Origin of the sequence: Nocardioides koreensis, assembly GCF_039531775.1 — a bacterium.
Taxonomy (GTDB): domain Bacteria; phylum Actinomycetota; class Actinomycetes; order Propionibacteriales; family Nocardioidaceae; genus Nocardioides; species Nocardioides koreensis.
This window is the reverse complement of sequence record NZ_BAAAQR010000018.1, coordinates 1-107,432: the sequence shown is the minus strand read 5'-3', so window position 1 is coordinate 107,432 and position 107,432 is coordinate 1. Positions and strand designations below refer to the sequence as shown.

The 107,432-nt window shown below is 71.5% G+C and carries 115 protein-coding genes, 2 tRNA genes and 1 pseudogene; 62 read left to right on the top strand and 56 right to left on the bottom strand.

Going from position 1 to position 107,432, the window contains the following annotated elements:
* Positions 1-155 precede the first annotated feature (155 nt).
* Positions 156-419: a hypothetical protein gene (locus ABD268_RS22140; RefSeq protein WP_344157910.1), complete on the bottom strand. Its 264-nt coding sequence runs from the start codon at positions 417-419 to the stop codon at positions 156-158.
* A 153-nt stretch (positions 420-572) separates the two neighbouring features.
* Between ABD268_RS22140 and ABD268_RS22135 the strand changes: the two genes are divergently transcribed.
* The 5 genes from ABD268_RS22135 (at position 573) to ABD268_RS22115 (ending at position 4,554) form a co-directional block, all read left to right on the top strand.
* The gene (locus ABD268_RS22135) at positions 573-1,259 is read left to right on the top strand and encodes a hypothetical protein (RefSeq protein WP_344157907.1); all 687 of its coding nucleotides are present in this window, start codon (positions 573-575) and stop codon (positions 1,257-1,259) included.
* A gap of 156 nt (positions 1,260-1,415) precedes the next feature.
* Positions 1,416-2,444 carry a PhoH family protein gene (locus tag ABD268_RS22130; RefSeq protein ID WP_344157904.1) on the top strand — a complete coding sequence of 343 codons (1,029 nt, stop codon included), beginning with the start codon at positions 1,416-1,418 and terminating at the stop codon, positions 2,442-2,444.
* Positions 2,441-2,905 carry an rRNA maturation RNase YbeY gene (gene ybeY / locus ABD268_RS22125; protein WP_344157901.1) on the top strand — a complete coding sequence of 155 codons (465 nt, stop codon included), beginning with the start codon at positions 2,441-2,443 and terminating at the stop codon, positions 2,903-2,905. The genes ABD268_RS22130 and ybeY overlap by 4 nt, the downstream gene beginning before the upstream one ends.
* On the top strand, positions 2,898-4,220 hold the full coding sequence (locus ABD268_RS22120; RefSeq protein ID WP_344157898.1) for a hemolysin family protein: 1,323 nt from the start codon (positions 2,898-2,900) through the stop codon (positions 4,218-4,220). The genes ybeY and ABD268_RS22120 overlap by 8 nt, the downstream gene beginning before the upstream one ends.
* Positions 4,204-4,554, top strand: a complete 351-nt coding sequence (locus tag ABD268_RS22115; protein ID WP_344157895.1) for a cytidine deaminase — start codon at positions 4,204-4,206, stop codon at positions 4,552-4,554. Before ABD268_RS22120 ends, ABD268_RS22115 begins: the two co-directional genes overlap by 17 nt.
* A gap of 4 nt (positions 4,555-4,558) precedes the next feature.
* Here ABD268_RS22115 and ABD268_RS22110 read toward each other — a convergent pair whose 3' ends face one another.
* Positions 4,559-5,998 (bottom strand): HNH endonuclease signature motif containing protein, encoded by a 1,440-nt coding sequence (locus tag ABD268_RS22110; protein WP_344157892.1) that lies wholly within the window; start codon positions 5,996-5,998, stop codon positions 4,559-4,561.
* Positions 5,999-6,317: 319 nt separating this feature from the next.
* Between ABD268_RS22110 and ABD268_RS22875 the strand changes: the two are divergent.
* A pseudogene (locus ABD268_RS22875) lies at positions 6,318-6,521 on the top strand (transposase); the annotation flags it as partial.
* Between the two features lie 6 nt (positions 6,522-6,527).
* Here the strand turns inward: ABD268_RS22875 and ABD268_RS22105 are convergent.
* The 5 genes from ABD268_RS22105 to ABD268_RS22085 form a co-directional block, all read right to left on the bottom strand.
* The gene (locus ABD268_RS22105) at positions 6,528-6,926 is read right to left on the bottom strand and encodes a hypothetical protein (protein ID WP_344157889.1); all 399 of its coding nucleotides are present in this window, start codon (positions 6,924-6,926) and stop codon (positions 6,528-6,530) included.
* Positions 6,927-7,006: 80 nt separating this feature from the next.
* Complete coding sequence (locus ABD268_RS22100) at positions 7,007-7,165, bottom strand: hypothetical protein (RefSeq protein WP_344157886.1); 159 nt, start codon at positions 7,163-7,165, stop codon at positions 7,007-7,009.
* 92 nt (positions 7,166-7,257) lie between these two features.
* Positions 7,258-7,764: a DinB family protein gene (locus tag ABD268_RS22095; RefSeq protein WP_344157883.1), complete on the bottom strand. Its 507-nt coding sequence runs from the start codon at positions 7,762-7,764 to the stop codon at positions 7,258-7,260.
* Positions 7,765-7,836: 72 nt separating this feature from the next.
* Entirely contained in the window at positions 7,837-8,313 is a 477-nt protein-coding gene (locus ABD268_RS22090) for a DUF4304 domain-containing protein (RefSeq protein WP_344157880.1), read from the bottom strand.
* Positions 8,314-8,429: 116 nt separating this feature from the next.
* Positions 8,430-8,972 (bottom strand): hypothetical protein, encoded by a 543-nt coding sequence (locus tag ABD268_RS22085; RefSeq protein WP_344157877.1) that lies wholly within the window; start codon positions 8,970-8,972, stop codon positions 8,430-8,432.
* 252 nt (positions 8,973-9,224) lie between these two features.
* Between ABD268_RS22085 and ABD268_RS22080 the strand changes: the two genes are divergently transcribed.
* From ABD268_RS22080 to era, 8 genes are all read left to right on the top strand, one after another.
* Positions 9,225-9,365: a hypothetical protein gene (locus ABD268_RS22080; protein WP_344157874.1), complete on the top strand. Its 141-nt coding sequence runs from the start codon at positions 9,225-9,227 to the stop codon at positions 9,363-9,365.
* Positions 9,366-9,443: 78 nt separating this feature from the next.
* Complete coding sequence (locus ABD268_RS22075) at positions 9,444-11,027, top strand: HD domain-containing phosphohydrolase (RefSeq protein ID WP_344157871.1); 1,584 nt, start codon at positions 9,444-9,446, stop codon at positions 11,025-11,027.
* 106 nt (positions 11,028-11,133) lie between these two features.
* Entirely contained in the window at positions 11,134-11,496 is a 363-nt protein-coding gene (locus ABD268_RS22070; RefSeq protein WP_344157868.1) for a DsrE family protein, read from the top strand.
* A 12-nt stretch (positions 11,497-11,508) separates the two neighbouring features.
* Complete coding sequence (locus ABD268_RS22065) at positions 11,509-13,035, top strand: methyltransferase domain-containing protein (RefSeq protein ID WP_344157865.1); 1,527 nt, start codon at positions 11,509-11,511, stop codon at positions 13,033-13,035.
* Positions 13,036-13,142: 107 nt separating this feature from the next.
* Positions 13,143-14,534 carry an FAD-binding oxidoreductase gene (locus tag ABD268_RS22060; protein ID WP_344157863.1) on the top strand — a complete coding sequence of 464 codons (1,392 nt, stop codon included), beginning with the start codon at positions 13,143-13,145 and terminating at the stop codon, positions 14,532-14,534.
* Positions 14,531-15,823 carry a class I SAM-dependent methyltransferase gene (locus tag ABD268_RS22055; protein WP_344157860.1) on the top strand — a complete coding sequence of 431 codons (1,293 nt, stop codon included), beginning with the start codon at positions 14,531-14,533 and terminating at the stop codon, positions 15,821-15,823. The genes ABD268_RS22060 and ABD268_RS22055 overlap by 4 nt, the downstream gene beginning before the upstream one ends.
* Before the next feature lie 23 nt (positions 15,824-15,846).
* Positions 15,847-16,662, top strand: coding sequence for a siderophore-interacting protein (locus ABD268_RS22050; RefSeq protein ID WP_344157857.1), 816 nt, complete (start codon positions 15,847-15,849; stop codon positions 16,660-16,662).
* Entirely contained in the window at positions 16,659-17,591 is a 933-nt protein-coding gene (era, locus tag ABD268_RS22045) for a GTPase Era (protein ID WP_344157854.1), read from the top strand. The genes ABD268_RS22050 and era overlap by 4 nt, the downstream gene beginning before the upstream one ends.
* 13 nt (positions 17,592-17,604) lie before the next feature.
* On the opposite strand, the gene ABD268_RS22040 is transcribed toward era, so the two are convergent.
* The 3 genes from ABD268_RS22040 to ABD268_RS22030 all read right to left on the bottom strand — a co-directional run bounded on the left by ABD268_RS22040 (position 17,605) and on the right by ABD268_RS22030 (position 19,843).
* Complete coding sequence (locus ABD268_RS22040) at positions 17,605-18,438, bottom strand: septum formation family protein (RefSeq protein WP_344157851.1); 834 nt, start codon at positions 18,436-18,438, stop codon at positions 17,605-17,607.
* Positions 18,435-19,250: a septum formation family protein gene (locus ABD268_RS22035; protein WP_344157848.1), complete on the bottom strand. Its 816-nt coding sequence runs from the start codon at positions 19,248-19,250 to the stop codon at positions 18,435-18,437. Before ABD268_RS22035 ends, ABD268_RS22040 begins: the two co-directional genes overlap by 4 nt.
* 107 nt (positions 19,251-19,357) lie before the next feature.
* Positions 19,358-19,843: a flavodoxin family protein gene (locus ABD268_RS22030; RefSeq protein ID WP_344157845.1), complete on the bottom strand. Its 486-nt coding sequence runs from the start codon at positions 19,841-19,843 to the stop codon at positions 19,358-19,360.
* Positions 19,844-19,910: 67 nt separating this feature from the next.
* Between ABD268_RS22030 and cbiE the strand changes: the two genes are divergently transcribed.
* Together cbiE and ABD268_RS22020 are read left to right on the top strand one after the other, a co-directional pair.
* Positions 19,911-21,134, top strand: coding sequence for a precorrin-6y C5,15-methyltransferase (decarboxylating) subunit CbiE (gene cbiE, locus ABD268_RS22025; RefSeq protein WP_344157842.1), 1,224 nt, complete (start codon positions 19,911-19,913; stop codon positions 21,132-21,134).
* 5 nt (positions 21,135-21,139) lie between these two features.
* On the top strand, positions 21,140-21,538 hold the full coding sequence (locus ABD268_RS22020) for a hypothetical protein (RefSeq protein ID WP_344157839.1): 399 nt from the start codon (positions 21,140-21,142) through the stop codon (positions 21,536-21,538).
* Here the strand turns inward: ABD268_RS22020 and malQ are convergent.
* Together malQ and ABD268_RS22010 are read right to left on the bottom strand one after the other, a co-directional pair.
* Positions 21,522-23,369: a 4-alpha-glucanotransferase gene (gene malQ / locus ABD268_RS22015; protein ID WP_344157837.1), complete on the bottom strand. Its 1,848-nt coding sequence runs from the start codon at positions 23,367-23,369 to the stop codon at positions 21,522-21,524. The genes ABD268_RS22020 and malQ overlap by 17 nt on opposite strands.
* 2 nt (positions 23,370-23,371) lie before the next feature.
* A complete protein-coding gene (locus ABD268_RS22010; RefSeq protein ID WP_344157834.1) occupies positions 23,372-23,947 on the bottom strand; it encodes a sugar O-acetyltransferase in 576 nt (191 codons plus the stop codon).
* A 51-nt stretch (positions 23,948-23,998) separates the two neighbouring features.
* Here ABD268_RS22010 and ABD268_RS22005 point away from each other — a divergent pair, with 51 nt between their 5' ends.
* Together ABD268_RS22005 and leuA are read left to right on the top strand one after the other, a co-directional pair.
* A complete protein-coding gene (locus ABD268_RS22005) occupies positions 23,999-24,427 on the top strand; it encodes an ion channel (protein WP_344157831.1) in 429 nt (142 codons plus the stop codon).
* Positions 24,428-24,591: 164 nt separating this feature from the next.
* Positions 24,592-26,313: a 2-isopropylmalate synthase gene (gene leuA / locus ABD268_RS22000; protein ID WP_344157829.1), complete on the top strand. Its 1,722-nt coding sequence runs from the start codon at positions 24,592-24,594 to the stop codon at positions 26,311-26,313.
* Between the two features lie 34 nt (positions 26,314-26,347).
* Here the strand turns inward: leuA and ABD268_RS21995 are convergent, their stop codons facing one another.
* A complete protein-coding gene (locus ABD268_RS21995; RefSeq protein WP_344157826.1) occupies positions 26,348-29,158 on the bottom strand; it encodes a PAS domain S-box protein in 2,811 nt (936 codons plus the stop codon).
* A gap of 73 nt (positions 29,159-29,231) precedes the next feature.
* Complete coding sequence (locus tag ABD268_RS21990; protein ID WP_344157823.1) at positions 29,232-29,993, bottom strand: GNAT family N-acetyltransferase; 762 nt, start codon at positions 29,991-29,993, stop codon at positions 29,232-29,234.
* A 50-nt stretch (positions 29,994-30,043) separates the two neighbouring features.
* On the opposite strand from ABD268_RS21990, the gene ABD268_RS21985 reads away from it, so the two are divergent.
* Positions 30,044-30,910, top strand: coding sequence for an alpha/beta fold hydrolase (locus ABD268_RS21985; RefSeq protein ID WP_344157820.1), 867 nt, complete (start codon positions 30,044-30,046; stop codon positions 30,908-30,910).
* Here ABD268_RS21985 and ABD268_RS21980 read toward each other — a convergent pair.
* Positions 30,891-32,165 carry a serine/threonine-protein kinase gene (locus ABD268_RS21980; protein WP_344157818.1) on the bottom strand — a complete coding sequence of 425 codons (1,275 nt, stop codon included), beginning with the start codon at positions 32,163-32,165 and terminating at the stop codon, positions 30,891-30,893. The two genes, ABD268_RS21985 and ABD268_RS21980, sit on opposite strands and share 20 nt — an antisense overlap.
* Before the next feature lie 58 nt (positions 32,166-32,223).
* Here ABD268_RS21980 and recO point away from each other — a divergent pair, with 58 nt between their 5' ends.
* Positions 32,224-32,949 carry a DNA repair protein RecO gene (gene recO, locus ABD268_RS21975; RefSeq protein WP_344157815.1) on the top strand — a complete coding sequence of 242 codons (726 nt, stop codon included), beginning with the start codon at positions 32,224-32,226 and terminating at the stop codon, positions 32,947-32,949.
* On the opposite strand, the gene ABD268_RS21970 is transcribed toward recO, so the two are convergent.
* Positions 32,934-33,599 (bottom strand): TetR/AcrR family transcriptional regulator, encoded by a 666-nt coding sequence (locus tag ABD268_RS21970; protein ID WP_344157812.1) that lies wholly within the window; start codon positions 33,597-33,599, stop codon positions 32,934-32,936. The two genes, recO and ABD268_RS21970, sit on opposite strands and share 16 nt — an antisense overlap.
* Before the next feature lie 137 nt (positions 33,600-33,736).
* Positions 33,737-36,376 carry a cation-translocating P-type ATPase gene (locus ABD268_RS21965; protein WP_344157809.1) on the bottom strand — a complete coding sequence of 880 codons (2,640 nt, stop codon included), beginning with the start codon at positions 36,374-36,376 and terminating at the stop codon, positions 33,737-33,739.
* A gap of 131 nt (positions 36,377-36,507) precedes the next feature.
* Here ABD268_RS21965 and ABD268_RS21960 point away from each other — a divergent pair, with 131 nt between their 5' ends.
* From ABD268_RS21960 to ABD268_RS21950, 3 genes are all read left to right on the top strand, one after another.
* The gene (locus ABD268_RS21960) at positions 36,508-37,434 is read left to right on the top strand and encodes a universal stress protein (protein ID WP_344157806.1); all 927 of its coding nucleotides are present in this window, start codon (positions 36,508-36,510) and stop codon (positions 37,432-37,434) included.
* A 10-nt stretch (positions 37,435-37,444) separates the two neighbouring features.
* Positions 37,445-38,269 (top strand): isoprenyl transferase, encoded by an 825-nt coding sequence (locus ABD268_RS21955; RefSeq protein ID WP_344157803.1) that lies wholly within the window; start codon positions 37,445-37,447, stop codon positions 38,267-38,269.
* Positions 38,270-38,346: 77 nt separating this feature from the next.
* On the top strand, positions 38,347-40,023 hold the full coding sequence (locus ABD268_RS21950) for a sensor histidine kinase (protein WP_344157800.1): 1,677 nt from the start codon (positions 38,347-38,349) through the stop codon (positions 40,021-40,023).
* Positions 40,024-40,030: 7 nt separating this feature from the next.
* On the opposite strand, the gene ABD268_RS21945 is transcribed toward ABD268_RS21950, so the two are convergent.
* Genes ABD268_RS21945 through ABD268_RS21930 form a run of 4 tightly spaced genes read right to left on the bottom strand, consistent with a single transcriptional unit; the run spans position 40,031 to position 43,095 of the window.
* Positions 40,031-40,429 (bottom strand): Fur family transcriptional regulator, encoded by a 399-nt coding sequence (locus ABD268_RS21945; RefSeq protein WP_344157797.1) that lies wholly within the window; start codon positions 40,427-40,429, stop codon positions 40,031-40,033.
* The gene (locus ABD268_RS21940; RefSeq protein WP_344157794.1) at positions 40,416-41,411 is read right to left on the bottom strand and encodes a metal ABC transporter permease; all 996 of its coding nucleotides are present in this window, start codon (positions 41,409-41,411) and stop codon (positions 40,416-40,418) included. Before ABD268_RS21940 ends, ABD268_RS21945 begins: the two co-directional genes overlap by 14 nt.
* Positions 41,411-42,232: a metal ABC transporter ATP-binding protein gene (locus tag ABD268_RS21935; protein WP_344157791.1), complete on the bottom strand. Its 822-nt coding sequence runs from the start codon at positions 42,230-42,232 to the stop codon at positions 41,411-41,413. The genes ABD268_RS21940 and ABD268_RS21935 overlap by 1 nt, the downstream gene beginning before the upstream one ends.
* Positions 42,229-43,095 carry a metal ABC transporter substrate-binding protein gene (locus tag ABD268_RS21930; RefSeq protein ID WP_344157788.1) on the bottom strand — a complete coding sequence of 289 codons (867 nt, stop codon included), beginning with the start codon at positions 43,093-43,095 and terminating at the stop codon, positions 42,229-42,231. Before ABD268_RS21930 ends, ABD268_RS21935 begins: the two co-directional genes overlap by 4 nt.
* A 119-nt stretch (positions 43,096-43,214) precedes the next feature.
* On the opposite strand from ABD268_RS21930, the gene ABD268_RS21925 reads away from it, so the two are divergent.
* Genes ABD268_RS21925 through ABD268_RS21915 form a run of 3 tightly spaced genes read left to right on the top strand, consistent with a single transcriptional unit; the run spans position 43,215 to position 45,719 of the window.
* A complete protein-coding gene (locus ABD268_RS21925) occupies positions 43,215-43,535 on the top strand; it encodes an antibiotic biosynthesis monooxygenase family protein (protein ID WP_344157786.1) in 321 nt (106 codons plus the stop codon).
* Between the two features lie 58 nt (positions 43,536-43,593).
* Entirely contained in the window at positions 43,594-44,994 is a 1,401-nt protein-coding gene (locus ABD268_RS21920) for a glycine--tRNA ligase (protein ID WP_344157783.1), read from the top strand.
* 26 nt (positions 44,995-45,020) lie between these two features.
* Complete coding sequence (locus ABD268_RS21915; protein ID WP_344157781.1) at positions 45,021-45,719, top strand: hypothetical protein; 699 nt, start codon at positions 45,021-45,023, stop codon at positions 45,717-45,719.
* Here the strand turns inward: ABD268_RS21915 and ABD268_RS21910 are convergent.
* Entirely contained in the window at positions 45,716-46,606 is an 891-nt protein-coding gene (locus ABD268_RS21910; RefSeq protein ID WP_344157778.1) for a TolB family protein, read from the bottom strand. The genes ABD268_RS21915 and ABD268_RS21910 overlap by 4 nt on opposite strands.
* Positions 46,607-46,788: 182 nt before the next feature.
* Here ABD268_RS21910 and dusB point away from each other — a divergent pair, with 182 nt between their 5' ends.
* The 14 genes from dusB (at position 46,789) to ABD268_RS21840 (ending at position 58,681) form a co-directional block, all read left to right on the top strand.
* Complete coding sequence (gene dusB, locus ABD268_RS21905) at positions 46,789-47,943, top strand: tRNA dihydrouridine synthase DusB (protein ID WP_344157775.1); 1,155 nt, start codon at positions 46,789-46,791, stop codon at positions 47,941-47,943.
* 147 nt (positions 47,944-48,090) lie between these two features.
* Positions 48,091-49,176 (top strand): VldE C-terminal domain-containing protein, encoded by a 1,086-nt coding sequence (locus tag ABD268_RS21900; protein WP_344157772.1) that lies wholly within the window; start codon positions 48,091-48,093, stop codon positions 49,174-49,176.
* Positions 49,177-49,366: 190 nt separating this feature from the next.
* Positions 49,367-50,293 (top strand): VldE C-terminal domain-containing protein, encoded by a 927-nt coding sequence (locus tag ABD268_RS21895; RefSeq protein ID WP_344157769.1) that lies wholly within the window; start codon positions 49,367-49,369, stop codon positions 50,291-50,293.
* 32 nt (positions 50,294-50,325) lie between these two features.
* Positions 50,326-51,600, top strand: a complete 1,275-nt coding sequence (locus ABD268_RS21890) for a deoxyguanosinetriphosphate triphosphohydrolase (protein WP_344157766.1) — start codon at positions 50,326-50,328, stop codon at positions 51,598-51,600.
* 10 nt (positions 51,601-51,610) lie between these two features.
* Positions 51,611-52,525 (top strand): 2-hydroxyacid dehydrogenase, encoded by a 915-nt coding sequence (locus tag ABD268_RS21885; RefSeq protein ID WP_344157763.1) that lies wholly within the window; start codon positions 51,611-51,613, stop codon positions 52,523-52,525.
* Positions 52,526-52,575: 50 nt separating this feature from the next.
* Complete coding sequence (dnaG, locus tag ABD268_RS21880) at positions 52,576-54,465, top strand: DNA primase (RefSeq protein WP_344157760.1); 1,890 nt, start codon at positions 52,576-52,578, stop codon at positions 54,463-54,465.
* A 23-nt stretch (positions 54,466-54,488) separates the two neighbouring features.
* Positions 54,489-54,959: a hypothetical protein gene (locus ABD268_RS21875; protein ID WP_344157757.1), complete on the top strand. Its 471-nt coding sequence runs from the start codon at positions 54,489-54,491 to the stop codon at positions 54,957-54,959.
* Positions 54,960-55,027: 68 nt separating this feature from the next.
* Positions 55,028-55,103 (top strand) — tRNA-Asn (locus ABD268_RS21870).
* A 225-nt stretch (positions 55,104-55,328) separates the two neighbouring features.
* Positions 55,329-55,967 carry a sigma-70 family RNA polymerase sigma factor gene (locus ABD268_RS21865; RefSeq protein ID WP_344157755.1) on the top strand — a complete coding sequence of 213 codons (639 nt, stop codon included), beginning with the start codon at positions 55,329-55,331 and terminating at the stop codon, positions 55,965-55,967.
* Positions 55,968-55,979: 12 nt separating this feature from the next.
* Positions 55,980-56,204, top strand: a complete 225-nt coding sequence (locus ABD268_RS21860; RefSeq protein WP_344157752.1) for a hypothetical protein — start codon at positions 55,980-55,982, stop codon at positions 56,202-56,204.
* A 193-nt stretch (positions 56,205-56,397) separates the two neighbouring features.
* Positions 56,398-56,751, top strand: a complete 354-nt coding sequence (locus ABD268_RS21855; protein ID WP_344157749.1) for a response regulator transcription factor — start codon at positions 56,398-56,400, stop codon at positions 56,749-56,751.
* Positions 56,694-57,158, top strand: coding sequence for a winged helix-turn-helix domain-containing protein (locus ABD268_RS21850; RefSeq protein ID WP_344157746.1), 465 nt, complete (start codon positions 56,694-56,696; stop codon positions 57,156-57,158). The genes ABD268_RS21855 and ABD268_RS21850 overlap by 58 nt, the downstream gene beginning before the upstream one ends.
* Before the next feature lie 70 nt (positions 57,159-57,228).
* Entirely contained in the window at positions 57,229-58,242 is a 1,014-nt protein-coding gene (locus ABD268_RS21845; RefSeq protein WP_344157743.1) for a GNAT family N-acetyltransferase, read from the top strand.
* Positions 58,229-58,681, top strand: coding sequence for a VOC family protein (locus ABD268_RS21840; protein ID WP_344157740.1), 453 nt, complete (start codon positions 58,229-58,231; stop codon positions 58,679-58,681). The genes ABD268_RS21845 and ABD268_RS21840 overlap by 14 nt, the downstream gene beginning before the upstream one ends.
* A gap of 196 nt (positions 58,682-58,877) precedes the next feature.
* On the opposite strand, the gene ABD268_RS22870 is transcribed toward ABD268_RS21840, so the two are convergent.
* Complete coding sequence (locus ABD268_RS22870; RefSeq protein ID WP_425573784.1) at positions 58,878-59,204, bottom strand: EamA family transporter; 327 nt, start codon at positions 59,202-59,204, stop codon at positions 58,878-58,880.
* 225 nt (positions 59,205-59,429) lie between these two features.
* Positions 59,430-60,005, bottom strand: a complete 576-nt coding sequence (locus ABD268_RS21835) for a YceI family protein (protein ID WP_344157738.1) — start codon at positions 60,003-60,005, stop codon at positions 59,430-59,432.
* A 270-nt stretch (positions 60,006-60,275) separates the two neighbouring features.
* On the opposite strand from ABD268_RS21835, the gene ABD268_RS21830 reads away from it, so the two are divergent.
* A complete protein-coding gene (locus ABD268_RS21830; RefSeq protein ID WP_344157735.1) occupies positions 60,276-60,617 on the top strand; it encodes a MarR family winged helix-turn-helix transcriptional regulator in 342 nt (113 codons plus the stop codon).
* A 69-nt stretch (positions 60,618-60,686) separates the two neighbouring features.
* Here the strand turns inward: ABD268_RS21830 and ABD268_RS21825 are convergent, their stop codons facing one another.
* Positions 60,687-61,430: a PIG-L deacetylase family protein gene (locus ABD268_RS21825; RefSeq protein WP_344157732.1), complete on the bottom strand. Its 744-nt coding sequence runs from the start codon at positions 61,428-61,430 to the stop codon at positions 60,687-60,689.
* A gap of 71 nt (positions 61,431-61,501) precedes the next feature.
* Here ABD268_RS21825 and ABD268_RS21820 point away from each other — a divergent pair, with 71 nt between their 5' ends.
* The 3 genes from ABD268_RS21820 (at position 61,502) to ABD268_RS21810 (ending at position 63,904) form a co-directional block, all read left to right on the top strand.
* Positions 61,502-62,491 carry a GNAT family N-acetyltransferase gene (locus ABD268_RS21820; RefSeq protein WP_344157729.1) on the top strand — a complete coding sequence of 330 codons (990 nt, stop codon included), beginning with the start codon at positions 61,502-61,504 and terminating at the stop codon, positions 62,489-62,491.
* A 107-nt stretch (positions 62,492-62,598) separates the two neighbouring features.
* A complete protein-coding gene (locus tag ABD268_RS21815) occupies positions 62,599-63,525 on the top strand; it encodes a phosphotransferase (RefSeq protein WP_344157726.1) in 927 nt (308 codons plus the stop codon).
* A gap of 10 nt (positions 63,526-63,535) precedes the next feature.
* Positions 63,536-63,904, top strand: coding sequence for a hypothetical protein (locus tag ABD268_RS21810; protein WP_344157723.1), 369 nt, complete (start codon positions 63,536-63,538; stop codon positions 63,902-63,904).
* A 7-nt stretch (positions 63,905-63,911) separates the two neighbouring features.
* Here ABD268_RS21810 and ABD268_RS21805 read toward each other — a convergent pair whose 3' ends face one another.
* The 5 genes from ABD268_RS21805 to ABD268_RS21785 all read right to left on the bottom strand — a co-directional run bounded on the left by ABD268_RS21805 (position 63,912) and on the right by ABD268_RS21785 (position 67,859).
* Positions 63,912-64,724: a DUF72 domain-containing protein gene (locus ABD268_RS21805; RefSeq protein ID WP_344157720.1), complete on the bottom strand. Its 813-nt coding sequence runs from the start codon at positions 64,722-64,724 to the stop codon at positions 63,912-63,914.
* Positions 64,610-65,500: an FAD:protein FMN transferase gene (locus ABD268_RS21800; protein WP_344157717.1), complete on the bottom strand. Its 891-nt coding sequence runs from the start codon at positions 65,498-65,500 to the stop codon at positions 64,610-64,612. Before ABD268_RS21800 ends, ABD268_RS21805 begins: the two co-directional genes overlap by 115 nt.
* Before the next feature lie 16 nt (positions 65,501-65,516).
* Positions 65,517-66,044, bottom strand: coding sequence for an FMN-binding protein (locus ABD268_RS21795; protein ID WP_344157714.1), 528 nt, complete (start codon positions 66,042-66,044; stop codon positions 65,517-65,519).
* Between the two features lie 4 nt (positions 66,045-66,048).
* Complete coding sequence (locus tag ABD268_RS21790) at positions 66,049-67,356, bottom strand: ferredoxin reductase family protein (RefSeq protein ID WP_344157711.1); 1,308 nt, start codon at positions 67,354-67,356, stop codon at positions 66,049-66,051.
* A gap of 110 nt (positions 67,357-67,466) precedes the next feature.
* A complete protein-coding gene (locus ABD268_RS21785) occupies positions 67,467-67,859 on the bottom strand; it encodes a hypothetical protein (protein WP_344157708.1) in 393 nt (130 codons plus the stop codon).
* Between the two features lie 132 nt (positions 67,860-67,991).
* On the opposite strand from ABD268_RS21785, the gene ABD268_RS22865 reads away from it, so the two are divergent.
* Both ABD268_RS22865 and ABD268_RS21780 read left to right on the top strand, forming a co-directional pair.
* Positions 67,992-68,858, top strand: a complete 867-nt coding sequence (locus ABD268_RS22865) for a calcium-binding protein (RefSeq protein ID WP_425573790.1) — start codon at positions 67,992-67,994, stop codon at positions 68,856-68,858.
* A tRNA-Ile gene (locus tag ABD268_RS21780) sits at positions 68,820-68,896 on the top strand. Before ABD268_RS22865 ends, ABD268_RS21780 begins: the two co-directional genes overlap by 39 nt.
* A gap of 14 nt (positions 68,897-68,910) precedes the next feature.
* On the opposite strand, the gene ABD268_RS21775 is transcribed toward ABD268_RS21780, so the two are convergent.
* The 7 genes from ABD268_RS21775 to ABD268_RS21745 form a co-directional block, all read right to left on the bottom strand.
* Complete coding sequence (locus ABD268_RS21775; RefSeq protein WP_344157706.1) at positions 68,911-69,492, bottom strand: tyrosine-type recombinase/integrase; 582 nt, start codon at positions 69,490-69,492, stop codon at positions 68,911-68,913.
* Entirely contained in the window at positions 69,426-70,046 is a 621-nt protein-coding gene (locus ABD268_RS21770) for a tyrosine-type recombinase/integrase (protein ID WP_344157704.1), read from the bottom strand. Before ABD268_RS21770 ends, ABD268_RS21775 begins: the two co-directional genes overlap by 67 nt.
* Before the next feature lies 1 nt (position 70,047).
* Positions 70,048-70,260: a helix-turn-helix transcriptional regulator gene (locus ABD268_RS21765; protein WP_344157701.1), complete on the bottom strand. Its 213-nt coding sequence runs from the start codon at positions 70,258-70,260 to the stop codon at positions 70,048-70,050.
* A 21-nt stretch (positions 70,261-70,281) separates the two neighbouring features.
* On the bottom strand, positions 70,282-71,820 hold the full coding sequence (locus ABD268_RS21760) for a replication initiator (protein ID WP_344157698.1): 1,539 nt from the start codon (positions 71,818-71,820) through the stop codon (positions 70,282-70,284).
* 606 nt (positions 71,821-72,426) lie between these two features.
* Positions 72,427-72,960 carry a DUF6461 domain-containing protein gene (locus ABD268_RS21755; RefSeq protein ID WP_344157695.1) on the bottom strand — a complete coding sequence of 178 codons (534 nt, stop codon included), beginning with the start codon at positions 72,958-72,960 and terminating at the stop codon, positions 72,427-72,429.
* 198 nt (positions 72,961-73,158) lie between these two features.
* On the bottom strand, positions 73,159-73,602 hold the full coding sequence (locus ABD268_RS21750) for a hypothetical protein (RefSeq protein ID WP_344157692.1): 444 nt from the start codon (positions 73,600-73,602) through the stop codon (positions 73,159-73,161).
* A 220-nt stretch (positions 73,603-73,822) separates the two neighbouring features.
* Entirely contained in the window at positions 73,823-74,365 is a 543-nt protein-coding gene (locus ABD268_RS21745) for a hypothetical protein (protein WP_344157689.1), read from the bottom strand.
* A gap of 351 nt (positions 74,366-74,716) precedes the next feature.
* Between ABD268_RS21745 and ABD268_RS21740 the strand changes: the two genes are divergently transcribed.
* Positions 74,717-74,968, top strand: coding sequence for a hypothetical protein (locus tag ABD268_RS21740; RefSeq protein WP_344157686.1), 252 nt, complete (start codon positions 74,717-74,719; stop codon positions 74,966-74,968).
* 82 nt (positions 74,969-75,050) lie between these two features.
* Here the strand turns inward: ABD268_RS21740 and ABD268_RS21735 are convergent, their stop codons facing one another.
* Positions 75,051-75,737: a DUF4304 domain-containing protein gene (locus ABD268_RS21735; RefSeq protein ID WP_344157913.1), complete on the bottom strand. Its 687-nt coding sequence runs from the start codon at positions 75,735-75,737 to the stop codon at positions 75,051-75,053.
* Positions 75,738-75,825: 88 nt separating this feature from the next.
* Between ABD268_RS21735 and ABD268_RS21730 the strand changes: the two genes are divergently transcribed.
* The gene (locus ABD268_RS21730) at positions 75,826-76,518 is read left to right on the top strand and encodes a class I SAM-dependent methyltransferase (RefSeq protein ID WP_344157683.1); all 693 of its coding nucleotides are present in this window, start codon (positions 75,826-75,828) and stop codon (positions 76,516-76,518) included.
* Positions 76,519-76,557: 39 nt separating this feature from the next.
* Here ABD268_RS21730 and ABD268_RS21725 read toward each other — a convergent pair whose 3' ends face one another.
* The 3 genes from ABD268_RS21725 to ABD268_RS21715 form a co-directional block, all read right to left on the bottom strand.
* A complete protein-coding gene (locus tag ABD268_RS21725) occupies positions 76,558-76,932 on the bottom strand; it encodes a hypothetical protein (RefSeq protein WP_344157680.1) in 375 nt (124 codons plus the stop codon).
* Positions 76,933-77,032: 100 nt separating this feature from the next.
* A complete protein-coding gene (locus ABD268_RS21720; RefSeq protein WP_344157677.1) occupies positions 77,033-77,416 on the bottom strand; it encodes a hypothetical protein in 384 nt (127 codons plus the stop codon).
* Positions 77,417-77,641: 225 nt separating this feature from the next.
* On the bottom strand, positions 77,642-77,965 hold the full coding sequence (locus ABD268_RS21715) for a hypothetical protein (protein WP_344157674.1): 324 nt from the start codon (positions 77,963-77,965) through the stop codon (positions 77,642-77,644).
* Between the two features lie 141 nt (positions 77,966-78,106).
* Between ABD268_RS21715 and ABD268_RS21710 the strand changes: the two genes are divergently transcribed.
* Both ABD268_RS21710 and pyrF read left to right on the top strand, forming a co-directional pair.
* The gene (locus ABD268_RS21710; RefSeq protein ID WP_344157672.1) at positions 78,107-78,574 is read left to right on the top strand and encodes a GNAT family N-acetyltransferase; all 468 of its coding nucleotides are present in this window, start codon (positions 78,107-78,109) and stop codon (positions 78,572-78,574) included.
* A gap of 567 nt (positions 78,575-79,141) precedes the next feature.
* Complete coding sequence (pyrF, locus tag ABD268_RS21705) at positions 79,142-79,843, top strand: orotidine-5'-phosphate decarboxylase (protein WP_344157669.1); 702 nt, start codon at positions 79,142-79,144, stop codon at positions 79,841-79,843.
* A gap of 681 nt (positions 79,844-80,524) precedes the next feature.
* Here pyrF and ABD268_RS21700 read toward each other — a convergent pair.
* The 6 genes from ABD268_RS21700 to ABD268_RS21675 all read right to left on the bottom strand — a co-directional run bounded on the left by ABD268_RS21700 (position 80,525) and on the right by ABD268_RS21675 (position 85,318).
* Complete coding sequence (locus ABD268_RS21700) at positions 80,525-81,817, bottom strand: alpha/beta fold hydrolase (RefSeq protein WP_344157666.1); 1,293 nt, start codon at positions 81,815-81,817, stop codon at positions 80,525-80,527.
* A gap of 274 nt (positions 81,818-82,091) precedes the next feature.
* Positions 82,092-82,430 carry a DUF190 domain-containing protein gene (locus tag ABD268_RS21695; RefSeq protein ID WP_344157663.1) on the bottom strand — a complete coding sequence of 113 codons (339 nt, stop codon included), beginning with the start codon at positions 82,428-82,430 and terminating at the stop codon, positions 82,092-82,094.
* Between the two features lie 21 nt (positions 82,431-82,451).
* Positions 82,452-82,820 (bottom strand): fluoride efflux transporter CrcB, encoded by a 369-nt coding sequence (crcB, locus tag ABD268_RS21690; protein WP_344157660.1) that lies wholly within the window; start codon positions 82,818-82,820, stop codon positions 82,452-82,454.
* On the bottom strand, positions 82,820-83,398 hold the full coding sequence (locus ABD268_RS21685; RefSeq protein ID WP_344157657.1) for a fluoride efflux transporter FluC: 579 nt from the start codon (positions 83,396-83,398) through the stop codon (positions 82,820-82,822). The genes crcB and ABD268_RS21685 overlap by 1 nt, the downstream gene beginning before the upstream one ends.
* A 163-nt stretch (positions 83,399-83,561) precedes the next feature.
* Positions 83,562-84,854 (bottom strand): ArsB/NhaD family transporter, encoded by a 1,293-nt coding sequence (locus ABD268_RS21680; protein WP_344157652.1) that lies wholly within the window; start codon positions 84,852-84,854, stop codon positions 83,562-83,564.
* Entirely contained in the window at positions 84,851-85,318 is a 468-nt protein-coding gene (locus ABD268_RS21675) for a CBS domain-containing protein (protein WP_344157649.1), read from the bottom strand. Before ABD268_RS21675 ends, ABD268_RS21680 begins: the two co-directional genes overlap by 4 nt.
* A gap of 136 nt (positions 85,319-85,454) precedes the next feature.
* On the opposite strand from ABD268_RS21675, the gene ABD268_RS21670 reads away from it, so the two are divergent.
* Both ABD268_RS21670 and ABD268_RS21665 read left to right on the top strand, forming a co-directional pair.
* Positions 85,455-87,023, top strand: a complete 1,569-nt coding sequence (locus ABD268_RS21670; RefSeq protein ID WP_344157646.1) for a Na+/H+ antiporter — start codon at positions 85,455-85,457, stop codon at positions 87,021-87,023.
* Between the two features lie 226 nt (positions 87,024-87,249).
* Complete coding sequence (locus ABD268_RS21665) at positions 87,250-88,686, top strand: nitric oxide synthase oxygenase (protein WP_344157643.1); 1,437 nt, start codon at positions 87,250-87,252, stop codon at positions 88,684-88,686.
* A gap of 45 nt (positions 88,687-88,731) precedes the next feature.
* On the opposite strand, the gene ABD268_RS21660 is transcribed toward ABD268_RS21665, so the two are convergent.
* Positions 88,732-89,247: a glycine cleavage system transcriptional repressor gene (locus ABD268_RS21660; RefSeq protein ID WP_344157640.1), complete on the bottom strand. Its 516-nt coding sequence runs from the start codon at positions 89,245-89,247 to the stop codon at positions 88,732-88,734.
* A 386-nt stretch (positions 89,248-89,633) separates the two neighbouring features.
* Here ABD268_RS21660 and ABD268_RS21655 point away from each other — a divergent pair, with 386 nt between their 5' ends.
* The 4 genes from ABD268_RS21655 to ABD268_RS21640 all read left to right on the top strand — a co-directional run bounded on the left by ABD268_RS21655 (position 89,634) and on the right by ABD268_RS21640 (position 93,448).
* A complete protein-coding gene (locus ABD268_RS21655) occupies positions 89,634-89,933 on the top strand; it encodes a hypothetical protein (RefSeq protein ID WP_344157637.1) in 300 nt (99 codons plus the stop codon).
* Entirely contained in the window at positions 89,818-90,549 is a 732-nt protein-coding gene (locus tag ABD268_RS21650; RefSeq protein WP_344157634.1) for a GH12 family glycosyl hydrolase domain-containing protein, read from the top strand. The genes ABD268_RS21655 and ABD268_RS21650 overlap by 116 nt, the downstream gene beginning before the upstream one ends.
* A 308-nt stretch (positions 90,550-90,857) precedes the next feature.
* On the top strand, positions 90,858-93,017 hold the full coding sequence (locus ABD268_RS21645) for an alpha-galactosidase (protein WP_344157631.1): 2,160 nt from the start codon (positions 90,858-90,860) through the stop codon (positions 93,015-93,017).
* 53 nt (positions 93,018-93,070) lie between these two features.
* Positions 93,071-93,448 carry a nuclear transport factor 2 family protein gene (locus ABD268_RS21640; RefSeq protein WP_344157627.1) on the top strand — a complete coding sequence of 126 codons (378 nt, stop codon included), beginning with the start codon at positions 93,071-93,073 and terminating at the stop codon, positions 93,446-93,448.
* Between the two features lie 27 nt (positions 93,449-93,475).
* On the opposite strand, the gene ABD268_RS21635 is transcribed toward ABD268_RS21640, so the two are convergent.
* Positions 93,476-94,156, bottom strand: coding sequence for a hypothetical protein (locus tag ABD268_RS21635; protein ID WP_344157624.1), 681 nt, complete (start codon positions 94,154-94,156; stop codon positions 93,476-93,478).
* A gap of 172 nt (positions 94,157-94,328) precedes the next feature.
* Here ABD268_RS21635 and ABD268_RS21630 point away from each other — a divergent pair, with 172 nt between their 5' ends.
* Complete coding sequence (locus ABD268_RS21630; RefSeq protein ID WP_344157621.1) at positions 94,329-95,561, top strand: YncE family protein; 1,233 nt, start codon at positions 94,329-94,331, stop codon at positions 95,559-95,561.
* 10 nt (positions 95,562-95,571) lie between these two features.
* Here the strand turns inward: ABD268_RS21630 and ABD268_RS21625 are convergent, their stop codons facing one another.
* Both ABD268_RS21625 and ABD268_RS21620 read right to left on the bottom strand, forming a co-directional pair.
* On the bottom strand, positions 95,572-95,739 hold the full coding sequence (locus ABD268_RS21625; RefSeq protein ID WP_344157618.1) for a hypothetical protein: 168 nt from the start codon (positions 95,737-95,739) through the stop codon (positions 95,572-95,574).
* A 1-nt stretch (position 95,740) separates the two neighbouring features.
* Positions 95,741-96,211 carry a DUF6325 family protein gene (locus ABD268_RS21620; RefSeq protein ID WP_344157615.1) on the bottom strand — a complete coding sequence of 157 codons (471 nt, stop codon included), beginning with the start codon at positions 96,209-96,211 and terminating at the stop codon, positions 95,741-95,743.
* Between the two features lie 209 nt (positions 96,212-96,420).
* Between ABD268_RS21620 and ABD268_RS21615 the strand changes: the two genes are divergently transcribed.
* Both ABD268_RS21615 and ABD268_RS21610 read left to right on the top strand, forming a co-directional pair.
* Positions 96,421-97,737, top strand: coding sequence for a cation:proton antiporter domain-containing protein (locus ABD268_RS21615; RefSeq protein ID WP_344157612.1), 1,317 nt, complete (start codon positions 96,421-96,423; stop codon positions 97,735-97,737).
* Positions 97,738-97,744: 7 nt separating this feature from the next.
* Positions 97,745-98,035, top strand: a complete 291-nt coding sequence (locus ABD268_RS21610; RefSeq protein WP_344157609.1) for a hypothetical protein — start codon at positions 97,745-97,747, stop codon at positions 98,033-98,035.
* Positions 98,036-98,077: 42 nt separating this feature from the next.
* On the opposite strand, the gene ABD268_RS21605 is transcribed toward ABD268_RS21610, so the two are convergent.
* Positions 98,078-98,998: an MEDS domain-containing protein gene (locus ABD268_RS21605; RefSeq protein WP_344157606.1), complete on the bottom strand. Its 921-nt coding sequence runs from the start codon at positions 98,996-98,998 to the stop codon at positions 98,078-98,080.
* A 204-nt stretch (positions 98,999-99,202) separates the two neighbouring features.
* Between ABD268_RS21605 and ABD268_RS21600 the strand changes: the two genes are divergently transcribed.
* On the top strand, positions 99,203-99,532 hold the full coding sequence (locus ABD268_RS21600) for a hypothetical protein (RefSeq protein WP_344157602.1): 330 nt from the start codon (positions 99,203-99,205) through the stop codon (positions 99,530-99,532).
* A 25-nt stretch (positions 99,533-99,557) separates the two neighbouring features.
* Here the strand turns inward: ABD268_RS21600 and ABD268_RS21595 are convergent, their stop codons facing one another.
* Complete coding sequence (locus ABD268_RS21595; protein ID WP_344157599.1) at positions 99,558-100,529, bottom strand: aldo/keto reductase; 972 nt, start codon at positions 100,527-100,529, stop codon at positions 99,558-99,560.
* Positions 100,530-100,615: 86 nt separating this feature from the next.
* Between ABD268_RS21595 and ABD268_RS21590 the strand changes: the two genes are divergently transcribed.
* Positions 100,616-100,837, top strand: coding sequence for a DUF3099 domain-containing protein (locus tag ABD268_RS21590; RefSeq protein ID WP_344157596.1), 222 nt, complete (start codon positions 100,616-100,618; stop codon positions 100,835-100,837).
* Between the two features lie 26 nt (positions 100,838-100,863).
* On the opposite strand, the gene ABD268_RS21585 is transcribed toward ABD268_RS21590, so the two are convergent.
* From ABD268_RS21585 to ABD268_RS21575, 3 genes are all read right to left on the bottom strand, one after another.
* A complete protein-coding gene (locus tag ABD268_RS21585) occupies positions 100,864-101,079 on the bottom strand; it encodes a hypothetical protein (protein ID WP_344157593.1) in 216 nt (71 codons plus the stop codon).
* Positions 101,080-101,159: 80 nt separating this feature from the next.
* Entirely contained in the window at positions 101,160-104,375 is a 3,216-nt protein-coding gene (locus ABD268_RS21580) for a response regulator (RefSeq protein WP_344157590.1), read from the bottom strand.
* A 45-nt stretch (positions 104,376-104,420) separates the two neighbouring features.
* A complete protein-coding gene (locus ABD268_RS21575) occupies positions 104,421-105,851 on the bottom strand; it encodes a serine/threonine-protein kinase (RefSeq protein WP_344157587.1) in 1,431 nt (476 codons plus the stop codon).
* 137 nt (positions 105,852-105,988) lie between these two features.
* Here ABD268_RS21575 and tyrS point away from each other — a divergent pair, with 137 nt between their 5' ends.
* Entirely contained in the window at positions 105,989-107,260 is a 1,272-nt protein-coding gene (tyrS, locus tag ABD268_RS21570; RefSeq protein WP_344157584.1) for a tyrosine--tRNA ligase, read from the top strand.
* Positions 107,261-107,432 lie beyond the last annotated feature (172 nt).

Sequence of the window (107,432 nt, the reverse complement as noted above, 5' to 3'; positions counted from 1 at the left end):
CGCAGCGCAGCGAGCATGAACGACGTTGACGCCGGCCCGCACGCCGGCTTGACCATGAACTATCGAGGGATGAACCACGCGGAGCCCACGCTCACCGAAGACGTGCGGTCCACGCCATAGCGTCTGAGTCCCCCGAGGGCGGGCGCCCGCGGCCGTCAGTCGGGCAGGACCGCCTCGACGAGCCGCAGCACGTAGAACAGCACCGGCATCCCGAACACCACCAGCATCACCCACGCCGTGACGCGGTGGAGCCGCTTGCGCGAGTCGAGGGCCCCGGCGAAGTCGAGCAGCGCCCCGTCCGGCACGTGGTGGCTCAGGCCCACTCGGCGGGCGTCCTCGGGCAGGCGCTGGCCGGCGTCCCAGTACGGCGGGGTGTCGTCGTCGTGGTCGTCGTCGGCGTCGTCGTACGCCTCCCTCATGCGTCCACGGTAGGGCACGGGCTCCGGCGCCGCCGGGGATCGCACACCCCCGGGACGTGGACGGGCACCAATCCGGTGTGACGAGCACGACGAACTCCTCGCGCAAGGCACGGTTCCCTATGCCTCTCGGGGCGATTACGGAGAAGAATGCTCATGCAGCTCACACACCAGAAGAAGCAGGTCGCGGCGGGAGTTCTCATGCTCGCCTCGGCGGGTCTCGTGGCCGGTACCGCCGGCACCTCGGCGAGTGCCGCCGACGACCAGAGCATCGGGCTCCCGGGAAGTGGGACACAGACCCACGCTCGGCTCGACTCGCTCAACAACTCCGGGGTCAGGGGGAAGGCCACGGTGACCGTGCAGGGCCGCAAGGTCGAGGTGTCGGTCGACGCGAGGCACCTGGTCAAGGGGATGCCGCACGCGATGCACTTCCACTTCAGCGCCAAGTCGGAGCACGAGTGCCCGACGGTGCGCGACGACAAGAACAGCGACCACCGCCTCAACACCGTCGAGGGAATCCCGTCCTACGGTGCGGTGCGGGCGTCCCTGACCACGCGAGGCGACCACTCGCCCAAGAGCGCGCTCGCGGTCAACCGCTTCCCGAAGGCCAAGGACCACCAGATCCACTACGACCGCACCTTCCGGGTGAGCAAGAAGCTGGCCCGCGCCATCGAGCGCGGTGACGCCGCCGTGGTGATCCACGGCATCGACTACAACCAGAACGGCAAGTACGACTTCAGCGCCGGCAAGAGCGACCTCGACCCCAGCCTCCCGGCTGAGGCGACCGATCCCGTGGCCTGCGGCGTGCTCCACGAGTCGAGCGGCCCGCTGTCCACGCCGTGACGCCGCGCGACTGACCACGTGGCGTCGGCCCCGGCTCGTCCGGGGCCGACGCACGCGTGGGGGTGCTCACGCAAAGCAGGTGGGCCCGCGGGCGGCTCTCCCGTAGCATGGAAGCCGCTCACATCGCCGACCGGAAGGCGCCCCACCCGGGCATCCATGACTGACACGCACCGACAGGACGGGACCCCCGCGACGTACCCCACCCGGCACACCGTCGTGGTCCCCAACAGCATCAACATGGTCAGCCTTCTCGGCCCCGGGGACGAGCACCTCGCGCTCATCGAGCGCTCCTTCGAGGCCGACGTGCATGTGCGCGGCAACCGGATCACCCTGTACGGCGAGCCGGGCGAGGTCGCACTGGCCGAGCGGCTGCTCGACGAGCTGGTCACGATCATCCGCACCGGCCAGGGCGTCACCACCGAGACCGTCGAGCGCGTGCTCGCGATGCTGCGCGCGGAGACCACCGAGCGGCCGGCCGACGTCCTCTCGCTGAACATCCTGAGCAACCGCGGCCGCTCGATCCGGCCCAAGACGCTGAACCAGAAGCGCTACGTCGACTCGATCGACAAGCACACGATCACCTTCGGCATCGGCCCGGCGGGCACCGGCAAGACCTACCTGGCGATGGCGAAGGCCGTGCAGGCGCTGCAGTCGAAGAACGTCAACCGGATCATCCTGACCCGCCCGGCGGTCGAGGCGGGGGAGCGGCTCGGCTTCCTGCCCGGCACGCTCAGCGAGAAGATCGACCCCTACCTGCGCCCGCTCTACGACGCGCTGCACGACATGATCGACCCCGACACCATCCCCAAGCTGCTCGCGGCCGGGACCATCGAGGTCGCGCCGCTGGCCTACATGCGGGGCCGCACCCTCAACGACGCGTTCATCATCCTCGACGAGGCGCAGAACACCTCGCCCGAGCAGATGAAGATGTTCCTGACCCGGCTCGGGTTCAACTCCAAGATCGTGGTCACCGGCGACGTCACCCAGGTCGACCTGCCAGGCGGGACCAAGTCCGGCCTGCGGGTGATCGAGGGCATCCTCACCGGCGTCGAGGACATCGTGTTCAACCGGCTCACCAGCCACGACGTGGTCCGGCACCGCCTGGTCGGCAAGATCGTCGCGGCGTACGACGAGTTCGACGCGCGCGGCGGGCACGAGGCGACCGGCCCGGGGGGCCGCGCATGAGCATCGAGGTGCTCAACGAGTCGGGGCACGACCTCGACGTCAAGCAGCTGGCGGCGCTCAGCCGGTTCGTGATGGACCGGATGCGCGTGCACCCGCTCGCCGAGCTGTGCATCAAGGCCGTCGACGAGCCGACCATCGCCCAGCTCAACGAGCAGTGGATGGAGAAGGAGGGGCCGACCGACGTGCTCGCCTTCCCGATGGACGAGCTCCGCCCGGGCCTGGTCGACGAGGAGCCCGAGGAGGGGGTGCTCGGCGACCTCGTGCTCTGCCCCGACATCGCGGAGAGGCAGGGCGTCACCGCCGGCCACGGCAAGGGCGCCGAGATCGAGCTGCTGACCGTCCACGGCATCCTGCACCTGCTCGGCTACGACCACGCCGAGCCCGAGGAGCACAAGGAGATGTTCGGTCTCCAGGACGAGCTGCTCGCCGCCTGGCGATCCGGCTCGACCGATCGTGAGTAGCGGCGATGCGTGGCTGCTCGTCGTAGCAGCCGCCCTCGTCCTGCTCGCCGGCGTCTTCTCGGCCGCCGACGCCGCCCTGGCGTCGTTCTCCCGGGCCCGTGCCGAGGAGCTCCAGTCGGAGGGGCGCGCGGGCGCCTCGCGCCTGCTGCACCTGCTCGACGACCCGCCGCGCTACCTCAACACCGCGCTGCTGCTGCGGCTGCTCTGCGAGATCTCGGCGATCGTGCTGGTCACCCTGGAGGTCGACGACGGCTTCGGGGGCGCGTGGTGGCCCACCGTGCTCACCTCCATCGGCGTGATGCTGCTGGTCTCCTTCGTGGTGATCGGGGTCGCCCCGCGCACCCTGGGCCGGCAGCACTCCGAGCGGGTCGCGCTGGTCTCCGCCGGACCCCTGGGGGCGGTCACCCGGATCCTGGGCCCGCTGCCGGCGCTGCTGATCAAGGTCGGCAACGCGATCACCCCCGGCAAGGGCTTTCGGGAGGGGCCGTTCTCGACCGAGACCGAGCTGCGCGAGCTGGTCGACCTCGCCGAGGCCTCCGCGGTCATCGAGTCCGGCGAGCGGAAGATGATCCACTCGGTCTTCGAGCTCGGCGACACCATCGCCCGCGAGGTGATGGTGCCGCGCACCGACGTGGTCTACATCGAGCACTACAAGAACCTGCGCCAGACGCTCTCGCTGTTCCTGCGCAGCGGCTTCTCCCGGGTGCCGGTGATCGGCGAGAACCTCGACGACGTGGTCGGGATCGCCTACCTCAAGGACATCGTGCGGCGCGACTTCGAGGCGCCCGGCGTGGAGTTCACCCAGCGCATCGACGAGGTGATGCGCCCGGCGCACTTCGTGCCCGAGTCCAAGCCGGTCGACGCGCTGCTCTCGGAGATGCAGTCCGACCGGCAGCACATCGCGGTGGTCGTCGACGAGTACGGCGGCACCGCCGGCCTGGTCACCATCGAGGACATCCTCGAGGAGATCGTCGGCGAGATCACCGACGAGTACGACGAGGAGGAGATCGAGGTCCAGGTGCTCCCGTCGGGCGGCACCAGGGTCTCCTCGCGCTACCCCATCGACGACCTCGACGAGCTCTTCGGCTTCGACGTCGAGGAGGAGGACGTCGACAGCGTCGGCGGCCTGATGGCCAAGCACCTCGGCCGGGTGCCCATCCCGGGCTCGCACGTCGAGGCGCACGGCCTGCGGTTCGAGGCCGAGGGGACCACCGGCCGCCGCAACAAGATCGAGACCGTCCTGATCAGCCGGGTCGAGCCGGAGCCCGCGGCGTCGGCCGCCGACGAAGGAGACATCCGTGAGCGCACCGAGTGACCTGTCCGCCGAGGACAAGAAGCTGGTGACCCTGGCCCGGGCCACCCGGGCGCGCACCCGCGCCGCCGAGGGCGCCGCCGTCCGCGACAGCGACGGGCGCACCTACGCCGGCGCCACGGTCGACCTGCCGTCCCTGCAGATCTCCGCGCTCGGGGTGTGCGTGGCGATGGCGGTCGCCTCCGGGTCGCGGGGGCTGGAGGCCGCGGTCGTGCTCAGCGAGTCGGGGGCCGTCTCCACCGACGACCTGGCGGCCCTCACGGACTTCGCCGGCGCCGGCGCCGTCGTACACCTCGGCGACCCGAAGGGCGCGCTGCTCTCGACCTCGACGACCTAGACCGTCAGGCGATGAGGGAGGCGAGCAGGGTGCCGTGCTCCCAGGCCAGCTCGTCGTCCTGCGCGATCTCCTGGTCGCGGCGGTCACGGATGTCGGTGAGCGCCTCGACGAGCTCAGTCGCGCAGAACTGAATCGGCTGCGCTCCCTGCGGCAGGTCGGGCCACACTTCGCTGACCGGTTGCGCCGGCGGGGTGATCGGGTGGGTGAAGCCGGCGCGGGTGCGCAGGGCGAAGGAGCCGTCCGGGGCCTGCTCGATGCTGAAACCGGGCGTGTGCTTGGCGGTGTGGCCGCGCTTGCAGCCCGGCCACAGGTTGCCGGTCCGGGTCTCGCCCTCGGGCCAGCGGATCCGGTGGTCGAGCTCGGCCTGGGTGGCCGGGGCGTCGCAGGAGGGCTCGAAGCAGGCGACCCACTGGGCGGTCACATGACGCCAGATCGTGGCGGTCGGTCGGTAGGACGTCGTGGACAGCTCCACCATCTGGCCGGCCGGGTCGGTGAGCATCCGGTACCACGTGGAGTCGGGATCGGCGGCGATCGCGCGTGCCAGGCCCGCGGGGACCGGTGTCCCTCCGGAGAGGACGCCGGGTTCGTCGGCGAGGCCCATCACGGTCTGGATGGGCACGGTGAGGTTGATGACGGGACGTGCGTACGCCGGGGTCGGCACACCGGCGCCCCGCCCGGTGAGCAGGTCCAGCGCGAGGTCGGACCTGAGCTGGGCCATGGTCCGCTGGTCTCCCTGGCTGCGCAGCTGGCGGGCGGCGTGGGTGAGCCGGTGCTCGGCCAGCCTCACCTGGTCGACCGTGGCGGTGATGCCGAGGTGGGCCATGCCGTCCTCGAGCTCGGCCGTCCGGACGCCGCGGTCGGCGTACGCCTGTCGGTGCCGTTCCTCGGCGTCGGCCGAGCGGACCCGCTTGATCTCGTAGGACAGCTTGTTGCGCAGCTGCTTGGGCGTGCAGCCGACCACCGGCGGGAGTCCGGCCACGCCGTGGGTGGCGCTGAGGTGACGGCGCAGGAAGTCGGTGAGGCGGGCGGCCAGGACCCGGATCTGCACCGGGTCGGAGACCGCGTGCCGCACCTGGTCGGCCACGACCGAGGCGCGGTAGCAGTCCAGCTGGCCCGCCTGGCACAGCGCCCACGCCTCGGGGAAGTACTGGACCAGGAAGAGCGCCACGTTCAGCTCGTGCCGCACCCGCTGCTCGGCCAGGCCCCACAGCGCGGAGACCTCGGTGACCGTCTCGGCGCGCGGGGTGAGCGTGCCCTGCCGGGCCACCGCACCCCGGGCCCGGGCCTCGGCCTCACGTCGACGGTGGAGCTCGACCAGCCGCGCCCACCGGCGCGCCCCCGCCCGTGCCTCCGCGACCCCGTCGACCACCCCGCCGGCCAGCAGGTCGTGGTCGTCCAGCGCCGCCAGTTCCAGCGCCGCCAGTTCCTCCACCGCAGCGTCCATCGCGCACCCTCTCGAGAAACGATCGACCCCTCGAGAGACACGCTATGCGCGACCACCGACAGTCCGGCGGGCGTCGCAGGTCCGCCTGTGGAAGGCGATCCGAGGGTGCCCCGGACCGCAGGGTCCGGCGGGGTTCAGTCGCGAGGGACTGAAAGTTGGCTCTGGCGATGCCGAGGCACGAGCCTCGTCTCCGCGATGCGTCTCCATCAGGAGCAGCGGATGGAGCGAGTGCTCTCACCGGGTGTGTCCCTATTGCGTGGACGCAACCCCCGGTCACCGTGCGGGGCATGTCGTACCCAAGGCATAGACCGATGACCAGCGGAACCTACTGGAGCCGGTGTTCAACGCGCCGGGCAAGCGTGGCCGCAAGCACGCCGAGGACCTGCGGAGCGTGGTGGACGCGATGTCGTACATCGCCCAGACCGGCTGCCAGTGGCGCTACCCTCGGGCGAGTCCGCCGGCGCCCCGTCGCGGTCGCAGCCTGACCACCCCCGTCCCGAACCGCGCGGAATGCGGCAGTTGAGTGCGCTTAGGTGAGCGCGACTTTCACTTCGGCGGTCACCCATATCGCACTCGGACCGGCCTGGGTCACCGCTCGGAATAAGACGGAATCGGGCGTCGTCGTCACGGCGTGGGCCGACCGATACTCGTACCTGAGGTGCTCTTCCCAGATCCTGGGCAGTGCGTCCGCGACCGCCGGGCCGTCGCCGAACCTCCCGACCGCCCGCCCGGTGATGAGCCACTCCGCGCCCTCTGACCGTCGCACGGTCATGTCGTGCCACAGGCCGGAGTCGTCGTTCGCAAAGGCTGGGTCACCGAGGAATGCGCAGCAGTCCATCTCCATGCCCAGCAGGTTGTCCCCGTCGCCGGCGGGACCGGATGCGCAGATGTCTGCTCGGACTCGCTCGAACTCGTCGCCCTCGACCACGGCTGCATCCTCTTGCAGGACGCGACCGCTCATCGGCACGTTGGGGCGCACCATCAGCGGCACGAACGGACGGATACAGTTCACTCCCTCTTCCGTGCCTGTTGGCGCAGCAGTTGAGCGAACAGGAACAGCCAGAGAACTAGGTACGCACCGTCCGGGAAAGCGTCGAAGCCGTCAAGGGAGACCATGAACCCCTCGACGGCCACGAGCAGCACGACCATGAACACTCTGGCTGTCACGCGCCCAATGCTAGAGATCGGCGGCTGTTGCCGGCGCCCGTTGGCCGGCAGAACCGCCCGATCAGCGGCATGACAGGTCGTTTCTGTGAGGGCTACTCCCCAGTCGCGCCATCGATCCGTTCGCGGAGCAGATCCGCGTGGCCATTGTGGCGTGCGTACTCCTCGATCATGTGCAGGTAGATCCAACGCAGCGTGTAATCCTCGCCGGGGATTGCCTCATCGAGTCCGCGATCCCTGACCGCATCACGCGATCGCTCGACACTTGCTTGGTAGCTGGCCAGATCGTCGGCGGCACGAGCCGCGCTGATGCCCCCAAAGCCGTCCGTAGCGCCTGGGACGTAGTTCCAGAAGAACATGTGGTCTGGCTGGCCGTCGTAGGAGTGGAACCACGCCTCGACTCCAGACATGTGGCGGACCAGTCCAAGCAACGAGAGGCTCGATGGTGGCACTGACCGCTCTGCCAACTGCTCGGGCGTAAGCCCACCGCACTTCAACAGCAGCGTGGTGCGCTGGTACTCCAGCCGGTCCTCGAGAGCGGCCCGCTCGTCTACCGGGTTGTTCGGTGGCTCCGGTCGCTCGGGCGTGGTCCAGGTCGGCACCACGCGAAGGTACACGCCCGGGTGCACGCACATCGGCACGACCGCGCACTCACGCTGATGAGCGGACGGGTGTCAACCTCGGCCGACTCCCTCGAAAGTGCCGCGCGGCCCCGGCGTTTGGTCGGCCATCTCACTCTTCAGCTTCGGCACGATGACGTTCAGCAGGTTGTCGAGTACCTCGTCGCGGATGTGCTGCTCGTTGCGGCCGTCGCCGGCCAGCCGCCACCAGTGATCCCGGCCGTGGGTCAGATGGCCAGCGCGCTGAACGTAGCGATGGTGGGCGATTGTGTTCGGGCTGGGCTTCCCCGAGTAAAAGCTGTTCCTGGTTCGTGCCTCGTCCCAGGCGGTCTTGCCGACCACCATGAGGTTGATGGTGAACTTGGCCTCGTCGGCGGTGCTGGCTTGAGATGTCTGGAAACCGAGCATGGCCCAATCGTTCTCGTCTGGGAGGGTCCAGACCTTCCCGGAACCCTTGAAGCCGAGATCGCGCAGAGCCGGGCCCCACACCGTCTTCAAGAGGCGATCGAGACGCTCCTGTGCCTCACCCATCCACCGATCCTAGGCAACAAGCCCCCAGAGCACCTCTCCCTAGGCAGTGCACGCTCATCGGCATGAACGAGCGGACAGCGGATGTCTGCGGACCCGCATCACATGGCTCAACCTTGCTACCCGCGGACGGTGCACTGTCGCGGGTCAGGCCACTCGGGGAGCGCGTCGTCGTAGTACACACACTCGACGTTTGCGATGTAACCCTCTGCGTCGGCGAACCAGATGACCGTACGGGGCACTCCGTCGCTGCGTTCCTCTTCGACCAACTCGGTCGGCAGCAGGGTCCGCAACGGCGACGCGGGTGCGACCGAGCGATCAATCACCGGCGTGAACGATGGGCAACCACAGGAGCAGTTGGGCTCCACTTGGCTGATGCTTGCGATCTGTGCCCGCAACTGAACGACGCCCTCGAACTCGACCGACGCGAGGCGGTTCATGACCTCCAGTTCGGTCTCGGTGACTGGCTGCATGAGGTCCAGCATCTCAGTCAGCGCTGCGCGCTCATCGGCAGATCCGGTAAGCGCGCGTGCATAGCGCGGCCGCCAATAGACACACACCCAGTCAGCCCCACAGGCTGCTGATGCTGGTGGTCCGCAGATCAGAGCCTGCACCCGAAGCGCGACCCCGGAGGACGAAGCACCCTGCGGGTTCGTGAACACGTATCGATCCACGTAGTTCTACCGATGCCCGGCGAGTGTCGCCGGCGCATGCTGTCGAGACACGAAGGCCCACGTACGGGCCGGAACGAAGGGGCCAGGGATGGCTGCGGAGCCGACCAACGAGAGTGGAGCTCTCGCCCTGCCACTGCGCTCGAAGGTCACCAGGCGGGCCGCTGTCGCCATTCGTGACCAGGCTGACCAACTCGCGACTGTCGCGAGGACAGTCGCCGCACACCCTGGAGGCGAGTACGCATGAAATGGCACGTCATCACCGTCCCGAAGCAGGACCTGGGTCTGACGCTGGGAGCGATAGGCCTCGGCGGTGGAACCGTCACTGCCACCAAGCCATCCGGCCGCAGCGTGGCCATCACCTACGTCACGACGAGGAACTGACGGAGTCGCACCCGGGCCCGGCCTCCGGTCGGGCGTCCAACGGACCCGCCCAGGCTGCCTGATCACTACGCTGGGCTCGTGGACGAGCGCGACTCCGGTGTCACCCTTGCCGAGCTGCTGGCTGCCTTCTCGCTTGCGACCGACCTCGGGCTGGGCCAGCCCATGGAGCACCTGCTGCGCAGCTGGCAGATCGCGTCGCGTCTCGGCCGCCTCGTCGGCTTGCCCGACGACCAGCAGCCGACGCTCTTCCACGTCGCGATGCTCTCCTGGGTGGGTTGTGTGGCTGATGCTCCCGAGGTGACCGCCAGCTTCGGTGACGACATCGTGTTCCGCGCGGACAGCTACCAGGCCGACCTGGGTGGGCTGTCCGGGATGGCGTTCTTCCTCGGTCACGCGGGCCGGGGCCAGCCACTGCCGCAACGCCTGCGGGTGGCCGCGACCATGGTGGCCACCGGTGGCACCCGGGTGATGCGGGGCATCCAGGGCCACTGCCTGGTCACCTCGACGTTGGCCGACCAGCTCGGACTTCCTGAGGAGACGTCGGCGGCGGTCCGGCAGTTCTTCGCGCGCTGGGACGGCCAGGGTGTCCCGCGGGGTGTCCGTGGCGAGCAGATCGCCTTGGTCGTCCGGCTCTTCCACCTCGCCGACGTGGTCGAGGTGCACCACCGGCGCGGCGGCGTCTCGGCGGCAGTGGAGGTGGCGCGGGCCCGCTCCGGCAGCCAGTTCGACCCCAGGCTGGTCGAGGCCTTCTGCTCGACTGCGGTCGAGGTGCTGCCCGTCGCCACCGACGAGTACGACGCCCACCAGCTCTTCTCCCGGGACCCCGGGCTGACGTGCCGGCTCAGCGACGACGACCTCGACGCCGCGCTGGTGGCGTTGGCCGACTTCACCGACCTACGCTGCCCGACCCGCGCGGGCCACTCGCGCGGGGTCGCGGACCTGTCGGCCGAAGCGGCTCGGAGGCTCCGGCTGCCCGCCGGCGAGGTGACGATGGTCTACCGCGCGGGTCTGGTGCACGACGTCGGGCTGCACGGCGTCCCCACGACGATCCTTGACAAGCCGACCCCGCTGACCGCGACCGAGGAGGAGCGGCTCCGCGCGGCGTCGTACTTCACCGAGCGGGTGCTGTCCCGTCCCAAGGCGCTCGCGCGACTGGGCGCGATCGCCGGGCTGGCCCACGAGCGGATGGACGGCAGCGGCTACCACCGTGGCGTCGGTGGCCAGGCGGTTCCGCTGCCGGGCCGCATCCTGGCGGCCGCGTGCGCCTTCCACGAGCTGGTCGAGCCCCGATCCAGTCGCCCCGCCCGCACGCTCAAGGAGGCGACCGGCGTGATCCGCGCCGAGATCGCGGCCGGACGGCTCGACCAGGCGGCCGCGGACGCCGTGCTGGCGGCAGCGGGTGCCGGGACCCGACGGCGCGTGGCCGGCCCGGCCGGGCTCACCCCGCGCGAGCTCGAGGTGCTCGGCCTGATCGCCCGCGGCGCCGCGACCGGCGACGTGGCCAGCCGGCTCGGGATCTCACGCAAGACCGCGGGCACCCACATCGAGCGCATCTACGCCAAGACCGGCGCGAGCAGCCGCTCCACGGCCACCCTCTTCGCGCTGCGGAGCGGCCTCCTCGGCGCGCTCGATGACAGGCCGGACTCCCACGTCGCACCCTAGTTCGCGATTCGTAGGGAGTTTGCCCGACGACGCGGCGCTGCCGCGCTCCTAGCGTGACCGTTGACGCCGTGAGCGCGGCGCCGGGGATGCAGGGAGGGCAGCAGCGATGGCCAAGTCAGTGATCAGCCTGAGCACCGGGCTGGAGGATGCGGAAAAGGTGACGGTGGCGTTCCTGGTGGCCGTGGGCGCCGCCGAGACCGGCCGCGAGACCTTGATCTTCCTCACCAAGGAGGCGGTCCGCCTGGCCGTTCCGGGCGTCGCCGTGGGGACGGCGTGCGAGGGCTGTCCTCCGCTGATCGAGCTGATGAAGCGGTTCGAGGCGGCCGGCGGCAGCTACTACGTCTGCCCGGTCTGCTTCAACGCCAAGCAGCTCGCGGCCTCCGACCTGATCTCCGGCGCCGAGCTCAACGGCACCGTGCCGATGTGGACCTGGATCGGTGACGATCCGGCCGTGACGTTCAGCTACTGAGAGCCGCGACCGATGCGCAGCCCGGCCGCTCTGACCACCGCGATCGAACCGGACATGGGCGAGGCGGCGTGGCCCGATCACGAGTACGTCCGCGGGTGGGGTGTCTTCGGCCTACCGTTCGACTCCGGGCACGTGCTGGCGCTCCGGGTGTTCCCGCAGAGCTCCTTCGGCCCCTACCGAACGCTGTGGCACCGCGACCCCGAGGGCCGCTGGTCGATCCACGCCGATGCGCGACGCGTCGAGCACGCCTGTCCGCGCTACTACGGCCCCGCTTGTGACAACGTCGCAGCAGCCCGGATCGATCTCGAGTGGACCGGTCCGCGCACCCTGCACGTCACGCTGGACCAGCCGGCGCTGGACTGGACGGTGAGCGCCGAGCGGTCGCTCCTGATGGGATTCCTCAACCCGCTCAGTGCAGCGATGCCGCTCTTCAGCTGGCGACTACCTGCCCTGGTGCGGGGCCGCGAGCGGCTGGCGCAGGCGCTGGGGATGGGTCGGCTGCAGATGTCCGGGACGATGCCGAGCGGCCATCACGGGCTGCTGATGCCACAGCGGATGTACCTGGTCAGCCAGTCGAGTGCGGCCCTCGACGGCGTGGACCTGGGCAGGCCGAGCCGGCCACGTGAGAACCCGACCATCGGCGGGGTCCCGCTGCCGGCGCGCGGGGTGCTGGCGATCGGGCAGGCGATGTGGCGGATCAGCGATCCCGATGAGTTCGACAGCGCCCGGCGCCAGGCCAAGGGTCAGCAACGAGAGGAGAGAGTCATGACCGACGGACGCACCCTGGACCGCAGCGACCTCGAGTCGCGGGTCAAGCTGATGTACGAGCAGGTCGCCCTGGCGCCCGAGGCGCCCTTCCACTTCGAGACCGGACGTGGGCTCGCCGAGCGTCTCGGCTACCCGGTCGCCGATCTCGATGCCGTCCCGGCGCCGGCGATCGACTCCTTCGCCGGAGTCGGCTACTTCCTCGACCTCGCGGAGATCGGGCCGGGCGCGCGGGTCCTCGACCTGGGCAGCGGCTCCGGGATGGACAGCTTCCTGGCGGCCAACGCGTCCGGCCCCACCGGCAGCGTGATCGGCGTGGACATGACGACGGCCCAGCTCGCCAAGGCGAGCGGGCTGGCAGACGCAGCCGGCTTCGACCAGATCGAGTTCCGCGAGGGTTACATCGAGGACGTGCCGGTCGAGGATGGCACCGTCGACTGTGTGATCTCCAATGGCGTCATCAACCTCTCCCCGGACAAGCCGGCCGTGTTCCGGGCGGCTGCAGCGGCGCTGCGACCCGGTGGCCGTCTGGCGATCGCTGACATCGTGTCCGCGCGGCAACTGCCACAGGGCGTCACCTGCGACGCCTCGCTGTGGGCCGCCTGCATCGGCGGAGCCGCCCAGCGCGACGAATACCTCGGCGCGATCCGGGACGCCGGCTTCGAGGTCGTCGTCGTGCGCGACAACGACTACCGGTTCATCTCCGACCGGGCGCTCGGCGCCACCACGGCGTACGGCGTGACCAGCGTCAGCGTGCTTGCCACGAAGCGCTGAGCTCGTCGGGGCAGAGGAGCCCGGGCCTTCCTCGCCCACCCATGCCACCGGGGTCGGATCGCCGGGGTGGGACACGCCCGACACCGCTCAGGAGTAAGTTGGGGCGCGTGAGACCTGGGGGAAGCTGGGAGCAGCACGAGGCGGCCGTCGCACGGCTGCAGGCCTCGTACGCCGCCGTCCCCGCCGGCGCCCCGGTGCGCCTGGCGAAGAAGACGTCCAACCTGTTCCGGCCGAGAGACCGGTCCGAGGCTCCCGGCCTCGACGTGTCCGGGCTGACCGGCGTGATCGAGGTCGACGCAGCGGCGCGGACCGCCGAGGTGCAGGGCATGTGCACCTACGAGGACCTCGTCGATGCCACCCTCCCGCACGGGCTGATCCCACTGGTGGTGCCGCAGCTCCGCACGATCACCCTCGGCGGCGCCGTCACCGGGCTGGGCATCGAGTCGACCAGCTTCCGCAGCGGGCTGCCGCACGAGTCGGTGCTCGAGATGGACGTCTTCACCGGCGCCGGCGAGGTGGTCACCACCCGGCTCGGGGACGAACTCTTCGACACCTTCCCGAACTCCTACGGCTCGCTCGGCTACGCCACCCGGCTGCGGATCGAGCTGGAGCCGGTCCCGTCGTACGTCGTGCTGCGCCACGTCCGCCTCGACGACGTCGGCGTGCTGGCCAAGACCGTCGCCGAGATCGTGGCGACGCGGACCTACGACGGCACCCGGGTCGACGGGCTCGACGGGGTCGCGTTCGCGCCGGGGGAGTACTACCTGACCCTGGCCACCTGGTCCGACGCCCCCGTGGTGGACGGTGCGACCGTGGCACCGAGCGACTACACCGGGCAGGACGTCTACTACCGGTCCGTGCAGCAGCGGGCTGCCGCTGGATCCGGGACGGACCTGCTGACGATGTACGACTACCTGTGGCGCTGGGACACCGACTGGTTCTGGTGCTCGGGGGCGTTCGGCGTGCAGCACCCGGTGGTCCGGCGGCTGTGGCCGCGCCGCTGGCGGCGCTCGGACGTCTACCACAAGCTGGTCGGGCTGGACCGCCGCCTCGGCATCGCCGACCGGCTGGACCGCCGGGCCGGGCGTCCGCTTCGGGAGCGGGTGATCCAGGACGTCGAGGTGCCCGTGGAGCGGCTGGGCGAGTTCCTCGACTGGTTCGACGAGGCCGTCGGCATGCGCCCGGTGTGGCTGTGCCCGCTGGTCTCCAAGCGGGACTGGCCCACCTACCCGCTGGCACCCGGCGCGACGTACGTCAACGTCGGCTTCTGGGGCACCGTGCACGTGGGCCCCGACGCCCCGAACGGCCCCCGCAACCGGGCGATCGAGGCTCGCGTCCACGAGCTCGGCGGCCACAAGTCCCTCTACTCGGAGGCGTTCTACGACCCCGAGACCTTCGACGAGCTGTACGACGGCGCGAACCTCGCGGCCGTCAAGCGGCGCTACGACCCCGACGACAGGCTGACCAGCCTCTACGACAAGGCGGTGAAGAGACGATGACGCTCACCCAGAGACGCGCCCAGGGCACCCTCCCGATCGGGGATGCCGTGGCGTCGCTGATGCGCGACGGCATGCCGGTGCGGTTCACGGCGTACGACGGCAGCTCGGCCGGCCCGGAGGACGCCGAGATCGAGCTGGAGCTGGTCAACCAGCGCGGACTGTCCTACCTGCTGACCGCCCCCGGCGACCTCGGCATGGCGCGGGCCTACGTGTCCGGCGACCTGAACGTCAACGGCGTGCACCCCGGCGACCCCTACGACGCCCTGACGCTGCTGCAGAGCCGCCTGCGCTTCCGCAAGCCGTCGCCCGCCGAGGCGATGGCGCTGCTGCGCGGCCTGGGCCTGTCGAACCTCAAGCCCCCGCCCCCGCCGCCGCAGGAGCACCTGCCGCGCTGGCGTCGCGTGGTCGAGGGCGTGCGGCACTCGATGACCCGTGACGCGGAGGTCATCCACCACCACTACGACGTGTCGAACCGCTTCTACGAGCTGGTCCTCGGCCCGTCCATGACCTACACCTGCGCCGTCTACCCGACCGCGGACGCGACGCTGGAGGAGGCGCAGACCGAGAAGTACGACCTGGTGGCCCGCAAGCTCGGCCTCGAGCCCGGCCAGCGGCTGCTCGACCTCGGCTGCGGCTGGGGCGGGATGGTGCGGCACGCCGCGCGGGAGTACGGCGTCAAGGCCATCGGCGTCACCCTCTCCCGCGCGCAGGCGTCCTGGGCGCAGGAGCAGATCAAGGCGCAGCGGCTCGACCACCTGGCCGAGGTGCGGTTCCTGGACTACCGCCTGGTCGAGGAGGGCGACTTCGACGCGATCTCCTCGATCGGCCTGACCGAGCACATCGGCGTGCGCAACTACCCGGAGTACTTCGGGTTCATCCGCGACAAGCTGCGCCCGCAGGGCCGGCTGCTCAACCACTGCATCACCCGCCACGACAACGTGCCGCGGAGCACCGGGGCGTTCATCGACCGCTACGTCTTCCCCGACGGGGAGCTGATCGGGTCCGGGCGGATCATCACCGAGGCGCAGAACGCCGGCCTCGAGGTGCAGCACGAGGAGAACTTCCGGGTCCACTACGCCAAGACCCTGGCCGGGTGGTGCCGCAACCTGGTGGAGAACTGGGACGAGTGCGTCGCCGAGGTCGGCGAGGCCACCGCGCGGGTCTGGGGCCTCTACATGGCCGGCTCGCGCCTGGCCTTCGAGCGCAACGAGATCCAGCTGCACCACGTGCTGGCGACCAAGACCGACGGCCGGGGCGAGAGCGGCTACCCCCTCCGCCACCCGTTCTGAGGGGCGGCGCATAGCCTTGGCCGGTGAGCACGAGAGGCAGGCAGTACGCCGCTGAGGTCCTGGAGCGGCAACAGCTCACCCCCCACCTGGTCCGGCTGACGCTCGGCGGCGCCGGCCTGACCGGCGCCGAGCCGGGTGCCTTCGCGAGCACCGGGATCCCCGACGAGTGGGTCGGCCTGGTCGTCCCGCAGCAGTTCCAGAGCCGCTACTACACGGTGCGCTCCTGGGACGGCTCCGAGCTGGTCCTCGACGTCGTCGTGCACGAGACCGGGCTGGTCACCGAGTGGGCCGCCCGCGAGTGCGTGGGCGAGACGGTCACGATCACCGAGCCCCGGGGCTCCTTCGCGATGCCCGACTCCGCCGCGTGGCTGCTGCTGGTCGGAGACCTGACTGCGATGCCGGCGATGGCCCGGATCGTGGAGTCCGTGGGCCGCGACCGGCTCGACCACGGACAGATCCGGGTCTGGGCCGAGGTCCCCGACGCCGACCTGCTCCGGGACTCCGGCTATCTGCCCGACGGCGTGGACGTCACCTGGCTGGAACCCCCGGCCCCCGGGCAGAGCGACCTCGCCGCCGCGGTGGAGGGGATCGACTGGCCCGCCGGCGAGGGCTACTTCTGGATGGCGGGGGAGTCCGCTCAGATGCGCGCGATCCGCAAGCACCTGATGCGGGAGCGCCGGCTGCCGAGCCCGGCGTACGACGTGATGGGTTACTGGCGCGGGGTGGCCAGGCGCCAGCCGCGCGCGGTCGACCCGGGCCCGATCTGGCGGGCGGGCAAGATGGCAGGCAAGGGCGACGACCAGATCTGGGCCGACTACGACGAGGCGAGGGACTCATGAACGAATCTCGACAGGCTCCCCACCGGAGCGGGTTCGCGTCGTTCGTCGGCCGGCCCAACGCCGGCAAGTCGACGCTGACCAACGCCCTGGTCGGCACCAAGGTGGCGATCACCTCCGACAAGCCGCAGACCACGCGCACGGTCGTCCGCGGCATCGTGCACCGCGACGACGCGCAGCTGATCCTGGTCGACACCCCGGGCCTGCACCGGCCGCGGACGCTGCTGGGGGAGCGGCTCAACGACCTGGTGAAGACCACCCTCTCCGAGGTCGACGTCGTCGCGGTCTGCTTCCCCGCGAACGAGAAGATCGGGCCCGGTGACCGGTTCATCGTCAACGAGATGGCCAAGATCAAGCGGACGAAGAAGGTCGCCGTCGCGACCAAGACCGACCTCGCCACGCCCGAGCAGATCGGCCGGCACCTGCTCGACATCCAGAGGCTCGGCGGCGAGACCGGCGTCGACTGGGCCGAGATCGTGCCGGTCTCGGCGAAGGCCGGCGACCAGGTCAGCCTGCTCGAGGACCTGCTCGTGGGGCTGCTGCCCGAGGGGCCGCAGCTCTACCCGGAGGGAGACCTCACCGACGCGCCCGAGGAGATCCTCGCTGCCGAGCTGATCCGCGAGGCCGCGCTGGACGGCCTGCGCGACGAGCTGCCGCACTCGGTCGCCGTCGTGGTCGAGGAGATGGGCCTGCGCGAGGGGCGCCCCGAGGACAAGCCGCTGCTCGACATCCACGCCAACCTCTACGTCGAGCGCGACTCCCAGAAGGGGATCATGATCGGTCCCAAGGGCGCCCGCCTCCGCAAGGTCGGCACCGAGGCCCGCAAGCAGATCGAGGCGCTGCTGGGCACGCCGGTCTACCTCGACCTGCACGTCAAGATCGCCAAGGACTGGCAGCGGGACCCGCGCCAGCTGCGGAAGCTGGGCTTCTAGGCCGGCGAGCCGATCAGTCGGGAGCCCAGCAGAGGCCGTAGGTCTGGCCGTTGTCCCACTGCTCGCGCGTGGGCCACTCGTAGCCCCAGGTGTAGTCCAGCGCGTCGGACGCCGCGGCGCGTCCGGCGTCCTCGCACGGCCCCTGACCGGCGGCGCGTGCGGCCGCCGGGCCGGGGTAGCCGGCGCCGGAGAAGTGCACGACGTCGATGGCCCGCCAGCTGTGGTCGCTGGAGCAGATGACCCGGGAGAAGTCCGAGGTGCCGGGCTCGGCCGTGCCGCACATGCCGAACCGGTCCCGTCCGGCGGTGGTGCCGAGGACGCCGGACATGCGCTGGCTGAGCGGGGCCAGCCGGTCCTCGGAGGCCACCGCGATCACGTCGCAGCGGAACCAGTTGGCGCCCGCGTCGGACAGCTCCACCGAGGGCGTGAACCAGACGGCGCGGAGCATGCTCAGGTGCAGGTCGTCGGGGGTGCCGCCGAGGAAGGACGGCAGCCGGCGCGGGCACTGCGTCCCGGCCTGGGCCTGGACCCGTTCGGAGTCCACCGCCAGCAGGTGTCCGTCGACGACCGGGTCGAGCGACCCGACGGCGTACGTCATCGAGGTGTGGGTGTCGGTGCAGCGGACCGGGCGCGCCTCGGCGGTCGGCGCCACCGCCTCGTCGTACGACAGCCGGTAGCAGGCCCGGTCCCGTGGCGGCCGCGGCGGGGACGCGGCCGTGGGGGTCGCCGTCGGGGAGGTCGAGGCGCTCGAGGCCGAGGGTGTGGGCTCGGCGGAGTCCTCACCGCCTCCGCCGGTGCACGCGGTGAGCGCGAGGAGGAGGGCCGCGGCGGGCAGCAGGCGCCTCATGAGTCCGTCTTCGCCCAGCAGACCGAGCGCCGGTTGCCGGCCTGCCACTCGGCCTCGTGGAACCACGTGTAGCCGATCTGGTAGTTGACCGGGTAGCTCAACCAGGCCCCCACGGACTCGGTGCAGAAGTCCCGGGTCCGCACCTGCACCAGGCGGTCCCCGGGGTAGGAGTCGCCCTTCTCGCCGAGCTTGATCGTGGTGACCGCTCGCCAGTCGTGCGGCTGCGAGCACGGGATCTTCACCGAGCCGGACACCGAGGCGCCGGACGCGCACACCAGCCAGCGGTCGGGCAGCTTGCCCCAGAACAGGCCCTTCGCGTCCTCGGGCAGGTCGACGTAGTCCTTGCTCTGGTCACCGCCCCCGACCAGGTCGCAGCGGTACCAGCGGGCCCCGTCCTCCCAGGCCTTCTCCGAGGGCCGGAACCAGGCCCAGCTGACCACGGCCCGCATCGCCAGGCTCTCGTCGGCGCCGAGGAAGCCCATGAACCTCTGCGAACAGGTCTTGTAGGCCCAGGCGCCCAGCTCCTCGGAGTCCCGGTCGACGTCCTCGAGGGAGTCCGGGAGCCCGCCGACCACGTAGGTCTGTGCGGTGTGCGGCTCCGAGCAGTCGACGGTGCGGGTGGCGTTGCTGGACTGCTTCACGTCCTCGGGGGTGAGCACCCGGCAGGCGCCGAGCTCGGGCGCCGCGACGGCGTCGACCTGGTCGGGGTCGGTGTTGCTGCCCTGGGCCGCGTCGGCGCTGCAGCCGCCGAGGGCGACCAGCGCGACCGCACCGAGCAGGAGGGGTGCAACGAGCTCGCGGACGTGCGCCACGACCCCTCCTTCGTCGGTCCTTCGAGATCGTCCGCGATCGTACCGTCCGGCCTCCCGGCTCACGTCCGGCCTCCCAGACCGGTGATCGGGGTCGGTCGAGCGTCCGGTCAACCCGCGAGGAGCGCCGCCAGCGTCCCGCCGAGCTCGTACGCCGCGGCGAGGTCGTCGTCGCCCACGTCGCCGAGGACCTCCAGCACCTCCGCGGCCTGGCGCCAGGGCAGGGCGCCGACGATCGACTGCACCGATCGGACCGCGCCGGTGGTGTCGTAGCGGCCGTGCACCCACAGCCCGTAGGGGCGCTTGCCGCCGCTCACGCTGCCGGCCGACCCGTCGTCACTGAGCGCACCCCCGGCCTCGAGGAAGATCGTGTCGAAGAAGTGCTTGAGCGCTCCGCTCATGTACCCGAAGTTCGCCGGGGTCCCGAGCAGGTAGCCGTCGGCGGCGAGCACGTCGGACGCACGCGCCTCCAGGGCCGGGCGGACGACCACGTCGACGCCCTCGATCGCGTCGTCGTGCGCCCCGGCGACCACCGCCTCCGCGAGCGACCGCACCGTGGAGGTGGGGGAGTGGTGGACGATCAGCAGCCGGGACATGGGGCCGAGGCTAGTGGGGGCCGTCGGGGCCGCGCACCGGCCGGCCGTCACGGTAGCGTCGGGCCCCGTGCGCTTCTCCCCACCCGTCCACGTCGCCGTCGTCGGCATCGGGGCCGACGGCTGGTCCGGCGTGCCGGAACGCCTGCGGTCCGTGGTGCTCGACGCCGAGGTCCTGCTCGGCGGTGACCAGCACCTCGACCTGGTGCCCGACGTCGACCGGCAGGAGCGCGAGGCCTGGCCGCACCCGCTGCGCGACGGCCTGCCCGCGGTCCTCCGGCGGCATGCGGGACGCCGCGTGGTGGCCCTCGCCGCCGGCGACCCGTTCCTCTCCGGGATCGGCACGACGCTGGTCGACCTGCTCGGCGCGGAGTCGGTGACGGTCGAGCCCACGACGTCCTCGGTCGCGCTGGCTCGCGCCCGGATGGGCTGGTCGGCCGAGTCGACGACGGTCGTCCCGGTCGCCGGCCGGGACCCGCACGTGGTGCTGCGGCACCTGGCCCCCGGGCACCGGCTGGTGGTGCTGTCCCCGGACGCCGCGACGCCGGAGCTCCTGGCCGGGCTGCTGGTCATGGCCGGCTACGGCGGGTCGGCGATGACCGTGCTCGGCGACCTGGGTGGCGAGCGGGAGTGCCGTGTCGACACCACCGCCGCGGACTGGTCGGGCCGGGGGCCGGACCTCCCCGTGGTCGCCCTCGAGCTGGCCGGTCCCGTCGTCGGCTCCTGGGCCCCAGGGCTGCCCGACGAGCACTTCGAGAACGACGGCCGGCTGACCCGCCGGGACCTGCGCGCGAGCGCGCTGGCGCGGCTCGCCCCGCAGCCCGGCCAGCTGCTCTGGGACGTGGGGGCCGGTGCGGGCAGCATCGGCATCGAGTGGATGCGGGCGCACCCGAGCTGCCGTGCCGTCGCGGTCGAGGTCGATCCCGGCCGGGCCGCCCGGGTCGGCCGCAACGCGGTCGCGCTCGGCGTCCCGGACCTCGAGGTCGTCACCGGGCACGCCCCCGAGGTCCTCGTGCGGCTGCCCAAGCCGGACGCCGTCTTCGTCGGCGGGGGCGCGACCGCCGCCGGGCTGCTGAGCTACTGCCTCCGGTCGCTGCGGCCGGGCGGGCGGCTCGTCGTGCAGGGCACGACCCTCGAGACCGAGCAGGCCCTCGCTGCGGCGTACGCCCGCAGCGGGGGTGAGCTCACCCGGCTCTCGGTCGAGCAGGCGGCTCCCAGCGGGGCGTCCACCGGCTGGACTCCCGCCCGGACCATCACCCAGTGGAGCGTGTCCAAGGAGCTCGCGAGAGGGTGACCCCCGTGAACGACGTCGACCTCGAGACCATCCGCCTGTTCCTGCACGTGCTCGCCGCGACCATCTGGGTCGGCGGACAGATCACGCTGGCCGCGCTGGTGCCGGCGCTGCGGGGCGCCGGGGCCGAGGTGCCCAAGGCCGCCGCGAACGCGTTCAACCGGATCGCCTGGCCGGCCTTCGTGGTGCTGGTGCTGACCGGCGTGTGGAACGTCGTGGCCGCCGACGACGACAGCGCGGCGTTCCAGAACACGCTGTCGCTGAAGTACGTGCTCGTGCTCGCCTCGGGCGTCACCGCGTTCCTGCACGCGCGGGCGACGTCGAAGCAGGCCATGGCCGTCTACGGGGCGCTCACCGGGCTCACCGCCCTCGCGGCGCTCTTCGTCGGGATCATGCTGGCCGAGTAGTCCCCACGGCCTCGCTCATCAGGGCCGCCAGGCGGCCGGCCGCCGCCGAGGTCGGCAGGTCGTCGACCGGCACGCGCAGCGGGATCCGCCAGTTCTCCCGTTCGACCGTGCCGGGCACGTTGGGCCGGCGCTCCTCGAGGACCGCGTCCTCCAGCGCCACGGACAGCAGCAGGCTGGGCGCTCGCGCGAGCCGCTGGTATGCCGCGTCCACCGCCTCGTCGACGGGTGCGTCGCCGACCAGCTCGCTGCCGCGCCGCAGCCGGGCGAGCAGGTCGGCCCGGCCGTCGCGGACGTCGTCCTCGGACATGGTGGTGCTGGCCAGCTGGTCGGCGGCGTCCGAGCCGGTCCACAGCCCGGCGACCGTGGGCAGGTCGTGGGTCGTGACCGCGGCGAGGGCGCACACCGGCCAGTCGTCGGGCTCGTCGTCCTCGAACCACAGCAGCCGGTAGGAGAGCATGCCCCGGTCCGAGAGGGCCTCTCGCACCCCCGGCTCGACGGTGCCGAGGTCCTCGCCGACCACGACGGCCCGGGCGCGGTGGGACTCCAGCGCCACGATGTCGAGGAGGTCGTCGCTCGGGTAGCGCACGTAGGCACCCTCGGTCGCCGAGGCGCCGTCGGGGATCCACCAGAGCCGGAACAGCCCCATGACGTGGTCGATCCGCAGTCCGCCCGCCCCGGCGATCGTGCCGCGCACCGACTGGATGAACGGCTCGTAGTCCGCGGCCTGCAGCCGCCACGGGACCAGGGGCGGGGAGCCCCAGTCCTGGCCGACGGTGTTGAGCAGGTCGGGCGGGGCGCCGACGGTGACGCCGGCGGCGATCCCGTCCTGCCAGGCCCAGGCGTCGGCGCCACCGCCGGAGACGCCGATCGGCAGGTCCTGGATCACGGTGGTGCCCCCGGTGGCCCGGCCCAGCTGGACGTCGAGCTGCCACTGCAGCCAGGCGTGGAACGTGACCAGCTCGGCGTGCGCGGCCGCGAACGCGGCCACCTCCGCCGCGTCGGGCCGACGCAGTCCGCCGGGCCAGGTCCGCCAGTCCGGGCCGTGCTCCTCGGCCAGCGCGCACCAGGTGGCGAACTCCGCCAGGCTGCGGCCCCGCTCACCGCGCCAGGCCAGGAACGCCGCGTCGTCGGCCACGCCGGGCGAGGTGAAGGCCGCCCACAGCTCGGCCCGCTTGAGGCTCCACACGCCGTCACGGTCGACCAGCTCGGTGGCGTTCAACCGCTCGCGCGCGTCGGCCGCCCGGCCGGGCTGCCACCCCGGCACCTCGTCGACGCGCAGGTAGACCGGGTTGCGGAAACGGCGGGTCGCCGGCAGGTAGGGGCTGGCCTCCTGCGGCAGCGTGGGAGCGACCGCGTGCAGCGGGTTGACCAGCAGGAAGCCGCCGCCGGCCGACTCGGTCCACTCCCGCAGCGCACGAAGGTCGGCGAGGTCGCCGATGCCCCAGCTCGACCGCGACCGGGCGGCGTACAGCTGCACCGCCCAGCCCCACTGCTGCCGGTCGGGGAGCCAGCAGCGCCCGGGGGAGACGATGAGCCGCCGGCTGCTGCCGCCCTCGGTCCGCAGCCGGTGGTAGCCCAGCGGGAAGTCCTCGGGGAGCACGTCGTCGACGGTCCGACGGGTGCCGTCCTCGCACTCGACCTCGACGCGGCCCAGCCCGAGTCGCCGACCGGGCCGGGTGACGACCGGGGCGCGCTCCGCGAGGTCCGGAGGCGGGGTGCCGATCACGCGGCGGAGCGCCTCGACGGTGGCCTCCGGGGCCCGGCGCGGCGCGTCGTACGCGTCGACGTAGTCCGCCTGCACGCCCCAGGTGTCCACGCCCCCCGCGGCCATGCTCAGCCGTCCAGCTTCTTCACGACGCGGGCGGGGTTCCCGACCGCGACGACGTTCGCCGGCAGGTCGCGGGTGACGACCGCTCCCGCGCCGACGACGGTGTTCTCGCCGATGGTGACGCCCGGGCAGACGATGACCCCGCCGCCGAGCCAGACGTTGTCGCCGATGGTGATCGGCTCGGCGGCCTCCCACTTGTCGCGGCGTGGACCCGGCTCGACCGGGTGGGTGGGCGTCAGGAGCTGGACGTTGGGCCCGATCTGGACGTCGTCGCCGATCGTGACCCGGGCGACGTCGAGGCACACCAGGCCGAAGTTGGCGAAGGTCCGCGCCCCGATGAAGGTCTGGTAGCCGTAGTCGCAGTGGAACGGCGGCCGGATGTGGCTGTGCTCGCCGATCGCCCCGAGGAGCTCTCCGAACAGCTCCTCGACCTGTCGTGACTCGTCGGGGTCGAGGCTGTTGATCCGGTGGCAGAGCACCCTGGCCCGGCGGCTCTCGCGGAACAGGTCGGGGTCGTCGGCGATGTAGGGCTCGCCCGCGAGCATCCGCTCGCGCATGGTCCGGCCGTCGGCGTCACTCATGCCCTGATCGTGTCATGCGCCACCCCCGGGGGCCGGACCTATCGTGACCCCATGCAGCTCCCACGGGTACGACGCAGCTTCGTGCTGCCGGGCGTGATCATCGCGCTGGCCGCGCTCGTGGTCGGTGCCGGTGGCGCGGCCGCGTTCGAGTCGGACACGGTCGGGAGCTACTGGGAGGGGCTCTGGTGGGCGCTGTCGCTGATGACCACGGTCGGCTTCGTCGAGGGCACGCCCACGAGCGTGGGCGGGGCGCTCACCTCCGCGGTCCTGATGGTCTCCGGGTTCCTGCTGCTCTCGCTGATCAGCGCCGCGCTCGCCTCGCTGTTCGTCCGCGAGGACGAGGAGCCGGCCGAGGAGCGTGAGGAGGCCATCGAGCAGCAGATCCTGGACCGGCTCACCGCGATCGAGCTGCGCCTGCAGTCCCTCGAGCGGTCGGAGGCCCCCGAGCTGGACGCTGAGGACCGACGGGCCGAGCCGTGAGACGGCCGTCCCGCGGCGTGGACGCGTGGGCTATCGTGGCGAAGTCATGATGCGCCAGCTTCTTCTTCGCTGCCGCAGCGAGGTCTGAGCACGAGCCGGACCCCCTCGCTGCGGAGTGAGTGCGTGCGACCGGCCGCCCCAGCACCGACATCAGCGAGGACACCATGACCATCCGTTCGCAGAAGCCCAGCGGGATGCCGGTCGAGCGCTACCGCGCCTACCCGCCCATCGACCTGCCGGACCGCACCTGGCCCACGAGGACGATCACGGAGGCGCCACGCTGGCTCTCCACCGACCTGCGCGACGGCAACCAGGCGCTCATCGACCCGATGAGCCCGGCCCGCAAGCTGAAGATGTTCGAGCTGCTCGTGCAGATGGGCTACAAGGAGATCGAGGTCGGGTTCCCGTCGGCGAGCGAGACCGACTTCTCCTTCGTCCGCCAGCTGATCGAGCAGGACCGGATCCCCGACGACGTCACGATCTCGGTGCTCACCCAGGCCCGTGAGGACCTGATCGAGCGCAGCGTGCAGTCGCTGGTCGGCGTACCTCGCGCCAACATCCACCTCTACAACGCGCTGGCGCCGCTGTTCCGCCGCGTGGTCTTCCACGCCGGCAAGGACGAGGTCAAGGCGATCGCGACCCGCGGCACCGAGCTGGTGATGAAGTACGGCGAGTCCTACCTGGACATGACCGTGATCGGCTACGAGTACAGCCCCGAGATCTTCACCTCGACCGAGCTGCCCTTCAGCCTGGAGGTCTGCGAGGCGGTCTCCGACGTGTGGCAGCCCGAGGACGGCCGCGAGATCATCCTGAACCTGCCCGCGACCGTGGAGTCGGCGACGCCGAACGTCTACGCCGACCAGATCGAGTGGTTCTCCCGGCAGCTGACCCGCCGCGAGAACACCGTGATCAGCCTGCACCCGCACAACGACCGCGGTACGGCGGTCGCGGCCACCGAGCTGGCGATGATGGCCGGGGCGGACCGGGTCGAGGGCTGCCTGTTCGGCCACGGCGAGCGCACCGGCAACGTGTGCCTGGTGACCCTGGGCATGAACCTCTTCAGCCAGGGCGTCGACCCGATGATCGACTTCTCCGACATCGACGAGATCCGTCGGACGGTGGAGTACTGCACCCAGCTGCCGGTCCACCCGCGCCACCCGTACGCGGGCGACCTGGTCTACACCGCCTTCTCCGGCTCCCACCAGGACGCCATCAAGAAGGGCCTCGAGGACCTGCAGACGCGGGCCGACGAGCGCGGCATCCCGGTCGAGCAGATGCCGTGGGAGGCGCCGTACCTGCCGATCGACCCGAAGGACGTCGGCCGCTCCTACGAGGCGGTCATCCGGGTCAACAGCCAGTCCGGCAAGGGTGGGGTGGCCTACATCCTCAAGGCCGAGCACAAGCTCGACCTGCCACGACGCGCGCAGATCGAGTTCAGCCGGGTGGTCCAGGAGCGCACCGACACCGAGGGTGGCGAGATGTCGCCCGACGAGATCTGGACGGTCTTCTCCGACGAGTACCTCCACCGGGAGGCGCCGCTGAGGCTGAACTCGGTGCACACCTCCTCGGCCGCGGGGGAGAAGGACGCGCTCACGGTCAACGTCTACGTCGACGGAGAGCTGCAGACCCTCGAGGGCACCGGCAACGGGCCGATCGCCGCGTTCGTCAACGCGATCAACGAGCTGCCCGGCCCCGACGGCGGCAGCCGCTTCGACGTGCGCGTCCTCGACTACGCCGAGCACGCGCTGTCCTCGGGCGGCGACGCCATCGCCGCGGCGTACGTCGAGTGCCTTGTGGGCGACCGGGTGCTGTGGGGCGTCGGGCTGGACCCCAACATCGTCACCGCCTCGCTCAAGGCCGTGATCAGCGCCGTCAACCGCGGCTGAGCAGGCGGCCGCGGGGGAGGCCGGCCGGGTCGCGTCAGCCCCGGGCGGACGGCCGCTTCAGGGGCAGCCGGACGGTGAAGGTGGTGCCGGCGAGGTGGGCGGAGCGGACCCCGATCCGGCCGCCGTGGGCGGCGACGATGGAGGCCACGATCGATAGCCCGAGCCCGGTGCCCTGGATGGCGCGGTTCTGCGCGGTCGAGGAGCGGAAGAACTTCTCGAAGAGCCCGCCCTGCTCCTCTTCGGGGATGCCGATGCCGGTGTCGCTGACGGTCAGCACGGCCTCGCCCTCGTGCTCCTCGAGGCGGCAGTCGATCTCGCCGCCGTCCTCGGTGAACTTCACCGCGTTGCTCAGCAGGTTCAGCAGCACCCGCTCGAGCTGGGCCCGGTCACCGAGCACGACCAGGGGTACGTCGGGGTGGTCGACGCGCAGGGTCAGGTCACGGCCGATCAGCAGCGGCCGCACGGCCTCCTCGACGGGCTTGAGGATCGTGGTCAGGTCCAGCACCTCCCGCTCCCACTGGACGGCGCCGGAGTCCAGGCCGCTGAGCATGAGCAGGTCGTTGCAGATGACGATCAGCCGCTGGCCGTTGCGGGCGATGGTCGCCAGCAGCGGCAGCTGGCCGGGGTCGGGCTCCACGATCGAGCCGTCCTGGAGCATCTCGGTGTAGCCCACGATGCTGGTCACGGGGGTGCGCAGCTCGTGGCTGACCGTCGAGACGAACTCGTTCTTCGCCTCGTCGAGCTTGCGCAGCCGCTCGACCGCGGTGCGCTCCTTGTCCAGGGCGGCGACCAGCATCTCCTGGCTCTGCCGCTGCTCGGTGACGTCCCGCCCGACGCAGAGGAAGCCGATGGGTGACCGGGAGCTGTCGGCCGTGACGCTGAGCGTCATCGAGATGGTGTGGTGCGTGCCGTCCTTGGACACCCAGGTCCAGTCCCGCATGCGCGCCTCGCCACCGGGACCGATCGTGGAGGTGAGGGCTGCGAACGCCGCCTCGTCGTCCCGCGTCCCGGTCCGGGTGCCCAGCTCCTCGGGGTCGAGGAGCCGCACGAACGGCTCGCCGAGCATCTCCTCGTAGTGGTAGCCGAGCAGGTTCTGGGCGCCGGCGTTGAACACGGTGATCCGGCCGGCGTTGTCGATGCCGATCAGCGCGGTGGTGATCGCGGCCTCGAGGAGGTGGACCATCAGGCCGGAGGTGTTGCGCTCCGCCGTCACGTCGATCCCCGTCAGCACGGCGTTGACGGGACGGTCGTGCTCGTCGCGGACGATGTTGTTGTTCCAGACGATCCGCAGCTTCTCGCCGTTCTTGGTCGTGGCGTCCGCCTCGCGCATCAGTGGCCTGCCGGATCGAGGCGGCGCCAGGAAGAGCGCCTCGACGTCGGCCGCGCTTGTGGGGACGATCGTCGTCTCCCACACCGGGCGACCGAGCAGCTCCTCCTCGGAGTAGCCGGTGAGGTCGGTCGTGGCGGAGTTGACGCGCACGATCTTCCCGCCGAGGTCGGTGACCAGGATGATGCAGGCGGTCGTGTCGAGGGTGGCGCTGGTCAGCTTCTCGGCCCGCTCGAGCCGGCGACGGGCGTCGTACTCGGCGGTGACTTCGAGGAGCTGGGCGGCGAACATCGGGTGCGGGTCGCGGGCCAGCAGGGACAGCGCCACGTTGACGCGCGCGCCCTCGCGGTCGCGCAGGCCGGTCTGGGCCCTCCAGCCCTCGAGGTTGCCGGCCAGCATGCGCTCGGCGACGAGCTCGAGGCGCTCGGACGTGTCGAGCAGGTCGCCCAGCGAGCCCCCGACCAGGTCGGCCTGCTCCGACCCGACCAGCCGTGCGGCGGTGTCGTTGAGGTCGACGATCTCGAGGCTCTCACCCTCGCGGCGCAGCAGCAGCATGCCCACCAGCGACTCGGTGAAGTTGCGGCGGAAGAGCCGCTCGCTGGCGCGGATCCGGTCGATCAGCCTGCCCCGCTGCTCCGCGGCGATGGCGAGCGGCAGCGACATCAGCCCGGCGCACAGCAGGTAGCCCTGGGTGAGCATGCCTGCGGCCATCGCGTCGATCCGGCCGATGGTGAGATTGGCGCCGAAGGGTCCGTAGCCATGGGCGGTGAGGTACGTCGTGACCACGCTGACGCCGGCGAGCTGCCAGACCACGGTGCGGACGTCGAAGCGCAGCGCCGCCCACACCAGGACCGGCAGCGGCAGGAAGGTGACCGGGAGGGTCTGGGTCGGCGCGAAGACCAGCCCGGTGACGACGACCAGGGCGAGGACCTGGACCAGGAGCTCGCCCCGGCGGATCGTCCGGAAGCCCCGCGAGGGGGCCCCGACCGTCGCCCACGAGGCCAGCGCCACCGGCACCAGGATGAACGTGGACGCCGCGTGCGAGGCGAAGACCGAGGGCCAGGTGTCGAGGAAGGAGCCCTGGTCGACGGCGACGACCGTGAGGGCGGCACCGGTGGCGATCGTCGCCCCGCCCACGAGGGCCGCGAGACCGAGCTTGATGAAGTCGTCCTGGCTCTCCAGGCGCGGTCGGCGGCGGCCACCGCCGCGCAGGATGGCCGCCGCGGCGACCGCCTCGGCCGCGTTGGCGACGCCGAAGAGCAGCGAGACGGGCAGGTCGCGACCGCCGGTGACATTGGCCAGGCCGCTGGACACGACGATCCCGAGGGCGAGGACCGACCACCAGCGGCGCGGGGCCAGGCACACCAGCGAGACCGCCAGCCCGGCCGCCGGCCACCACGTGGCGACGGGGTCGCCGTGGGGAGCGAAGAGGACCGCGCCCACGCCGGCGAGGTAGACCGCCGCGAGCATCCCGAGCGCCACCAGCCAGCCTGGACACCGGGGGACGGACCAGGTCATGGCGCACAGTCTCGACCACGCGGGCCGGGAGTGCGAGCGCCGCGCCGTCCCACCCGGTCCCGGGCGCTCCCGTTCAGTCCGCGACGCCGAGGATGCAGGCCCGTCCGCGGCGCTCGAACCCCAGGGCCTGGTAGACGGCGCCGGCGTCGTCGGAGGCCGCGGACAGGAACACACGACGCACCCCCGAGGCGCGGCAGGCCCTCACCAGTGCGGCGGTGGTCGCGGCGCCGAGCCCGCGCCGCCGCGCGGACGGGATCACCGCGATCCCCGTCAGCTCGGCGGTGTCGCCCCGCGGGGCGGCCGAGCCGCCGCCCACCAGCGCCCCGGACCCGTCGTACGCCGCGACCACGACGAGCAGCCCGCGGGCGATCAGCTCCGCACGGAGGCCGGGGTCCCGCGCGACCACCGCGTCGCGGCCGCCGAAGCCGGCGCTCACCGCGCCGACGACGAGCGGAAGGTCCGGGTCGTCGGCCGTGAGCACCCGGGTGGTGGCGGCGCTCCCGGGCGGCTCGGCGCCGTCGGGGAGCACGAGGAGCGGGCACAGCTCGAGCTCGTGCGGGCCCGGCACGGCGGCGCGCACCGCCGGCAGCAGCGACGGGGTGACCTCGTCGACCCACTCCAGGGCGCGGGGCACGCCCAGCTCGGCCTGCCGTGCGAGCACCCGTCGTACGTCGTCCGCGGTCACCTCGCGCGCCGCCCCGAGCCGGGGTCGGGCGTAGAGCTGCCAGCCGGTGCGGGGGTCGGCGACGAAGAGCGTGAACGGCCCGACCTCCTCGACAGTGGCCACCGGACGCGGCACCGCGTCGTAGCAGGTCTCGATGTCGGTGAGGTCCACGGCGAGAAGGATCCCAGCCAAGGGCGCCGCCAGCGATTACATTTCTGGGCATGCTGGTCTCCGAGCGCATTGGGCAGTTCTTCGTCGAGGGCGACACCGGTCGCGACCGGCTCGAGTACACCGAGTACGGCTCCGGCGACGCCTGGGTGGTGCTGCTGCACGGACAGCTGATGCCCCGGCGGATGCACCAGCCGCTGGCGCGAGCACTCGCGGCGGAGGGCCTGCACGTGGTCACCCTCGACCTGCTCGGGCACGGCAGGTCGGACCGGCCGGCGGACCCGTTGGTCTACTCGACGACGGCCTTCGCCGAGCAGGTCGTCGCGCTGCTCGACCACCTCGGGGCACCCCAGGCGGTGGTCGGCGGCACCTCGCTCGGCGCCAACGTCTCGCTCGAGGTCGCGGTCATCGCCCCCGAGCGGGTGCGCGGCCTGATCATCGAGATGCCGGTGCTCAACAACGCGCTGGAGGCCGGGATCCTGGCCTTCGGCCCGCTGCTGTTCGCGGCCCGGTTCCTGCCGTTCACCGTCAACGGCCTGCGGATGCTGACCCGGCCGGTCCCGCGGGGCCTGGTCCCGTTCTGGGTCGGGATCGGGCTGGACACGCTGGACCAGCGGGCCGGATCGGTCGCCGCGGTGGTGCACGGCATGTTCTTCGGCCGGGTCGCCCCGTCCTCGAAGCAGCGCCGCGCGATCACCGCACCGGCGCTCGTGGTGGGGCATCCCGCGGACCCGATCCACCCCGCGGCCGACGCAGCCATGCTGGCCGCGGAGATGCCGCGGGCGACCTTCGTGCGCGCGCACAGCATCCTGGAGTGGCGGATGACGCCGGACCGGCTCAACCGGGCCACGATCGGCTTCGCGCTGGGCTGCTGGCAGACGCCACGCCGGACGGGCAGGATCAGCAGGACCCGACCATGAACCCGGCCCGGAAGAGCGTGTTCTCGCCCCGGACCAGCTCGACGTAGCCTTGCCCGACGAAGACCACGCGCGCCCGGTTCTCGCCGATCATGTCGACGCGGACGGGACCGTCCACGTCGAGGCAGCGCGCCAGCTTCAGGTGCAGGTTCTTCGCGGGGTCACAGACGTCCTCGGGCCGGGTGAGGTCGGGGTCGTAGGCCGCGGCGTCGTCGCAGCGGTGCTCCTGCAGGGCACGGACGTAGTCCACGCCCGCCTCCTCGAAGGCCTGCTCGTAGTCGTCGCTCCCGGCGGCACCGCCGCGCAGCAGCACGACGCCGAGCGCCACGGCGAGCACGACCACCAGCGCCGACGCCGCCGCCAGCGCCAGGGTGGACACCTTCCGGCGTGCCGCCGGGGGAGCCGCGGTCGGGGGACTGCCCCTCGGTGCGGCTGTCGGCGCGGGCGGGGGTGCGACGCCCCGGCAGGCATCGGCCAGCGCACGGGCGAAGGAGCGGACGTCGGGCCAGCGGTCGTCGGGCTCCGGCTCCATCGCCCGCATCACGACCCGGTCCACCACCGGCGGGACCGCGCGCAGGCTGGTCACCGGGACCGGCCGCTCGCCCGGCCGGCGACGGGCCCGGGGAGGCTGCCCGGTCAGCAACGCCCAGGCGACCGCGCCGAGGGCGTAGACGTCCGCCCGGGCGTCGAGGGTCGCCGAGTCGTCCATCTGCTCGGGTGCCATGTACGACGGGGTGCCGACCGAGCGGGTCACGTCACCGTCCGGGCTGATCGCCTTGGCCACGCCGAGGTCGGCGACCATCAGCCGGCGCCGGCCGGAGGAGTCCGAGGCCAGCAGCAGGTTGGCCGGCTTGATGTCGCGGTGCACGATGCCGGTGGCGTGCAGGGCGGCCAGGCCCTCGGCGGCCTGGGTGACGAGGTCGACCAGCTCGTCGGGACCCACGCCCACGCCCGGCCGGACCAGGTCGGCGACCGTCCCCAGGTCGGCGTACGACATCACGAAGTAGGGAGTGTCGTCCCCGGTGACCCCGACGTCGTGCACGTGCACGAGGTGCGGCGACCGCGCCCGTCGCAGCAGCCGGGACTCCGCGAGGAACCGCTCGCGCACCGTCGGGTCGCCGGCCCAGTTGTCGGCCAGGCACTTCACGGCCACGTCGGACTCGAGCTCGTCGTCGCGGTAGAGCCAGACCGTGGCGAACCCGCCGGCGCCGATCCGACGGATCCGCCGCAGGCGTCCGAGCTGCTCAGGTGCCGACACGGAGGGGATCCTCTCCCGCGGTGCCGGATCCAAACGGCAACAGGGGCAGAATGGTGCAGTGCTCTACCGTGACGAGGCGATCGTGCTGCGCACCCACAAGCTGGGTGAGGCCGACCGCATCATCACGCTCCTGACCCGCCAGCACGGCCGGGTGCGCGCGGTCGCCAAGGGCGTACGCCGCACCACCTCGCGCTTCGGCTCCCGGCTGGAGCCGTTCACCCACGTCGACCTGCAGCTGGCCGAGGGACGCAGCCTCGACGTCATCACCCAGGCCGAGACGATCACGCCGTTCTCCTCGGGCCTGGGCCTCGACTACGACCGCTACACCGCCGGCACCGTGATGCTGGAGACCGCCGACCGGCTGGTCGCGGAGGAGAAGGAGCCGTCCGTCCAGCAGTTCCTGCTGCTGGTCGGGGGGCTGCGGGCGATGGTCGCGGGGGGCCGCGGGCCCGGGCAGGTCCTGGACTCCTACCTGTTGCGCTCCCTGGCGGTGGCGGGCTACGCACCCTCCTTCGAGCACTGCGCGCGGTGCGGGCTGGAGGGCCCGCACCGGTGGTTCAACCCCTCCATGGGCGGGATGCTCTGCTCGACCTGCCGGATGCCGGGCTCGGCGAGCCCGGCCCCGGAGACCGTGGCGGTCCTCGGCGCCCTGCTGGCCGGCGACTGGCCGGTGGTGGAGGCCGCCGACGCCCGGCACCTCCGGGAGGCCAGCGGCCTGGTCTCGGCGTACCTCGCGTGGCACCTCGAGCGAGCCCTGCGCTCGCTGGCCTACGTCGAGCGCTGAGTCCGTCCGGCCTCGCGGGCGGCGTAGGCGTCGAGGGCCTCGCGGCCGTAGATGGTGGTGACCCAGACCTCGCACATCGTCGCCAGGACCTCGCGGTGCTCGGCGTACGGCGGCCCGCCGAACGCGTCGAGGAGCAGGCTCTCGTTCATTCGGACGAGCGCGTGTGCGACCCGGTCCGGGTCCCGGACCCGGCTGCGGCCCGCGTCGACGTCGGCCCGGATGCGCTCCGCGGTCACGTCGACGAAGAGCCCCACCATCTGCCGGCGGGCGGCCCGGATGCCGGGGTCGTACGACGCCGCGTCGGCGATCGCCTGCATCAGCCGGCCGTGCTCCTGCATCGCGGAGGTCAGCTCGTCCAGGCCCGTGCACAGGGCACCGACCGGGTCGCCCGTGCCGGTCTTCCACGCCGAGCCGGCCGCGCCGATGTTGTCCTGCACCTCCTCGAGCATCGCCAGCAGCAGCGTGTGCCGGTCGTCGAAGTGGCGGTAGAACGCGGTGCGGGAGAGCCCGGCCGCAGCCATGACGTCCTCGAGCCGCAGATCGGTCCAGCGGTGCTCCTCGAGCAGGCGGGACGCAGCCCCCAGGATCCGCTGCCGCGCGTCACGTCGCTGCTGGCGCTGGCGGTCCGCGCGTCCGCTGGAAGTGACCATCGTGAGAAGCCTACGCAGAAACGGCTGTCGCCGCTTATGCTCGGCGACATCGAGTGTGACGCTGTGTCACGCTGGATGAGCGGGACCGCCGGGCCGGCCGCGACAGGGGGCGGCCGGGCCGGCCGTCCTCCGCGGCCTCAGCCGCGGCGCCGGGCCCGGAGCCACTTGTGCCCCGCGTCCACCGCGATCAGCAGCAGCCCGGCGCCGACCGCCCACACCCATCCGCCCAGCGGTGGCCAGGCGCCGCCGAGCAGGTCCGACACCCAGGGCACCCCGAGGAACGTCACGAGCAGGACGAGCTCGGTGCCGACCGCGACGAGGACCAGCGGGTTGCGCAGCGGGTTCAGCCGCCAGGCCGGATGGGTCTCGCTGCGACAGGCGAACGCGTTCGCGATCTGCGCCACCGCGATGACGGCGAAGGTCGTGCCGGACGCGGAGGCCAGCAGGGTCCCGTCCGGGGTCTCCCCGAGGGCCCAGCCGCCGCCGTGCAGCACCCACAGGAACGCCGCCATGGACACCGACGCCTCGAACAGCCCCAGCACGAGGAGGGCCCGGCGCAGCACCGCGCCGTCGGCCACGTTGTCCTGACGCCGGGGACCGTCCATCGTGCGCCGGCTCGCCGGCTCCGCACCCAGGGCCAGGGCCGGCAGCATGTCCGTGCCGATGTCGAGCGCAAGGACCTGGAGCACCCCGATGGCCGCGGGGATCGCGCCCCCGGAGAGCGCCCACACCGCGAACGGGGCCAGCTCGGCCACGTTGTCGGTGAGGTGGAAGGTCAGGAACCGCCGCACGTTGGCGTACGTCGCCCGCCCGAGCTCGATCGCCCGGACGATCGTGGCGAAGTGGTCGTCCAGCAGGACCAGGTCGGCCGACTGCCGGGCCACGTCGCTGCCGCTCTTGCCCATGGCCACGCCGACGTCGGCGCCGCGGAGCGCGGCCGCGTCGTTGACGCCGTCGCCGGTCATCGCCACCACGTGCCCGTGCCGGCGGAGGGCACCTGCGATGCGCAGCTTGTCGGCGGGTGACACCCGGGCGACGACGGCGCCCTGGGCCGTGTCGAGCAGGTCGGCCAGCGCGGTGTCGTCCGCCGGCAGCGCGGCACCCTCGACGACGACGCCGCCGGGACCGAGCAGTCCGACCTGCCTGGCGACGGCCGCCGCCGTGCGCGCGTTGTCCCCGGTCATCATCGCGACCCGGATGCCGGCGGTGCGGCACGAGTGGAGCGCCTCGCGGACCCCGTCGCGCGGCGGGTCCTCGATGGCCACCAGGGACAGCAGCTCCAGCGGGAGGTCCAGCGCGTGGCGCAGGTCCTCCTGGGTGAGTGCCGGCACGCCGGGGGCGGCTCGGGCCGTGGCGAGGACGCGGCGACCCTGGTCGGCGTACTCGTTGAGCACGGCGGTGGCCTGCTCGGGGCCGAGGTCATGGCTGCACACCGCGAGGACGGTCTCGGGAGCACCCAGCACGTGCAGCCGGCCGTCGACGACGGCCGCGCTGAACAGCCGCTCGTTGGAGAACGGGAGCCGGGCCGTCGGCGGGACGTCCATCGCGCCGAGCCGGCTGGCCAGGGTGTCGAGGGCCACCTCCATCGGGTCGCCCTCGGGGACCCACTCGCCGTCGCGGGGCACGGCCCGGCCGAGCACGCAGGCGCGCGCGGCCGTGGCACCGGCGCGCGCGAGGCGTACGGCGGCCGGGTCGCCGGTCACGATGCCGGCCGGGTCGTAGCCGGCGCCCCGCGGCACGACGGTCCCGGCGGGCGTCCAGACCTCGACGACCGACATCTGGTTGCGGGTGATGGTGCCGGTCTTGTCGGTGCAGATGAACGTCGTCGCGCCGAGCGTCTCGACCGCCTCGAGGCGCCGGACCAGTGCGTGCTGGGAGGCCATGCGCTGCGCACCGCGCGCCAGGGAGAGCGTCACCGTGGGCAACAGCCCCTCCGGGACCAGGGCGACCGTGACGCCGACCCCGAAGAGCAGGGCGGTCGTGACGCTGCTCCCCAGCGCGATGCCGACACCCGCCAGGACGACACCGACCGCGAGCGCGATGGCGGCGACGAGCCGGACCAGCCGGTTGAGCTGGACGGACAGGGGGCTCGCCGGGCGGGTCGCGGCCTCGGTCAGGGCCGCTATGTCGGCCAGCCGGGTGTGCGAGCCGGTGGCCTCCACGAGACCGGCGGCGTCCCCCTGGGCCACGAAGGTGCCGGCGAAGAGGTGCTGGCCGGGACCGACCCTGGCCGGCACGCTCTCCCCGGTCAGCATCGACTCGTCGACCTCGAGCTCCTCGCCGCGGCCCACCACCAGGTCGGCGGGCACCCGGTCGCCGGCCGAGAGCAGCACGACGTCGCCGCGCACCAGCTCGGTGACGTGCACGGTGCGCGGCTGGCCGTCGCGTCGTACCCGGGCGGTGGCGGGCATCAGGTTGCCGAGCTTCTCGGCCGCCCGGTCGGCCCGGTGCTCCTGGACGAACGCGAAGGTGCCGTTGAGGAACACGATCAACGCGATGGCCAGGCCCAGCGCGGGCATCCCCGCGAGCAGGGCCAACCCGGCCGCCACCCACAGCATCAGCGCGAAGAAGTGCGTCATCTGCGCCAGCAGCATCCGCCAGCCCGGGGTCCTCCTCGGGCGCGGCAGGGAGTTCGGGCCCTCGGCCTGCGCGAGGAGGAACGCCTCGTGGGTGGTGAGCCCGGCCAGCCGGGCACCCGACGGCGGTACGTCGGTGGGTCGTGCCTCCGGGGGACCCCCGAGCCCCCGGTCCGGTTGCCGGGTGACGGGACCGTCCACGCCCCTCACGCTGGCCGAGGACCCCCGGAGCAGGCAGGGCCCTTCGGCCCCGGGGGCACGGCGAAGGCCCCTGACGGGGCTGTGCGGCCCACGCGAGCATCGAGGGGAACATCGGTCGGAGAGGGGGCCCCATGACAGGCACCGCGGCAGCCCCTGTGGTCGTCGGGGTGGACGGCTCGGCGGGGAGCCTGATGGCGGTCCAGTACGCCGTGGCCGAGGCGGAGCGCCTCGAGACCGGCGTGCGGCTCGTGCACGTCGCCCCCGACTACACGCCCACCACGCCGATGCTGCCCCTGATCAGGGACGACTTCGAGCAGCTCGGTCGGCGCATCCTCCGGGAGGCGGCCGAGATCGTGACCGAGGCCGCCCCGAGCTGCGAGGTCTCCACGGTGCTGCGCGCAGGGCCGACGGTCTCGACGCTGCTCTCCGCCGCGGACGGGGCGCACCTGATCGTGCTCGGTCGTGAGCACCGGTCGCGGGTCGAGGCGGTGTTCACGGGCTCCACCACCGTCGGCGCCGCCGGGCGTGCGTCGTGCCCGGTGGTGTCCGTGCCCCCGGCCTGGATGCCCGGCCAGCCGCGCGGCCGCGTGGTCGTGGGTGTCCGGTCCCCGGCACACTCGACGGAGCTGCTCGGCTCGGCGTTCGCCGCGGCCGAGGCGCGCGGGGCACGTCTCGTCGTGCTCCACGCGTGGAAGCTGCCGGGTGCCTACGACGACATCGTCGAGGCGCGCCTGCACGCGAACGACCACGCGGGAGCGGTCGAGGCGGAGATCGACCCGCAGCTGGACCTGTTCCGGCGCCACCATCCCGGGGTCGAGGTGGAGCTGAGCGTCGTGCACGAGCAGCCGGTGCGGGCCCTGCTGCGGGTGGCCGCGGGGGCGGACCTGCTCGTGATCCTCCGGCGCGCCCACGGGCTGCCGCTGACGGCGCACGTGGGCGGGACCGCACGGACGCTGCTGCACGAGGCCGCGTGCCCGGTCGAGGTCGTGCCGCCCCAGGAGGTGCTCGCCGAGATGGAGGGGCTGGTGCTCGAGGAGGCGGGTGCGGCACAGAAGTAGGCTCGCCCCCGTGAGACGAGCCGTCCGCCCGCCGACCCCGCACCCGTCCGGGGCACGCCCACCCGCCGTACCCAGGAACCTCGTGCCGCGGCACGTCGCCGTGGTCATGGACGGCAACGGCCGCTGGGCCAAGGAGCGCGGCCTGCCGCGGACCGCCGGCCACGAGCGCGGCGAGCACTCGCTCTTCGACGTGGTCGAGGGAGCCATCGAGATCGGCGTCAAGGCGGTCTCGGCCTACGCCTTCTCCACGGAGAACTGGTCCCGCTCGCCCGACGAGGTGAAGTTCCTGATGGGCTTCAACCGCGACGTCATCCGCCGCCGGCGCGACGAGATGCACGAGCTCGGGGTCCGGGTCCGCTGGGCCGGCCGGACGCCGCGGCTGTGGAAGTCGGTGATCCACGAGCTCCAGGCCGCCGAGGAGCTGACCCGCCACAACGACGTCCTCACGCTGACGATGTGCGTCAACTACGGGGGGCGCGCCGAGCTGGCCGACACGGCCCGCGCGATCGCGCGCGAGGTGGCCGCCGGGCGGCTGGATCCGGAGAAGGTCACCGAGAAGACCTTCGCCAAGCACCTCTACGTGCCCGAGCAGAGCGACGCCGACCTGGTGTGGCGGACCTCGGGGGAGCAGCGGCTCTCGAACTTCATGCTCTGGCAGGCGGCGTACTCCGAGCTCGTCTTCTCCGACGTGCTCTGGCCCGACGTCGACCGACGGCACCTGTGGGCCGCCATCGAGACCTACGCGCGCCGCGACCGGCGGTACGGCGGCGCCCAGCCGAACGCCCAGCCGAATCCCCAGCCGAACGTCGGGTCCGAGGTTCTGCCCGGCACCTGATCGGTGGTTCGCCGCTCGTCCGCAGTCGGGGTCTGAGATCCTGTCGGCCGACGTCAGGCCTGCAAGGGAGAAGACAGATGCCGCATCTGGACGTGCGGCGGCGCGGGTCCGGGACCGCGCGTCGTCTGCTGTTCGCCGACGAGCCGGACCCCCGCGTCCTCCAGGGTGTGTTCGCGCTGCTGTTCGCGCTCGACCTGGTCCTGCGCTCGGTGGGTGGGTCGCCGGTCCGCCTCTGGTCCTGGCCGGCCGCCGGCGCGGCCATCACACTGGTGGCGTGCCTGGCTGCCGTGGCCCTGCCCTGGGCCCGGCTGCCGGTGTGGGCCGTGGGCGTGCTGCCGGTCCTCGACGTGGCCGCGCTGGGGCTCTCACGCCTCGACACGCTGAGCGCGGGGGCGGGGATCCTCACCGTGGTGCCGGCCCTGTGGCTCGGTCGCCAGTACGGCCGCAAGGGGGCGGCGGTGGGTGGTGTGGCGGCTCTGCTGCTGGTCGTCCTGCCCGGGTTCCTCTACTTCGGCGTCAGCGGGATCACCCTCTCCAAGGCGCTGCTGATCGTCGTGGTCGCGGGTTGGGCAGCCCTCGCCATCGCCTCGGCCCTGGAGCGGGTGCGGGCCGGATGGGAGGAGGCCGAGCGCGGCCGGGTCGAGCTCGCGGCCGCGCTGGAGACCATCGAGCACCAGCGCCGGGTGTCCGACGCGATCCTGGACACCGTCGACGTCGGCCTGGTGCTGCTCGACGGCGACGGGGTGTACCAGGCCATGAACCGGCGCCACCAGGCGTTCATGCGCCTCGGGTACCCCGACGGTCACGCGGGTCGGGCCGGCCAGCTCGGCGAGGTGTACGCCGAGGACGGCACCACGCCGCTGCCGCGCGAGGCGATGCCGACCCACCGGGCCAGCCAGGGCGAGGAGTTCGACGACTGCCGGATCTGGATCGGTCACGACCCGCGGACCAACCGGGCGGTGTCGGTCTCCGCGCGCTCGGTGCGGGACGAGGACGGCACGTTCACCGGGGCCGCGCTGGCCTACAACGACGTCACCGACTTCATGCAGGCGATGCGGGTCAAGGACGAGTTCATCGCGTCGGTCTCCCACGAGCTGCGCACGCCGCTCACCTCGATCTCGGGCTACGTCAGCATCCTGCTGGAGCGCGAGGACCTCCCGCGGCAGGTGCTGAGCCAGCTCGAGGTCGTGGACCGCAACGCGGACCGGCTCCGACGTCTCGTGACCGACCTGCTCCACACCGCGCAGGCCGACGAGGGGCCGATGCACGTCGTCCGCAGCCGGACCGACCTCGGCGAGATCGTGCGGCAGTCGGTCCGCGCGGCCGGCCCGGCGGCCAGGGCCGCGGGGATCGACGTCGAGGTCGAGGCCCCGGACAGCCTGCTCGCCGTCGTGGACCCGCAGCGGATGGCCCAGGTCGTCGACAACCTGGTCTCGAACGCGCTGAAGTACACGCCGTCCGGCGGATCGGTCCGGGTCGTCCTCGGCGTCGACGGCGACCGCCTCGAGCTCGCGGTCACCGACACCGGGATCGGCATCGAGGCGGCCGACCTGGCCCGGCTGTTCACCCGCTTCTTCCGCGCCCGTCACGCCGCCGAGCAGTCCATCCAGGGGGTCGGCCTCGGGCTGAGCATCGCCCGGTCGATCGTGGAGAGCCACGGCGGCCGGATCGAGGTCGAGAGCGAGGTCGGCCGCGGGAGCACCTTCCGCGTCCGGATCCCGCTGGACGTGGAGCAGCCCGTCGCACCCGGCTGAGGGCCGGTCAGCGGCAGTCCGGGCAGGTCCCGAAGATCTCCAGGGTGTGGCTGACGTCGGCGTACCCGTGCTCGGCCGCGATCGTCCCGGTCCAGCGCTCGACCGCCGGGCCCTCCACCTCCACGGTGGCCCCGCACTCGCGGCAGACCAGGTGGTGGTGGTGGGTGTCGGAGCACCGACGGTAGATCGCCTCGCCGTCCTCGGAGCGGAGCATGTCGACCTCGCCGGCGTCGGCCAGCTTCTGCAGGGTCCGGTAGACCGTGGCCAGGCCGACCTGCTCGCCACGCCGGCCGAGCAGGTCGTGGATCTCCTGCGCGGAGCGGAAGTCCGCGAACGACGAGAGCGCCTCGACGACGGCCTTGCGCTGGCGGGTGGGCCGCAGCGGGCCGGGGTCAGTGCTCGTCATAGTGCGTCCCGTGGGGTGCGTGGCGGTGACCGTCGTGCACGTAGTCGACGTGGTCGCCGTGGGGTACGGCGACGTGGCCGCAGGTGGGTCCGTGCTCGTGGGGGTGCTCGTCGGTGAACTCGTGCCCCTCGGGCTGGACGGCCGGGAACGGCGCCCGCAGGCGCTGGCGCGAGCGGAGGAACACCCCCAGCGGCCAGGTGAGCATGAACCCGGCGAGCGCCAGCAGCACGATGGTGGGGCCGGGGGCGACGCGGGCGTGGAAGGACGCGAACGCCGAGATCACCAGCCCGCCGAGCGAGGCGGCCGTGCCGATCGCCATGGCGGCCGCGAGCGTGGTCCGGAAGGACCGGGTCACCTGCTGGGCGGTCGCGACCGGGACCACCATCAGCGCCGAGACCAGCAGCAGCCCGACCGTGCGCATCGCGACGGTGACGCTGACCGCCGCCAGCACCGCCACCAGCACGTTGTAGACCCGGACGTTGAGCCCGGCGACCCGGGCGAACTCCGGGTCCTGGGCGACGGCGAAGAGCTGCGGCGCGAGACCGACGCAGACCAGCACCACCACCGCCGCGAGCACGATCGTGACCCACACGTCGGTGCGGGAGATCGTGGTGATCGAGCCGAAGAGGTACTCCTGCAGCCGGGACGCGCTCTGGCCGGCGAGACCGGTGAGCAGCACGCCGCCGGCGAGGCCGCCGTAGAAGAGCAGCGCCAGGGCCACGTCACCGTTCGCGTGCCCGCGCTCGCGGATCACCTCGATCGTGACCGCGCCCAGGATCGCCACCACGACCGCCGTCCAGGTGGGCGAGGTGCCGGTCAGCAGTCCGAGGGCGACACCGGAGACGGCGACGTGCCCGATGCCGTCGCCCATCAGCGAGAGGCGTCGCTGCACGAGGTAGGTGCCGACGGCCGGCGCGGCGAGGCCGGTGAACACGGCCGCGAGCACCGCCCGCTGCATGAAGGCCAGGGTGAAGAGCTCCATCAGGCGCCTCCTCCTTCCAGGGGCGAGCCGACGTGCGGCGTGTGGTCGTGGTGCGCGGGGTCGGGGTGGTGCGCGTGCGCGCCGAGGTCGGGCTCGAGGCCGGCCCGCGGCACGCCGTGGTCGTCGAGCGGGGGCCCGTCATAGACGACCCGGCCGTCGCGCATCACCACGGCCCGGTCGACCAGGGGGGCCATCGGGCCGAGCTCGTGGGCGACCAGCACGACCGTGGCGCCGTCCGCCTTGAGGTGGGCGAGGGTGTCCGCGAGCGCCCGCTGGTTGGCGAGGTCGACTCCGGCGGTGGGCTCGTCGAGGAAGAAGAGGTCCGGCTCGCCGGCCAGGGCACGGGCGATCAGCACCCGCTGCTGCTGCCCGCCGGAGAGGTGCGAGACGCCGTCCCGGGCGCGGTCGGCGAGCCCGACGACGTCCAGCGCGTGCTCGACGGCGGCCCGGTCGGCGCGGGAGAGCGGTCGCAGCAGCGGGCGCCGGGTGAGCCGGCCGGAGGCGACGACCTCCCACACCGAGGCGGGCACACCCGAGGCCGCCGAGGCGCGCTGGGGCACGTAGCCCACCCGCCGCCAGTCCTGGAAGTCGTGCAGCGGAGTGCCGAAGAGCCGCAGGGCGCCGGTGGTCAGCGGGTGCAGACCGGTGAGGGCCCGGACCAGCGTCGACTTGCCCGAGCCGTTGGCGCCCATCAGGGCGAGGAACTCGCCGGCGTGCACCGACAGGTCGATGCCGCGCACGACCGGCCGGCCGCCGATCGAGACGGCGCCGCCGGACAGGGTGATCGGGTCCTGGTGGGGGACCGGGTCAGGGGAGGTCATCGGCATCCGTTCGCCTTCTCGAGGGCCTGGAGGTTGGTGCGCATCAGGGACAGGTAGTCCTCGCCCGCGGTCCGGTCGCTCAGCCCCTCGACGGGGTCGAGGACCGCGGTGCGGATGCCGAGGTCGCCGGCCAGCGTCTCGGCGGTCTTCGGGCTGACCAGGGTCTCGGAGAACACCGTCGTGATGCCGTCGGCGCGGATCAGGTCCTGGAGCCGGCCGAGGTCGGCCGGGGTCGGCTCTGCGTCGGGGGAGAGGCTGATCGGCTCGATGACGAGTCCGTACTTCTGCAGGTAGCCGAACGCGTCGTGGGTCGCCACGATCGTGTCCCTCACGCAGTCGGCCAGCCCCCGGCGGTAGTCCCGGTCGAGCGCCACCAGGTCACGTCGCAGGGCGCGCGCGTTCGCGGCGTACGCCCTCGCGTGCCGCGGGTCGGCCTGGCCCAGCTCCTGCGCCAGCGCGTCGCCCACCCTGGCCAGGCGCACCGGGTCCTGCCAGAAGTGCGGGTCGGCCTCGTCGGGCTGGTCCGCGTAGGGCTCGAGCCCGGCGACCGCGGCCGCGTCGAGGGTGGCGCCCTCGGCGTTCTGGCGGACGCTGTCGTCGACCGCGGGCTGGAAGCCCTTCTCGTGGACGACGACGTCCGCCTCGGCGATGGCGACGGTCTCCTTGATGGTGAGCTCGAGGTCGTGCGGCTCGGCGCCGGGCTGGGTCAGGTTGGTCACCTCCACGCGCTGCCCACCGACCCGCTCGGCCGCCCAGGCGAGTGGGTAGAAGCCGGCCGCGACCCGCACCCTGCCCGTGTCGTTGCCCAGCGACCCGCACGCCGTCGTGGCGAGCAGGAGGCCGAGGACGAGCACGATGCGCATGAGAATGATTCTCAGGTCGATTGAGAACCATTGTCAAACACCTGGCCGAGTCGGCGCAGTTTCACGCCGCACGCACGCCGAGTCGGCGCAGTTTCACGCCGCGCGGCTAGATTGCCCCCGTGCTGGTGGTGAGCAGGTTCCGGGTGGACGAGGACGTGGCGGAGGAGTTCCGGGCGGAGCTGGACCGCGCCCACGCGGCGTTGGCGGAGCGGCCCGGCTACCTCGTCGGCACCGTGGGTCGCAACGTCGACGACCCGACGCTGTGGGTGCTGAGCACCAGGTGGGAGAACGTCGGCTCCTACCGCCGCGCGCTCTCGTCGTACGACGTGAAGCTGCATGCCGTGGGGCTCCTGGGACGGGCGATCGACGAGCCCAGCGCCTACGAGGTGGTCGAGCCCGGCACCGTGCTCAATATCGGGTCGCCCCGGTCGTTAGGCTGATCCCTCCGACCCCCGAACCCGACCGGCAGCCAGCCGGCCATCCTGAGGAGCTACTGCTGTGGCCAAGCCGCCCGCCTCGACCCTCGACCACGTCGTCTCGCTGTGCAAGCGCCGGGGCTTCGTCTACCCCTGCGGCGAGATCTACGGCGGTACCCGGTCGGCGTGGGACTACGGCCCGCTCGGCGTGGAGCTGAAGGAGAACATCAAGCGCCAGTGGTGGCGTGCGATGGTCACCGCCCGTGAGGACGTCGTCGGCCTCGACTCGAGCGTGATCCTGCCGACGAGGACCTGGGAGGCCAGCGGCCACCTGAGCACCTTCAGCGACCCGCTGACCGAGTGCCAGTCCTGCCACAAGCGCTTCCGCGAGGACCACCTCCAGGAGGACTACGCGTCCAAGAATGGCATCGAGGACCCCGACACCGTCGACATCAACGAGTCGGTCGCCTGCCCCAACTGCGGCACCCGCGGCGCGTGGACGCCGCCCCGCGAGTTCAACATGATGCTCAAGACCTACCTCGGCGTGATCGAGGACGAGTCCGGGGTGCACTACCTGCGCCCCGAGACCGCGCAGGGCATCTTCCTGAACTTCCAGAACGTCGTGACCTCCAGCCGCAAGAAGCCGCCGTTCGGCATCGCCCAGATGGGCAAGAGCTTCCGCAACGAGATCACCCCCGGCAACTTCATCTTCCGCACCCGCGAGTTCGAGCAGATGGAGATGGAGTACTTCGTCAAGCCAGGTGAGGACGAGGAGCTGCACCAGTACTGGATCGACGAGCGGACCCGCTGGTACACCGACCTCGGCATCAACCCCGACAACCTGCGCCACTACGAGCACCCCAAGGAGAAGCTCAGCCACTACGCCAAGCGGACCGTCGACATCGAGTACCGCTTCGGCTTCTCCGGCCGCGACTTCGAGGAGCTCGAGGGCGTCGCGAACCGCACCGACTTCGACCTGACCCAGCACAGCAAGGTGTCCGGCCAGGACCTGTCGTACTTCGACCAGGCCAACAACGAGCGCTACGTCCCCTACGTCATCGAGCCGGCGGCCGGCCTGACCCGCTCGCTGATGGCGTTCCTGATCGACTCCTACACCGAGGACGAGGCCCCCAACACCAAGGGTGGCGTCGACAAGCGCACCGTGCTCAAGCTCGACCCGCGCCTCGCGCCGGTGAAGGTCGCGGTGCTGCCGCTGAGCCGCAACGCCGACCTCTCGCCGAAGGCCCGCGACCTGGCCACCGAGCTGCGCCGCAACTGGAACGTCGAGTTCGACGACTCCGGCGCCATCGGCCGTCGCTACCGCCGCCAGGACGAGATCGGTACGCCGTACTGCGTCACCGTCGACTTCGACACCCTCGACGACCACGCGGTCACGGTCCGCGAGCGCGACACGATGAAGCAGGAGCGGATCGGTCTCGACTCGATCACGTCCTACTTCGCCGAGCGTTTCGTCGGCTGCTGACGGGACCGTCGATGCACACTCTGCTCATGCGCAGCCGCCTCGTCCCGTTCGCCGCCTCCGCCGTGCTGGTGCCGGCCCTCGTGCTCGCGGGCTGCTCCGGCGACGACGGGTCGAAGGATGCGTCCGCCTCGAGCTCGCAGACGCCCTCGGAGTCGGGCTCGGCGACGACCAAGCCGTACCTGCCGGTGCCCGACGGTGTGGAGCTCACGGCGCAGGGCAGCCGGCTCGACCTGGGCAAGCCCGCCGTGGTGGCCTACGAGCCGCGCCAGGACACGGTCGGGGTGCTCGACGTCAAGGTCACGTCGATGGAGAAGACGACCTTCGCCGCGTCGTTCAAGGGCTGGCAGATCGACGAGGCGACGAAGAAGACCAACCCCTACTTCGTCCACGCCACGGTCAAGAACGTCGGCAAGAGCGACCTCGGTGGCCGCCCGGTGCCCCTCTACATCGTCGACGGGCGGAACACCCTGATCGAGGCGTCGATGTTCAAGAGCACTTTCAAGCCGTGCCCGAGCCGGCCGTTCCCGAAGAAGTTCGGGCACGGCGACACGGTCAAGGCCTGCCTGGTCTACCTCTCGCCCCGGCACGGCGACCTGACCGCGGTCAGCTTCCGTCCCACCCAGGCCTTCGACCCGATCACCTGGACCGGCGAGCTGACCCGGCCCGGCGCGGACCAGCCGAAGAAGGACGACAAGGGAAAGAAGAAGCAGGGCAAGAAGGGCTAGGGGCGCGGCCCCCAGTCGATCCCACGTGGGGCGAACGGCAGGGTGGCGATCCGGGTCCGGTGCGTCCCGTCGGGGTGCATCTTGACGAGCCGGAAGACATTCGTCTTCAGGTTCTCGACGCGGAAGACGATCCACCGCCCGTCGGGTGAGTAGGAGCCCGCGAAGGCGCCCTGCCGCCCGCCCGCGTAGTGCGTGAGCTGCCTGAGGCCCGTTCCGTCGCTGCGGATCGTGGCCACGTTGGGTGAGCGGCCGTGGGGGTAGTCCGCGTTGATCGTGATCACGATGTGCTCGCCGTCCGGCGCCCAGTCGTGCTTGATGGCGACCTCGCGCCGGTAGGGGACGAGGCGGCGCAGGTTGTCGCCGGTCCGGTCGACGGCCATCAGGGCCTGCAGCTCCCCGTCCACCTTGTGCCGGACGAAGGTCACGGTCCCGCCGTCGGGGGAGGTGTTGGGGTCGCTGTCGGCCTCCCCGCGGAAGCCGTGGGTCGTGATCCGCCGGCGCGCGGTGCCGTCGTCGCGCATCACGAAGATGCCCTGCGGGTGGCAGTCACACTCGAAGTACAGGTGCTGGTCGTCCGGGCTGAAGGCCGGCTGGGTCTCGTACCCGGACTTGGTCAGGTTGTGCCGGTTGCTGCCGTCGGCGTCCATCACGATGACGTCCGAGGTCCCGTCGGTGCGTTCGCGGCCGAAGGCGATGCGGGTGCCGTCCCCGCTCCAGTCCGGCTGCGAGGCGCCGCCGCCGGGCACGTGCGTCACCCGGCGCAAGCCGGTGCCGTCGGCGCGGATCGTGTAGATCTGGAAGCCCGGGTTCTCCGCGGCGAAGGCGATCCTGCCGTTCTCGGCGGGAAAGGTGCCTTCGGCCGGGGTCCCTGCCCAGGCGAGCCCCACCAGGGTCAGAGTCGCTCCGAGAGTGGCTGCCAGCGCTCGCCTCATCATGTGCCTCCGCTCGACGCTAGGCACACGAGCACGCGAGATGCATGCCCTCGATGGGTGAAACCGAACCCACGCAGCGCCCGCACCGGGTGCGGGTGAATTTTGGGGCCGACCGGGGTGGCGGCGACAATCGACCGGTGACGTCGACCGCAGCCACCTCCCCGGCCCCGGGCCTGAGCCTGGGGTCGGTCCACGTCGACACCCCCGTGGTGCTCGCGCCGATGGCGGGCATCACCAACGCGGCGTACCGCCGGCTGTGTGCCGAGCAGGGCGCCGGGCTCTACGTCTGCGAGATGATCACGTCCCGTGGCCTCGTCGAGGGCGACCAGCACACGCGGGACATGCTCGTCTTCGACGAGCTCGAGACGGTGCGGTCGGTCCAGCTCTACGGCACCGACCCGATCTACGTCGGCAAGGCCGCCGAGATCCTGTGCGCGGAGTACGGCGTCGCCCACATCGACCTCAACTTCGGGTGCCCGGTCCCCAAGGTGACCCGAAAGGGTGGCGGCGGGGCCCTGCCGTGGAAGCGCGGGCTGCTCGGCCAGATCCTCGAGGCCGCCGTCGCGGCCGCCACGCCGTACGACGTGCCGGTCACCATGAAGACCCGCAAGGGCATCGACGAGGACCACCTGACCTACCTCGACGCGGGCCGGATCGCGCAGGAGTCCGGCTGCGCGGCGATCGCCCTGCACGGCCGGACCGTCGCGCAGGCGTACTCCGGGGAGGCCGACTGGGACGCGATCGCCCGCCTCGTCGACCATGTCGACATCCCGGTGCTCGGCAACGGCGACATCTGGGAGGCCGCCGACGCGCTGCGGATGGTCGAGCAGACCGGCGCGGCCGGTGTGGTCGTGGGCCGCGGCTGCCTCGGGCGTCCGTGGCTGTTCCGCGACCTCGCGGCGGCCTTCGCCGGGGAGCAGGTGGCGACCCTGCCCACGCTCGGCGAGGTCACGGGCATGATGCGTCGTCACGCCGAGCTGCTGTGCCAGCACATGGGGGAGGAGCGGGGCTGCAAGGAGTTCCGCAAGCACGTGTCGTGGTACCTCAAGGGCTTCGCCGCGGGCGGGGAGATGCGCCGCTCGCTGGGCCTGGTCGACAGCCTGGCCGCGCTCGACGCGCTGCTGGCCGAGCTGGACCCGACCGAGCCGTTCCCGGTGCAGGAGCTCGGCACCCCGCGCGGCCGCCAGGGCTCGCCCCGCAACCGCGTCGTGCTGCCCGAGGGCTGGCTCGAGGACGCGGACGGGAGCAGCTGCCGGCTGCAGGAGGACGCGGTGGAGATCACAGGCGGCTGACGGACGTGCGCGTCCCCCAGATGGGGGGTGCGGGCCCCCGGGCGGTAGCCCATCTGTGCTTCACTCGGCCGGCGCCACCAGTCGGGAGCTCGATCCCGGCGGCGTTCTCGGGGCTTCCCCTGTCCGCAACCGCAAAGGATCAGCGCTGTGGCCCCCAGCCACCGGCGGCGAACCCGCGCCCGCCGCACGACCAGGGCGACCCTCGAGGCCGTACCGCCCACAGTCCTGGCGACCGGCGCCACCCACCGGCGGGAGGCCCGTGCCCGCCGCGCGACAGCGACCCTCGTCGCCGTACCGCTCACAGTCCTGGCGACGAGCGGCGCCGTCGCCCTCGGCGTGACGGCACCCCAGCTCGGATCGGCCCACGAGGAGGCCTCCGGCTCGGCGGGCCCCAGTGCGCAGGCGTCGCGCAGCGCCGATGTCGTCTCCCGGTCGCAGTCGCGGCTGGCCGCGATGCGCAGCGAGCGCTACCTCGAGCAGCGCCAGGCCGCCCGCGCTGCGCGGCAGGCGGCCTACGCCGCGCGGCAGACCCAGCAGGCGATCCGCCGCGCACACGAGCACCGGTGGACCACCGCGCCGCTCAACCTGTGGACCGGGCCGGAGGGCAGCGCGACGCAGGTGGGACTCCTGGACGAGAGGGAGAAGGTTTTGACCACCGGGCGCCGATCCGGCGACCGCGCCGAGCTCGTCGTGGACGGCAAGGCCCGTTGGGTCACCGCGACGTACCTCTCCGAGGAAAAGCCTCCGCCCCCTCCGAAGCCCTCCCAGTCGCCCTCCGCGACGCCCACCGAGACGCCCTCCGCGACGCCGTCCGAGACTCCCTCCGAGACCCCCTCCGAGTCGCCCACGACCACCCCGCCGAGCACCGGCGGCCTGTCGACCGCGCCGTGCCCGGACTCCAGCGTGGAGAACGGGCTGACTGCCCACGCAGTCCTGGTCTACCGGGCCGTGTGCCACGCCTTCCCGCAGGTCGACACCTACCTCGGCTATGACGCGCACGGTGAGCACGCCTCGGGCCAGGCGATCGACATCATGACCAGTGACAAGGCGGTGGGCGACCAGATCGCGGCCTTCCTCCAGTCGCACGCCTCCGAGCTCGACCTCTACGACATCATCTGGTGGGACCGGATCTGGACGCCGGTTCGGGCATCCGAGGGCTGGCGGGACTACGGCGACCACGGGTCGCCCACCGCCAACCACATGGACCACGTGCACGTGGCCACGAACTCCTGAGCGGGTCAAGCACTGAGGAGGGGTGTCGCGCGAGGGTGAGCGAGGACACGCACCCCAAAAGGGGGGTGCGATTTGCGACGGCGTAGTCCCTCTGTGCTTTAGTCGTGAGCCGTTGCCGGGTCTTCACCCCTGATTTCGGCGGCGTTCTCTCGGGACCACCCCCAGTCCGCAACAGCAAAGGATCAGCGCTGTGGCCAACAGCCACAAGCGGGACACCGATGCCCGCCGCAAGCCCAGGGCAGCCCTCGTGGCCGGCCCCCTCGCACTTCTGGCAACCGCCTCCGCCGTCACGATCGGCGTCATGACCCAGGACTCCGGTTCCGGTGACGTGCTGGCCAGCCAGAGCGCGACCACCGACATCACCCGCCCCACCCGCGACGCCGTCGTGTCCCGCTCGAGCTCGCGCCTGGACGCCGGTGTGAGCCAGCAGCAGCTCCAGCGCGCCTTCGACGCGAACGCGGCGCGCCTCGCGACCGCCCAGGCGGTCAAGCAGGCCCACACCAAGCTCTGGACCACCGTGCCCCTGAACCTGTGGACCACCTCGGGCAAGGACGCGAAGCAGGTCGGCCTGCTCGATGAGCGCAAGCAGGTCCTCGTCACCGGCCGCGAGACGGACGGGCGCCAGGAGCTCGTGGTCGACGGGAAGTCCCGGTGGGTCACCTCCGGCTACCTCGCCGAGGACAAGCCGGCGAAGCCGGAGCCGAAGGCGGACTCGTCCACCGCCGCCAAGCCGTCGGCCCCGGCGGCGCCGGCCGGTCTCTCGACCGCGCCCTGCCCGGACGGCAGCGTCGAGAGCGGGCTGACCTCCGAGGCGGTGATGGTCTACCGCGCGGTCTGCCACGCCTTCCCGCAGATCACGACGTACGGCGGCTACGACGCGCACGGCGAGCACGCCTCGGGCCGGGCCATCGACATCATGACCAGCGACCAGGCGTTGGGCGACCAGATCGCGGCCTTCCTCCAGTCGCACGCCTCCGAGCTCGACCTCTACGACGTCATCTGGTGGGACCAGATCTGGACGCCGGCGCGGGCCTCTGAGGGCTGGCGGGACTACGGCGACCACGGGTCGCCCACCGCCAACCACATGGACCACGTGCACGTGTCGACCAACGGGTGACCTGTCGGCGTCCCTGAGTAGGGTCGCCTCCGATGGATTCCCTGGACCTGTACGACGCCGCCGCGCGCGAGCGCCTCGTCGACGAGCCCCCCAAGCGGGTGGACGCGCCGGAGCGCACGCCCTTCGAGCGTGACCGCGCCCGGGTCGTCCATGCGGCGGCGTCGCGGCGGCTGGCGGCCAAGACCCAGGTGGTCGGGCCGCAGACCGACGACTTCACCCGCAACCGGCTGACGCACAGCCTCGAGGTGGCCCAGGTCGCCCGGGACATCTCCCGGGCGCTCGGCAGCCATCCCGACATCGCCGAGACCGCGGCGCTGGCCCACGACCTGGGCCACCCGCCGTTCGGCCACAACGGTGAGCGGGTGCTGGCCGAGCTCAGCGAGGGCTGCGGCGGCTTCGAGGGCAACGCCCAGACGCTGCGGCTGCTGACCCGGCTGGAGGCCAAGACCGTCGACGCCGACGGCCGCTCGGTCGGGCTCAACCTGACCCGGGCCACGCTGGACGCCTGCACGAAGTACCCCTGGCCGCGCGCCCACGCGGAGGAGCCCGCGGGCGTGCACGCCGACGGGTCGCCGCGGGTGGTCCGCAAGTTCGGCGTCTACGACGACGACAAGCCGGTCTTCGAGTGGCTCCGCGCGGGCGTCGGGGGCACCCGCAGGTGCCTGGAGGCCCAGGTCATGGACCTCGCCGACGACGTGGCCTACTCCGTCCACGACATCGAGGACGGCGTGGTCGCCGACCGGATCGACCTGACCGCCCTGGACCGGGCTGCGGTGTGGGAGACGGTGCGCGACTGGTACCTCCCCGACGCCGCCGACGACGCGCTCGACGCGGCCCTGGCCGGGCTCCGGGAGCAGGCGAGCTGGCCGACCACGCCGTACGACGGCTCGCGGCGCAGCCTGGCGGCGCTGAAGAACCTCACCAGCGACCTCATCGGCCGTTTCTGCGGGGCGGTCCAGCGCGCCACGTTCGAGGCCGGCGACGGGCCGTTCGCCCGCTACGCCGCAGACCTGGTCGTGCCCGAGCAGTCCCGGCTGGAGATGGCGGTGCTCAAGGGCATCGCCGCGCACTACGTGATGCAGGCCGACGACCGGGTGGCCGTCATGGTCCGGCAGCGCGCGCTGCTGGCCGAGCTCGTGGCGCTGCTCGCCCACCGGGGACCCGCGGCCCTGGAGCGCCCCTTCGCCGACGACTGGGCCGCGGCCGGCGACGACAGCGCCCGGCTGCGGGTCGTCGTCGACCAGGTCGCCTCGTTGACCGACGCCAGCGCGGTGGCCTGGCACGAGCGCCTGCGCGGCGATCGTTAGCCTCGACGCCGTGACCGAACCCCTCGTCTGGCTCCCGTTCGACCCCGACCTGCTCGGGGACCCACCGTCCGGCCTGCGCTACGAGGTGGTCGACCCGACCGAGCACGTGCCCGACAGCGTGGGCGACGTCGAGTTCTACGTGCCGCCCTACCAGGTGGGGCCCCGGGTCGGCGAGGTGCTGCCGCGCATGAGCAGCCTGAAGGTCGTCCAGACGATGACCGCGGGTGTCGACAACGTCCGCGCGCTCGTCCCCGAGGGCGTGACGCTCTGCAACGGCCGCGGCATCCACGACACGTCGACCGCCGAGCTGACGCTGGCCCTGGTGCTCGCCTCGCTGCGCGGCATCCCGGAGTTCGTCCGTGCCCAGGAGCGCTCGTCGTGGGAGCCGCAGTGGCGGCCGGCGCTGGCGGACCGGCGGGTGCTGCTCGTCGGCCACGGCGCGGTCGGCGAGGCGATCGAGGCGCGGCTGCTGCCCTTCGAGGTCGACGTCGTCCGCGTGGCGCGCACCGCACGCGACGGCGTACACCCCATCGAGGACCTGCCCGACCTGCTGCCCGACGCCGACGTGGTCATCCTGATCGTGCCGCTCACCGAGGCCACCCGCGGCCTGGTGGACACCGACTTCCTGGCCCGGATGAAGGACGACGCGCTGCTCGTCAACGTCGCCCGCGGCGCCGTCGTGCAGACCGACGCGCTGGTCGCCGCGCTGGAGTCCGGCCGGATCCGTGCCGCGATCGACGTGGCCGACACCGAGCCGTTGCCGGCCGACCACCCGCTGTGGTCCGCGCCGAACCTGCTGGTCTCGCCGCACGTCGGCGGCGCCAGCAGTGCGATGTGGCCGCGGGCCCACCGGCTGGTCCGCGACCAGCTGCACCGCTTCGCCGTGGGCGAGCCGCTGGCCAACGTGATGGCGGGCGAGTACTGACCTTGTGGAGTGCCCCTCCGGTGCCGACGACCCGCCCGTAGACTCCGCACGTGGCCGGCCGGATTCGCGAGGACAGCATCGCCGAGGTGCGCGAGAAGGCGCGCATCGACGAGGTGGTCTCCTCCTACGTCACGCTCCGCAACGCCGGCGGTGGCTCCCAGAAGGGACTGTGCCCCTTCCACGACGAGAAGTCGCCCTCGTTCCACGTCACGCCGGCCCGCCAGTTCTGGCACTGCTTCGGCTGCGGCGAGGGTGGCGACGTCATCAACTTCCTGATGAAGATCGACGGGCTCTCCTTCGTCGAGGCCGTCGAGCGGCTCGCGGACAAGTACGGTGTGCAGCTGCGGCGCGAGGAGGGCGACGTCCGCGAGGACCGTCCCAAGGGCCCTTCCCGCCAGCGGCTGATCGAGGCGCACCGCGAGGCCCAGGAGTTCTACGCCGGCCAGCTGGCCACGCCCGACGCGCTGGTGGCGCGGCAGTTCCTGGGCGGGCGGGGCTTCGACCAGGCGGCCGCCGAGCAGTTCGGCATCGGGTTCTCGCCCCGCGAGGGCGAGGCCCTGTTCAAGCACCTGCGGGCCAAGGCGTTCAGCCAGGAGGAGCTCGTCGCCGGGGGACTCGTGGCCGTGGGGCGCTCGGCGTACGACCGCTTCCGCGGGCGGCTGATGTGGCCGATCCGCGACGCCAGCGGCGACACGATCGGCTTCGGCGCGCGCCGGATCTTCGACGACGACCGGATCGAGGCGAAGTACCTCAACACCTCCGAGACGCCGATCTACAAGAAGAGCCAGGTGCTCTACGGCATCGACCTCGCCCGCCGGGAGATCGCGCGCTCCTCGCAGGCGGTCATCGTCGAGGGCTACACCGACGTGATGGCCTGCCACCTGTCCGGCGTCGGCACCGCGGTGGCCACCTGTGGCACCGCCTTCGGGGACGAGCACTCGCGGGTGCTGCGGCGCTTCCTCAACGACCACGAGGAGTTCCGCGGCGAGGTGATCTTCACCTTCGACGGTGACGCCGCCGGCCAGAAGGCCGCGCTGCGCGCCTTCGGTGGCGACCAGAACTTCGTCTCGCAGACCTACGTCGCCGTCGAGCCGTCCGGGATGGACCCCTGCGACCTGCGGATCAAGGACGGCGACGCCGCGGTGCGCGAGCTGGTCGCGCGGCGGGTGCCGCTGTACCGCTTCGTGCTCTCCAACGTGGTCGGCAAGTACGACCTCGACCGCGCCGACGGTCGCATCGACGCGGTCCGGGAGGCCGCGCGGCTGGTCGCGTCGATCCGGGACCAGTCGAAGGTGACGGCGTTCGCGCAGGAGATCTCGAAGATGGTGGGTGCCGACATCGACACCAACCAGGTCCTCTCGGAGGTCCGCCGCGCCGCGAACCGGCCCGCGCCCCGCCCGGACCAGCGACAGCGCAAGCCCGTGGAGCAGGCGGCCGCCGTGCCCCGCAACCCGGTCCCGGACCTGCGCGACCCGCGCTTCAAGCTGGAGCGCGAGACGCTGAAGCTGGTGATCCAGCACCCGATGACGATCGGCCGGATCACCGGCGACGTCGGCCCCAACGACTTCACCCACCCGACCTACCGCGCGGTGTGGGAGCTGATCGCGGCCGCGGGAGGCCCGGGCGCCGGCGCCGGTGACCCCGGCTGGGCGACGAGGCTGCGGGACGCCGCGACCGACCCGGCCGTCTCCTCGGCGATCAGCGCGCTCGCCGTCGAGCCGGTGCTGACCGCCAAGGAGCCGGACGCGTCGTACGTCGCCCTGCACGTGTTCCGCCTCCTCGAGCTGACCACCATGCGGCGGATCGCCGAGGTGAAGTCGCGGCTGCAGCGCACCAACCCGGTCGAGCACGCGACGGAGTACAACCGGATGTTCGGCGAGCTCGCCGCGCTCGAGCAGCACCGCCGCAACCTTCGCGAGCGCACCGTGGGAGCCCAGTGAGGCTGGGACGCCGCCGTCCACCCATGCCGCCGGTCGTGCCGGGGGAGCGGGTCCTCGCCTGGGCCGAGGCCGCCGAGGGCGTGGTGGCCGGCACTCGCGACGCGTTGTACCTGAGGGTCTCCTCGGTCGACACCCGGATCGCCTGGGAGCTCGTCGAGGCCGCCGACTGGGACCGGGACACCTCGGTGCTGCGGGTCAGCGAGGTCGGCACCTGGGGCGTGCGCCGGCCCGAGCACCGGTTGACCCTCGAGGAGCCGGGCCGGCTGCTGGAGCTGGTGCGCGAGCGGGTCACCGCGAGCGTCGTCCTTCAGCGGCACGTGCCGCTCCGGGGCCGTCGCGGGCTGCGCGTGATCGCCCGGCGTGCGCCGCGGGGCGACCAGCCGCTCACCTGGCTGTTCGAGTACGACGCCGGCATCGACCCGGCCGACCCCGAGGTCCAGCGGGCGGCCCGAGAGGCCCTCGCCGCCGCGCAGGAGGAGGTCGGGACGGCCTGATCCGTCGGCGGGCGTGCCCGATTTTTTACTGGGCCGTGGACCTTGCTAATGTGTGCGCGCTGCACCGATCCCCTGTAGCTCAACTGGCAGAGCATTCGGCTGTTAACCGGAGGGTTGTTGGTTCGAGTCCAACCGGGGGAGCCAGCAGAGAACGGGCCCGTCTCATCGCGAGGCGGGCCCGTTCTGCATCCTCGCCGTGGTGCCGGTCGAGCTGGGAACGCGTCGATGACTCCTGGGGCGACTGGCTGCACGGGTCCGAACCGGCCCTGCTGGAGGCGCAGCGGCCGGTCACCGACGAGCCGATGCTCGAGCAGGTAGGCGGCGGCGCATCCGGAATTCGTGACACAGAAGCGCCGTATGCTGGCCGCCGTGGACGACTTGGGCGCGCTCCCATCGGAGCGGGACGTCGACCCGTGGGTGGCCTCCCTGAGGTCGGTCGGGCCTGCCCGCGACGACCGGCTCCGTGCGCTCCACGACCTCCTGGTTCGGGTGGCATCACGCGAGCTGTCCCGTCGGCTGTCCGCAAGCTACCTGGGAGGTCAGGATCGCGACGACCTTGCCCACGAGGTGGCGGCCGACGCGATGGTCGCGATCCTGAAGAAGCTTCCTGAGTTCCGTGGCGAGAGTCGTTTCACCACGTGGGCCTACAAGTTCGCCGTTCTCGAGGTCTCGAACAAGCTGGGCCGGAGCTACTGGACGTGGGTTGGTCGCACGGTCGCCCTCGACACGGCGGACTGGGCGCAGTTCGAAGACCGGATGGCCCTCGCCCCGGAGAAGTCGGCCGAGGCGCGGGAGCTTGCGGACGCCCTTCGATCTGCGGTCGGGAACCTCACCCCTCGTCAGCGGGAGGTGTTCGTGGCGATCGTGGTCAACGGAGTTCCGCTGGACGCCATGGTGGCGAAGCTCGGGACGAGCCGGAACGCGCTCTACAAAGTGGTGTTCGACGCGCGTCGAAAGATCCGCGCGGAACTGGTCGCCAATGGACATCTGAACCCCGTGGATGAGTAGGGGGACGCGCCAATGGACGAACGCGAGACTCTCGACCGGTTCTTGACGACCGATCCGCGCGACGTGGGTTGCGATGAAGCGATGGCGTTCCTTCACGTCTACGCCGAGCTCGCGGCGAGCGGCGCCGATGCGGCCGAACGGTTTCCCGGCATGGCGGCGCACCTTCTCGCATGTGGTCCGTGTGGCGACGACTTCCAGGGCTTGCTCGACATCCTCACGGATCCTCCGGAGGGGTAGTTCACGAAGCGGCCGACTGGTCCGGACGGAGATGAGTGGTGGGTGCCGGGCGCGCTGGGATCGAGCAGCTGGCCGTCCGGGCGGACGTCCCGACCCCCGCTCGGATTGCCGTTGGTCACTGCGGTGAGGAGTCGAACCGCTCCGTGACCGCAGGTAAGAACCCGAGGCCTCTCGATCGCTATCACTACGGGGGATGCTCCTGCTCGACGGCGCTGCAGGTGTCACCAGCCTGGTTTCCGGAGTCGTCGACAGAGTTGTCGCGAGGAGGCGGGAGATGGCGCGGGTCATGGTCGTGGATGAGGACGTCACCGTTCGCGAGGTGGTGACGTCGTACCTGCGAGCAGACCGTCACGAGGCCGTCGAGTCCGGCGACGGCGAGGAGGCGTTGCGGATGTACCGCGACCGTCCTGTCGACCTGGTGGTGCTGGACCTCGCACTGCCCGGTATCGACGGCAGGGAGGTGCCCGGCGATTGCGCGAGATCGGCGACGTGCCCATCATCATGCTCAGTGCGCTCGGCGGGGAACGGGATCGTGTGGCCGGCTTGAGGCTCGGGGCAGACGACTTCGTGGGCAAGCCCTTCAGTCCTCGTGAGCTGGTCGCGCGGGTGGACTCGGTGCTACGGCGCAGTGGGCCGGCGCCGGCAGCGTCAAGGGTGCTCGCCGACGGCAACCTCACGGTCGACACCGACCGGCACGTCACGACCCTTGCCGACCACGCTGTGGCGCTCACGGTGAGGGAGTTCGCCCTTCTCCGATTCCTCGTCGGGAACCCCGGGATCGCGTTCACTCGAGAGGACCTTCTGAAGCAGGTATGGGGATGGACCGTCGGTGACCGCTCGACGGTCACGGTGCACGTGCGACGACTTCGGGAAAAGATCGAGGTCGATCCCACTCGTCCCACCCGGCTGCTCACCATCTGGGGAATCGGCTATCTCTGGGAGGCCCAGGGATGACGTCCTCATCTGCCTGTCGTCTGCGCCGGTCAAGGCCTTCACCGCGGAGAACACATGAAAGGAACAGCACGTGATCACCTGTCGCGAAGTCACCGGGTCCGACGCGCTCGCCCTGGCGGGAGTGCTCGAGGACGCCGAGGAAGATCAGCGCCGGTTGCAGTCGGCCCTCGATGACCCGCACAACACGGTGTACCGGCTCGACGACGGGGATGTCGTCGCAGGCGCCGCCGTCGTGGTTTGGAACGTCAACCTTCACGAGCTGCTCTACGTGGCCGTGGCTCGGGACCGGCGCGGTCAGGGCCTGGGTCGCGTCCTCGTCGAGCGGATCATCGCGGACCTCGATCGCCGAGGGGGCGTCCTCGAGGTCGGCACGGCCAACTCGTCCCTCGACAACATCGCCGTCTACCAACGACTGGGCTTCCGCATGTCGGTCGTGCTTCGCAACTACTTCGACTACGTCGGCGAGGGTGTGATCGAGTTCGGCATCCCTCTTCGCGACATGATCGTCTTCGACCGCGCCGCACAGCGGGCCGCCGGCTCGCCGGGTGCTCCCGCCTCCGCTCGGATGGTCCTGATCCCCGGCAGCACCAGGCCCGACTCGACCAATGTCGCGGCGCTACGCACCGTCCGCGACCTCTTCGACGGCGCCGTGCTCTTCGAGGGCCTCGCGGACATCCCACCGCTTGTTCCCGGGGGCGACTCGAGCGGTCACGTCGTCGAGGACCTCCGGAACAAGATCGCGGATGCCGACCTCGTCGTCCTCAGCACCCCGGAGTACGCAGGATCGCTGCCCGGAACGTTCAAGAACTTCCTCGACTGGACGGTCGGTGGCGGAGACCTGTACGGAAAGCCGGTGGTGTGGCTGGACGTCGCCGCCGAAGGACGCGGGCGTGGCGCCTCCGCGGAGCTGTCGAAGGTGCTGGGGTACGTCGACGCCCGGGTGCTACGGCCTGGTGGGATCAAGATCCCCGTTCCGCGCGGCGCCGTCGGGCCGGGCGGCACGGTGAACGACCCCGACTTCCGCGCCGCCGCGGTGCGCGAGCTCGGCAACGTCCTGGCCGAGGTCTTGGATGTTTCTCACTAGCCAATCGACCACCGATGCACCGGTCGTTCACGGGCGGACCCCGACAGTCCGAGTGGCACGCCGCTGCTGGAGGCTCGAGGAGTGTGCGGCCTTCTACGTCAACATCGTCGGCCTCTCGCAGCTCTACGAGTTCAGCGACCACGCAGGTTACGACGGAGTCGTATTGGCTCTGCGAGGACCGGCGGTGCAGCTCGAGCTCGTCAGTCCTCCAGACGACTCGCCGATGGCCTCGCCGGACGACGAGGACCTCATCGTCATCCTCGTCGACGACGACCGCGACCTGGACGCCCGGCGGCATCGCTTGACCCGCGACCTCGGGCTCACCGTGACCAGGCCGCACAACCCGTACTGGCGCGCCCGGCGTGCCTTCGTCGTGCGCGATCCGGATGGCCGCGGCGTGATGTTCGCGTTCGACCCCGACGAGCCGCCTGGTCCCTGACGACCAGCGGCGCACGCGCCTGGGGCAGACAGCTCGGAGCGCTGCGGGTGGACTCACGGGCTGGCCATCTCGCCACCTAGCGTCGACATGAGGGGCGTCGTGTCCCGGGACCGTTCGGGCACCGGGCGGCGCGCTCCACTGGCGGGTCAGGATGAGGAAGGCCGAGGCGACGAGGACCGAGATGACGACCAGGCCGTCACCGAGCAGGGGGTCGGAGCCCGAGCCACTGTCGGGAGTGCACAGGGGCGACGATGAGGCTCCCGCCGAGGCCGAGCATCAGGGCGACCACTGCGGCTCGGGGCATTCTCTCCCTCAGGAACACGAGCGCGAGGACGACGGTCAGGAGCGGCTCGACGGTGAGCAGGAGGCTGCCCGACGATGCCGACGTGCGAGCAAGTCCGAGGTCACCCACGACGTAGGCGACCCCCGGCAGCAGACTGCCTGCGAACAGATTCCGCGTCGCCCTTCGCCGCCGCACCGACACGGACGTGCTCACGCCGTATGCCACCGCGGCAGCGAGCATGGCGATCTCACCGGGCGGCAGGCGATCGGACCAGACCAGGTTTCGCGATGGCATCCACTGCTTTCCCGTCGGGGACTCCTCCGTGAGCGCGGCGCGAACCTGTGCGTCTTACAGCGCCCGGGAATCTTGCGACTCACCGAGGACGACGCGGGGCGTCTCCGGACGGCCAGGGTCCTTCATCCACCGAGGGAGGGGCAGCGGAGTCGCCGCGCATCCCCCGACCGCTCATCTGCTGCGTACGGTTTCGATCTCGATGTGAATGGTGATGTCCTTGCTGACGAGCATGCCGCCCGCCTCGAGGGCCATGTTCCAGGTGATGCCGAACTCTTCGCGGTTGATCGTGGTCTCGCCTGAGAAGATGGCGCGATCGCCACCCCACGGGTCGCGTGCGTGGCCGTGGAACGAGACCTCGAGCGGTACTTCGCGGGTAACTCCGTGGATGGTGAGATCCCCGTGCGCGATGCCGCGGGTTCCCTCCCAGTCGACGCGGACGCTGTGGAACGTGGCCTGCGGGAACCGCTCGACGTCGAACAGCTCGTTGGACCGCAGGTGTTCGTCGCGAGCTGGGTTTCCGGTCTCGACGCTGGCCATGCCGATCACGACGTCCACGCGTGAGTCACGGAGGTGATCGGCGATGCGGACAGTGCCCGACACGTCGGTGAACCGGCCGCGGACCCTGCTCACCATCAAGTGACGGCCGGTGAATGCGACGTCGGCGTGGCCAGGATCGATGTCCCAGCTGCCCGGTGCCGGCAGCACTGCTCCGTTGACGAGCCGGGTGGCGGCGGTGCTGGTGGTCATCTCTGTCTCCTCATGTCGATGGTGCAGGGCCGGTCAGCCCCGGCTCGGTCTCGATGCCCGGTCGGCCGTGAGCCCTATGCATGTGCGTGTGCACACACATAGTTACCGAGTTCGTGCCCTCTGTCAAGGTGTGTGCGCACGCACATTTGTTGTGGCACAGTTGAAGCCATGGCTGAAGAGTCGGTGGACCGGGTCGCGGCGTGGGCGGCGCTGTTGCGCGTACATGCGGCGGTGGTTCCCAAGCTGGCGCGGTCACTCAGAGAGGTCGGCATGCCCATCTCTTGGTACGACGTGCTGCTGGTCCTGAACTCCGCGCCCGAGCGACGGCTCCGGATGGTCGAGCTGGGCAGCCACGCAGTGCTCAGTCGAGAGCAGGTGAGCCGGGTCGTGAGCGAGCTGGAGCGTGCCGGCCTCGTCGAGCGGCAACCCAACCCCGGCGACAAGCGCTCGTTCTTCGCGGCGATCACGCGAGCCGGCCGGGACCGGCTCCGGGCTACCGCCCCGACATACCTCGATGCGATCGAGGAGCACTACGCCCGGCACCTCAGTGACCGTGAGCTCGACACGATCGCGCGTGCGCTGGGGAAGGTGCTGGCAGCCGAGGAGTCGTAGGGATCCGAGGCCCTGGAGCCGAGAACCGCTACAGCAGCCGCGCAGTGGGGCCTTCAGAGCGTCTTCCGGCTACTCGCCCCAGCCCATCGGGAACACCTCGACGGTGGCGGCGAAGGCGACCCCGAGCCGCTGGCCGGACTGCCGGGCGAAGCCCTCGAGGAACTCGCGCGGGTCGAAGTCCTCCCAGCCGAGGCCGTCGATGTAGGCGCGGTGCGCCTCGAGGGACGCCACGCCGGCGTCGAACGTCTCGGTGGTCTCGACGCCGTGCGTCGCGTTCGGTGAGCCGAAGGCCCACACCGCACGCACCCCGCCCCACGGCTCGAGCCCGTCGGTCAGCTGGTCGTTGAACACCCAGCGGTTCCCGGCGTCGCGGACCGCGTCGACGACGGCCCGGCCGACCGCGATGTGGTCGGCCTGGTTGAGGTTGCGCCCGCCCCAGGTCTCGCGGAAGTTGCCGGTGATCACGACGTCGGGGCGGTGCCGGCGCACGACGTGGGCGATCTCGCGGCGCAGCGGCACGCCGTACTCCAGCACGCCGTCGGGCTGGCCCAGGAACTCCACCACCGGGACGCCGACGATCCTCGCCGACTCGACCTGCTCGGCCTCGCGGACCCGGCGGCACTCCTCGGGCTCCATCCCGTCGATGCCCGCCTCGCCGCTGGTCACCATGCAGTAGACGACCTCCTTGCCCTGGCCGGTCCAGCGTGCGACGGCGGCGGCCGCCCCGAACTCCATGTCGTCGGGATGGGCCACCACGCAGAGCGCGCGCGACCAGTCCTCGGGCAGCTTCTCGAGCGGTTCCACCTGGGGCATGTCCGTCATGGTCCGAGCATGCACCCGAAACCGCGTTGCCGACACACCTACGGCGCGGTTGGGTGGTCGGCATGGCCGACATCGCGCGCATCGACCCCCACGACGACGCGGCCCTGCGGGCGTGGTTCGGGGTCGAGCAGGCCTCGATCCGCGCCGACCGGCCGCAGGCGCTGTCCCGGACGTACGCCGCGCTGGCGACGGCGGTGCGCCACCCCAGCCCGTACGTCGACCGGCCGCTGCTGGCGGCCGTCGAGGGCGGCGCGACCGTCGGGGTCGCCGAGGTCGAGCTGACCACGCAGGACAACCTGCACCTGGCCGAGCTCGCGATCCACGTGCACCCCGACCACCGCCGCCGCGGGATCGGGCGCGCCCTCCACGACGCCGCCGAGGAGATCCGGCGGGCCGCCGGCAGGTCCACGGTCGTGGGGGAGCTGCTCGTCGCTGACGGGAACGACGACCCGGCCGGGATGGCGTTCGCTCGCGCGCTCGGGTTCGGCAGCGTCCACCAGGAGGAGCACCTCGTGCTGCCTCTCCCGGTCGACCCGGCCGGCCTCCCGCCGCCGCCGGCCGTCACGGCGTACGAGATCGTCATCTGGCGCGACCGGTGCCCCGACGAGCACGTTGCGGCGTTCTGCGCGATGCGCACCCAGATGGGGCGCGACGTCCCCGTCGGCGAGGTGGCCTACGAGCCGCCGGTCATCGACGAGGAGCGGCTGCGCAGCTCGGAGGAGCGCACCCGCCGGGCCTACCACCGCATCGTCGCCGCGGCCCGGCGCCGGGAGGACGGGGAGATGGCCGGCTACTCGGTGGTCTTCCTCGCCCACGACGACCACGAGGCGCTCCAGGACGACACGCTGGTGATGCCCGACCACCGGGGCCACCGGCTCGGGCTGCGCCTCAAGCTGGCGACCCTGGAGGTGCTCGGCCGCGAGCACCCCGACCGGCGGATGCTGCACACGTGGAGCGACCGCGAGAACCACGCGATGTACCGCACCAACGTGGCCATCGGGTACCGCCGGGCCGAGGTCCTGCACGAGATGCAGCGCGAGGACCCGTCCTGACCGGCTTCGCGCGCCTCGGGCGGCTGCCCTCGAGCAGCGAGCGGTGGAGGGGCGCGGCGTTCCGTGCCGAGCTGGCCGCCTGGGTCGAGGAGGCCACGGGGCCGCCGGTGTCCCTGGAGCCGGTGAAGATCCGTCCCTGGGCCACCGTCTGGCGGGCGGAGACGCCCACCGGCGTCCACTTCGCCAAGCAGAACTGCGCGACCCAGGCCTACGAGGCTGCGCTGCTGGTCGAGCTCAACGCGCTCGCGCCGCACCACGTCGTACCCCTCACCGCGGTCGACCTCGACCGCGGCCTGCTGATGACCCCCGACCGGGGCCCGGTGCTCGGCGCAGCCACCGACGACATCGACAGCTGGTGCCGGGTGGCGCAGGCCGGCGCCCGCCTCAAGCGCGAGGTGGCGCCGTACGCCGACCGGCTGGCCGCCGCGGGCCTGACCACGCTGGCGCCCGGCGACGCGGTGACCTACGTCGAGCAGCTGCTGGCCGCGTTCGCGACGCTGCCGCCCGGGGACGTCCGCGGGCTGCCCGTGCCGGACCGCGACCGGCTCCACGCGCACCTGCCGACGGTGGCGCGGTGGGCCGAGGAGGTCGCCGCGTCGGGACTGCCGACGACACTGGTCCACAACGACCTGCACGGCAACAACGTCGTCGACACCGACGGGGAGCTGCGCTTCTTCGACTTCGCGGACGCGATGCTGATGGAGCCGCTGGCGGCGCTGCTGATCCCGCTGGACCTGCTGGCCTTCCGACTCGACGCCCGGCCGGACGACGCCCGGCTGTGGCGGGTGGCCGACGCCGCCCTGGAGGTGTGGAGCGACCTGGCCGACCCCGCGGACCTGCGCGCCGCCCTGCCCGCCGCGCTGCGGCTGGCCCGGCTCGGCCGCACCGAGACGTGGGTGCGGTGCACGGCGCCGATGGACCCCGGCGAGCTCGAGGAGTGGGGCAACAGCGCGGCCACCTCGCTGGCCGCGCTGCTGCGCGATCCACCCGTGGGGCACCTCCGGGGTGAGCCCGGGTTGGGAGCGACCTCCTAGCGTGGCAGTCATGAGCTACCGACTGAGCCGGATGATGTCCACCGCGACCGCGGGCTACGGGGTGTTCGCCCTGGTGAACCCCGCCCACCTGCCCGACGCGTTGCAGGCCGACAAGGAGGACCGGCCCGGGCTCGAGCTGCTCGCCGAGACCTACGGCGTGCGGGACCTGGCGATCAGCGCGCTGGGGATCTTCGGGCGGTCACCCAGGACGGTCCGGGCGGCGATGCTGCTCCGGATCGCGATGGACCTCGGGGACGCGGCGCTGCTCTCGACGAAGACCGACGACGAGGTGCGGCAGAAGGTGCTGGCGGTCACGCTGGGGTGGGCCGGCCTGAACGCGCTCGCGCTGGTCGTCGACTCGCTGCGCGCCGAGGACTGAGGCTCGCTCAGGCGACCCGTTCGATGAGCGCCATCGCGTCGTGGGGTGCGAACCCCTTGGCGTCGTTGTCGAAGTAGACGTACACGTCCTGGTGGCGAGCCCACGCCCGGCACCTGCGCGCCCAGTCGTCGAGGGCTGCGGCGGTGTAGCCGCTGGCGTAGAGCTCCTTGTCGCCGTGCAGCCGGACGTAGCGGAAGTCGCTGGTGTCCTCCTCGACCTTCGGCCACCGGCCCGCCGTGTCGGCGAGGACGCAGGCGGCGTCGTGCTCCCGGAGCAGCGCGAAGGCCTCGGGGGTGCAGAAGGTCGGGCTGCGGAACTCCAGCGCGTGCCGCAGCGGCCGCTCCTCGGCGGCGGTGGTGAGCGCGCGGTCCTCGGGCACCTTGGCGTCGTGCTCGGCGGCGAGCCGCGCCGCCTCGGTGGTGGTCCGGGGGAGCCGGGCCAGGAAGTCGGCCACCCGGTCGGCGTCGAAGGGCAGGTTCTCCGGCAGCTGCCACAGCACCGGCCCCAGCTTGGGCCCGAGCCCGAGCACGCCCGAGGCGAAGAAGTTGGCCAGCGCCGTCTCCACGCCGCGCAGCTTCTTCATGTGCGTGATGAACCGGCCGCCCTTGACCGCGAACACGAAGTCGTCGGGCGTCTGGTCGCGCCACGCGGCGTACGACGTGGGGCGCTGGAGGGAGTAGAACGAGCCGTTGATCTCGATCGAGGTCAACCGCTCGGCGGCGTAGCCCAGCTCGAGGCGCTGCGCGAGGCCGCGCGGGTAGAAGTCGCCGCGCCAGCCGGGGTAGGTCCAGCCGGAGATGCCGACCCGGATGCGTCCCATGGGTCCGACACTAGGTCGTCGGTCACCAGCGTGGTGCTCCCGTCGGTGCCGACGACCAGCCCGCGGCGGCCCGGCCGGGTGCGCAGCCAGCGGGCGGCGTCGGGGCCGAGGGCGTAGGCCGCAGTGGCGTCGATGTCGGCCCAGGTGAGGCTCTCGGCGACCACCGTCACCGAGGCCACGCCCTCCGGCGGCCGGCCGGTCCGGCCGTCGAGCAGGTGGCTGCCGCGGTGGGCGGTCCCGGACGTGGCCACCGCGCCGTTGTGGACGGGGACGACCGCGAGCACCCGGGTGGGGTCGTGCGGGTCCTCGATCCCGATCCGCCACGGGGCCGCCCCGGGGTCGATGGTCCGGCAGACCATGTCCCCGCCGGCGGAGAGGCAGAAGTCGGTGGCCTCGAGCGCGCGCAGCGGGCGGGCCGCCCGCTCGACCGCCCAGCCCTTGACCACGCCGCTGGGGTCGAGCCGGGTGCGGCCGTCGCGGGCGGGCAGGCGCACCCGGAAGGCGCCGCCCGACTCGCGCTCAGCACGGGCGCCGAGGTCGAGCACCTCGATCACCTCCGTCGGGCAGTCGGCGAGGTCGATCTCGCCGCGGCCGAGCCGGGAGACCACCGAGTCCTGTCGGTAGGAGCTGAACACCCGGTCCACGTCGCGCAGCGCCGCCAGAGCCTCTGCCCAGGCGTCCCGACCGTCCAGGTCGGCGGCGTGCCGGCCGCGCAGAGCGAGGCTGATCGGCATCCCCATGACGTGCTCGACGTAGCGCTGCAGCTGCTCGCTCACCGGGCTACTCCCGTCCTCACAGGCCGGCCTGGTCCAGGGCACTCTGCAGCGACTGGACGTAGCCGACGCTGGTGACGGTGGCGCCACTGACCATGTCGATCTGGGCGCTCTGCGCGTCGAGGGTCTCCTGGATCAGGATCGGCAGGGCGTAGGAGTTGATCTGGTCGTCCTGCGGGTTGCCGCTGGGGTACTGCAGCATCGCCACGTCGGTGATCGTGCTGCCCTTCGTGGTCAGCTGCACCTGCACCGGGCCCCACTGGGTCTGCGCGACGCCGCCGGTGACGGCCGTCGACGTGGTGGCCGTCGAGCCGCCGCTGCCCGAGCCGCTGCCCGAGCCGTCGGCCTGGTTGCCGCCGTCCCCACCCCCGCCGCCGGAGCCCGACCCGCCCTGCCCGGAGGCTGCCGAGGCCCGCCCGGGCTGGGTCGGGGAGCCGACCACGGTGCCGCTGCCGGCGCTCAGCGCCCCGGAGGTGGACGTGTGGTAGCCGAACAGCAGGACGACCACCGTGATCGTGCTGAGCAGCCACAGGACGTTGCGCTTCATCGGGTCACCACCGGAAGGATTCGACGTGGAAGTGCTCGGGCGGGAGGCCTGCGGCCGCGCAGGCGCGGCGGACGCTGGCGGTCCACTCCGATGGGCCACAGACGTAGACGTCGCGCTGGGCGATGTCGGGGATCCACCAGGTCAGTGCGGTCACGTCGTCCGCGGTGCCGACACCGTCACCGAGCCAGGAGTCGGAGGCCCGCCGCCGGCCGGGCAGGTAGAGCGTCTGGAGGCCGCGCTCCCGCTCCAGCACCGCCAGCTCGCGCACGAAGAGCGGGTGGCTCCGGAACCGCTGCACGAGCACCGCGTCCCCGGGTGCGTAGTCGAGGCCTTCGGCCAGGGCGCGCAACGGGGTCACCCCGACCCCGGAGCCGATCAGCGCGACCCGGTGCCGTTGGCGGGCTCGCGGGCTGAGCCGGCCGTAGGGGCCCTCCACCAGCACCTTCGTGCCCGGGCGCAGGTACGCCGCCTCCGCGCTGCCGTCGCCCGCTTCCTTGACCGTGATCCGCAGGCTGCGCCCGTCGGGCGCTGCCGACAGGGAGTACGGGTTCGCCCGGGTCCACCCCTCGCGGCCCAGGAAGCGCCAGGAGAGGAACTGCCCCGGCTCGACCGGCAGCCGGTGCAGGCCGCGGCCGGCGACGTACACCGACACGATGCCGGGGGCCTCGCGCACCACCGACGTCACGTGCAGGCCGTGCCGCGCGCTGCGCCACAGGGGCAGGCCGACCCGCCAGACCAGCACGGCCGCCGCGGTGAGCGCCCACGCGGTCCACCAGTAGGCGGTCGCCGCCGGCGAGGTCAGGAACTCCTGCCCGGTCCACAGCTGGTGGGGGAGTGCCAGTCCGACGCCGAGGTAGCCGTAGAGGTGCAGCAGGTGCCAGGACTCGTAGCGCAGCCGGGCTCGCGCGGCGCGGACGCTGGTGGCGACCACGAGCAGCAGGAGCAGGGTGCCGGCCACCGCGAGCAGCATGCCCGGGTAGGTCGTGGTGAGGTTCCACAAGGTGCCCGGCGTCGCGGCAAGGCTGCCCGCGGCGTACCCCCAGGTGATCAGGCCGACGTGGGCGAGCATCAGGTTGAACGACGTGAAGCCGACGATCCGGTGCTGGTGTGCGAGCCGGTCCTGTCCGAACGCGCGCTCCAGCAACGGCAGCCGGGCCATCAGCAGCACCTGCGCGAGCAGCAGGTCGGAGGCCACCAGGCCGGTGAGCCGGCCCAGCGACGTCAGACCGGAGGCCCAGCCGCCGAGGTCCTGGATCCCGCCGGCCGCGGTCCACCAGTAGGTCACCACCAGCAGGCTCAGCCACAGCGCCACGCCCGCGCCGGTCCGGACGCCCGCGTCGACGCGCGCCCGGCGGAATCAGGGGTGCCGTGCACCGGGCACTCCAGGCGGCACGGCGCGGGCCAAGCTGTCGGTGGCGGCCGTCATGAGTGGTAGGCCGTGTCGGTGCCCTCGACGCTGCCGTGGTCGGTGCCGCCCGGGGGCACGCCCCCGTCGTCGTCACCGGCCGGCGGTGCCGGCGGCGCCTGGCGGTCCGGGGTGAACCCGGTGCCGACCTGACCGGTCCGCCCGACCTCCGACACAGGGGCGTTGAGCTGACCGAGGGCGAACCCGCCCAGCGAGCCGGCGGCGACCAGGCCGATCGTGGCGCCGGCCAGCGTGCGCCGGCCGCGTGCCCGACGGGTGCGTGCTCGCGGCGAGGTCGCGGCGTAGGGCACCGGGTTCACGGGCGGGTGGACGGGCGGCGGTGGCGTCGAGGCGTCCGACGGTGCGGGCTCCCAGCGGGAACCGCTGTGGGGCTGCTGCTGGTCGGTCACGGGGCCTCCTCGTCTCGGTGGTCCCATCGTGGGCCGCCGACCTGAGCCGGACAGGTGCCGAACCTGTGAAGTACCTGTCAGCCGGGCGCTTGCCTGACTACGGTGGGCGGGGCACTCGGACGAACGGGGGAGATGACCATGGGGCTCTCGGGAGGCCGCGTCGCCGGCACGGTCGCCGCGCTCGTGGCGGTCGGGCTCATCAACTTCGGCGCGCCCACGTCGGCAGGAACCGCCGAGCCGATCTGCGACGGCAAGGTCGCCACCGACGGGTCGACGACCAGCAACCAGGGACAGACCGTCACCGGCACCGACGGCGACGACGTCATCATCGTCGGCCCGGAGGTGCTGGAGGTCTACGGGCTGGCCGGCGACGACACCATCTGCCACGTGGCGGCCTACGACGACTTCGCGAACGCCCGCCTGTACGGCGGCGCCGGCGACGACCGGCTCTTCGGCGACGAGGGGCACCACGTCCTCGCCGGCGGCAAGGGAGCCGACTACCTGTTCGGCGGCTACGCGAACGACACCTTCGACGGGGGCCCGGGTGACGACGTGCTCGACGGGTCGTGCGATGGCTGCACCTTCGAGGGCCGCTACAACGACGTGGCCGACTACACCGCGCCGGGCTACGGCGACGTGGACCTCGACCTTCTCGCCGGTACGGCGGTCGCCCGCAACGGCACCGACACCCTCATCGACATCGCCGACGTGGTCTCCGGCGCGGGCGACGACGTCCTCCGCGGTGACGCCCAGGGCAACCGGTTCTGGTCGGAGGGCGGTTCCGACCGCCTGGTCGGCCGGGCCGGCGACGACCACCTCCGGGCCGGCGCCGGCCGCGACCGCGCCGACGGTGGGGCCGGGACCGACCACTGCCGGGCCGAGCACCGGGTCCGCTGCGAGCACAGATCGACGCACCGGTGTCGTCCGGCGCCCGGCCGGCTCGGTAGGTTGTGCCCGCCAGGGGCGGTAGCTCAGTCGGTCAGAGCAGAGGACTCATAATCCTTGGGTCGTGGGTTCGAGCCCCACCCGCCCTACCACGCAGAACCGCAGGTCAGAGGCCATGTGCGCCTCCGAGATCGAGCGGAAGCACGTCCGCGGAGCCGGCCTGAGTCCGCACATGGTCCGCACGGGCCCGGGCTGCGGCCTCGTCCAGGCGGTCCGCCACCGCGTCCAGGTCGTCGGCGAACAGGCCGGCGTACACGTCGAGGGTCATCGCCGCGGACGCGTGGCCGAGCATCCGCTGGACCGCCTTGACGTTGGCCCCGGCCTGCACCGCGAGGCTCGCCGCGGTGTGCCGCAGGTCGTGCGGCGTCAGCTGCGGTACGCCGATCGCGACGGCCGCGGGCGCGAACACCCGGCTGCGGAAGTTGTGGTTGCGCAGCGGAGCACCGCGCGAGGAGACGAAGACCAGGTCCTCGGGCTGCTTCCCGACCATGTGCTCGGCCAGCTCGTCGACCAGCGACCGAGGGATCGGCACCGACCGGTGCTGGTGGGTCTTCGGGGTCCCGTAGGTGATCTCGCGGCCGAGGTCGATCGCGTTGCGCACGATTTCGAGACGACGCCGCATCAGGTCGACACGCTTGACCTGGAGCGCGGTGGCCTCGCCCCAGCGCAGTCCTGTGTAGGCAAGCAACCTGATAAAGAGCTCGTAGCCCGGCAGGCAGCTGCGAGCCGGTCGACCTGCCCGTGGGAGAGGAACACCGGCTCCTTGGCGGGTGACGCGGGGGAGCCGGACGCCTCGGCCGGGTTGTACGACAGCCGTCGGTCCCGCACGGCCAGCGTCAGCATCAGCGAGAGGACCCGATGGGTCTGCCGGATCGTCCCCGTCGCGTACCCGTCGGCCTGCAACGCCGCCACCCATGCCACGACGTCGGCATGCGTCACCTCGGCCAGCCGCAGCCGCTCCCAGTGCGGCAGGATCTGCACGCGCAGGATGTTCCGGTACCGCTCCCGGGTCAGCTGCTTGAGCTGCACCTGGGCGGCCAGCCATCTCTGAGCCCACTCGCCGACCGTGATCCGCGACAGCGCCGGGTCGATCCACTCACCTCGATGCTTCGCGTTCTCCACCGACGCCAGCCAGCGTTCGGCATCCAGCCGGCGACGGAAGTGCCGTGCGTGCTCCTTGCCGAAGGGATCCCGGTACCGCGCCCGCCACTGTCCGCTCGGTCGCTTCTGGATGTTGCCCATCTCAGGCCGCTCCCGACTGGGCCCACTCGGCCACGGCGTACGGGTTGTACCGGAGCGACCTCCCGATCCGCAGGATGCGCGGTCCGCCCTCGCCGCGGTAGCTCCAGTAGTAGAGCGTCGACACCGGGATGCCCAGGAACTCCGCGGTCTCGTTGACCGTCCACAGCCGCGGCGGCATCTGTCGCGGCGCCTCAGCCTTCTGCTGCCTTCTCATCGTCTTCCTCTCGAGTAGTTGTCATGCCGTCCTCTCCCTTCTGCGCTGGGCCTTCCACTGGTCGTGCTCGCGGGCGCGTGCGGCCGCCGCGTTGGCGAGGACGGTCTGGGCATCGGTGTTCCAGCCCGTGCCGACGTAGGTCCAGTGGCCGAGGACGAGGGTGGTCTCCTCCTGCTCGTCGGCGAGGAGGTCGGTCTCGAGGGCGGCCAGGTCGAGCGGCCGGCCCTCGGCGCGGTGCTGGGCGATGAGGGCCTGGGCGCGTTGGCGGGCGCGGCGCAGCGCGGTCAGGGTGATCGAGTAGCGCCGCGACTTGGTGCCGAAGTGGCCGCGGAAGCCGAGCATGTGGACCCAGTCGCCGAGCTTGGCGTACGGCGCCTCGGCGGCCGGGACACCGTCTTGTGCGGCGGCGCGGTCGGCCAGGTGGCGGGCGGTGCCGCGGATGCGCCGGTGGTGGGGGCTGTCGCTGTCGCCGGTGTCGGTGGCGGACTTGGTGGCGTACTTGGCCAGGTAGCCGGCGACCTGCCCGGGGGTCAGGGTCCGGTCGGGGTCGTCGGTGCGCCGGCTGAGCCGGACCGGGCGGGTGTCGAGCTGGGCCCCGAACGCCAGGGTCCGGGCGGGGTCGTCGGCGTCGACACCGGGCACGGTGAGCCGCACGCCGGCGGCGGCCTGTCGGACCAGGTCGGCGAGCACGGCGGCGTCGAGGCTGGCTGGTGCGGGGGCGAACCCGTCGGGGGTCTTGGGGCCGTCGAGCCGGATCAGCGCGTGGAAGTGGACCAGGCCGCGCAGCTGGTACTCGGCGACCTTGGCGTACTGCACGGTGGCGATCTCGTCGAGGCGGGTCGCGGGGATCCCGAGGGTCTTGGCGACCAGGCGGCGCAGGCCGATGGTGAACCGCTTCCACAGCTGCGGGACCCACCACTGCCAGACCAGGTGGGAGGCGTAGTCGTAGCAGTCGCCGCACAGCGGCTGCCCGAGCAGCGCGTCCTCCTGGTCGTGCCGGACCCCGCAGGTGGTGGGCCGGCCGTGCTCACACCGCCGCGGGCCCCGGATCCGGGGCCGGCACGCGCGCCCGTTGCGGTGGCCGTGGACGTGCCCGAAGGAGGGGGCGGTGAGGGTGGCGAAGACCAGCGGGTTGTCCGCGACGGTCTCGGGGACGGTCTTGCCGCCGGCGACCCCGGCGCGGATCAGGTGGAAGGTGTCCGCGGCGTAGCGGCGGGAGCAGGACGGGCACACCGAGGCCCGCCGGTTCCCGCACCAACCGTGCGTCACGCCCAAGGGCTCAAAGGCGCTGGAGTAGCTGCTGAGGATCTCGCCGGTGCGGGTGTCGATGCGCTGGGAGTGGCCGTGCAGCTTGACCGGGTGGGCGCAGTTCCCGACCCGGGCCAGGGCCTCGGACCAGGCGTCGAAGTCGCGGGAGACGAGCAGGTCGCACAGCTGTTCCTCGAGCCGCGGGGTCAGCGGCGGGAGGTCCAGGGGTGCGTGCTCGCGGTGCCCGGGGAACCCGTCCGGGACCGGGGCAGGCCGGGTGGTCGTGACGGCTGCGCGGGTCTGGTCGCTCACCGGTCTCACCACCCCGAGGTGGGTGTGCCGCGCGGCTAGTGCGGTCCCTGCCGCGCGGCACACCCGGTTCGGGAGGTCCACGGTCCAGCTCGGAGAACAAAGGGGTCTCGACGAAGGGGACCGCCGCAGCGCCGAGACACGACAAACCAAGGACTTCGCGGACGGTGTTACGTCAGTTCGTGTGTTTGCTGCGGCGTTTCTGTGTGCGGCCTCTGGCCAGGGTGGGGAGCCGACCCCCGGGGAATTGCCCCATCATTTTGTGTGAAGTTGTCCGCTGCGAAAGAGCATGACACACGGCGTCGACAACCCGTCAGGGGCAACGACGCACCGGCGCCAATCTGTGGACAGTCGGCCCAACCCGACGATCAGGGAGGCGGGCCGGGAGCCCGAAGAGGTCGCTCCCGAAGCGCCCGAACATGCCGATGAGCGGGCATGTGCGGACGCCGCTGCAGATCGTGGAGTCTGCGGCGTACCTGGTGCGCCGGAGACTCCACGGTCGTGACCGTGCGGACAGTCGGTCGCGCCGTCACTGCTCAGGCGGGTCACCGCGGCCGTCCGGACATCCGCACGGGCCGTGCCGATGAGAGTGCTCCGGCGGGCGAGGACTTACACGTTCTCGATCGGGTGCGCGACCTCAGCGTTCTCGACATGGACCGCTGTGATCTTGACTCCCGTGAATTGCTCAACCATGGCAAGACCGATCGCATGCAGGTCGGCGTCCTCGTCGGCGCCCAGTTCAAACAAGAGCCGGAGGTCATCCGGGAGATCGACCTCTCCCGGGTCCTCCGCGTCGTACATGTCCACAGTGGCCACGAGTTGTCCGCCGCGGGCGCACGAGAAGGCGTTGTCGTCGTTGACGTTCCAGAACATGCTGGAAGCCGAGCCGTCGACGGAGAGCGCCCGGAGTACCTCGGGCTGGGCTCCCTGGAAACCGTTGTACTCAATGGCGATCACGCCATCGGGGATGTCCACGAGGGAGACGCCATTCCCGTACGCATCATCAATCGGAACGACTACCTGAGCATCCGCTCCGAAATCTGCGAGGACGGATTCTCGGCTCTTGCCGAGGACGACAGTGAGGCAGGCAGCCTCGCCGAGGAGTGAGTCTTCAAGCCAGGTGTAGTCATCTGCAGAGGGCAACGTGGGCTCCGATTTCTCGTGAGGTCGAGCCGCAACCTACCGGCCCGACAGCCGTCGGTGAGTGGTTTCCGACGCGTTGCGGCGTGGCTTCACGAGGCCGGTTGCTGAGGCGCGAGCCTGGGCGGCAGCCACCAGCAAATCCTGGCGGTGCGACGCTGCGGGTGCCCGATCATGCCGTTTTGCGCTCAAGCGGATGTATCAAGTGGTTCGCTCAAGGAGTGTCGCGATGAGGCTGCTGAGCACCTGGCAGACGTCCTTGGCGGTACCACCAATCAAGCCGGCGGCCACCTCAGCCTCGTGATCCATACCGAGCATCCGAAACGTCTCGGCCAAGCTGTAGTCCTCGAGATCCGCGAGAACCAGCGTCCCCCGCTGATCGAACTCCAACTTGAAGTCAACGCAGCGGACAGGCTCGTTCTCCTGGTCATGAGACTGGGGCAAGCCCGGATGCGCGCTCTGCAGCTCGTCATATGACGCACACCAAAGGACGTCTCCGGGCCCCGACGGCCAGGATTGCTCCGAGGGATCCGCAGCCCCATGCCACCGCTCTCCGGTATGGCCCGCATCAAAGGGGCTCTGCTCGAACGCAGCGTCGAGCGCTGCGGCGACGAAGGCCGTGATCGGTGGTTGCTTCCTAAACACGGGCCAACCCTCACACAGACGCTCTGACTCATGGTCAAGGCAGGGTCTGACGACACGCACGCTCATGCCGCGATCCGAGCGGAGCTCAGCTCAGTGCGCGGTCGACGCTGCTGCTGACTCCAACGTGCTTCCGTCGTGCCGATGAATCACCACAGAGCGTGCTACCACCTCGGCGAGGCATTCCTTGAGAGATGCGATGTAGTGGTCTGGGAAGTCGGTGTCATGCCTTGTCGCACAGTGCGGCGAAGTGCCGGAGGGCGGCCCGGTATTCCGCGTCGTTGCCGCTGTCCAGGGCTGGGCCGGGGCTGCCCGCGTCGAGCCATTCGGGACCATCCTTGATGGAGAGCAGCAGGTAGGCCGCGGCGATGAACGACGCGTCCGTGCGCCGCGGATCTCCCGGTTTCGCCTGTGTGGTCTCAGGCTGGAACGAGCTGACGTGTGGACGCTCCCTGATCAAGTCGGCGTTGAGGCTGCACGCGTAGGAGCGCAGCTCCGGTAGGCCTGCCCTGTCGTTGAAGCCAGCGGTCGAGCAGATCTCGAGCAGCCCGGAGCGCGCCCCGTGGGTGCGTTGCGACGTCACTGCGTCACTGGCGTTCCAGAGCTGTGCCGCGACGACGTAGCCCTTCCTGGCTTCAAGCGCTGCGCGGAACAGCTCATGTGATCCGGCATCGACGTAGTGGCGCGTCAGGTCGTCTGCGTGGTCGATGCCTCGCTCGAGCGCGCACCCGATGGCCACGTGGCCGCGAGCGCTGGTGTCGGTCACCAGAGAGACCGCAGCACCACTCGGGGGCTGCGGCAGCGCTGCTGGGTGCCCATCGGTTGCCGTCGTGCCGGGTCCGCAAGCGGAGAGGCTGAATGCGGCCGCCAGCAGTGTCGAAGTACCGGCCCGGCTCCGAGTCACAGCCGGATTATGGCACCGGCCGAACCGCCGAGCCGGTCCTGCCCCAGATGGCTTGCCCTGCGGGCGCACGGATCCGCCGCATAGCGTGCGTGTGGACGCGCGCGGATCTGCCGCATTGAGTTCACGTGCAGCGCTCAGGTTCCTGAGGCCATGTACGCCGCCAGGACGTAGTTGGGATGCCGGTCCAGGTTCTGGCGAGCACGGTCGTAACGCATGGTGGACGGGACATGGCAGGCGTCCGACGGCTGCAACACCTTGGACGTCAGCTACTCGGCGGACGCCAGCTCGGGTGACTTCGAAGCGGACCCAGGCGGACCGCGTGCCGGCGTCGGGTGCGGGGACAACGAGGTCGACTACGACTACCTGCTACCCGATGTGGACCACGTGAGCTTCCACGACGATGGGACCGCCGTCTTCGAGTCCAGTTCCGGTGAGCCGATCATGACGCTTACCCCGGCTCCTTGATCGAGCGGCCGCACCCTCAGCCGCGATCGGGTCCCGTGCGTCTTGCACATCGACCGCGCGGACTGCGGCATGAGCGGTCGGTTCAAATCACCGCTTTGGCTGCCTGCGCACGAACCCACGAGTCGAATTGCTCGGCGTGGTCTCGCTGCGTCGGCATGACGTTGTCGAGCGCGTAGGCGAGTTGTGACTCCAGTGCGTCGGACGGTCCACCATCCATAAGGAGAAGCGCCTCGGCGCGGGCGAAGAAAACCCCGAAGTTGGATCGCTTCATCATGCCGAGGTCCCCATCCTGCAAGCGGCTCATCATCGCCTCCCGAGAGAACATGCTCTCCAGGACGGGCCAGCCAGCCCGGTCCAGTTGCGCGATCATGTCCGCCACCACCAGGTGGGCTGTCTCCTCATTAGTGACGTCCCACCAGCCGTCGGTGCTTTCCGGAGTGCCCTCCGGATGCAGTCGTTGCCTGTACAACCCGAGCGACTCCGACACGGACTTGGGCATTCCGGCTCCCAGTTTCTCCGCCTCCCACCTCAACCACGGCTCGGGCGCGAAGGCTAGGTTAACGACGCACCTCAGATGGTCGGCGCTGCTGAAGGACGAGGACTGCACGTTTACGACGGCCCAGTCACCAACTGTCGAGGACTTGCGCCAGTTCGGAGACGATCCCTTGTACCCCTGGCGGCGAGCAGCGGGACCAAGGTGGTCGCGAAGTGCGGCCTTCAGAGCCTCTTGGGCGGTCACACGCGCAGAATGCCATGCGGCCCCGCCCATCAACCGCTCAGCGGCATGTCCGGGCGTCAGAGGCTGCCCGACGTCTGTCATGCTCAACGCCCGTGTCCGCTCACCGGAAGTGACTCACGTGACCGACTACGACACCTTCGCCAGGGCCTACTCCGCGGCAAACGAGACAAGCCTTCTGAACGCTTGGTACTGCCGACCGGCGATGGTCGACCTCGCCGGCGACGTGACCGGCCGTGAAGTTCTTGACGCTGGATGTGGATCGGGCCCCTTGTGCGTCGACCTGAGGGATCGAGGCGCCATCGTGCGTGGTTTCGACCTCAGCCCCGCGATGGTCGATTTGGCTCGGGAACGCCTCGGCGAGGAGACCGAGTTGTTGGTCGCAGACCTCGGAAAGCCGCTGCCGTACGACGACCAAACCTTCGACGTCATCGTCTCCTCGCTTGCCCTGCACTACCTGGAGGACTGGGACGCGCCGCTGACGGAGCTGCGCCGGATCCTGCGACCAGGAGGGCGCCTGGTGATCTCGGTACCTCACCCGGCGGCCTACATGTTCAACTACCAGGACCGCGACTACTTTGCAAGGACGCAGTACTCCGAGGAGTTCGACTTCGACGGCCAAAGCGCAGTCCTGACTTACTGGCACCGTCCACTGCACGCGATGACGGATGCATTCACTGCAGCAGGCTTCCGGATCGAGGTCGTGAGCGAGCCCCCGTGGTCTCCCGAGACACCCGAAGACCTCCTGCCGCCTGACCTTGGCGACCGCACCGCCTTCGTCTGCTTCCTCTTCTTCGTCCTGGTAGCCCCGTGAGCCCGCTGGCAACTTGCGAAGCGCGCGGATGAGCGTGCTCTACACGGGTAGATATCGTCTTGAGGCGGGGACTTTGCGCTGAAGGGCGCGGAGAACTCCAAGCCAGTGCGCATCGTCACCGCCTTGGATCACTCCCCACTCAGTGCCCGTCCCTATGACATCGCTGGCGTAGACGATCTCGGCCGAGAGCAGGGCTCGGGTCCAGTCACGTAGCGACACCGGGCGCCCGTCGTAGATCTCCTGCGCGATGCGATGTCCCTCCCGGTCCAGGTTCTCCAGCCCTTCGAAGCCGAGCGCAATAGCAAGGGCCTCCGTGCACCTAGCAGGCCCGCCCCAGTCAACGAGTCCGTAGAACAACATGCGGCGTTCCTCATCGGTGAGTTCCAGATCGACCAAGTCCCGGTTCTGCGTCATGGGAGCCAGTCTTCACTGCAGCCTGCCGAGCAGCTCGCACATCCACCTGATGCACTACCCGCGGCATGACCGGATGCTCGCTGGCGAGCGCGGTCTGACTTCAGTGGGGCAACGAGCTGGGCGTCCCGGACTCGGCCCGGAAGTCGTACTTCCCATCGCTGGCAGCGATGATCGACGTGCGCGACCCCGCGCTGCTGCGGATCAGCGGCGTGGGCGCTTTGTGGCCCGAGCGCTCCACAACGGTGGCCCTACGAGTGATGAACAGGACCTGCTCGGGCGAGTCTTCCACGACGGCATCCATGGGCACCGAGTAGTGCGTGATGTACCCGCCCTGTTCGAGCAGTCGGGGAAGGTAATCGCCGAACCACCGCTCCAGAAGCGGGCGGGATGCACACCCACAGAAGAGTCGGTCATCACCGGGGTACGACTCGAAGATGCTGGGATCGCGCGGGTGCGGGTGCGTGACGCAGTGCTCGGCCTCCATATACCGAACGATCTCCTCCGCCTCGGCTGTAAGCCAATGCGAGGTGTACGGCCCCAGCCAATCGATGCGCCAACCAGAAGGTTGCGGGAACTCAAGACGCCAAACGCTCATGGACTCTCGGGACACCCGGCGACATTAACCTCCGATGTGGACGGGACCCGCCACCGTCGCGCGAATCTCCCGCTCAACGGCAGGACCGCGCACAACGCGGCACGAGTGGACGGTTCAGCGTTGGCGAGTGCTGACCACCAGCAGTGCCGTCGCGATCCACGCCGCCAAGACGATCAGGATGCCGAGCAGCAGTGAGATTGCTGCGATAGCGAGACCTTCGGGAACCTGAAGGTGCGCCTGGCAGGTGATGTTCTTGAACATCTTGCCCGGGGGGCAGCTGGTCTCCTGCCTGCCCACGGCCATCATCAGTCCGCTCGCGGCACCTATGAAGGCCAAGGCCAGACCAGTCATTCGAGCCCAGCCGATCCGAGCAGCCCAGCGGTCGGCCGACAACGGCGGCGGCTCGGATGCTGTTGGGTCGGTGAGATCGGCAGTCATGGGCGGAGCGTAGATGCTCCGTCGCTGGGCCGCGGCCGAACCGTCCCCTCATCGGCACGAGCACGACCGCGCAGAACGCGGCATGAGCGGTCACCAGTGCGTGGGCCGGGAACGGCAAGTCGCGCCGCTAGTGTCGTTGCGGTGACGATCACTCTGCGGGAGGTCACCGAGGACAACGTCGACTCTGTCCTCGCGCTGCGTACCACACCCGATCAGGAACGGTTCGTAAGCACGGTGACCGACTCCCTGACGGAAGCTGCCGAGAATCCACAGGGCAACCCATGGATCCGAGCCGTCTACGCCGACGGCCAACCCGTCGGGTTCGTGATGCTGAGCTGGAACGTCGAGCCTCAGCCACCCGACATCATCGGCCCTTGGTTCCTCTGGAAGCTGCTGATCGACCACCGGCATCAAGGTAAGGGCTACGGCCAGGAGGTCGTTCAACAGATCGTGGAGCTGGTGCGCGGCCAAGGCGCCACCGAGCTACTCACCAGCCATGTTCCCGGCGATGGTGGTCCGGCCGGCTTCTACGCTCGGCTCGGATTCGTGCCGACAGGAGAACTCGACCCAGAGGGAGAGATCATCCTGCGCCGAATCGTGCATGAGTGACACCGACGAGCTTGGTCGTCGACTGCCTGGTCGTCGTCCCGGCACGACGCCCGATCATCGGTGCGGGCGCGCGCACTCAGCGGCAGAAGCGGACGCTTCCCTAGGTCTCAAGGACGGGCCGCAATGCCGGCTTCTGTAGCCCCGTCCAAGGGGATGACCAGCGCGTATCCCTCGTCGCAGAGGATCAACGGCTCGTCGGTCGTGGATGCCAGCCAGGACGCGACCGCCCCGGTCCTTTCCGGGTCCGTTTCAACCCATGCGCAGTCGCGTTCACCCGGTATCCAGACCTCGTGGGAGTCGGGCCAGACCCACAGATGAGCGCGTTGACCCTCACCGTTCGAGGCACTGCGAAGGTCGGGCCAGCGAGCCGTGAGCCAGTCGCCAAAGCGGGCGATCTCGATCCGCCACGGTGACTCGGAAGCAGGAGTGACCAACATTGCTACCACCCCGACATCCTGTCGCTGCCGCGAGCCGAGCGCACGGTCATCGGCAGGACCGCACTCTCCGCGGCATAGCGGGCGGAGCCGACGCTCATGTCGCTGGTAGACCGTCGATAGTCTGCTGCTCGTGACCAGTGGCGGCCAGATAGTAGTGGCGCTCGACTTCGACCGCAGCGAACCCGCTCTGGACGTCGTGCGGCAACTGGGTGACCTGGTGGGCACTTACAAGGTGGGGCTGGAACTGCTGACGGCTGCCGGGCCCGCGGTCGTCAGCGCTCTGGTCGAGGCCGGGAAGAAGGTGTTCCTGGACTTGAAGCTGAACGAGATCCCGCACTCAGTGGCTTCTGCGATACGGGTGTGTGGGGACCTCGGCGTCTCGATGGTGACCGTCCATGCCGGCGCCGGCTCGGCCGTGCTGCGCGCTGCGGTCGACGCAGCACGTGCGACCCCTCAGCTGAAGGTCCTGGCGTTGACGGTGATCACCTCGCTCGATGATGTAGGCCTGGTCGAGGTGGGAGTGCCCGATGGGGTGCATGCACAGGTCGAACGGTTGGCAGGTCTGGCGACCGATGCCGGCTGTCATGGGTTGGTGACCTCTCCGCGTGAGGTGCGCGCGATGCGGGCGCTGGCACCGCCGCACTCCCTGATCGTGGTGCCCGGCGCCACGGTGCCCGGGGACGTCCAGACGCGTGATCACGTCCGTACGGGCACGGTCGGCGGGGCAATTGCCGATGGAGCCAGTCACGTCATCGTGGGCCGCGGCGTGACCCGGGCCGAACACCCATACGCAGCTGTGGAGGCAGCGCTTCACGCTATGAGCCGCGCCTGAACGCGTAGCCGGGGTGTCGGTGCAAGGCAACTTCAAGCGGGCTCGGGTGTGTCCGCACATCGGCAGATCCGTGCGTTAAGGCGTCGCCACGAGGCCGCGGACATTCGTCGTACGTCACCCGACGGAGGACACAGAAGTCGCGATCGGATCGGTTACGACTTTCCTTACTGGTTCAAGAGCGCCGGCTCCGCCGGCGCGCTCCGCTCCCCGGGGCCCCGCGCTGCGGGCGGCGCTGGCGCGCCGTCCTCGCGCACCCCGACCGCTGCGCGCAGGAAAGGGCCGCGACCCCGCCATCGAATTGTCCGGCCTCCGAACGACGCGTCAAGACCGCGATGCGTCGCTCCGCGATCGAGCGAAGCTCGAGTCTTGACCCGTCGCCCGGAGACCTGGCCGGGCTGGCTATCGGGGTCCCGGCGGGGGAGTGCCGATGCCGCTGGCGTAGTCCGCAACCAGTCCGCACCAGCGCTGGGATATGCTCGAACAGAACGCACCCCGTCGGACACGGATCCCTTGTTCTGAGCGGGATTCGCGAAATCTGGGCGTGGCCGAAACCGCCCCGAGCGCTCTCATAATCCTTGGGTCGTGGGTTCGAGCCCTACCCGCCCTACCAGTGTCACCCCCTCACGGCCCGCGTGCTGACCCTCCGGGATCGCAGAGGGGCCTGCCACGGTCTCACCGAGCTCACTTGCTCAGGGGCCGGTCGTCTCGGAACGAGGTTACGACGTCGACGATGGCTTGGGAGGTGTCGGCGGCGTACTTCTTCTCGGACAGCAGCCCTTCGTGGGTGGCGCCGTCGACCACCCGGTGCACGCTGTTGGTCGACAGCGTCGTCGTCTTGTCCTGCGCGACCATCCAGGCTTCGTCGTGCCCGACCCCGGCGGTCAGCACGACCATCGGCCTGTCGTCGAGGTCGCGAAGTGACGCAGCTTCCTGGCTCGAGTCGCCGGCTCGCAGGTACTCCTCGGCGGTGCTGCGGACGGTGCTCGCCTGTGCCGTGTCGAACTGCAGCTCCTCTTCGGACCGGGCCGGGAGGGTGCCGCCGGCGAGATCGCCGTACAGGCGCGCCAGTCCGACGCGGGCCGAGAGGGACACCAGGACGGAGGCCCTGCCCACGACGTCGTAGGAGCTCTCGTCGGTCGAGGGGATGACGGACTTGGCCGGCTCTTTCGAGGCGGTGGAGTCGATGAGGACCAGCCCGGCGACCTCGTCGGGGTAGCGCGCGGCGAAGATCCGCACGTACAGGCCCCCGAAGGAGTGCCCGGCCAGCACGTAGGGCCCGGGGACGCCCGCCCGGTGCAGCAACGTGTGCAGGTCGGTGGCGATCCGTGCGCCGTCCTGAGGGCCGTCGGCGGTCTGGCTCCCGCCTCGACCGGCCCGGTCGTAGACGCACACCCGGGTCTGGTCGGCCACTGCCGGGGCGATCCACCCCATGCTGGCCGACGTCCCACCCGCGCCGGGTTCGAGGACGACGGTGGGGCTCCCGGAGCCGACACAGTCCAGGCGCAGCTGGTGTCCACCCACGTCGATGAGACGACCGGACGTCAGATAGGGGTTGGTGTCCGTGGCTTCGCGCAGCGTTTGCCAGCCGCCTCCGACCGCGCTCAGGGCCAGGATGGTGAAGACGATGTAGAGCAGGACCCGGCCGCCGCGGCCGCGCATGTCGCGGCGCACCCGGATCACCATCCAGACCACCAGGGCCAGGACCATCGGCGGCCACGCCCAGCTCAGCACCTCCCGCATCGGTGAGCCGAAAGCGAGCAGCAGCAGCCCGCCCAGCCCCATGAACAGCGCGGGAATCGCGGCCCAGAGTTGGGGTTGATCGGTGAGACGGCGCGAGAGCAGGAACAGCACCGCCCAACCGAACGCGAACCCACACAGGAGCGCGCCGGTGATCGCACTCTCGGTGACCGGGATGAACGGTGCGGCGACCAGGAGCAGCGCGGCGAGGACCCCGGTCGCCAACGAGGCGGCCACGATCCAACCGAGATGCCCTCGAGGTGCGGGGCGAGGATCGGGGGCGGAGGCCTGGCCCGCGACCGGAGTGGTGGGTTCGGTCATCGCTGACTCCTGTTCCACGAGCCGTGCGCGTCGGGTCCGCTGCGGTGGTGCCGCTCAGCGCTACTTCGAGTGTCATACGACCGGTCGGAGAAGTCACCGGCGTAGTAGCGGTGGTGCGGGTGCAGCCGACCGGTGAAGGGTGGGCGCGCGGGCGCTGCTGAACCCCAGGTGCGTGACGAAGGGTGCTGGTTCAGGTCCGGCTGGCGTACCTGACGACCTCGACGGGGTCGAGGAACACGAGTCCCTCGGTCACCAGCTCGTCGAGCTGGGGGAGGAAGTCCCGGATGCGCTGCTCTGCGTCGACGATCACGATGGAGCAGGGCAGGTCGTCACTCAGGTCCAGGATGCGGGAGGTGTGGATCATCTCGGACCTGCCGAACCCCTCGATGCCGTGGAACACGCTCGCGCCGGCGAGCCCCTGCTCGTGGGCCCGGTGCACGATCTCGGTGTACAGGGGACGGTGGTGCCAGCGGTCGTTGGCCTTGACGAAGATCGTCAGGCGCAGGGCCGGTCCGGACTGCAGTTCCATCGGCTGTTCCTCGGTTCGGGGTCAGAGGGCCGAGCCGATGGCCAGCCCGATCAGGGCTGCTGCCAGGCCCGCCACCAGCGAGATCACGACGTTGAGTGTGGCGTAGAGGCGAGCTCCGGTCTCGTAGAGCCGGAACGTCTCGTAGCTGAAGGTGCTGTACGTGGTCAGCGCCCCGCAGAAGCCGGTGCCGACGCCGAGCACGACCGCCTCCGGGACCCGGTGTGCGTCGGCCACGCCGGTGAGCAGGCCGAGGATCAGGCAACCGGCCACGTTGGCTGTCATGGTCCCCCACGGCACCACGGTGTCGTGCCTAGCCTGGATCGCGCGGTCGGTCAGGTAGCGCGCGGGGGCGCCGACCGCGGCGCCGAGACAGAGGAAGAGGAACGCCATCAGCGTCCCCTCCTCGCGCCGGCTCGGGATCGACGGGCCGCCCGGCGCAGCAGGACCAGCACGGTGCGTCCGAGGAAGATGCCCAGCATCACCGCGACCAGGGCGCCCGCAACGGTCCCGAAGAGGTACACCAGCGCCAGGGCGGGCTCACGGGCGTCCGTGAGGTCGGTCGTCTGGACGGCGTACGTCGAGAAGGTGGTGAACCCGCCCAGCACGCCCACCCCGACGAAGGGCCGCAGCAGCGGGTGGCCGGCGCCGAGCTCGACGACGTAGACCATCAGGAGGCCGATCAGGGCGCAGCCGCCGAGGTTGGTCATGAAGGTCGCCCAGGGGATCTCGCCCGCCTGCACCGGCCAGGCGAGCTCGAGGCCGTGTCGCGCCGACGCGCCGAGCATGCCGCCGACCGCGATGGTGGGGAGCACCCACCGGTGCGCCGTCCACTCCCGACGCTGCCGGGGTTCCCTGAGATCGGCGTCCGGGTCGACCGGCCCGTGCCCCGGCTCGACCGGCCGCCGTCCGAGCGGCCCGGCATCGGGGGACACGTGCGTCGAGCCGGTGGCCGGCAGTTCGTCGGGCATGGTCTCCCACCTGTGTGACATCGCGTCTCATCGTCAGGCAGGGACTGTTGGCAGCGACGCTGCGGTTGTCGGCGAGCCCCACCGCCATCGGTCCAGAAGCCTACCGAACCGGCGGCCCCCGGGCGCCCGAGACTCCCGAGCCTCCGGACAGGCCGGCCCGGTGTCAGGCGAGGGCGAAGTAGCGCAGGGCGACGTAGCCCCAGGCGATGAGGATCGTCGTGGACGCGACCACGAGGCCGTACTTCGTGAAGGTCCAGAAGCTGATCGGGTGGCCGTAGCGGGCCGCGATCCCGAGCACGACGACGTTCGCGCTCGCGCCGACGGCGGTGGCGTTCCCGCCGAGGTCGGCCCCCAGCGCCAGGGCCCACCAGGCGGCGTCGGCGCCCTCGGCGCCGTGGCCTGCCTGCACCAGGTCGTGGACCAGGGGCGCCATGGTGGCGACGTAGGGGATGTTGTCGATGAGCCCCGACAGCGCCCCGGACGCTCCGATCAGCACCGTGGAGGCCAGGAAGTAGCGCCCGTCCACCGCGTCCGTGGCGCTGCGTGCCAGGGAGTGCACGACGCCGACCTCGACGAGTGCGCCGACCATCACGAACAGGCCCATGAAGAAGACGAGGGTCGACCACTCCACGTCGGCCAGGCAGTCCTCGATGTCGACCTTGGAGATGGCCACCAGGGCGCCGGCGCCCAGCAGGGCGATCATGGACGGCTCGATGTCCAGGAGAGAGTGGCTGACGAAGCCGACGAGGACGGCGGTCAGGACCACGCCGGACTTGACCAGCAGCGGACCGTCCTTGATTGCCTCGCGCTCGTCGAGTGCCATGAGCGCGGCGACCGACTCCGGGTGGTATGTGAACGCGGAGCGGAACATCACCCGGCACATGCCGATGAAGACGAGCACGAGCAGCACGATCACGGGTCCGAGGTTGACCAGGAAGTCGTTGAACGTGAGGTCGGACTTCGACGCGATGATGATGTTCGGTGGGTCGCCGATGAGCGTGGCGGTGCCGCCGATGTTGGAGGCCATCGCCTCCGCGATCAGGAACGGGATCGGCGGTGCCTGGATCTGCTCGCACACCAGCAGGGTGACGGGTGCGACGAGCAGCACCGTGGTCACGTTGTCGAGCAGCGCGGACGCGACGGCGGTGAGCAGGATGAGCATGACCATGACCAGGAACGGTCGGCCGCGGGCCCGCTTGGCCGACCAGATCGCGACGTACTCGAAGACGCCCGTCTGGCGCAGCACGCCGACGATCACCATCATGCCGAGCAGCAGGAAGATGACGTTCCAGTCCACCCCGGTGCGGTCGCTGAAGAACGCCACCTGGGCGTTGACCACGCCGATGAGGACCATCGCGGCAGCGCCGCCGAGCGCGGCTGCGACGCGGTGGATGCGTTCGGTCGCGATCAGGACGTACGCACCGACGAAGATGACGAGGACGAGGACTGTGGTCATCCGGCGGACGGCTCCCCCGGGAAGAGCACCTCGAACAGGCGGCTGAGGGTCACCGCGCCGAGCAGCTGTCCGGACTCGTCGACCACGGCCACGATCGGGCTGCGCATCTGCACCATGACCGCAGCGACCTCCAGGGTCGTCGCGTCGGGGTCCACCACCGGAAGCTCGTCGCGGTCCTGACGCGTGGGCAGCAGGTCCTTCACGGACTTGTCGGAGAGCTTGGTCATGAGCTCGTCGGAACTGCGCTCGTCGTACACCCGGGCCAGGGCCGGGTCGTCCTGGATGTAGGCAGGGAGCAGGAATCGGAGCACCTGCGAGCCGGGGAGCACCGTGTGCGGGCGACCGTCGTCGTCACACACGATCAGCCCCGGGTGGCGTTGGTCGCCCATGGCCCGCGCCGCGGTCAGCGCATCGGTGGTGAGGCTGACGACCGGGAACTGCTCGGCGAGCTCGCGTGCGCGCATCGTGGTCTCCTTCCGTCCGTACCGCCGCACAGCCTTTCAGAAGGCCGCGACGGCTCATGTTGCCCCCCATCTGCCACTCTGGTGACTGGCCGGGCCGGGTGTGGTCCGGCCCGCCGAAGACGAAAGCGAGGGGTGCATGGACGACCTCGCCCTCGTCGGGGCCCTCGTGGTCGGTGTCGTCGCACTGACGCCGGCGGCGGACCGGCTCCGGGTGCCGCAGCCCGTCCTCCTGACGATCTTCGGGCTGGCGCTGGCGCTGGTGCCGATGTCGCCCGAGCTGCGCCTGAACCCCGATCTCATCCTCCCCGTCGTCCTGCCGCCGCTGCTGTTCGCCGCGACCCAGCGGACGACGGCCCGGGAGTTCCGGGACAACGCTGGGGCGGTCTTCTTCCTGGCGGTGGGCCTGACGCTGGCCTCGATGGTGGCCGCCGCCCTCGTCGCCCATGCGTACGGCCTGTCCTGGTGGCCGGCCCTGGTCCTCGGTGCCATGGTCTCGCCGCCGGACCCGGTGGCCGCCACGGCCGTGGCCCGACGGCTGCGTCTTCCCCATCGGCTGGTGACCATCCTCGAGGGGGAGGGGATGTTCAACGACGCCACGGCCCTCGTGGCCTTCCAGGTGACGGTCGCAGCCGTGGTGTCCGGCGACGTGTCCGGGACGGGCATCGGCAGCGAGCTCGTGCTCGCCCTGGCGGCCGGAACCCTGATCGGCGTCGTGCTCGGCTTCCTGACGAAGGGCGTGCTCACGGTCGTGCACGATGCCTACGCCGAGACGACCCTGACCGTGCTCGTGCCGTTCCTCGCCTACCTCGGGGCCGAACGGCTGCACGGTTCGGGGGTGCTCGCGGTCCTCGCCCTCGGCCTGTACCTGCGGAGCTTCGGTCACGCCGCCACCACCTCGCAGGGATGGCTGCTGGGGCGGGCGGTCTGGTCCTACGCGGACTTCCTGATCACCAGCCTGGTCTTCGCGATCCTGGGCTTCGAGCTGGTGAAGGTGATCGGCTCCACGACCGTGACCCGACACGCCCTCGTGCTGGGCGCGCTGGTCGTGACGTCCCTGGTGGCGGTTCGCGCCTCCTGGGTCTTCTCCAGTGCCTGGCTGGCGCGCCGCCGGGCCCGACGCCGCGACGTTCCCTGGCCCGCCGGGTGGCGCGAGTCCGCCGTCGTCTCGTGGGCGGGCATGCGAGGGGTCGTCACCGTTGCCGTGGCCCTGGCGTTGCCGGAGACCGTCGACAGCGGGGCCACCTTTCCCTTCCGCGACCAGATCGTGGTGGTGGCGCTGCTGACCGTCCTCGTGACACTGGTGCTGCAGGGACTGACCCTCGCGCCACTCACCTCCCGGCTGGGGGTGGGGCGTCAGGATGACGACGCGCGCGAGGTCGCCGCGCTGCGAAGGCGCGCCGCGCAAGCCGCGCTGGACCACCTGCACGCGGATCTCCTCGAGGGCGTTGCCGACGAGGTGGCCCGGGCGGCCACGCTCCAGTACGAGGGCTATCTGTCGGCACAGGACGCGATGGAAGGGGTCCGCCGTGGCGGGACCGACGACGGTCGCGAGACAGGGGACCAGCTGCGCGAGGTGCTTCGGCGGGCCACCGACGTGGAACGTGCTCTGGTTCTCGAGGCGCGCCGCAGGGGACAGGTGAGTCCGGCGACTGCGGACGAGGTCCTCCGTGACATCGAGGGCAGGGTCATGCGCGACTTCGGATGAGCGGTTTGCCCGGCCGCACGAGGTGCCGCGAATGAGACCAAGTTGTCTAGACCTGCGGTTCGGGTGGTGCGGGGCCGGGGATCAGGTCCCGCGAGGGAGTGGGATGAATACGCATCACCAGAACATCGACCGTGCACGTACCGAACCGGCCGACGGCGGCTCCGCGCCTGGTGGCCGACAACCCGTCCACCTGCCAGGGCTGGTCGGGCTCAGCGTCCTCGGGCTGATGCCCGGCACACCTGGCCTCGGCGACCCCGGGTGGGTCGCGCGCGCTGCGCCACTGACGCAGGGCGCGGTCTGGTTGACCGTGGCCGTGCTGTGCCTCGGCGTCCTGGTCGGCCTCCGGGAGATGGTCGCGTTCCAGGCGGCCGGGCGCCGGGTCCGGGACGGCGGCAGACGTTGGGGCATCGCCCGCTGGCCGGGCCGGGGCACCCAGCGGACGCAACGGGCGCCGCGCGAGGCCGCGCCCGCCACCGGGTGTCCGGTCGCGCACCGGCCGCACCCCGAGGTGCGCCCCCGATCCGGTGGCGCGGCGGGCTCCACCGAGGTGGATCGGGCCGAGGCCGAGGAGTTCCTCCGGATGTTCCACGCCGAGAACCCCGTGGCCGGGCCGGTCGAGCCGCGGATCGACGCGGTGATGCGCGAGATCGACGCGACCGGGACCTACTGGCACACCCCGGAGGAGCTGGCCTTCGGCGCGCGTGCCGCGTGGCGCAACAACGCGCGCTGCATCGGCCGGCTGTACTGGCGAAGCCTGCAGGTGCGCGACCTGCGGACGGTCTCGGATGCTGCCGGCGTCGCCGACCACTGCTTCGAGCACCTGGGTGCGGCGTTCAACGGCGGGAAGCTGCGTCCGATGATCAGCGTGTTCGCGCCGGACACACCGACCCGCCGTGCCCCCAGGATCTGGAACGAGCAGCTCATCCGGTACGCCGGTTACGAGCAGCCCGACGGGAGCGTGCTCGGCGACCCCCGCTACTGCGCGTTCACGCGCGAGATGATGCTCCGGGGGTGGCGCCCACCCCTGCCGCGAGGCGCCTTCGACGTGCTCCCGCTGGTCGTGGAGACGTCCGAGGAGGGACCGCAGATGTTCCCACTCCCGCACGACAAGGTGCAGGAGGTCCAGCTCGAGCACCCCGAGCTGGCCTGGTTCGCCGACCTGGGCATGCGCTGGCACGCAGTGCCGGTCATCAGCAACAGCCAGCTGGTCATCGGCGGCGTCTCCTACCCGGCGGCGCCGTTCAACGGCTGGTACATGGGCACCGAGATCGGGGCCCGGAACTTCGGCGACGGCGACCGCTACGACCTGGTGCCCGTGGTGGCCGAGCGGATGGGACTGGACACGACGGACGAGGCGTCGCTGTGGCGGGACCGGGCACTGGTCGAGATCAACCGGGCGGTGCTGCACTCGTTCCGGACGAGCGGTGTCTCCATCACCGACCACCACACCGAGTCCAGTCGGTTCCTCACGCACCTGGAGAGGGAGGAGCGGGCGGGTCGCCGTTGCCCGACCGACTGGAGCTGGATCGTGCCGCCCATGTCCGGATCGCAGACCCCGGTCTTCCACCGCTACTACGACACCGAGGACCAGCGGCCGAACTTCGTCACCGACGACGGAGCCACGCGGCGGGCGCTCCAGGGCGGGCCGCCCGCCTTCGGGTAGGTCAGGCCGCCGGGGCGTAGTCCCCCGCGCGCCGGACAGGAGGGCTCATCCCCTCGACAGGCTGATGTCGACCATCAGCTCGTCGGCGAGTCCCTCCAGCACCGACCGCAGCGCCTCGGTGCTCGTCGCCGGTGGCGCGTGGAGCACCGCGCTGGCCTCGAAGAGCGTCCCGCCGGCCATCGGGGCGTCGCGCACGTCGGTCCTGAGCTCCTCGATGCTCACCCCACGGGCTGCGAGGGAGGCAGAGATCTCGGCCACGATGCCGGGGCGGTCGGCCCCGAGCAGCTCGAGCTCGAGCCGCAGCGACTCGCGCTCGACGGGCTCGTCGGTCCGCTCCAGCGCCACCTGCAGACCCTCGGCCTCCAGTGCCGTGAGGTCGGCGACCAGCGCATCGTGCCGGTCGTCGTCGACGGTCACGAGCACGATGCCGGCGAACTTGCCCGCCAGGCGGGACATCTGGCTGCGCTCCCAGCTCGCGCCGTGCGCGTTGATCGGAGCGGAGATGGCAGACACGAGGCCTGGCCGGTCATCGCCGATGACCGTGAGGATGAAGGTGGCCATCCACGCAGGCTACGAGACCTACCGCCCAGAAGTCTCGACCCTGATCGGTCCTGCACCGGCGGGCTGTCGTCACGGATCTCGGCGCCGGCTCCCCCAAGTGGGGTACAGACACCCCCTCGGCGTCCCTCGACTTGGGTAGCGTCACCCGGCGGCAGCCTGGTCACGGGTCCGGTTCTCGGACGCATCCACGACGGAGTCGCCGCGTCACTGTCATCCCCTGGACAGGAAGAAACACTCACCATGAAGCACTTCCGCATGCTCTTCGCCGTTGCGCTGGGTTGTCTGGCCCTGGTCGTGGTGGGCGTCGCCCACGCGAACACGGGCGTCGGACACGGCAAGGCGAAACGTCCCTCGGACTTCTGCACCCGGCACCCCCACGCGCCGAAGTGCAACCCGACCCCCGCCACCGCGTCGTCGAGTCCGACCAGTACGTCGAGTCCGACCGCGTCGTCGAGCCCGACCGCGTCGTCGAGCCCGACCGCGTCGTCGAGCCCGACCGCGACGTCGAGTCCCACCGCATCGTCGAGCCCGACCGCATCGTCGAGCCCGACCGCACCGTCGAGCCCGAGCGTGTCGTCGACGGCGACCAGCTCGCCCACCGCGACCGCGACGCCGTCGTCCGGCACCTGCCAGGACACCGACGCGAAGTACATCTGGAACGACTGGCAGAGCGGCCCGGTCGGTGACTACTTCGCCGACGCCGACTGGTGGGCCACCAACGGGTACACGTTCGCGCAGAAGACGGTGATCTGCGACTACAACTCGTGGTACGTGCAGGCCACGGCCGACAACTCCAAGGGCGACGGCGCCGTCAAGTCGTACCCGAACGTCCACCGCGACTACCACGACTGGGGCACCGGCAAGGAGCCGGCGATCTCGTCGTTCAACACGATGACCTCGCGGTTCGCCCACACCAGTCCCGGAGTCGGGATCTACGACGTCGCCTACGACATCTGGCTCAACGGCGTCGCCGACGCGGGTTCCACCGAGGTCATGATCTGGACCGACAACCACAACCAGGTCCCGTCCGGGTCGAAGATCGGACAGGTCACGCTGTCGGGTCACACGTGGGACGTGTGGTCCAGCGGCTCCAACCACTACATCGCGTTCGTCCCGGTGAACGGCGCCTCGATCACCAGCGGCACCCTCGACCTGCTCGGGTTCTTCAAGTACCTCATCTCGAGCGGTCGTCTCCCGGCCGGCAGCACCGTCGGTCAGGTGGACTACGGCGTCGAGGTCGTCTCGACGGACGGCAAGCCCGCCCGCTGGGACTTCACCGACTTCGATGTCACCTCGTCCTGAGGTGCCGGCAACGCATCAGCACGCGGCGCGTGTGAACGCCCGGACAGCCCGGTGGGGGACTGCCGACGGGGCGCCGGAGGCGGGGGAGGAGCGCTCGAGGTGACGAGTCGTCGTCGACGCCGTGGATGCGTCGCGGGCCGGCCGGCGAAGGTGCGCGACGGACCGGGCGGACGACGTAGGTGACAAAAGCCGGAATCATGTCGAGAGTGGCTTCCGGCGGCGGGACGGGTCCCGCTCACCACCGGCCCTCGGCGCGCCGCCGACTCGCCACCCGACAGCTCGCCTCCGACCCCCCCCGGGAGACTCCCGTGACCGCTGAGTCCCAGACCCGGCCGCTCCACTTGCGTGCGGCCGGGGTGTCCGTCGTGCTCGCGCACACCGGCGAGGGCGGCCCCTGGGTGGTGCACTGGGGCCGCGACCTCGGCGACCTCGGCGACGAGGACCTCGACATGCTGGTGCTCGCGGCGGAACGCCAGCTGACCCCCAACACCGTGGACGAGCTGCGCCCGGTCGGGCTGCTCCCCGAGCACGCGTCCGGGTGGCCGGGCACCCCCGGCCTGCTGGGCTGGCGGGCAGCGGAGGGTGGCGCCTGGTCGCCCGCTCTGGCGGTCCGGCACGTGGAGGCGGGCCGCTCCGACGGCCAGGTTGCCGCGGGCGCGGTGTACTCCCTGGCCGACGAGGCGGCCGGGCTCGCGGTGACTGTGGAGGTGGAGCTGTTCGAGAGCGGACTGCTCCGCTGCCGGGCCACGGTCCGCAACGTCGCCCGTTCGGCGTACCACCTCGACGCGCTGGAGCCGGCCCTGCCGGTGCCCACCCGAGCCGCGGAGGTGTTGGACTTCACCGGGAGGCACACCCGCGAGCGCAGCCCGCAGCGCCGGCCTCTCCAAGTCGGCAGTCACGTGCGCGAGGGACGACGCGGACGCACGGGCACCGACGCCACGACGCTGACGGTGCTGGGGGAGCCGGGCTTCGGGTTCCGGGCGGGCGAGGTGTGGGCCACCCACGTCGCCTGGTCGGGCAACCACCGCGCCCGGGTCGAGCGGGTGCCCACGGGTGTCACCCTGGTGGGCGGGGGCGAGCTGCTGCTGCCGGGCGAGGTGACCCTCGAGCAGGGGGAGAGCTACACCTCGCCCTGGCTCTACGGGTCGTACGCCGTGGGGCTCGACGCCGCTTCCCAGCGCATCCACGCCCACCTCCGGGGACGCCCGCAGCACCCTGCGCGCCCACGCCCCGTCACCCTCAACACGTGGGAGGCGGTCTACTTCGACCACGACCTGGAGGTGCTGGTCGACCTGGCGGAGCGTGCCGCCGCCATCGGGGTCGAGCGGTTCGTGCTGGACGACGGCTGGTTCCGCGGCCGACGTGACGACCGCGCCGGCCTCGGCGACTGGTGGGTCGACGAGAAGGTGTGGCCCGACGGCCTGCACCCGCTGGTCGACCGGGTCCGCGCGCTCGGCATGGAGTTCGGGCTGTGGGTGGAGCCGGAGATGGTGAACCTCGACTCCGACCTCGCCCGCGAGCACCCCGAGTGGGTGCTCGGCACCGGCGGCCGCACCCCCATCCCGTCGCGGAACCAGCAGGTCCTCGACCTCGGCAACACCGACGCGTTCGCGCACGTGCTGGAACGGCTCGACGCGCTCCTGGCCGAGCACGACATCGCCTACCTGAAGTGGGACCACAACCGGGATCTCGTGGACTCCGGCAGCGGGCTGACCGGGGCGCCGTCGGTGCATCGTCAGACGGTCGCGTTCTACGCACTCGTCGACGAGCTCAAGCGACGCCATCCCGAGGTCGAGATCGAGTCGTGCTCGTCGGGCGGCGGTCGGATCGACCTCGAGGTACTCGAGCGCACCGACCGGGTCTGGACCTCCGACTGCATCGACCCGCTGGAGCGGCAGTCGATCCAGCGGTGGACCGGGTTGCTCGTGCCGCCGGAGATGCAGGGCTCGCACGTCGGCGCCCCCCACTCCCACACCACCGGCCGCACGCACGACCTGCCGTTCCGGGCGGGGACCGCCCTCTTCGGTCACCTCGGCATCGAGTGGGACCTGCGCGAGGCGACGCCCGAGCAGGCCGCCGAGCTCGCCGGCTGGGTGCGGCTGCACCAGCGGCTGCGGCCGCTGCTCGCGACGGGCACCACCGTGCGGGCGGACCACCCGGACCCCGCCACCTGGCTGCACGGGGTGGTCTCGCCCGAGCGGGACCACGCCGTCTTCGCCGCGGTGGCCATGGCCACGCCGGTCACCTGGCCACCCGGCGCCGTGCCCCTGCCCGGCCTCGACGACGACACGACGTACGACGTGCGCCCGCTGCCGCCGGGCGACGTGGTCGCGGGCCCGGAGTACTCGCCGCTGCCGTGGTGGTCGACCGGGCTCCGGCTGCCCGGACGGGTGCTGTCCACGGTCGGCGTCCAGCTGCCGGCGCTCAACCCCGAGCAGCTGGTGCTGCTCGAGGTGACGCGGGTCTGAGCAGGCTCCCGCCGAACGGGTCCACGGGCCAGGTGCGGTGTCATGATGATCGTGTGCCCGCAGCCGATGCCGAAGTCCTCACCCGACTCCTCGCTGCCTTCAACGCCCATGACCTGGACCTGATCATGAGCTTCTTCGCCGACGACTGCGTTCTGGAGACACCGCGGGGCGAGCACCCGTGGGGGACCCGTTTCGAGGGGCCGGCGGCGGTTCGCGAGGGGCTGGCGCAGCGCTTCCGCGGCCTGCCGGACGTGCACTATGCCGAGGACGAGCACTGGGTGTGCGGCGACCACGCAGTGTCGCGGTGGCTGCTGACCGGCACCACGAACGACGGCGAGCAGGTGCGGGTGCGAGGTTGCGACCTCTTCGACCTGGACGAGGACGGACGCGTCCGGCGCAAGGATTCCTACTGGAAGATCGTCCAGGCGTAGCCGCGGCGGCCGACCTCGAGCCCGGGCTCAGCAGCTGCCGGCGACGGCGGCGCGCCTGCGCACCTCCGTGAAGGTGTCGAGCTGCCGGACCCCCCGCCGCCAGCTCCGCAGCCACATCCGGGTCGCCTGCTCCGGGGTGATCTGGCCTGAACGCAGCATCTCCATCGCCATGATGTGGTGCTTCCACGTGTCGAGCGCGACGGTGCCGGCGCCGATCGCGCGGTCCCGTGCACGCACCCCCGCCACACAGCTGGAGAGGTCCCTCGAGCCGCCGTCTGCACGGGAGCCGGTGGAGCCGCCCGGGCACCCGGGCGCCGCGTCGGCGTAGGTGCCGTCCGCCTTCTCGAACCTGGCCACCCGCTCCGCGGCTCCCTTCCGGGTGCGGTTCCAGAAGTCCTGCGCCTGGGCCAGCGTGATCTCACCGGCCACCAGCTGGTTCATGGCGTCGACGTGGACCCGCCACTGCGCCAGCGAGCTGCCGGCAGCGGCCAGCACCCCGGACTGGGCCCGCCACACCGCCCGGCACGTGGCCAGCTCGGCGTCGACGGCGGTGGAGGAGCTGGCGGAGCGACTGACCTCCGCGGTCCCACCGGTGTCGCGGAAGCGGTTGAACCATGCGAGGCCGAGCGCGAGCGACAGCGCGACGAGGACCGCGACGACACCTGCCGCATAGTGGTGCGGCCTGACCTTCGTGTGGCGACCGTGCATGACGTTCCTCTGCTGCCCGGCCGGCCCGGCGACCCGGCCGGCGACTCAACGCTACGCCCGCCGGCTCGGCCGCGCAGCAGGTGAGCTCAGGACCCGACCGCTGAGTCTTCGCCCGGCCCCGATACCGAAACTTGCGGAGGGCCGCGGGACAGCCGCGCGGCATGATCGAGTGATGGCCATCTCCCGACGGTGGACGAGCCTGGCGGCGACGCCGCTGGTGCTCCTGCTGGCGGTCACCGGCTGCAGCCCCTCGGGATCCTCGTCGCCCGAACCGGCACCGGGAGCGCCCGCCGCGACCTCCGCGGGCCACGGCGCCCCGCGCGCCGAGGGCTCGACGACGGGCACCTCGCGCGTCCCGCGCCGGTTCCGGCACCTGCTTCCCGGGATGCCACCGGTGATCGACCGCGACGTCTACGCCCGGACCGGGCCCGCGGACCTGTCCCAGCGCGTACGCCGGCAGCCGGCACTCGTGTACGTCCCCGACTCCATGCCCGGCGGCAGCTCGGTGACCGTGATCTCGCAGCGAACGCGACGCGTGGTGCGCACGCTCCCGGTGGGGCTGCTGTCGCAGCACGTGGTGCCGTCCTACGACCTGCGGCACCTCTACACGAACTCCAGCGTCTCGAACGAGCTCGTCGAGATCGACCCGCGGACCGGCCGGGTGGCCGCTCACCTGCCGGTGCCGCGCCCGTACAACCTCTACTTCACCCCGGACGGACGCCAGGCGGTGGTGATGGTCGAGGAGCACGACGTCATCCGCTTCTCCGACCCGGAGACGTTCCACCGGCGCGACGACCTCCGCGTCCCCGCCTGCCGGGGGCCCAACCACGCCGACTTCTCCGCCAACGGCAGGTTCATGGTCATCTCGTGCGAGTTCTCCGGCGCGCTGGTGAAGGTGAGCACCCTGGGGCACCGGGTGCTCGGCGTCCTGCACCTGGGGCCGACGAGCATGCCCCAGGACGTCCGGCTCTCCCCGGACGGCGGGACGTTCTACGTGGCGGACATGGGGACCGACGAGGTCCGGCTGGTCCGCGGATCCCGGTTCCGCCAGGTCGCCCGGATCGCCACCCCGAGCGACCCGCACGGCCTCTACCCGAGCCGCGACGGCCGTCGCCTCTACGTCTCCGACCGGGGCGCCGGCAGGGTGTCGGTCGTGTCGTTCAGGAGCCGCAGGATCGTGGACACGTGGACCATCCCCGGCGGCGGCAGCCCGGACATGGGGGGAGTGTCCGCGAACGGCAAGGTCCTGTGGCTCTCCGGCCGCTACGACAGCGAGGTATACGCCTTCGACACCTCAACCGGCCGGTTGCTCGCCCGGATCCCGGTCCCGGGCAGCCCGCACGGCCTCAGCGTGTGGCCACAGCCGGGGCGCTACTCACTGGGGCACACCGGGAACATGCGCTGACCTCCGCCGGTCAGCGCCGCCGGTCCCGGCGGTCGTCCCGGCGGTCGTCGCGCCGGTCGGTGCGGCGTGACACCCCGTGCGCGACCACCGCCGCGGTGCCCACGGTGGCGGCGGTCCTCGCCACGGGTGCCGGTCCGATGACGCCTCCGCGTCGTGCCCGTCGTGCTGCCAACGGCATGTCAGTCTCCTTCTTCCTCGTCTGCCTCGATCGCTGCCAGGAGCGCCTGCACCGGGATCCGTCCGCTCGCAGCCAGCTGCCCGCCGGCACGGCGTACGGCTGACGCGAACGGGGCGGCCCAGGAGTTCTCCCACACCAGGAGCGCGGCGGTGCTGCCCGGCTCGACCGCCTCGGCCACCGCCTCGACGTCCTCCTCGCTGAGCAGTGTGGCCACCGCGGTCTCGTAGGCCCTCAGGCTGCCGACCTCGCTCTCGTCGAGCTCACCGATCTCGAAGAACTCCAGGCGCCCGTCCACGTCCTTGCGGATGATGAGCAGGTCGAGCACGCGGACGATGCCGTGCTCCACGAGCTCCGCGAGGGCAGGGGCAATCTCGCCCTTGAACCTGCTGCCCGGGAACTCCACCACGATCCAGTCGACCGGCCCGAGCTCGTCGAGGGGTCGTGCGGTCTCCGGGGTCATCTGGTCGGTCATGCCAACGTCTCCTGTTCCGTTGATCTCGTTCCCCGAGGTCGTGCGAACCCGTCCAGCCTTCGCGCCCCCGACCCGGTAGCGCCTCCCACGCTGCGGATGACTGGGGGTCGGGGTCCGCGTTCGCGGTGCACCTCATCCGTCGAGGGGGAGCCGGATCCGCCGGGGGAGCCGCACACTCGGGACCAGCCCAACGGCCCCGGGAGTCCGTCATGGAGGTGTCTGCCGTCCTCGTGGTCGGGACGGCCATCTTCTTGTGGGGGGTCTTCTCCGCCCGGCTGACGCGGTCCGACCTGACCGCCCCGATCGTGTTCGTGGGGGTCGGGGCCCTGCTCGCCGGGCTCGACCTCGTCGACGCGCCGACGGCTCCGGAGACGCTACGACCCCTGGTCGAGCTGACGCTCGTGTGGGTCCTCTTCTCCGACGCAGCCCGAGTGCCGGTCCAGGACCTGCGCGTCGACCTCGGTCGATGCGTTCGCCTGCTGGCGGTTGCCCTGCCCCTGACCGTGCTGGCCGGATGGGGGGTGGCGGCCTGGCTCTTCCCCGGGCTCGACGTCGGGCTCGCCCTGCTGGTGGGGGCGGCTCTGGCGCCCACCGACGCGGCGCTCGGCGTTCCCGTGGTCACCAACCCGGTGGTGCCCGCGGGAGTCCGTCGACTGCTCACGGTGGAGAGCGGGCTCAACGACGGCATCGCCACACCTGTCGTCATGCTCGCCCTCGCACTGGCCGCGTCCGCGGAGGACGTCGAGGGTGCGACGGGCCTGGTCCAGGCACTGGCGGGGCTGGCCCTCGGCGCGGTCGTCGGTGGAGCCGTGGGCGCGGCAGGGGGATGGCTGCTGAGGCGGGCCCGACGGCGCGGGTGGGTCACGGAGGACCTGGCCGGCATCGCCGTCCTCGCCCTCGCGATCGTCGCCTACGCCGCCGCGGTCACGCTGGACGCGAACGGGTTCGTGGCCGCCTTCTGCGGTGGCATCGCCTTCGGGGCCCTGGCCGGCCGACGAGGACCCGCGGAGCTGGTCTTCCTGGATCAGGCCGGCGGCCTGGCATCCCTGCTGGTGTGGCTGGCCTTCGGTGCCGTCGCCGGGCCGATCATGCTCGAGCGCATCGACCTGACCACGGTGCTGTACGCCGTGCTCAGTCTGACCGTCGTACGGATGGTGCCCGTCGCGCTCGCCATGATCGACGCGGGGATGGACCGCGGCACGGTGCTCTTCGTCGGCTGGTTCGGTCCGCGCGGGCTCGCCTCCCTGGTGTTCGCCCTGCTCGCCCTCGAGGAGCTGGGACCGGCCGTGGACGAGGCAGTGACCGTCATCGGGGTGACGGTGTTCCTCAGCGTCCTCGCCCATGGGTTCAGTGCGGCTCCACTTGCCGGGTGGTACGGCCGTGCCCGGGAGAGCGGCACCCGAGGCGACGACGCGCGGATCCGGACCAGGATCCGGTTTGGGCGCGCCGCGGACCGGGTAGACCCCGGGTACGGGGACGGAACGAGCAACGAGGAGTCCCGAGGTGGCGGCGAACACCCCACGTGAAGAGCCGATGGCAGCGATCTTCGCTGCCCTCAACCCCTATACCTGGCGCAGCTTCTCCCCGGAGCTGCTGGCTCGTCGTGTCATCGCCGCCATCGACCGCCGGGACCTGTCCGAGCTGTTGTCCACCGTCCCCGGCGCTGCCGTCGGGACCTGGGACGACGTGCCCGAGCCGGCGGCCCCCAACGACCCCCGGGTGACGCTCGTGGTCGAGTCGCTCAGGCCGATCCCGTGGACGGAGCTGAGCCTGCACACCCTCGGTCGTCACCTGCTCGCGGCTCTCCACGACGCCCGCCGGTAGGCCAGGCGAAGGGCCGCGCCAGATCCGCGACCTCGTCGCAGCCTAGGCCGTGGACGGGAACTCCGCCCAGACCACCTTGCCACCCGGCAGGTGTCCGTGGCCCCATCGCTCCGTCAGGGCCTCGACGATCATGATGCCGCGCCCGGACACGTCCTCGTGGGCGGCCTGCCGCTGCTCGGCCGTACCGGGGCCGGCGTCCTCGACGGCGATGCGGACGACCCCCTCCGACCGCTCGATGGACGCGTGGAAGGGGGAGTCGGCGTGGCTGATCGCATTGGTCGCGATCTCCGAGCTCACCGTGACGGCGTCGGCGACCAGGGCCTCCTCACCCCACGCACGCAGGGTGCCGCTGACGAACCGCCGCAGCGCCGGCACCGCCTTCGGGACCGGGAGGAACGCCCACGAGGTGTGCTGGACGTCCGGGTCGCCGGCGGCCTGGCCGGCGGCGTGGTAGCTCGTCGGGGCCTTCACCTCGGAGTGGAGGGCGCAGACCCGACCGACGTCCGCCAGGCTGACCTGGTCCAGGACCGCGTGGGGGTAGGCGCAGAGCAGGGCGAACGATCGCTGCCTGGCGAGCTCGTTCCAGAAGCCCTCGAGCGCCAGGGCGGCGGCGATGTTGCCCTCGTCCCACAGCACGGCCACCATCTCGCCGAAGACCCGGACCCTGGCATCGACGCCCTGGACGTCGTCGAGGAGACCGCCGACCGTGGCCCTGAAGGCCGAGGCGTCGGGCATCCCCTCGACCATGAGCTCCGCCAGCGTCTCCTCGGCGTCGAGGGTCACGAACCTGCCCCGGGACCGCAGTCCCTGCGGGTCGAAGCCGAGCTCGACCAGCGCAGCGTCCAGCAGCGGCCGATGCTCGGCGGTGGCGACCACGAGGACCGGCTCACCGGCGCCGAATCCGGCCGCGACGAAGGAAGCCACCACGGCGATCGCGTCCTGATCGCCGTCGTAGAAGCTCACCGCATGATCGTCCGGTGCAACGGTTTCCCGTCCGTACAGCACATCTCGACGCTACGCGCGGGCCCGCGCGAATGTCGTCACCCAAAGGGCACCTCTTACCCAAAAAGGCGCATGCCCGTTTGACCCATTCGGGCCGTTGACCCGTGACCTTGGTCCCTGTCTAGTGGTTGTCGACCCGGTCACCATGCTTGACAGGGAGGCCTGATGAGCAACCAGAAGACGTCCGTCGGGGTGGCCTGCGCCCGCCGCCCGGACATCTCGGCCCGCGGCACCGGAGCGGTCCACGGAGTGGTGGACCTGCACCGGCAGCTGCTGGAGACCGCCTTCGACCTGTCCGTGGAGTACGACACGCTGCCGGCCGGGTCGGTGCTGCGCTGTTTCGCGCGCGCCGTCCACCTGGCCCGGTTGAAGGGTGTCGAGGGTGCCCTGCTTCCCGAGGAGGCCCGCCGGATCGCCGAGTCCAGTCTCCGCAGCCGGGCAGCCAAGAGCACCCGCAGGGCCCGCACCGCCCGCGTGCTGCCCGCCACCGCCTGACCCGGGCACCGGGGGAGCGGCTCCCTCAGCGGTGCCCCGCGATCGCGTGCGGCACGTAGCCGGAGCCCAGCTCCTCGACCTCGTCCTCCCCGAGCTCGAGGTCCGCCGCCGCGACGGCGTCCCGGAGGTGGTGGGGCTTGGTCACGCCGACGATCGGCGAGGTCACGACCGGCTGGGCGAGCAGCCAGGCCAGGGCGACCTGGGCCCGCGGCACCCCACGCCGTGAGGCCACCGCACCGACCGTGTCCACGATCGGCTTGTCCTCGTCGCGGTAGAGCGAGGACCCGAACTCGTCGGTCTCCGTGCGTGCGGTCGTGGCGTCCCACTCCCGGGTCAGTCGGCCGCGCGCCAGCGGGCTCCAGGGGATGACCCCGACGCCCTGGTCCGCGCAGAGCGGCAGCATCTCGCGCTCCTCCTCGCGGTAGAGCAGGTTGTAGTGGTTCTGCATCGAGACGAACTGCGTCCAGCCGTTGAGCTCAGCGGTGTGCTGCGCCTTGGCGAACTGCCAGGCGTACATCGACGAGGCCCCCAGATAGCGCGCCTTGCCCGCGCGTACGACGTCGTGCAGCGCCTCCATCGTCTCCTCGATCGGCGTGTGCGGGTCCCAGCGGTGGATCTGGTAGAGGTCGACGTAGTCGGTGCCGAGCCGGGTCAGGCTCGCGTCGATCTCCTGCATGATCGCCTTGCGGGACAGGCCGGCCCCGTTCGGCCCGGGCCGCATCCGTCCGTGGACCTTCGTGGCGAGCACGACCTCCTCCCGGGCGGCGAAGTCCCGCACGGCCCGGCCGGTGATCTCCTCGCTGCTGCCGCCGGAGTACACGTTGGCCGTGTCGAGGACGTTGATGCCGGCCTCGAGCGCGTCCTTGATGATCGACCGGCCCGCGTCCTCGTCCAGCACCCAGGGATGCCCACCGCGGGACGGGTCTCCCCAGCTCATGCAACCGAGCGTGACCACCGAGACCTCGAGTCCGGTGTTGCCGAGCCTGCGGTAGCGCATCTGTGTCTCCCTCGGGTCGTGGAAGGGCCACTGCCGATCGTCGCACCCTGCGCAGCTCCCGCGGCCGGCGGCGTACCGTCGAGGACGTGCAACGAGCCAGCCGCCGCCGCGCCTACTTCGCGCTGATGGGCAGTTGCGTGGTGCTCATCGTGCTGGCCTGGAACGTTGTCCGGCTCTGGTCCACGACCGCAGCCGTCGTGATGAGCGTCGTGGCCGCGCTCCTCCCGCCCGTGGCGGTGCTCGTCGGCAACCTCGGTGCCCTCGACTCGTCCGACCCCGAGAGGTCGGACGAGTCGCGCCGAGGCTGACCGGTCACGAGGACACCGGGCAGCGGTCAGTTCGAGGGCTGGGGCACCTTGACCTTCACGTTGCAGTCGACCTTGGGGTTGACGCCCATGTAGTTGAGCGGACCCGCGACGACCGTCAGGGCGGTGTCACCGGTGCTCTTGCAGCTGACGTCCTTCTCGTCGCCGAAGTAACCACGCTGGTAGGCCGCGAGCGCGCCGATCACCAGCCAGACGATGACGATGAGGCCGAGCAAGCTCTTCATGGACGACTCCTTGTGCGCGGGGATGCGTGTCGAGGCACTTCCTACCCCTCATCCGGGTCGCCCAATCCCCAGCGCGTGCCTCAGACCGGTGTGCCGGTCCCGGAGTACGACGCCTGGTAGGCGAGCAGCGCGGCACGCCCCTGGACCAGGGCAACCTCGAGCGGGTCGAGGAGCCCGCTGGCGTCGACGGTCGACCCGTTCCCGGTGGCGAGCTCGATCTGCTGGGCGATCCTCCCGGCGGCGGTCACGCCCAGGTTGAGGGCACCACCGGCGAGCTTGTGGGAGACCTGCCTGAGGGTCTCGACGTCGCCCGTCTCGCACGCCTGACGGATCGTGGTGAGCGTGGTGGGCGTGTTCGTCACGAAGTTGCCGATGGCCCGGTCGAGGTACGTCGTGTCTCCCGGGTCGAGGTCGCGCAGCTCGTCGAGACGCCGGCGGTCCAGGTCCTCGTCGGGCACCTCGCTGCGACCACCCGGCTCGCCCACGCGTTCCTCCACCTCGGCCGCGTCCGACAGCCACCGCTCGAGCACGGCCCGGAGTGCGGCGTGGTCGACCGGCTTGGTCAGGAAGTCGTCCATGCCCGCCGCCAGGCAGCGGTCCCGCTCACCCTCGACGGCAGCGGCGGTCATCGCGATCACCGGGATCCGGTGGCCCGTCTCCTCGCGGGCACGGATCTGGCGGGTCGCGGCGTAGCCGTCCATGCGCGGCATCTGCACGTCCATCAGGACCGCGTCGTAGCTGCCCCGCGCCATCGCCTCGAGGGCGGAGATGCCGTCGTCCGCGGTCTCTGCCTCGTAGCCGAGGGACTCGAGCATCCCGGTGGCCACCATCTGGTTGACCGGGTTGTCCTCGACGACCAGCACGCGGTACCGCGCACGGCTCCTGCCGGTCTCCGCACGCTCGTCGGACGGCCGCGGCGCCGCCCCGGCGAGGTGGTGCAGCAGGGCGTCCCGCAGCACGCTGCCCAGCACCGGCTTGGAGAGCAGGTCCACGATCCGGGCGGCCCGGACGCGGTCGGGGTCGGGCACGGTCCGCGAGGTGAGCATCAGCAGCACCACGTCGTCGTACGCCGGGTCGCGGCGCAGCTCTTCGGCGAGGTCGAGGCCGTCGCGGCGGGGCATCACCAGGTCGAGCAGGACGCCCTCGAACGGATCGCCCTCCTCGGTGGCGGCCGCTACCGCAGCGAGCGCCTCGTCGGCACCGGCCACGACCTCGGGCCGGACCTGCCACCAGCGAAGCTGCTCCTCGAGGACCAACCGGTTGTGCTCGTTGTCGTCGACGACCAGGACCCGGCGGCCCCGCAGCAGGGTGCGGGCGTACTCGTCCTCGAGGTCGAGCCGGGCGCCGGACGGCGCCTCGAGACAGGCGGTGAACCAGAAGATGCTGCCGCCGGCGGGGTTGGGCTCCAGCCCGATCTCCCCGCCGAGCGCCTCCACGATCTCGCGGGAGATGGCGAGCCCGAGCCCGGTGCCGCCGTACATCCGGGTGGTCGAGGCGTCGGCCTGGGTGAACGGGTCGAAGAGTCCCGGCGCGTCGGTCTCGCGGATGCCGACACCCGTGTCGGAGACCTCGACCCGGAGCTGCGTGCGGCCGTCCGGCGCCGCCTCCGCGGTCGCCCGCACCAGCACCTCGCCGTGCTCGGTGAACTTCACGGCGTTCGAGCCGAGGTTGGTCAGCACCTGCGCCAGCCGCGTGGGGTCGCCACGAAGCACCTCCGGGACGTTCGGGTGGCAGGACACCATCAGCTCCAGCCCCTTGGCCCGGGCCGACTCTGCGAGCAGGCTCGCCACCTGGTCGAACACCGGACGGACCTCGAAGTCGAGCTGCTCGAGCTGGAGCTTGCCCGCCTCGATCTTGGAGAAGTCCAGGACGTCGTTGATGACGCCGAGCAGCGCCCGGCTGGCGACCTGGACACCGGACGCCAGTCGCACCTGCCCGGCGTCGAGCCGAGTTCGCAGCAGCAGGTCGTTGAGGCCGATGACCCCGTTGAGCGGCGTACGGATCTCGTGGCTCATCGTGGCGAGGAACTCCGACTTCTGCCGGGAGGCCTCCATGGCCGCATCGCGGGCGGTCGCCAGCTGGCGCTCGGCGCGCTCGCGCTCGGCGACGCGGCCCAGCTGCACGGCCACCTGCTCCGCCATGGCCGTGATCATGTCGTGGCGGTACAGCGGCGGGTCCGAGGTGATGGTGATGACCGCGCAGACCTCGTCGGCGAACGAGATGCAGAAGGCGATCGTGAGCCGGGCCTCGTCCCAGAGGGTCCGCCCCTCGCGGAAGGCACGGTTGGCCAGGTCCAGCTCCGTGCGGAACTTGTCCGGCTCCGCGGCGTCGGCCTCGCGGTCCTCGTCGAAGATGTAGAGGGGTACGACGCCGTGCCCGTCCGCCGCGGGCACGAACGCCCGGCCCCGCCGCCAGTCGTCGTGCAGCAGCACCAGCGCCTGCGCCTGGCTCAGGACGTCCTCCAGGGTCCGCGCCTCGTTCGCGGCGGTGGCGACCGCCTGCATCAGCGCGTTCTGCGAGACCGAGTCCTCCAGCGCCATCTCGGCGAGCTTGGTCTCGGTGACGTCCTGATGGGTGCCGCTCATGCGCACCACGCGGCCGCCGTTGTCGCGGTGCGTCCTGCCCCGGCCGCGGGTCCAGACCCACCCACCGTCGGACGCCTGCACCCGGGCGACGAACACGAACTCCTCGTCGTCCCGCAGGGCCGACTGGACGGCGTCGTCGACCAGCGCCCGGTCGTCCGGGTGCACGATGTCGAGGAAGTCGGCGTACGTGGCCGGGAAGTCGCCGGGATCGAGCCCGTAGAGGGCGTAGAGCCCCTCGGAGCCGGAGATCTCGTCGTGCTCGAGGTCCCACTCCCAGCTCCCGATGCGCGCGATCCGCTGGGCCTCGGCGAGCCGCTGCTGGCTGCCGGTCAGGCTCTCCAGCACCGAGCGGCGGTCGGAGAAGTCGGCGAGCCGGTGCACGATGCCGGTGATGCGGCCGTCGGGGCCGCGCAGCGCGCTCTCGCGGACGAGCACCCACAGCGCGGAACCGTCCCGGCGCACGAACTGGCACTCGACGTCGCCGGCGTTGAGCTGCCCGCGGCGCACCTGCTCGAGGTGCGCGGCGAACTGCCCGCGGCCCTCGTCGTCGAGGGAGTCGAAGACGGTGAGGTCGAGCAGCTCGGAGGCGCCGGTCCCGAACATGCGCGCGAGCGCGGCGTTCGCGTACAGGGTGCGACCCTCGAGGTCGAACACCCAGATCCCGTCGGGAGACGTCTCGACGATGTCCCGATACAGCGCGCCCAGCTCCATGCAGTCCTCCCGGCCCCACGATAGGGGGCCGCGGCCCGCTTCGGGTCAGGCCTCGCCGTCGATCCGGTAGTCGCCGTCCTGGTAGACCAGCTGGAGGGTGACGTCGTCCTGGGCGGTGCTGCCGTCCGTCCGGGTGTACTCCACGCTGTAGCCGATGGTGAGGGTGCCGGGGTCCGCGGTCGAGATCGAGGTGACGTTCGCGCTGCGGATGGTGTCCCAGAAGCCCCGGTAGCCGTCGATCCCGCCGCTGGCTGTCTGGAAGCTCGGCGTGAGCATGGCGAAGGCTGCCTGGGGATCGGTGGTGACCGTGGCGAGGTAGTCCCGGATGAAGGTCTCCATGCCGTCCGCGGTCGGCCGGTCGGGTTGCTGCGCCGTGGACGAGGCGCCGCCACTCGGGTTGTCGGCCGAGGACTTCGCGGCCGGGTCCTTCGGGTCGTCGCCGCCGCCCAGCACGGTCCACCCGACCGCGCCGAGCACCAGCAGCAGGGCGAGTCCGGCCACCCACGGCACCCAGGCGCCGCGGCGACGCCGGGTCGCGGCCGGCGACGGTGTCGGCGCCGGGGAGACCGGAGCGGCCGGCGCGGCCGTGGTGCCGTACGTCGTGTCGGCCGTGGGGATGGGGGCGGAGAGCACCTGGGTGCCGGTCGGGTCCGCAGCCCCGGCCGTGGCGGCGGGCTGCGCGCCGGCACCGGCCGGGCCCGACTGCAGGAAGTCACGGACGCGGGCCATCGACCACCGGTCGGCCGGCTCCCGGGTCATGGTCGCCGCCAGCACCGGGGCCAGCCACCCGGCGTCCTCGAGGCGTGGCGGGTCCTCGTGCACGATCCGGTAGAGCGCGCCCATCAGGTTCTGGCCCACGTCGTACGGCGGCCGCCCCGCGAGGGCGTGGTAGAGCGTCGCGCCCAGGGACCACACGTCGCTGGCGTCGGTGGCGGGCCCGCCGGCCGCGACCTCGGGGGCCAGGTAGGCGGGGGAGCCGGTGACCAGCCCGGTCTGGGTGAGGGAGGCGTCCGCCTCCGCACGCGCGATCCCGAAGTCGGACAGCTTCACCTGGCCGTGGCGGGTCACCAGGATGTTCGACGGCTTCACGTCGCGGTGCACGATGCCGGCGGCGTGCGCCGCGGCGAGCGCGTCGGCGGCCTGGACGAGCAGGGGTGCCGCCTGGTCGGGCGACAGCGCACCGTCGTCCCTGACCAGCTGCGCGAGGGTGACGTTCTCGACGTACTCCATGACGAGCCACTGCCGCTCGTCCTCGGTGACCAGGTCGAAGACCGCGACGACGTGGGGATGGTTGAGCCGGGCGGCCAGGCGGGCCTCCCGCTCGGCCCGCGCCAGGTCGGGGCCACTCGCGCCCGGCGCCATGCCGATCCGCTTGAGGGCGACCGCACGGCCGAGCACCTCGTCACGGCCGAGCCAGACCGCGCCCATGCCGCCTCGACCGATCTCCCGGTCGAGGGTGTACCTGCCTGCGATCAACGTAGGACCCCTCCCATTGCCGCGCCCCAGACTAGCGACGGGGCGGCCCGAACCGTCCGGCGACCAAACCGGGTGGGCGGCGGCGCGGGGGATGGGGCAGGCTTGACCCGACAGCACCGGACGCGGAAGGCCCCAGCGTGACCCTCGACCCCTCACTCCTCGACGACCTGCAGTGGCGCGGCCTGATCGCCCACTCCACGGATCTCGACGCCCTGCGCGAGGCCTTCGGGAGCGGGAGCGTGCGGTTCTACGTGGGCTTCGACCCCACCGCGCCGAGCCTCCACATGGGCAACCTGCTGCAGATCCTGACCGCGCGGCGGCTCCAGCTCGCGGGCCACACGCCGTACGCCCTCGTCGGCGGGGCGACCGGCATGATCGGGGACCCCCGCGACTCCGGCGAGCGGACCCTGAACTCGCTCGACACCGTCAAGGACTGGGTGGAGCGGGTACGCCGCCAGATCGAGCCGTTCCTCTCCTTCGAGGGCGGCAACGCCGCGACCATGGTCAACAACTACGACTGGACCGCCAGCCTGTCGACGATCGACTTCCTGCGCGAGATCGGCAAGCACTTCCCGGTGAACCGGATGCTTGCCCGCGAGACGGTGAAGCGTCGTCTGGAGTCCGGGATCAGCTACACCGAGTTCAGCTACGTGCTGCTGCAGTCGATGGACTACCTCAACCTCTACCGCGACCACGGCGTCACGCTGCAGTTCGGCGGCAGCGACCAGTGGGGCAACATCACCGGCGGCGTGGAGCTGGTCCGCCGCACGGACGGTGGCCACGTGCACGGCTTCGCCACGCCGCTGATCACCAAGGCCGACGGGAGCAAGTACGGCAAGACCGAGGGCGGCGCGCTCTGGCTCGACCCGGAGATGATGTCGCCCTACGCCTTCTACCAGTTCTGGCTCAACGTCGAGGACGAGAAGGTGGGGGAGCTGCTGCGCGTCTTCACGTTCCTCTCCCGCCCCGAGATCGAGGAGCTCGAGTCGCAGCACGCCGAGAAGCCCTTCCTGCGAGCCGGCCAGAAGGCGCTCGCCGAGCACGTGACCACGCTGGTGCACGGTGCCGAGGAGACCGAACGGATCAAGGCCGCCTCCGCGGCACTGTTCGGTGGCGGTGACCTGACCGGGCTGAGCCCGGACACCGTGGGTGCGGCGCTGCGCGAGGCCGGCGTCACCACGGTCGACGCCTCCGACGGGCTGCCCGGCGTGGTCGACCTGCTCGTGGAGACGGGCCTCGCCAAGAGCAAGGGCGAGGCTCGACGCACGATCGGGGAGGGCGGCGCCTACCTCAACAACCAGCGCGTCGTGGACCCCGAGGCGGTCGTGACCGGCGACGACCTGATCGCCGGTTCCTGGCTGGTGCTCCGTCGCGGGAAGAAGAGCTTCGCAGGCGTCGAGGTCCGCTGACCCGAGCTGTGGTCGGGGTCACGCGGCTCCGATTTGATCCCGGGCGGCCGGTTCTCTAATGTTCTCCGGGTCGCCAGGGAGCGGCGGGCTGCAAGATCGGTTGATCGGGTGGCCGGCCCCCGGTGGCCACTTCCTCATTGTCACTCTTTTCCGGGTGGATGGGTGCGCGCCC

Excerpts from the sequence above, each read along its gene's own strand:
- ABD268_RS22140 (WP_344157910.1), bottom strand. The coding sequence starts at position 419 with ATGAGGGAGGCGTACGACGACGCCGACGACGACCACGACGACGACACC.
- ABD268_RS22135 (WP_344157907.1), top strand. The coding sequence starts at position 573 with ATGCAGCTCACACACCAGAAGAAGCAGGTCGCGGCGGGAGTTCTCATG.
- ABD268_RS22130 (WP_344157904.1), top strand. The coding sequence starts at position 1,416 with ATGACTGACACGCACCGACAGGACGGGACCCCCGCGACGTACCCCACC.
- ybeY (WP_344157901.1), top strand. The coding sequence starts at position 2,441 with ATGAGCATCGAGGTGCTCAACGAGTCGGGGCACGACCTCGACGTCAAG.
- ABD268_RS22110 (WP_344157892.1), bottom strand. The coding sequence starts at position 5,998 with ATGGACGCTGCGGTGGAGGAACTGGCGGCGCTGGAACTGGCGGCGCTG.
- ABD268_RS22090 (WP_344157880.1), bottom strand. The coding sequence starts at position 8,313 with ATGGGTGAGGCACAGGAGCGTCTCGATCGCCTCTTGAAGACGGTGTGG.
- ABD268_RS22080 (WP_344157874.1), top strand. The coding sequence starts at position 9,225 with ATGAAATGGCACGTCATCACCGTCCCGAAGCAGGACCTGGGTCTGACG.
- ABD268_RS22070 (WP_344157868.1), top strand. The coding sequence starts at position 11,134 with ATGGCCAAGTCAGTGATCAGCCTGAGCACCGGGCTGGAGGATGCGGAA.
- ABD268_RS22065 (WP_344157865.1), top strand. The coding sequence starts at position 11,509 with ATGCGCAGCCCGGCCGCTCTGACCACCGCGATCGAACCGGACATGGGC.
- ABD268_RS22055 (WP_344157860.1), top strand. The coding sequence starts at position 14,531 with ATGACGCTCACCCAGAGACGCGCCCAGGGCACCCTCCCGATCGGGGAT.
- era (WP_344157854.1), top strand. The coding sequence starts at position 16,659 with ATGAACGAATCTCGACAGGCTCCCCACCGGAGCGGGTTCGCGTCGTTC.
- ABD268_RS22040 (WP_344157851.1), bottom strand. The coding sequence starts at position 18,438 with ATGAGGCGCCTGCTGCCCGCCGCGGCCCTCCTCCTCGCGCTCACCGCG.
- ABD268_RS22030 (WP_344157845.1), bottom strand. The coding sequence starts at position 19,843 with ATGTCCCGGCTGCTGATCGTCCACCACTCCCCCACCTCCACGGTGCGG.
- malQ (WP_344157837.1), bottom strand. The coding sequence starts at position 23,369 with ATGGCCGCGGGGGGCGTGGACACCTGGGGCGTGCAGGCGGACTACGTC.
- ABD268_RS22010 (WP_344157834.1), bottom strand. The coding sequence starts at position 23,947 with ATGAGTGACGCCGACGGCCGGACCATGCGCGAGCGGATGCTCGCGGGC.
- ABD268_RS22005 (WP_344157831.1), top strand. The coding sequence starts at position 23,999 with ATGCAGCTCCCACGGGTACGACGCAGCTTCGTGCTGCCGGGCGTGATC.
- leuA (WP_344157829.1), top strand. The coding sequence starts at position 24,592 with ATGACCATCCGTTCGCAGAAGCCCAGCGGGATGCCGGTCGAGCGCTAC.
- ABD268_RS21995 (WP_344157826.1), bottom strand. The coding sequence starts at position 29,158 with ATGACCTGGTCCGTCCCCCGGTGTCCAGGCTGGCTGGTGGCGCTCGGG.
- ABD268_RS21985 (WP_344157820.1), top strand. The coding sequence starts at position 30,044 with ATGCTGGTCTCCGAGCGCATTGGGCAGTTCTTCGTCGAGGGCGACACC.
- ABD268_RS21970 (WP_344157812.1), bottom strand. The coding sequence starts at position 33,599 with ATGGTCACTTCCAGCGGACGCGCGGACCGCCAGCGCCAGCAGCGACGT.
- ABD268_RS21960 (WP_344157806.1), top strand. The coding sequence starts at position 36,508 with ATGACAGGCACCGCGGCAGCCCCTGTGGTCGTCGGGGTGGACGGCTCG.
- ABD268_RS21950 (WP_344157800.1), top strand. The coding sequence starts at position 38,347 with ATGCCGCATCTGGACGTGCGGCGGCGCGGGTCCGGGACCGCGCGTCGT.
- ABD268_RS21945 (WP_344157797.1), bottom strand. The coding sequence starts at position 40,429 with ATGACGAGCACTGACCCCGGCCCGCTGCGGCCCACCCGCCAGCGCAAG.
- ABD268_RS21940 (WP_344157794.1), bottom strand. The coding sequence starts at position 41,411 with ATGGAGCTCTTCACCCTGGCCTTCATGCAGCGGGCGGTGCTCGCGGCC.
- ABD268_RS21935 (WP_344157791.1), bottom strand. The coding sequence starts at position 42,232 with ATGACCTCCCCTGACCCGGTCCCCCACCAGGACCCGATCACCCTGTCC.
- ABD268_RS21930 (WP_344157788.1), bottom strand. The coding sequence starts at position 43,095 with ATGCGCATCGTGCTCGTCCTCGGCCTCCTGCTCGCCACGACGGCGTGC.
- ABD268_RS21915 (WP_344157781.1), top strand. The coding sequence starts at position 45,021 with ATGCGCAGCCGCCTCGTCCCGTTCGCCGCCTCCGCCGTGCTGGTGCCG.
- ABD268_RS21890 (WP_344157766.1), top strand. The coding sequence starts at position 50,326 with ATGGATTCCCTGGACCTGTACGACGCCGCCGCGCGCGAGCGCCTCGTC.
- ABD268_RS21875 (WP_344157757.1), top strand. The coding sequence starts at position 54,489 with ATGCCGCCGGTCGTGCCGGGGGAGCGGGTCCTCGCCTGGGCCGAGGCC.
- ABD268_RS21860 (WP_344157752.1), top strand. The coding sequence starts at position 55,980 with ATGGACGAACGCGAGACTCTCGACCGGTTCTTGACGACCGATCCGCGC.
- ABD268_RS21855 (WP_344157749.1), top strand. The coding sequence starts at position 56,398 with ATGCTCCTGCTCGACGGCGCTGCAGGTGTCACCAGCCTGGTTTCCGGA.
- ABD268_RS21840 (WP_344157740.1), top strand. The coding sequence starts at position 58,229 with ATGTTTCTCACTAGCCAATCGACCACCGATGCACCGGTCGTTCACGGG.
- ABD268_RS22870 (WP_425573784.1), bottom strand. The coding sequence starts at position 59,204 with ATGCTCGCTGCCGCGGTGGCATACGGCGTGAGCACGTCCGTGTCGGTG.
- ABD268_RS21835 (WP_344157738.1), bottom strand. The coding sequence starts at position 60,005 with ATGACCACCAGCACCGCCGCCACCCGGCTCGTCAACGGAGCAGTGCTG.
- ABD268_RS21830 (WP_344157735.1), top strand. The coding sequence starts at position 60,276 with ATGCCCATCTCTTGGTACGACGTGCTGCTGGTCCTGAACTCCGCGCCC.
- ABD268_RS21825 (WP_344157732.1), bottom strand. The coding sequence starts at position 61,430 with ATGCCCCAGGTGGAACCGCTCGAGAAGCTGCCCGAGGACTGGTCGCGC.
- ABD268_RS21820 (WP_344157729.1), top strand. The coding sequence starts at position 61,502 with ATGGCCGACATCGCGCGCATCGACCCCCACGACGACGCGGCCCTGCGG.
- ABD268_RS21810 (WP_344157723.1), top strand. The coding sequence starts at position 63,536 with ATGAGCTACCGACTGAGCCGGATGATGTCCACCGCGACCGCGGGCTAC.
- ABD268_RS21805 (WP_344157720.1), bottom strand. The coding sequence starts at position 64,724 with ATGGGACGCATCCGGGTCGGCATCTCCGGCTGGACCTACCCCGGCTGG.
- ABD268_RS21795 (WP_344157714.1), bottom strand. The coding sequence starts at position 66,044 with ATGAAGCGCAACGTCCTGTGGCTGCTCAGCACGATCACGGTGGTCGTC.
- ABD268_RS22865 (WP_425573790.1), top strand. The coding sequence starts at position 67,992 with ATGACCATGGGGCTCTCGGGAGGCCGCGTCGCCGGCACGGTCGCCGCG.
- ABD268_RS21770 (WP_344157704.1), bottom strand. The coding sequence starts at position 70,046 with ATGGGCAACATCCAGAAGCGACCGAGCGGACAGTGGCGGGCGCGGTAC.
- ABD268_RS21765 (WP_344157701.1), bottom strand. The coding sequence starts at position 70,260 with ATGAGAAGGCAGCAGAAGGCTGAGGCGCCGCGACAGATGCCGCCGCGG.
- ABD268_RS21740 (WP_344157686.1), top strand. The coding sequence starts at position 74,717 with ATGGTGGACGGGACATGGCAGGCGTCCGACGGCTGCAACACCTTGGAC.
- ABD268_RS21735 (WP_344157913.1), bottom strand. The coding sequence starts at position 75,737 with ATGGGCGGGGCCGCATGGCATTCTGCGCGTGTGACCGCCCAAGAGGCT.
- ABD268_RS21725 (WP_344157680.1), bottom strand. The coding sequence starts at position 76,932 with ATGACGCAGAACCGGGACTTGGTCGATCTGGAACTCACCGATGAGGAA.
- ABD268_RS21720 (WP_344157677.1), bottom strand. The coding sequence starts at position 77,416 with ATGGAGGCCGAGCACTGCGTCACGCACCCGCACCCGCGCGATCCCAGC.
- ABD268_RS21715 (WP_344157674.1), bottom strand. The coding sequence starts at position 77,965 with ATGACTGCCGATCTCACCGACCCAACAGCATCCGAGCCGCCGCCGTTG.
- ABD268_RS21695 (WP_344157663.1), bottom strand. The coding sequence starts at position 82,430 with ATGGAACTGCAGTCCGGACCGGCCCTGCGCCTGACGATCTTCGTCAAG.
- crcB (WP_344157660.1), bottom strand. The coding sequence starts at position 82,820 with ATGGCGTTCCTCTTCCTCTGTCTCGGCGCCGCGGTCGGCGCCCCCGCG.
- ABD268_RS21685 (WP_344157657.1), bottom strand. The coding sequence starts at position 83,398 with ATGCCCGACGAACTGCCGGCCACCGGCTCGACGCACGTGTCCCCCGAT.
- ABD268_RS21680 (WP_344157652.1), bottom strand. The coding sequence starts at position 84,854 with ATGACCACAGTCCTCGTCCTCGTCATCTTCGTCGGTGCGTACGTCCTG.
- ABD268_RS21675 (WP_344157649.1), bottom strand. The coding sequence starts at position 85,318 with ATGCGCGCACGCGAGCTCGCCGAGCAGTTCCCGGTCGTCAGCCTCACC.
- ABD268_RS21670 (WP_344157646.1), top strand. The coding sequence starts at position 85,455 with ATGGACGACCTCGCCCTCGTCGGGGCCCTCGTGGTCGGTGTCGTCGCA.
- ABD268_RS21665 (WP_344157643.1), top strand. The coding sequence starts at position 87,250 with ATGCCCGGCACACCTGGCCTCGGCGACCCCGGGTGGGTCGCGCGCGCT.
- ABD268_RS21660 (WP_344157640.1), bottom strand. The coding sequence starts at position 89,247 with ATGGCCACCTTCATCCTCACGGTCATCGGCGATGACCGGCCAGGCCTC.
- ABD268_RS21635 (WP_344157624.1), bottom strand. The coding sequence starts at position 94,156 with ATGCACGGTCGCCACACGAAGGTCAGGCCGCACCACTATGCGGCAGGT.
- ABD268_RS21630 (WP_344157621.1), top strand. The coding sequence starts at position 94,329 with ATGGCCATCTCCCGACGGTGGACGAGCCTGGCGGCGACGCCGCTGGTG.
- ABD268_RS21625 (WP_344157618.1), bottom strand. The coding sequence starts at position 95,739 with ATGCCGTTGGCAGCACGACGGGCACGACGCGGAGGCGTCATCGGACCG.
- ABD268_RS21620 (WP_344157615.1), bottom strand. The coding sequence starts at position 96,211 with ATGACCGACCAGATGACCCCGGAGACCGCACGACCCCTCGACGAGCTC.
- ABD268_RS21615 (WP_344157612.1), top strand. The coding sequence starts at position 96,421 with ATGGAGGTGTCTGCCGTCCTCGTGGTCGGGACGGCCATCTTCTTGTGG.
- ABD268_RS21610 (WP_344157609.1), top strand. The coding sequence starts at position 97,745 with ATGGCAGCGATCTTCGCTGCCCTCAACCCCTATACCTGGCGCAGCTTC.
- ABD268_RS21600 (WP_344157602.1), top strand. The coding sequence starts at position 99,203 with ATGAGCAACCAGAAGACGTCCGTCGGGGTGGCCTGCGCCCGCCGCCCG.
- ABD268_RS21595 (WP_344157599.1), bottom strand. The coding sequence starts at position 100,529 with ATGCGCTACCGCAGGCTCGGCAACACCGGACTCGAGGTCTCGGTGGTC.
- ABD268_RS21585 (WP_344157593.1), bottom strand. The coding sequence starts at position 101,079 with ATGAAGAGCTTGCTCGGCCTCATCGTCATCGTCTGGCTGGTGATCGGC.
- ABD268_RS21580 (WP_344157590.1), bottom strand. The coding sequence starts at position 104,375 with ATGGAGCTGGGCGCGCTGTATCGGGACATCGTCGAGACGTCTCCCGAC.